108 protein-coding genes, 1 tRNA gene and 1 riboswitch (1 of these 110 running past the window's edge) are annotated in these 113,054 nt (G+C 71.5%); of the genes, 61 read left to right on the top strand and 48 right to left on the bottom strand.

Annotated elements, in window-relative coordinates:
- Together ACFY2A_RS00545 and ACFY2A_RS00540 are read left to right on the top strand one after the other, a co-directional pair.
- Nucleotides 1-571: the 3' portion of a hypothetical protein gene (locus tag ACFY2A_RS00545; protein ID WP_363923635.1), read on the top strand. It extends 134 nt beyond the left edge of the window; only the last 571 of its 705 coding nucleotides appear in the window; its start codon lies beyond the left edge, outside the window; the stop codon is at nt 569-571.
- Nucleotides 572-909: 338 nt separating this feature from the next.
- Nucleotides 910-1,740, top strand: a complete 831-nt coding sequence (locus tag ACFY2A_RS00540) for a regulatory iron-sulfur-containing complex subunit RicT (protein ID WP_363923633.1) — start codon at nt 910-912, stop codon at nt 1,738-1,740.
- Between the two features lie 119 nt (nt 1,741-1,859).
- On the opposite strand, the gene ACFY2A_RS00535 is transcribed toward ACFY2A_RS00540, so the two are convergent.
- Nucleotides 1,860-3,647 carry a metallophosphoesterase gene (locus tag ACFY2A_RS00535; RefSeq protein WP_363923631.1) on the bottom strand — a complete coding sequence of 596 codons (1,788 nt, stop codon included), beginning with the start codon at nt 3,645-3,647 and terminating at the stop codon, nt 1,860-1,862.
- A 128-nt stretch (nt 3,648-3,775) separates the two neighbouring features.
- On the opposite strand from ACFY2A_RS00535, the gene ACFY2A_RS00530 reads away from it, so the two are divergent.
- The 4 genes from ACFY2A_RS00530 (at nt 3,776) to ACFY2A_RS00515 (ending at nt 5,972) form a co-directional block, all read left to right on the top strand.
- A tRNA-Thr gene (locus tag ACFY2A_RS00530) sits at nt 3,776-3,848 on the top strand.
- Between the two features lie 296 nt (nt 3,849-4,144).
- The gene (locus ACFY2A_RS00525; protein ID WP_387166661.1) at nt 4,145-4,660 is read left to right on the top strand and encodes a SigE family RNA polymerase sigma factor; all 516 of its coding nucleotides are present in this window, start codon (nt 4,145-4,147) and stop codon (nt 4,658-4,660) included.
- Nucleotides 4,660-5,298 (top strand): hypothetical protein, encoded by a 639-nt coding sequence (locus ACFY2A_RS00520; RefSeq protein WP_363923627.1) that lies wholly within the window; start codon nt 4,660-4,662, stop codon nt 5,296-5,298. The genes ACFY2A_RS00525 and ACFY2A_RS00520 overlap by 1 nt, the downstream gene beginning before the upstream one ends.
- 260 nt (nt 5,299-5,558) lie before the next feature.
- On the top strand, nt 5,559-5,972 hold the full coding sequence (locus tag ACFY2A_RS00515) for a hypothetical protein (RefSeq protein WP_387166657.1): 414 nt from the start codon (nt 5,559-5,561) through the stop codon (nt 5,970-5,972).
- An 80-nt stretch (nt 5,973-6,052) separates the two neighbouring features.
- Here the strand turns inward: ACFY2A_RS00515 and ACFY2A_RS00510 are convergent, their stop codons facing one another.
- Genes ACFY2A_RS00510 through ACFY2A_RS00500 form a run of 3 tightly spaced genes read right to left on the bottom strand, consistent with a single transcriptional unit; the run spans nt 6,053 to nt 8,230 of the window.
- On the bottom strand, nt 6,053-6,445 hold the full coding sequence (locus ACFY2A_RS00510) for a DUF4260 domain-containing protein (RefSeq protein WP_363923623.1): 393 nt from the start codon (nt 6,443-6,445) through the stop codon (nt 6,053-6,055).
- Between the two features lie 28 nt (nt 6,446-6,473).
- Nucleotides 6,474-7,079, bottom strand: a complete 606-nt coding sequence (locus tag ACFY2A_RS00505) for a response regulator transcription factor (protein ID WP_363923621.1) — start codon at nt 7,077-7,079, stop codon at nt 6,474-6,476.
- Nucleotides 7,076-8,230: a histidine kinase gene (locus ACFY2A_RS00500; protein ID WP_363923619.1), complete on the bottom strand. Its 1,155-nt coding sequence runs from the start codon at nt 8,228-8,230 to the stop codon at nt 7,076-7,078. The genes ACFY2A_RS00505 and ACFY2A_RS00500 overlap by 4 nt, the downstream gene beginning before the upstream one ends.
- Before the next feature lie 108 nt (nt 8,231-8,338).
- Between ACFY2A_RS00500 and ACFY2A_RS00495 the strand changes: the two genes are divergently transcribed.
- The 3 genes from ACFY2A_RS00495 to ACFY2A_RS00485 all read left to right on the top strand — a co-directional run bounded on the left by ACFY2A_RS00495 (nt 8,339) and on the right by ACFY2A_RS00485 (nt 10,746).
- On the top strand, nt 8,339-9,220 hold the full coding sequence (locus ACFY2A_RS00495) for an ABC transporter ATP-binding protein (protein WP_387166652.1): 882 nt from the start codon (nt 8,339-8,341) through the stop codon (nt 9,218-9,220).
- A gap of 26 nt (nt 9,221-9,246) precedes the next feature.
- Nucleotides 9,247-9,966, top strand: coding sequence for an ABC transporter permease (locus tag ACFY2A_RS00490; protein WP_363923615.1), 720 nt, complete (start codon nt 9,247-9,249; stop codon nt 9,964-9,966).
- 96 nt (nt 9,967-10,062) lie between these two features.
- Nucleotides 10,063-10,746: a GPP34 family phosphoprotein gene (locus ACFY2A_RS00485; RefSeq protein WP_387166648.1), complete on the top strand. Its 684-nt coding sequence runs from the start codon at nt 10,063-10,065 to the stop codon at nt 10,744-10,746.
- A gap of 148 nt (nt 10,747-10,894) precedes the next feature.
- On the opposite strand, the gene ACFY2A_RS00480 is transcribed toward ACFY2A_RS00485, so the two are convergent.
- Nucleotides 10,895-11,512, bottom strand: a complete 618-nt coding sequence (locus tag ACFY2A_RS00480) for a pyridoxamine 5'-phosphate oxidase family protein (RefSeq protein ID WP_363923611.1) — start codon at nt 11,510-11,512, stop codon at nt 10,895-10,897.
- Nucleotides 11,513-11,663: 151 nt separating this feature from the next.
- On the opposite strand from ACFY2A_RS00480, the gene ACFY2A_RS00475 reads away from it, so the two are divergent.
- The 3 genes from ACFY2A_RS00475 to ACFY2A_RS00465 are packed head-to-tail and all read left to right on the top strand — an operon-like array spanning nt 11,664 to nt 13,812.
- Nucleotides 11,664-12,170: a DUF2231 domain-containing protein gene (locus tag ACFY2A_RS00475; RefSeq protein WP_363923609.1), complete on the top strand. Its 507-nt coding sequence runs from the start codon at nt 11,664-11,666 to the stop codon at nt 12,168-12,170.
- On the top strand, nt 12,167-12,700 hold the full coding sequence (locus ACFY2A_RS00470) for an Hsp20/alpha crystallin family protein (RefSeq protein WP_363923607.1): 534 nt from the start codon (nt 12,167-12,169) through the stop codon (nt 12,698-12,700). Before ACFY2A_RS00475 ends, ACFY2A_RS00470 begins: the two co-directional genes overlap by 4 nt.
- 8 nt (nt 12,701-12,708) lie before the next feature.
- A complete protein-coding gene (locus tag ACFY2A_RS00465; RefSeq protein WP_387166644.1) occupies nt 12,709-13,812 on the top strand; it encodes a glycosyltransferase family 9 protein in 1,104 nt (367 codons plus the stop codon).
- A gap of 13 nt (nt 13,813-13,825) precedes the next feature.
- Here the strand turns inward: ACFY2A_RS00465 and ACFY2A_RS00460 are convergent, their stop codons facing one another.
- Together ACFY2A_RS00460 and rfaE2 are read right to left on the bottom strand one after the other, a co-directional pair.
- Nucleotides 13,826-14,692 (bottom strand): glycosyltransferase, encoded by an 867-nt coding sequence (locus ACFY2A_RS00460; protein ID WP_363923603.1) that lies wholly within the window; start codon nt 14,690-14,692, stop codon nt 13,826-13,828.
- Complete coding sequence (gene rfaE2, locus ACFY2A_RS00455; RefSeq protein ID WP_387166641.1) at nt 14,689-16,599, bottom strand: D-glycero-beta-D-manno-heptose 1-phosphate adenylyltransferase; 1,911 nt, start codon at nt 16,597-16,599, stop codon at nt 14,689-14,691. Before rfaE2 ends, ACFY2A_RS00460 begins: the two co-directional genes overlap by 4 nt.
- A gap of 145 nt (nt 16,600-16,744) precedes the next feature.
- Between rfaE2 and ACFY2A_RS00450 the strand changes: the two genes are divergently transcribed.
- A complete protein-coding gene (locus ACFY2A_RS00450; protein ID WP_387166638.1) occupies nt 16,745-17,293 on the top strand; it encodes a type 1 glutamine amidotransferase domain-containing protein in 549 nt (182 codons plus the stop codon).
- A 67-nt stretch (nt 17,294-17,360) separates the two neighbouring features.
- Here the strand turns inward: ACFY2A_RS00450 and ACFY2A_RS00445 are convergent, their stop codons facing one another.
- Entirely contained in the window at nt 17,361-17,852 is a 492-nt protein-coding gene (locus tag ACFY2A_RS00445) for an NUDIX domain-containing protein (RefSeq protein ID WP_093404100.1), read from the bottom strand.
- A 55-nt stretch (nt 17,853-17,907) separates the two neighbouring features.
- On the opposite strand from ACFY2A_RS00445, the gene ACFY2A_RS00440 reads away from it, so the two are divergent.
- Nucleotides 17,908-19,557 (top strand): fatty acid--CoA ligase, encoded by a 1,650-nt coding sequence (locus ACFY2A_RS00440; RefSeq protein WP_387166635.1) that lies wholly within the window; start codon nt 17,908-17,910, stop codon nt 19,555-19,557.
- A gap of 183 nt (nt 19,558-19,740) precedes the next feature.
- Here ACFY2A_RS00440 and ACFY2A_RS00435 read toward each other — a convergent pair whose 3' ends face one another.
- The 5 genes from ACFY2A_RS00435 to ACFY2A_RS00415 form a co-directional block, all read right to left on the bottom strand.
- On the bottom strand, nt 19,741-20,751 hold the full coding sequence (locus ACFY2A_RS00435) for an NADPH:quinone reductase (protein ID WP_363923594.1): 1,011 nt from the start codon (nt 20,749-20,751) through the stop codon (nt 19,741-19,743).
- Between the two features lie 41 nt (nt 20,752-20,792).
- Complete coding sequence (locus ACFY2A_RS00430; protein WP_387166632.1) at nt 20,793-21,446, bottom strand: HAD family hydrolase; 654 nt, start codon at nt 21,444-21,446, stop codon at nt 20,793-20,795.
- A gap of 87 nt (nt 21,447-21,533) precedes the next feature.
- Complete coding sequence (locus ACFY2A_RS00425) at nt 21,534-22,358, bottom strand: hypothetical protein (RefSeq protein ID WP_387167456.1); 825 nt, start codon at nt 22,356-22,358, stop codon at nt 21,534-21,536.
- Between the two features lie 179 nt (nt 22,359-22,537).
- Nucleotides 22,538-23,173, bottom strand: coding sequence for an FKBP-type peptidyl-prolyl cis-trans isomerase (locus ACFY2A_RS00420; protein WP_387166630.1), 636 nt, complete (start codon nt 23,171-23,173; stop codon nt 22,538-22,540).
- Between the two features lie 192 nt (nt 23,174-23,365).
- Nucleotides 23,366-24,373: a Ku protein gene (locus ACFY2A_RS00415; protein WP_387166627.1), complete on the bottom strand. Its 1,008-nt coding sequence runs from the start codon at nt 24,371-24,373 to the stop codon at nt 23,366-23,368.
- Nucleotides 24,374-24,458: 85 nt separating this feature from the next.
- On the opposite strand from ACFY2A_RS00415, the gene ligD (ACFY2A_RS00410) reads away from it, so the two are divergent.
- Nucleotides 24,459-25,400 (top strand): non-homologous end-joining DNA ligase, encoded by a 942-nt coding sequence (ligD, locus tag ACFY2A_RS00410; protein ID WP_363923586.1) that lies wholly within the window; start codon nt 24,459-24,461, stop codon nt 25,398-25,400.
- Nucleotides 25,390-26,301 carry a non-homologous end-joining DNA ligase gene (ligD, locus tag ACFY2A_RS00405; protein ID WP_387166623.1) on the top strand — a complete coding sequence of 304 codons (912 nt, stop codon included), beginning with the start codon at nt 25,390-25,392 and terminating at the stop codon, nt 26,299-26,301. Before ligD (ACFY2A_RS00410) ends, ligD (ACFY2A_RS00405) begins: the two co-directional genes overlap by 11 nt.
- A gap of 17 nt (nt 26,302-26,318) precedes the next feature.
- Here the strand turns inward: ligD (ACFY2A_RS00405) and ACFY2A_RS00400 are convergent, their stop codons facing one another.
- Both ACFY2A_RS00400 and ACFY2A_RS00395 read right to left on the bottom strand, forming a co-directional pair.
- A complete protein-coding gene (locus tag ACFY2A_RS00400) occupies nt 26,319-27,458 on the bottom strand; it encodes a hypothetical protein (RefSeq protein WP_363923582.1) in 1,140 nt (379 codons plus the stop codon).
- Nucleotides 27,459-27,632: 174 nt separating this feature from the next.
- Entirely contained in the window at nt 27,633-28,580 is a 948-nt protein-coding gene (locus ACFY2A_RS00395) for a hypothetical protein (protein ID WP_387166620.1), read from the bottom strand.
- Nucleotides 28,581-28,696: 116 nt separating this feature from the next.
- On the opposite strand from ACFY2A_RS00395, the gene ACFY2A_RS00390 reads away from it, so the two are divergent.
- Nucleotides 28,697-29,449: a TIGR03089 family protein gene (locus ACFY2A_RS00390; RefSeq protein WP_387166617.1), complete on the top strand. Its 753-nt coding sequence runs from the start codon at nt 28,697-28,699 to the stop codon at nt 29,447-29,449.
- Nucleotides 29,450-29,559: 110 nt separating this feature from the next.
- Here the strand turns inward: ACFY2A_RS00390 and ACFY2A_RS00385 are convergent, their stop codons facing one another.
- On the bottom strand, nt 29,560-31,239 hold the full coding sequence (locus ACFY2A_RS00385; protein WP_387166614.1) for a DNA repair helicase XPB: 1,680 nt from the start codon (nt 31,237-31,239) through the stop codon (nt 29,560-29,562).
- A 479-nt stretch (nt 31,240-31,718) separates the two neighbouring features.
- Here ACFY2A_RS00385 and ACFY2A_RS00380 point away from each other — a divergent pair, with 479 nt between their 5' ends.
- Entirely contained in the window at nt 31,719-31,958 is a 240-nt protein-coding gene (locus ACFY2A_RS00380; RefSeq protein ID WP_387166611.1) for a hypothetical protein, read from the top strand.
- A gap of 12 nt (nt 31,959-31,970) precedes the next feature.
- Here the strand turns inward: ACFY2A_RS00380 and ACFY2A_RS00375 are convergent, their stop codons facing one another.
- Complete coding sequence (locus tag ACFY2A_RS00375) at nt 31,971-34,439, bottom strand: helicase-associated domain-containing protein (RefSeq protein WP_387166608.1); 2,469 nt, start codon at nt 34,437-34,439, stop codon at nt 31,971-31,973.
- Between the two features lie 83 nt (nt 34,440-34,522).
- Between ACFY2A_RS00375 and ACFY2A_RS00370 the strand changes: the two genes are divergently transcribed.
- Together ACFY2A_RS00370 and ACFY2A_RS00365 are read left to right on the top strand one after the other, a co-directional pair.
- Complete coding sequence (locus ACFY2A_RS00370; protein ID WP_387166605.1) at nt 34,523-35,146, top strand: HAD family hydrolase; 624 nt, start codon at nt 34,523-34,525, stop codon at nt 35,144-35,146.
- Nucleotides 35,147-35,174: 28 nt separating this feature from the next.
- Nucleotides 35,175-35,561: a cold-shock protein gene (locus tag ACFY2A_RS00365; protein WP_387166602.1), complete on the top strand. Its 387-nt coding sequence runs from the start codon at nt 35,175-35,177 to the stop codon at nt 35,559-35,561.
- Here ACFY2A_RS00365 and ACFY2A_RS00360 read toward each other — a convergent pair.
- The 3 genes from ACFY2A_RS00360 to ACFY2A_RS00350 all read right to left on the bottom strand — a co-directional run bounded on the left by ACFY2A_RS00360 (nt 35,522) and on the right by ACFY2A_RS00350 (nt 38,784).
- A complete protein-coding gene (locus ACFY2A_RS00360; protein ID WP_387166599.1) occupies nt 35,522-36,370 on the bottom strand; it encodes a 1,4-dihydroxy-6-naphthoate synthase in 849 nt (282 codons plus the stop codon). The genes ACFY2A_RS00365 and ACFY2A_RS00360 overlap by 40 nt on opposite strands.
- A gap of 150 nt (nt 36,371-36,520) precedes the next feature.
- On the bottom strand, nt 36,521-37,171 hold the full coding sequence (locus ACFY2A_RS00355; RefSeq protein WP_387166596.1) for a futalosine hydrolase: 651 nt from the start codon (nt 37,169-37,171) through the stop codon (nt 36,521-36,523).
- Nucleotides 37,168-38,784: an MFS transporter gene (locus tag ACFY2A_RS00350; RefSeq protein ID WP_363923563.1), complete on the bottom strand. Its 1,617-nt coding sequence runs from the start codon at nt 38,782-38,784 to the stop codon at nt 37,168-37,170. Before ACFY2A_RS00350 ends, ACFY2A_RS00355 begins: the two co-directional genes overlap by 4 nt.
- Before the next feature lie 87 nt (nt 38,785-38,871).
- On the opposite strand from ACFY2A_RS00350, the gene ACFY2A_RS00345 reads away from it, so the two are divergent.
- A complete protein-coding gene (locus ACFY2A_RS00345) occupies nt 38,872-39,708 on the top strand; it encodes a DUF3027 domain-containing protein (RefSeq protein WP_363923561.1) in 837 nt (278 codons plus the stop codon).
- Nucleotides 39,709-39,729: 21 nt separating this feature from the next.
- Here the strand turns inward: ACFY2A_RS00345 and ACFY2A_RS00340 are convergent, their stop codons facing one another.
- On the bottom strand, nt 39,730-39,972 hold the full coding sequence (locus ACFY2A_RS00340; RefSeq protein WP_363923559.1) for a DUF2530 domain-containing protein: 243 nt from the start codon (nt 39,970-39,972) through the stop codon (nt 39,730-39,732).
- Nucleotides 39,973-40,061: 89 nt separating this feature from the next.
- Here ACFY2A_RS00340 and ACFY2A_RS00335 point away from each other — a divergent pair, with 89 nt between their 5' ends.
- From ACFY2A_RS00335 to thpR, 5 genes are all read left to right on the top strand, one after another.
- Nucleotides 40,062-41,540 (top strand): NCS2 family permease, encoded by a 1,479-nt coding sequence (locus ACFY2A_RS00335; RefSeq protein WP_387166591.1) that lies wholly within the window; start codon nt 40,062-40,064, stop codon nt 41,538-41,540.
- Nucleotides 41,541-41,670: 130 nt separating this feature from the next.
- Nucleotides 41,671-42,120, top strand: coding sequence for a MarR family winged helix-turn-helix transcriptional regulator (locus ACFY2A_RS00330; protein WP_216592721.1), 450 nt, complete (start codon nt 41,671-41,673; stop codon nt 42,118-42,120).
- Nucleotides 42,121-42,201: 81 nt separating this feature from the next.
- On the top strand, nt 42,202-43,479 hold the full coding sequence (locus ACFY2A_RS00325) for an MFS transporter (protein WP_387166588.1): 1,278 nt from the start codon (nt 42,202-42,204) through the stop codon (nt 43,477-43,479).
- Nucleotides 43,480-43,694: 215 nt separating this feature from the next.
- Nucleotides 43,695-44,201: a hypothetical protein gene (locus ACFY2A_RS00320; RefSeq protein WP_387166585.1), complete on the top strand. Its 507-nt coding sequence runs from the start codon at nt 43,695-43,697 to the stop codon at nt 44,199-44,201.
- A 17-nt stretch (nt 44,202-44,218) separates the two neighbouring features.
- Nucleotides 44,219-44,821, top strand: a complete 603-nt coding sequence (gene thpR / locus ACFY2A_RS00315) for an RNA 2',3'-cyclic phosphodiesterase (protein WP_387166582.1) — start codon at nt 44,219-44,221, stop codon at nt 44,819-44,821.
- 140 nt (nt 44,822-44,961) lie between these two features.
- Here thpR and sepH read toward each other — a convergent pair whose 3' ends face one another.
- The 3 genes from sepH to ACFY2A_RS00300 all read right to left on the bottom strand — a co-directional run bounded on the left by sepH (nt 44,962) and on the right by ACFY2A_RS00300 (nt 48,982).
- On the bottom strand, nt 44,962-46,044 hold the full coding sequence (gene sepH / locus ACFY2A_RS00310; protein WP_363923549.1) for a septation protein SepH: 1,083 nt from the start codon (nt 46,042-46,044) through the stop codon (nt 44,962-44,964).
- A gap of 311 nt (nt 46,045-46,355) precedes the next feature.
- Complete coding sequence (serC, locus tag ACFY2A_RS00305; RefSeq protein ID WP_387166579.1) at nt 46,356-47,483, bottom strand: phosphoserine transaminase; 1,128 nt, start codon at nt 47,481-47,483, stop codon at nt 46,356-46,358.
- A gap of 392 nt (nt 47,484-47,875) precedes the next feature.
- Nucleotides 47,876-48,982: a citrate synthase 2 gene (locus tag ACFY2A_RS00300; protein WP_093404137.1), complete on the bottom strand. Its 1,107-nt coding sequence runs from the start codon at nt 48,980-48,982 to the stop codon at nt 47,876-47,878.
- Between the two features lie 254 nt (nt 48,983-49,236).
- Here ACFY2A_RS00300 and pdxH point away from each other — a divergent pair, with 254 nt between their 5' ends.
- From pdxH to ACFY2A_RS00265, 7 genes are all read left to right on the top strand, one after another.
- On the top strand, nt 49,237-49,890 hold the full coding sequence (gene pdxH / locus ACFY2A_RS00295) for a pyridoxamine 5'-phosphate oxidase (RefSeq protein WP_387166574.1): 654 nt from the start codon (nt 49,237-49,239) through the stop codon (nt 49,888-49,890).
- Nucleotides 49,887-51,227, top strand: a complete 1,341-nt coding sequence (locus ACFY2A_RS00290; RefSeq protein WP_387166571.1) for an MFS transporter — start codon at nt 49,887-49,889, stop codon at nt 51,225-51,227. The genes pdxH and ACFY2A_RS00290 overlap by 4 nt, the downstream gene beginning before the upstream one ends.
- Before the next feature lie 11 nt (nt 51,228-51,238).
- Nucleotides 51,239-52,168 (top strand): aldose 1-epimerase family protein, encoded by a 930-nt coding sequence (locus ACFY2A_RS00285; protein WP_363923540.1) that lies wholly within the window; start codon nt 51,239-51,241, stop codon nt 52,166-52,168.
- A 41-nt stretch (nt 52,169-52,209) separates the two neighbouring features.
- On the top strand, nt 52,210-52,812 hold the full coding sequence (locus ACFY2A_RS00280; protein WP_387166568.1) for a nitroreductase family protein: 603 nt from the start codon (nt 52,210-52,212) through the stop codon (nt 52,810-52,812).
- 189 nt (nt 52,813-53,001) lie between these two features.
- Nucleotides 53,002-53,307, top strand: a complete 306-nt coding sequence (locus ACFY2A_RS00275) for a type II toxin-antitoxin system VapB family antitoxin (RefSeq protein ID WP_363923536.1) — start codon at nt 53,002-53,004, stop codon at nt 53,305-53,307.
- Nucleotides 53,304-54,464 carry an acyl-CoA dehydrogenase family protein gene (locus ACFY2A_RS00270; protein ID WP_387166565.1) on the top strand — a complete coding sequence of 387 codons (1,161 nt, stop codon included), beginning with the start codon at nt 53,304-53,306 and terminating at the stop codon, nt 54,462-54,464. Before ACFY2A_RS00275 ends, ACFY2A_RS00270 begins: the two co-directional genes overlap by 4 nt.
- A 99-nt stretch (nt 54,465-54,563) precedes the next feature.
- A complete protein-coding gene (locus ACFY2A_RS00265) occupies nt 54,564-55,316 on the top strand; it encodes a DUF4230 domain-containing protein (protein ID WP_387166562.1) in 753 nt (250 codons plus the stop codon).
- 152 nt (nt 55,317-55,468) lie between these two features.
- On the opposite strand, the gene ACFY2A_RS00260 is transcribed toward ACFY2A_RS00265, so the two are convergent.
- Nucleotides 55,469-55,675 (bottom strand): PspC domain-containing protein, encoded by a 207-nt coding sequence (locus ACFY2A_RS00260; RefSeq protein ID WP_363923530.1) that lies wholly within the window; start codon nt 55,673-55,675, stop codon nt 55,469-55,471.
- Between the two features lie 500 nt (nt 55,676-56,175).
- On the opposite strand from ACFY2A_RS00260, the gene ACFY2A_RS00255 reads away from it, so the two are divergent.
- From ACFY2A_RS00255 to ACFY2A_RS00210, 10 genes are all read left to right on the top strand, one after another.
- Complete coding sequence (locus tag ACFY2A_RS00255) at nt 56,176-57,621, top strand: L-serine ammonia-lyase (protein WP_387166558.1); 1,446 nt, start codon at nt 56,176-56,178, stop codon at nt 57,619-57,621.
- 118 nt (nt 57,622-57,739) lie between these two features.
- Entirely contained in the window at nt 57,740-58,567 is an 828-nt protein-coding gene (locus ACFY2A_RS00250) for an ABC transporter permease (RefSeq protein ID WP_363923526.1), read from the top strand.
- Nucleotides 58,567-59,313 carry an ABC transporter ATP-binding protein gene (locus ACFY2A_RS00245; RefSeq protein ID WP_363923524.1) on the top strand — a complete coding sequence of 249 codons (747 nt, stop codon included), beginning with the start codon at nt 58,567-58,569 and terminating at the stop codon, nt 59,311-59,313. The genes ACFY2A_RS00250 and ACFY2A_RS00245 overlap by 1 nt, the downstream gene beginning before the upstream one ends.
- Complete coding sequence (locus ACFY2A_RS00240) at nt 59,310-61,421, top strand: DUF5941 domain-containing protein (protein WP_387166554.1); 2,112 nt, start codon at nt 59,310-59,312, stop codon at nt 61,419-61,421. Before ACFY2A_RS00245 ends, ACFY2A_RS00240 begins: the two co-directional genes overlap by 4 nt.
- Before the next feature lie 15 nt (nt 61,422-61,436).
- Nucleotides 61,437-63,626 carry a CDP-glycerol glycerophosphotransferase family protein gene (locus ACFY2A_RS00235; protein ID WP_387166551.1) on the top strand — a complete coding sequence of 730 codons (2,190 nt, stop codon included), beginning with the start codon at nt 61,437-61,439 and terminating at the stop codon, nt 63,624-63,626.
- Between the two features lie 145 nt (nt 63,627-63,771).
- On the top strand, nt 63,772-65,073 hold the full coding sequence (locus tag ACFY2A_RS00230) for an ABC transporter ATP-binding protein (RefSeq protein WP_387166548.1): 1,302 nt from the start codon (nt 63,772-63,774) through the stop codon (nt 65,071-65,073).
- Nucleotides 65,074-65,178: 105 nt separating this feature from the next.
- Complete coding sequence (locus ACFY2A_RS00225) at nt 65,179-65,643, top strand: DUF4442 domain-containing protein (protein WP_387166545.1); 465 nt, start codon at nt 65,179-65,181, stop codon at nt 65,641-65,643.
- Between the two features lie 445 nt (nt 65,644-66,088).
- Entirely contained in the window at nt 66,089-66,673 is a 585-nt protein-coding gene (locus ACFY2A_RS00220; RefSeq protein ID WP_387166542.1) for a hypothetical protein, read from the top strand.
- 127 nt (nt 66,674-66,800) lie between these two features.
- The gene (locus ACFY2A_RS00215; protein ID WP_387166539.1) at nt 66,801-67,553 is read left to right on the top strand and encodes an HAD family hydrolase; all 753 of its coding nucleotides are present in this window, start codon (nt 66,801-66,803) and stop codon (nt 67,551-67,553) included.
- Nucleotides 67,550-69,925, top strand: coding sequence for a glycoside hydrolase family 65 protein (locus tag ACFY2A_RS00210; protein ID WP_387166536.1), 2,376 nt, complete (start codon nt 67,550-67,552; stop codon nt 69,923-69,925). The genes ACFY2A_RS00215 and ACFY2A_RS00210 overlap by 4 nt, the downstream gene beginning before the upstream one ends.
- Nucleotides 69,926-69,941: 16 nt before the next feature.
- Here the strand turns inward: ACFY2A_RS00210 and ACFY2A_RS00205 are convergent, their stop codons facing one another.
- Nucleotides 69,942-70,121, bottom strand: coding sequence for a hypothetical protein (locus ACFY2A_RS00205; RefSeq protein WP_210937438.1), 180 nt, complete (start codon nt 70,119-70,121; stop codon nt 69,942-69,944).
- A gap of 166 nt (nt 70,122-70,287) precedes the next feature.
- Here ACFY2A_RS00205 and ACFY2A_RS00200 point away from each other — a divergent pair, with 166 nt between their 5' ends.
- Nucleotides 70,288-70,956, top strand: coding sequence for an alpha/beta fold hydrolase (locus tag ACFY2A_RS00200; protein WP_363923768.1), 669 nt, complete (start codon nt 70,288-70,290; stop codon nt 70,954-70,956).
- A gap of 387 nt (nt 70,957-71,343) precedes the next feature.
- On the opposite strand, the gene ACFY2A_RS00195 is transcribed toward ACFY2A_RS00200, so the two are convergent.
- From ACFY2A_RS00195 to ACFY2A_RS00180, 4 genes are all read right to left on the bottom strand, one after another.
- On the bottom strand, nt 71,344-72,645 hold the full coding sequence (locus tag ACFY2A_RS00195) for an AI-2E family transporter (RefSeq protein WP_387166532.1): 1,302 nt from the start codon (nt 72,643-72,645) through the stop codon (nt 71,344-71,346).
- A 104-nt stretch (nt 72,646-72,749) separates the two neighbouring features.
- Entirely contained in the window at nt 72,750-73,535 is a 786-nt protein-coding gene (locus tag ACFY2A_RS00190) for a hypothetical protein (protein ID WP_387166529.1), read from the bottom strand.
- Nucleotides 73,536-73,776: 241 nt separating this feature from the next.
- Complete coding sequence (locus ACFY2A_RS00185; RefSeq protein WP_387166526.1) at nt 73,777-74,190, bottom strand: hypothetical protein; 414 nt, start codon at nt 74,188-74,190, stop codon at nt 73,777-73,779.
- Between the two features lie 97 nt (nt 74,191-74,287).
- Nucleotides 74,288-74,623 (bottom strand): MarR family winged helix-turn-helix transcriptional regulator, encoded by a 336-nt coding sequence (locus ACFY2A_RS00180; protein ID WP_363923502.1) that lies wholly within the window; start codon nt 74,621-74,623, stop codon nt 74,288-74,290.
- Nucleotides 74,624-74,823: 200 nt separating this feature from the next.
- Here ACFY2A_RS00180 and ACFY2A_RS00175 point away from each other — a divergent pair, with 200 nt between their 5' ends.
- Nucleotides 74,824-75,522, top strand: coding sequence for a carbonic anhydrase (locus ACFY2A_RS00175; RefSeq protein ID WP_387166522.1), 699 nt, complete (start codon nt 74,824-74,826; stop codon nt 75,520-75,522).
- An 85-nt stretch (nt 75,523-75,607) separates the two neighbouring features.
- On the opposite strand, the gene ACFY2A_RS00170 is transcribed toward ACFY2A_RS00175, so the two are convergent.
- From ACFY2A_RS00170 to ACFY2A_RS00160, 3 genes are all read right to left on the bottom strand, one after another.
- Nucleotides 75,608-76,624, bottom strand: coding sequence for a hypothetical protein (locus tag ACFY2A_RS00170; RefSeq protein ID WP_363923498.1), 1,017 nt, complete (start codon nt 76,622-76,624; stop codon nt 75,608-75,610).
- Between the two features lie 3 nt (nt 76,625-76,627).
- A riboswitch (cyclic di-AMP (ydaO/yuaA leader) is annotated at nt 76,628-76,759 on the bottom strand.
- Between the two features lie 166 nt (nt 76,760-76,925).
- Complete coding sequence (locus tag ACFY2A_RS00165) at nt 76,926-78,272, bottom strand: YibE/F family protein (protein WP_387166519.1); 1,347 nt, start codon at nt 78,270-78,272, stop codon at nt 76,926-76,928.
- Between the two features lie 275 nt (nt 78,273-78,547).
- A complete protein-coding gene (locus ACFY2A_RS00160; RefSeq protein WP_099847797.1) occupies nt 78,548-78,844 on the bottom strand; it encodes a metal-sensitive transcriptional regulator in 297 nt (98 codons plus the stop codon).
- Between the two features lie 114 nt (nt 78,845-78,958).
- Between ACFY2A_RS00160 and ACFY2A_RS00155 the strand changes: the two genes are divergently transcribed.
- From ACFY2A_RS00155 to ACFY2A_RS00140, 4 genes are all read left to right on the top strand, one after another.
- The gene (locus ACFY2A_RS00155; RefSeq protein ID WP_093408540.1) at nt 78,959-79,168 is read left to right on the top strand and encodes a heavy-metal-associated domain-containing protein; all 210 of its coding nucleotides are present in this window, start codon (nt 78,959-78,961) and stop codon (nt 79,166-79,168) included.
- A gap of 34 nt (nt 79,169-79,202) precedes the next feature.
- The gene (locus tag ACFY2A_RS00150; RefSeq protein ID WP_387166515.1) at nt 79,203-80,195 is read left to right on the top strand and encodes a hypothetical protein; all 993 of its coding nucleotides are present in this window, start codon (nt 79,203-79,205) and stop codon (nt 80,193-80,195) included.
- 11 nt (nt 80,196-80,206) lie between these two features.
- Nucleotides 80,207-82,456: a heavy metal translocating P-type ATPase gene (locus tag ACFY2A_RS00145; RefSeq protein ID WP_387166513.1), complete on the top strand. Its 2,250-nt coding sequence runs from the start codon at nt 80,207-80,209 to the stop codon at nt 82,454-82,456.
- 72 nt (nt 82,457-82,528) lie between these two features.
- Entirely contained in the window at nt 82,529-82,702 is a 174-nt protein-coding gene (locus tag ACFY2A_RS00140; RefSeq protein ID WP_387166510.1) for a CsbD family protein, read from the top strand.
- Between the two features lie 128 nt (nt 82,703-82,830).
- Here ACFY2A_RS00140 and ACFY2A_RS00135 read toward each other — a convergent pair whose 3' ends face one another.
- A complete protein-coding gene (locus ACFY2A_RS00135; RefSeq protein ID WP_387166507.1) occupies nt 82,831-83,790 on the bottom strand; it encodes an anti-sigma factor RsbA family regulatory protein in 960 nt (319 codons plus the stop codon).
- On the bottom strand, nt 83,787-84,614 hold the full coding sequence (locus ACFY2A_RS00130; protein ID WP_387166504.1) for an MEDS domain-containing protein: 828 nt from the start codon (nt 84,612-84,614) through the stop codon (nt 83,787-83,789). The genes ACFY2A_RS00135 and ACFY2A_RS00130 overlap by 4 nt, the downstream gene beginning before the upstream one ends.
- 136 nt (nt 84,615-84,750) lie before the next feature.
- On the opposite strand from ACFY2A_RS00130, the gene ACFY2A_RS00125 reads away from it, so the two are divergent.
- Complete coding sequence (locus ACFY2A_RS00125; protein ID WP_387166501.1) at nt 84,751-85,326, top strand: sigma-70 family RNA polymerase sigma factor; 576 nt, start codon at nt 84,751-84,753, stop codon at nt 85,324-85,326.
- A gap of 11 nt (nt 85,327-85,337) precedes the next feature.
- On the opposite strand, the gene ACFY2A_RS00120 is transcribed toward ACFY2A_RS00125, so the two are convergent.
- Together ACFY2A_RS00120 and ACFY2A_RS00115 are read right to left on the bottom strand one after the other, a co-directional pair.
- A complete protein-coding gene (locus ACFY2A_RS00120) occupies nt 85,338-86,201 on the bottom strand; it encodes a zf-HC2 domain-containing protein (RefSeq protein WP_387166498.1) in 864 nt (287 codons plus the stop codon).
- A 109-nt stretch (nt 86,202-86,310) separates the two neighbouring features.
- On the bottom strand, nt 86,311-86,937 hold the full coding sequence (locus ACFY2A_RS00115) for a universal stress protein (protein WP_387166495.1): 627 nt from the start codon (nt 86,935-86,937) through the stop codon (nt 86,311-86,313).
- 122 nt (nt 86,938-87,059) lie between these two features.
- On the opposite strand from ACFY2A_RS00115, the gene ACFY2A_RS00110 reads away from it, so the two are divergent.
- Complete coding sequence (locus tag ACFY2A_RS00110; RefSeq protein ID WP_387166492.1) at nt 87,060-88,274, top strand: D-arabinono-1,4-lactone oxidase; 1,215 nt, start codon at nt 87,060-87,062, stop codon at nt 88,272-88,274.
- Complete coding sequence (locus ACFY2A_RS00105) at nt 88,274-88,639, top strand: sensory rhodopsin transducer (protein ID WP_363923474.1); 366 nt, start codon at nt 88,274-88,276, stop codon at nt 88,637-88,639. The genes ACFY2A_RS00110 and ACFY2A_RS00105 overlap by 1 nt, the downstream gene beginning before the upstream one ends.
- 63 nt (nt 88,640-88,702) lie before the next feature.
- Here ACFY2A_RS00105 and ACFY2A_RS00100 read toward each other — a convergent pair whose 3' ends face one another.
- The 3 genes from ACFY2A_RS00100 to ACFY2A_RS00090 all read right to left on the bottom strand — a co-directional run bounded on the left by ACFY2A_RS00100 (nt 88,703) and on the right by ACFY2A_RS00090 (nt 92,964).
- On the bottom strand, nt 88,703-90,316 hold the full coding sequence (locus ACFY2A_RS00100; RefSeq protein WP_387166488.1) for an ABC transporter permease: 1,614 nt from the start codon (nt 90,314-90,316) through the stop codon (nt 88,703-88,705).
- Nucleotides 90,313-91,200, bottom strand: coding sequence for an ATP-binding cassette domain-containing protein (locus ACFY2A_RS00095; protein WP_387166485.1), 888 nt, complete (start codon nt 91,198-91,200; stop codon nt 90,313-90,315). The genes ACFY2A_RS00100 and ACFY2A_RS00095 overlap by 4 nt, the downstream gene beginning before the upstream one ends.
- 153 nt (nt 91,201-91,353) lie before the next feature.
- Nucleotides 91,354-92,964 carry a potassium/proton antiporter gene (locus tag ACFY2A_RS00090; protein ID WP_387166482.1) on the bottom strand — a complete coding sequence of 537 codons (1,611 nt, stop codon included), beginning with the start codon at nt 92,962-92,964 and terminating at the stop codon, nt 91,354-91,356.
- Nucleotides 92,965-93,275: 311 nt separating this feature from the next.
- Between ACFY2A_RS00090 and ACFY2A_RS00085 the strand changes: the two genes are divergently transcribed.
- Both ACFY2A_RS00085 and ACFY2A_RS00080 read left to right on the top strand, forming a co-directional pair.
- On the top strand, nt 93,276-94,031 hold the full coding sequence (locus tag ACFY2A_RS00085; protein ID WP_387166479.1) for a potassium channel family protein: 756 nt from the start codon (nt 93,276-93,278) through the stop codon (nt 94,029-94,031).
- 217 nt (nt 94,032-94,248) lie between these two features.
- On the top strand, nt 94,249-96,900 hold the full coding sequence (locus ACFY2A_RS00080) for an HAD-IC family P-type ATPase (protein WP_387167452.1): 2,652 nt from the start codon (nt 94,249-94,251) through the stop codon (nt 96,898-96,900).
- 31 nt (nt 96,901-96,931) lie between these two features.
- Here the strand turns inward: ACFY2A_RS00080 and ACFY2A_RS00075 are convergent, their stop codons facing one another.
- The 3 genes from ACFY2A_RS00075 to crcB form a co-directional block, all read right to left on the bottom strand.
- Nucleotides 96,932-97,504, bottom strand: a complete 573-nt coding sequence (locus ACFY2A_RS00075) for a magnesium transporter (RefSeq protein WP_387166476.1) — start codon at nt 97,502-97,504, stop codon at nt 96,932-96,934.
- Between the two features lie 124 nt (nt 97,505-97,628).
- Nucleotides 97,629-98,003, bottom strand: a complete 375-nt coding sequence (locus ACFY2A_RS00070) for a fluoride efflux transporter FluC (RefSeq protein ID WP_387166473.1) — start codon at nt 98,001-98,003, stop codon at nt 97,629-97,631.
- The gene (gene crcB, locus ACFY2A_RS00065; protein WP_387166470.1) at nt 98,000-98,482 is read right to left on the bottom strand and encodes a fluoride efflux transporter CrcB; all 483 of its coding nucleotides are present in this window, start codon (nt 98,480-98,482) and stop codon (nt 98,000-98,002) included. The genes ACFY2A_RS00070 and crcB overlap by 4 nt, the downstream gene beginning before the upstream one ends.
- Before the next feature lie 197 nt (nt 98,483-98,679).
- Here crcB and ACFY2A_RS00060 point away from each other — a divergent pair, with 197 nt between their 5' ends.
- The 3 genes from ACFY2A_RS00060 (at nt 98,680) to ACFY2A_RS00050 (ending at nt 102,446) form a co-directional block, all read left to right on the top strand.
- Nucleotides 98,680-99,015, top strand: coding sequence for a YnfA family protein (locus ACFY2A_RS00060; protein WP_387166467.1), 336 nt, complete (start codon nt 98,680-98,682; stop codon nt 99,013-99,015).
- 223 nt (nt 99,016-99,238) lie between these two features.
- Nucleotides 99,239-101,206, top strand: a complete 1,968-nt coding sequence (locus ACFY2A_RS00055) for an ABC transporter ATP-binding protein (protein WP_387166464.1) — start codon at nt 99,239-99,241, stop codon at nt 101,204-101,206.
- Nucleotides 101,207-101,345: 139 nt separating this feature from the next.
- Nucleotides 101,346-102,446, top strand: a complete 1,101-nt coding sequence (locus ACFY2A_RS00050; protein ID WP_387166461.1) for an L-dopachrome tautomerase-related protein — start codon at nt 101,346-101,348, stop codon at nt 102,444-102,446.
- Nucleotides 102,447-102,487: 41 nt separating this feature from the next.
- Here the strand turns inward: ACFY2A_RS00050 and ACFY2A_RS00045 are convergent, their stop codons facing one another.
- From ACFY2A_RS00045 to ACFY2A_RS00035, 3 genes are read right to left on the bottom strand one after another with little or no spacing between them, the layout of a single operon-like run.
- Nucleotides 102,488-103,117: a copper resistance protein CopC gene (locus ACFY2A_RS00045; RefSeq protein WP_387166458.1), complete on the bottom strand. Its 630-nt coding sequence runs from the start codon at nt 103,115-103,117 to the stop codon at nt 102,488-102,490.
- Between the two features lie 17 nt (nt 103,118-103,134).
- Entirely contained in the window at nt 103,135-104,334 is a 1,200-nt protein-coding gene (locus ACFY2A_RS00040; protein ID WP_387166455.1) for a Dyp-type peroxidase, read from the bottom strand.
- 17 nt (nt 104,335-104,351) lie between these two features.
- Nucleotides 104,352-104,933, bottom strand: a complete 582-nt coding sequence (locus tag ACFY2A_RS00035) for a copper chaperone PCu(A)C (RefSeq protein ID WP_363923766.1) — start codon at nt 104,931-104,933, stop codon at nt 104,352-104,354.
- Nucleotides 104,934-105,062: 129 nt separating this feature from the next.
- Here ACFY2A_RS00035 and ACFY2A_RS00030 point away from each other — a divergent pair, with 129 nt between their 5' ends.
- Nucleotides 105,063-105,884, top strand: coding sequence for an AraC family transcriptional regulator (locus tag ACFY2A_RS00030; RefSeq protein WP_387166452.1), 822 nt, complete (start codon nt 105,063-105,065; stop codon nt 105,882-105,884).
- Here ACFY2A_RS00030 and ACFY2A_RS00025 read toward each other — a convergent pair.
- A complete protein-coding gene (locus tag ACFY2A_RS00025) occupies nt 105,859-106,290 on the bottom strand; it encodes a DUF2000 family protein (RefSeq protein ID WP_387166449.1) in 432 nt (143 codons plus the stop codon). The genes ACFY2A_RS00030 and ACFY2A_RS00025 overlap by 26 nt on opposite strands.
- 61 nt (nt 106,291-106,351) lie before the next feature.
- Nucleotides 106,352-108,403 carry a copper-translocating P-type ATPase gene (locus ACFY2A_RS00020; protein ID WP_387166446.1) on the bottom strand — a complete coding sequence of 684 codons (2,052 nt, stop codon included), beginning with the start codon at nt 108,401-108,403 and terminating at the stop codon, nt 106,352-106,354.
- Nucleotides 108,404-108,728: 325 nt separating this feature from the next.
- Between ACFY2A_RS00020 and ACFY2A_RS00015 the strand changes: the two genes are divergently transcribed.
- From ACFY2A_RS00015 to ACFY2A_RS00005, 3 genes are read left to right on the top strand one after another with little or no spacing between them, the layout of a single operon-like run.
- Nucleotides 108,729-111,233 carry a nitrate- and nitrite sensing domain-containing protein gene (locus tag ACFY2A_RS00015; protein ID WP_363923443.1) on the top strand — a complete coding sequence of 835 codons (2,505 nt, stop codon included), beginning with the start codon at nt 108,729-108,731 and terminating at the stop codon, nt 111,231-111,233.
- A gap of 38 nt (nt 111,234-111,271) precedes the next feature.
- Nucleotides 111,272-111,676 (top strand): roadblock/LC7 domain-containing protein, encoded by a 405-nt coding sequence (locus ACFY2A_RS00010; protein WP_093408465.1) that lies wholly within the window; start codon nt 111,272-111,274, stop codon nt 111,674-111,676.
- Complete coding sequence (locus tag ACFY2A_RS00005; protein WP_363923440.1) at nt 111,673-112,881, top strand: ABC transporter substrate-binding protein; 1,209 nt, start codon at nt 111,673-111,675, stop codon at nt 112,879-112,881. Before ACFY2A_RS00010 ends, ACFY2A_RS00005 begins: the two co-directional genes overlap by 4 nt.
- The last annotated feature ends 173 nt before the right edge of the window (nt 112,882-113,054 follow it).

Raw genomic sequence — 113,054 nt, 5'->3', positions numbered from 1 at the left:
CGCGCTGCGTGGCTTTCTCGACCTGCGCCCGGGGCCACTGGCCACCGCCGGGCACGCCGTGCGCCGGCACGTGCACGGCTACGACCACGCCTGCGCCGCGCTGACCGACCCGTTGCTCTGGTCCGGTTCGGCCGCCATGGCGTACGGCCAGTCCCGCGCGACGCTCCTGCGGCATCTTGACGAGGGCCCCGAGAGCCTGGTCGGGCGGCTGGAAGCCACCGCCGGCTACGCCGACGCCCTCGCCGACTGGGTGGAAGGCAGCCGGCTCGCCGTCGCCCGGGCACTGGCCGAGGCGATCGGCTCGGCCGAGGCGGTAGCCGTCGTCGCCGCCACCTCGGTGCGCCGGACGACGGCGGAGGCCGGGGCCTCCGGGTCGGGCGGGGTTGCCGCCGCCGAGATCGGCGCCCGGGTGCTGGCGGTGCTCTGCGTCGCGTACGACGGCGCGGAGACCCTGTTGCGGCAGTGGTCACCGAGCCTGGCCGAGTCCCCGTGGCGACCGGGGGGCGGGCGGTTCCGCCCGGACACCGGTGGTGGCCCGGCAGGTGGCTGGACGACCCGGGTCGGCTGGTGACGCCCGCCGACACTGTCTCCGGTGCCTGCACCCGCGCGTCCACAGGGCGCACGGCGCCGCTCGCGGGCACCCTTGCGGGTGGCCCGTCAGCGGCGCCGTGACCTTCCCTGCACCCCCCGCAGGTCTGCTCTCCACTCAACGCGTTCGGCCCGGGCTTGTCGCGCCCGTGACGCAGGTTTCAGCCGTCCGGGCGGCATCGTCGTACCGGTGGTCGGGATGGGGATCGGTCGAGTCGACAATCGTGGATGGCTGCACGGCGTGACGGCGGCTTGCGGTCTGGTGGAACGCGCCGCCGATCGACCCGGCACGTTCCCGCCCGCGCGACGTAGGGTGAGGGGATGGGCATGCTCTGCGCGGTCAGCTTCCAGCGGTACGGGCGCCTCTACTATCTCGACCCCGGTGAGCTGCGGCCGCAGGTGGGCGACAAGGTGCTGGTGCCCACCGACGACGGCCCCGAGGTGGCGGAGTGCGTGTGGGCGGCACAGTGGGTCACCGAGGAGACGGCGGGCTTCCCCCGGCTGGCCGGGCTCGCGCAGGAGGAGGACCTGCGCCGCGACGAGGAACTGCGGCGGCGCAAGGCCGAGGCGAAGGTCGCCGCCAAGCGGCTGATCCGCGAGCACGGTTTGCCGATGAAGGTGGTGGCGGTCGACCACGTGCTCGGCAACGGCGAGAGTGGCGGTGAGCGCAGCACCATCTACTTCACCGCCCCACACCGGGTGGACTTCCGCTCCCTGGTTCGTGATCTCGGTGCGACCCTGCACTGCCGGGTGGAGTTGCGCCAGCTCTCGGCCCGCGACTCCGCGCGGGTGCAGGGCGGCATCGGCTCCTGCGGGCGGGATCTGTGCTGCGCCACCTTCCTTAACGACTTCGAGCCGGTCACCATTCGGATGGCCAAGGACCAGGATCTCCCGCTCAACCCGCTGCGGATCTCCGGCGCGTGCGGTCGGCTGATGTGCTGCCTCAAGTACGAACATCCCCTGTACGCCAAGTTCGCCGAATCCGCCCCGGCGATCGGCACCCGCGTCACCACGCCCGAGGGCGAGGGCCGCGTGGTCGGCCACAGCGTCCCGAGAGACGCGGTGACCGTCCGCATGGACGCCGACGGCTCCCGCTCCAGGTGCTCCCGCGCCGACGTCTGCGGCTCCCGCCGCGCCTACGACACCCGCTGACCCCATCCCCGCGATCCACCCCTGCTGGTCCGCGTCGATCATGAGGTTAGCGGCAGTTTCAGAGATCGACATCGCCGCTAACCTCATGATCAACGGTAAGGGTGGGGTGGGGTGGGTGGTCAGGTGAGGGTGATGGGGGGTTCGGCCAGGTGGGGGGTCAGGGGGGTGGTGGGGGTTAGCCAGGAGGACTCGGGGGAGTGGTCGGGGTTGACCTGCCAGTCGCGGGCGACGCGGTCGACGGCGATCGGGTAGAGGGTGAGCGTGCCGTCGGGGTCGATGCGCATCCTGACGAAGCCCTTGGCGTCCTCGATGCCCTGCCCGGCGAACAACTCGTTGACATTGACCCCGAAAGCGCTCGCGAGCAGCAGGTACGCGGCCACCAACTGGCTGGCCACCAGCCCGATCACCGGCAGGTAGACCACTGCCGCGGCCACCGCCGGCAGCGGCCAGGACCAGTCGTGGAACGGCAGGGCGAGCCAGGCCCAGGTGCCGGCGGCGGCCAGCCCGACGTGCGCCAACCCGTGCCCGACGCCAAGGATCCAGTGCCGGGCGTGGCGCTTGCCGCTGGAACTGGGCGGTTTCGCGAACATCGCCGCCGCGAGCACCGTCACCAGCACCATCATCACCAGCGGCACGCTGAACAGCCGCTGTTCGGAGGCCTCGGAACGGAAGTCGGTCACGCCGGCCATGGAGAGCATCAGCAGGGTTTGCAGGACGCCCAGCAACGTCGAGAAGCCCGGGTTGCGGCGCGGCAGCCGAGCGAAGATCCCCCAGCCGTACCGGCGGGAGCGGGCGGCGTTGGGGTACCGGCCAGCCAACTCGTACGCCCGGGACGGGCTGGACCGGCGGGCCAGGGTGTCGCGCGGCGGCACCTCGATGCGCTCGGGCAGCTTGTGTGTCGGGTACAGGTAGGCACCACCGCTGCCGCAGGTCACCAACTGCCGCCCGTCCGGCCCGGTATACCGCGCGTAGTGGTGCAGGTCGCCGGAGATCAGCAGCCGGACCTGAGCGCCGGTGGGCGCGACGATGGTCCGGATGAAGTAGTCGATCGAGTCGTACGCGGTGGGTTGGTCGACGGCCTTCACCCAGGCCGGAGCCGGCACCGCCAGGATCACCCGGCTCTGCGGCCCGAGCCGCTTCGCCACCGCGTCGAAGTAGGTGAGCTGCGGGTCGTCGACGTACGAGCCGGACTGGTCGTCGAGACCGAGCAGCCACCAGTCGGCCGGAAGCTCGGCGGCGAAGTACGACCGGGACTGGCCGGTACGCCAGCCACCGAAGTGCCGGTCCCGGGTACGGACGAACAGCCTCAGGAACGCGGTCAGCCCGTCGTACCAGTCGTGGTTGCCGGGCACCGCGAAGATCGTCGGCTGCTCCGGCGGGGTGGCCGGCAGTGCCGCCTGGTACGGCCCCTTGCACCGGTCCTCGTACGCCGCGTACTCCGCCGACGGGTAGACCTGGTCGCCACCCATCACCAGGGTCTGCGCCCGGGGCAGCCGGTGCCCGTCCACGGTGATCTCCCGCTGGGCGAGCAGGTAGGCCACGGAATAGGTGGCGTTGAACCCGTCACCCAGGTCGGCCACGTAGTCGAGCCAGAGCCCTCCGTCCGGCCCCACCTGCCGGGCAATTTCCGCGTCCAGCGCCTTCTGGAGTTCCCGCTTGTCCAGGTACGCACCGAACAGCATCGCCAGCAGCGTACGCAGCCCGGTGCTGATCAGCAGGAACGGCGCGAGCCACGGCACCGGCTTGCGGGGCGTGAAGCCAAGCTCCAGCGGATCGGTACTGCGGGGCCGCCGGGCCGCTCGACCTCCGGCGGCCTCCCCGGCGTACGGCCCCGGCGGCGGCGTCCGGTCGCTGGACGGCGGCCCGACGTCGACCGGTTCGTCGCGAGGGGTGTGATCGTCGGTCATTCGCCGCAGCGTAGTGCGACCCGGGTGACCCGACGACCCCGGAAACGCCCCGGGTGCCCGGTTCGTTCGACTCGGGAGCAATCCCGCTCGGCCGGGAATCGGTGCGTGCCGTACACTTGACCACCGTTGCCGCCTTAGCTCAGTCGGCAGAGCGACGCACTCGTAATGCGTAGGTCGACGGTTCGATTCCGTCAGGCGGCTCGGTATGGAAGCCCAGGTCATCGACCTGGGCTTCGCCGTTTCCCGAGGTCGACAACCTCACCGCGAGGGGGACCTGTTCGCCGCGGCCGAGGCACACCTGTCCACGTGCCGGCTCGACCCCGACGACGCGAGAACCCTCGCACACGTTGCGGACGCCATCCGGAACCGTCCGTCGAGCAGTGGGGCTCCGAGGCACTGCCGGACCGGGCGACAAACCATCGGGCCTTCGTTCTCCGCCGTGCAACCCCGCTCGCTCGCGAATCGTCAGGGGGCTGTGAGAGTGAAGGAGAGCGTGTGTGAAACGTGACCGTGACGAGCAGTTCCACAGCTTCGTGCTCAGCCGGCGCTCCGGGCTGGTACGAACGGCGACGCTGCTGACCGGTGGTGACGCGCATCTGGCCGAGGATCTGGTCCAGTCCACACTGACCAAGCTGTACGTCGCCTGGCCGGCGGTCCAGCGGGCGGACAACATCGAGGGCTACCTGCGCCGGACCCTGGTCAACGCGCTCACCGACGAACGCCGTCGGTGGTGGCGCCGCCACGAACGCTCGGTGGCGGAACTTCCGGACCGTTCCCGCGCCGAACCGGGCAGCGGCGGCGACCTCGACGACGGCCTGCGCGCGACCCTTCGCGACCTGCCACCAAAGATGCGCGCCGCAGTGGTTTTCCGCTACTTCTACGACCTTTCCGTAGCCGACACCGCCGACGCCCTCGGCTGCTCCGAGGGAACGGTGAAGAGCCAGACCGCCCGTGCCCTGGACCGGTTGCGGGCCGCCCTTGACGAATCTTCCCTGACAGGAGTCACCCGATGATGGATCTGCACGACCGGCTCGACCGGATCGCCGGCCCAGCCGCCGAGCCGTCGGCCGCCGAGGCCGACGCCGACCTGGCTCGGGGCCGCCGGGCGCTGCGCCGCCGCCGGTCCGCCCGCGCGCTGGGCGCCTCGGCCTTCGCGGTCGCCGCGCTGGCCGTCGCCGTCACCTACGGCACCCAGGCCGGCCCGACCACCACCACTCCCGACAACGCGTCGGCCCAAGTCGTGGCTACCCGCCTCGTGGCCTACGAGGGCAAGCAGCCTCAAGGCTTCACGATCGACAAAGTCCCAGCGGGCTGGGAGATCCAGGGCGGCACTACCAGCGAGCTGACGATCGCTCCGAAGAACGCGGCGGACAAGAACCCGCTGGCGTTCATCGGCAAGATCGGCATCATGCTGCAGTCGAAGGACGACCGCTCCACCCCGACCGGTACGCAACTCGAGGTCGGCGGCAAGCCTGGCGTGCTCAATGCCGCCGATGGCATCCAAGGCGGCAAGAACCTGTGGGTCAAGCAGCCCGACGGCGTCTGGATGCTGGTGCAGATCTGGGACGCCAGCGGCTGGACCCAGCAGGACATCATCGAGTTCGCCGACGGCATCCACGTCCAGCCGGGGGTCGAACGCATCGCCGGCTGACGTCCGTCGTCCGCCGCGCACCTCCGCAAGGTGCGCGGCGGGTTAGGCGGGACGACCGGCTTCATCGCCGATCATGACCTGGGCCTTTCGATTGCACCCTCGCCAGGCTGAGCAGCCAAACGAGCCAAGCGAATCTGCCGGATGCCGCGAAAATGGTCTTGCTCGATCCGACTAACGTCTCGGCCATGCCTTTCTCGGGCCGCAAACGGCGGCGAGCGTCTCGCTTACCGCTATGGCCCAGGTTCACCATATTTGGCGTCATGACCTCGACCGCGCTTCTCCTAGCGGGCCTGTTCGCCGATCTGGGGCCGCCGCCGCCGGCTGGCGAGTTGGTCCCCGGCACCGTGGTCTCCGTCGAGGCCGACCGCAGCGGACGCCCCGCCTTGGCCCTGCTATCGATCGATTCGAGCGACGGACCGGCCTACTGCGGCATCGACCGGAAGGCGTTTCCCGGAGGGCGCATCCCGCCGGCACAGACGCGGCTGACCGTGGACTTCACGCCCACCGCCTGTGCCCCAGCACCGGTATCGCGCGAGCTGCCCCGTTGGCTGCTCCTCTCGACAGGCGGTGGCGGACTGGCCCTGATTGCGGCCTACCTGCGCCGAGCCCGACCGATCACCTGGGGTCGATTCATGGAGTCATGGACCCGGGGCTACATCGGGCGGAGCGCCTAGCCCCGGGAGCAGCCAAGGAAGCAGCCAAGCCAGCTGCTGCGGCAGGTGTGGCACGGGCCGTCACGGCATGGTCAAGGTGATCAGTTGGCGGACCGCTTGGCCTTTCCGATGCGTCCGAGGTGGGTGTGCTCGAATCCCTCGGTCGTCTTGAGGCCGTAGCCGAGGGCGCGGTCGACGGCGATGTGGAACACCCACGCGATGGCGAGGATCCCGAGCCAGTCGATCGGCTCACGGAAAGCGGCGGCGGCCACCGCGATCGCGCCGAGCAGCGCCGGCAGCGCGTAGGAGTGCCCCAGGTTGTAGCAGAAGGCACCCACGTGCGGGCCACGCAGATAGCCGACCATGGACAGGTCGAAGATCAGGAAGAGGGCGAGCAGCCACCACCACGCGTACCCGACGGCGACGGTAACCACGACGGCGAAGGCTGCCACGGCGACGCCCTCGATGCGCTGCGTCTGGACCGGGTTCAACAACCGACAACTCCCTAGGTGACGATTCGAGTCACAACCAGTCGTGTTCGCGGGCGTAACGCGCGGCCTCATGACGGGTGTGGGTCTGGGTCTTCTGCATGGCGTTGGACAGGTAGTTGCGTACGGTGCCCTGAGCGAGGTGAAGCCGGGCGGCGATGTCGGCGACGGAGTAGCCCTCGCTGGTCACCCGCAACACGTCGAGTTCGCGCTCGGTGAGTGGGCAGTCGTCGACGATGGCGAGCGCGGAGACGTCCGGGTCGATCCACCGTTTGCCCGCGTGCAGGTCGGTGATGACCGAGGCGATGTGAGTCGGCTCGGCCGACTTGCTGACGAAGCCCTGGACGCCGAGCTTCAGCGCCTTACGCAGCACGCCGGGCCGAGCATGCCGGGTCAGCATGAGGACCACCTGCTCCGGTCGGACGCGGCGGATCTGAGTGATGGCACCGAGGCCGTCCACGCCGGGCATCTCCAGATCGATGACGAGCACGTCGGGCCGGTGTCGCAGGGTGGCCTCGACGGCGGTCTCGCCGTCGGTCGCCTCGGCGACGATGTCGATGTCGCCTTCGAGCGGAAGCAGCGCGGCCAGCGCCTTGCGCAGCAGGGCCTCGTCGTCCGCGAGCACGATGGTGGTGGTCATCGGTCATCCTTCGCAGCGCCGCCGGTGGGAGCATCGGCACGAGCGGGCGGGAACCTCGCGGCGGTCAGGAAGCGCCCGTCCTGCTGCTCCACGGCCAGTTCGCCGCCGTCGGCTGCCAGCCGTTGTCGGAGGCTGGAGAGCCCTCTGAGCTCGGGCAGCGTATCGCTGGTCACGCCGTCGTTGGCGATCGCGATGCCGGCTTCGGAGAGCGTGATCTGCACCTGGGTGGCCTGCGCGTGCCGCAGGATGTTCGTGGTGGTCTCGCGCAGGACCTGGCCGAGCAGTTCGCTGCTGCGCGGGCCCACCTCCGCCTCCCGGGTCACCCGGACCCGGATGCCCGCAGCCTCGAACAGGTTCTTCGCATTTTCGAGTTCCGCCGAGAGGTTGAGCCGACGCTGGGCGTACGCCAGCTCTTTGGTCTGGGTGATGGTGTCGCTGACCAGAGCGTACGTCTCCTGCAGTTCCTTCTCGGCTCGATCGGCGTCGCGGAGCACCAGTTTCCGGGCCAGTGCGATCTTCAGCTTGACCACGTGCAGGGTGTGGCCCTGGATGTCGTGCAGATCGCTGGCGAAGCGGACGCGTTCGCGGATGACCGCGAGTTCCGCTTCACGCTCCCGGGCGTGATCGAGCTCCCGGATGAGGTCGTAGAAACGCTCGCCGATGATGGTCAGGATCGTCACCAGGATGGTGAGGGCCGTGGGGATGAGAACGTAGCTGATCAGAACGCCGCGTACGTCGTCCTGCTGCACCAGGAGCCGCATCGTGCCGATGGCGGCGACGTAGCTGAACAGCCCGACCGCTACCAGCGTCCGACGGCGCGGTACCTGGCGTAGGGCGAGGGAACCTACGGCACAGACGCCCCAGTAGGCGTTGGGGCTGCCGGTCAGCAGCACCCCGAGCGGCCACACCACAGCCCCGACGATCGTGCAGGGCAGGGCGACCCGGGCCAGGTCGTCCGCCGTCCAGCGTTCGAAGGCCACCACCGCCGCCACGGCACCCGGGGCCAGGACGATGAGATGCCACCAGGTGTGCGCGTCGGTGGCCAGGAGAACCACCGCGGCGAACACGACCGGCGGAAGCGACGTCAGGAGATTGATCCGGCGCAGTCGCTTCTGCGTCGTCTTGGTGAAGGCCGGCGATCTCGCGGTCACCCAGCCAGTATTCCCATGTCCAGGCGGGGCGAGCAGTGACACCACGTCATACGTGCTGGTGACATGGCGACCCTGACCGATTGGAGCGGGCGCTGCTGTCATTGGGACATGTCCACGACACCAGTGATCGAAGTCGAACGGCTCAACGTCAAGTACGGCGACTTCCACGCCGTGAAGGACCTTTCCTTCGAGGTCCGGCGTGGGGAACTGTATGCGCTGCTCGGCACCAACGGGGCGGGAAAGACCTCGACCCTGGAGACCATCGAGGGACACCGGACGCCGACCTCCGGCACCGTGCGCGTGTTCGGGCGCCAACCGAGTGACCGCCGGGTGGTCCGTCCCCGCATGGGCGTCATGCTTCAGGAGAGCGGTTTCTCCCCAGATCTGACGGTTCGCGAGTCGGTCCGGCTGATCGGCACCCTCACCCGGCGGACCGACGACGTCGACCGGGTGCTCGACGTCGTCGACCTCACCAGCAAGGCCGGCCGGAAGGTGTCCCAGCTCTCCGGCGGGGAGAAGCGGCGGCTGGACTTCGCCACCGCCGTCTACGGCACCCCGGAGCTGATCTTCCTCGACGAGCCGACCACCGGCCTGGACGTCCAGTCCCGCGACCACCTGTGGACGACCGTGGATCGGCTCCGCGAGAACGGCGCGACAATCGTGCTCACCACGCACTACCTGGAGGAGGCGCAGCAGCGCGCCGACCGGATCGGGCTGATGCACGAGGGCACCTTCCACCAGGAGGGCACGGTCTCCGAGCTGACCCGCACGCTCCCGGCGGTCATCCGCTTCTCGCTGCCGCCGACGGCGCCGGCGCTGCCGTTGCAGGCCGCCACGGGCGGCGACGGCAAGGTCGCGATCGAGACCTTCGGCCTGCAGAAGGACCTGCACATCCTGCTCTCCTGGGCGCAGGACCACGCCGTCGAGCTGCGGGACCTCGAGGCCGGGCCGACCCGCCTCGACAACGTCTTCCGCGCCATCAGCAGCTGACTCGTTCCCCGAGAGGAAATTCTTTCGTGTTCCCCATCGCCTTCAGCGAGTTGATCCAGATCTTCCGGAACCGGCTGGTGCTGGTCACCAGCTTCATCATCCCGGTGGTCGTCTCCGCGTACTTCGTCCGCCAGCACGAGACCTTCGCCGCCCTCGGCAGCCTCGGCTACATCGCGGCGATCGTGCTGTTCACCGTGGCCGCGTTCGGGCTCTACGCCACGACCGTGACCACCCTGGCGTCCCGGCGGCAGAATCTCTTCCTCAAACGGCTGCGCTCCACGGCCATCGGGGACGCCGGCATTCTCGCTGGCCTGCTGCTGCCCGCCACTGTCGTCGCCGTGGTGCAGGTGGCCGCGATCCTGACCGCGCTGGCCATGGTTGCCGGCGGGCCGGCCAACGTACCCCTGCTGGTGGTGGCGATCGTCGCTACCGTGGCCATGCTGATCGGCTTGGGGCTGGCCACCGCCGGCCTGACCAACTCACCCGAGCACGCCCAGGTCACCACCCTGCCCGTCACCCTCGGCGTGATCGGCGTGGCCAGCTGGGTGGGTATCAGCGGCACCGAGAACCTCGCCCTGCTCAAGCGGCTGCTGCCCGGTGGTTCCGCCACCGAGATGGTGATGAACGCCTGGAACGGCGGCGTCGCCGTGACCGACTCCCTGCTGCTGCTGGGCCCGACGCTGGGCTGGGTCGTCGTCGCCGTCGTGCTGGCCACCCGCCTCTTCAGCTGGGAACCCCGCCGTTGAGGCGGCAAGCGCCATCGAGGTGCCCGCGCAATGCCCCGACCAGCCAGCCGACCAGGCCGCACACTGCCCGAAGAGACCTACGACGAAGGAGTGATCGTGACCGCCGAGACGACGCCACCCGGAGCCCCGACTCTGGTGGAGGACCTGCTGCTCCTGCTGTTCCAGCCGAGGTCGGGCACCATCGCCGGAGAGAACACCCTCTTCTACATCCTCGCGGGGGCCGTACTCGCGGATCTCGCCCTCAACGACCGGGTGACAATGGCGGACCGGCGCAAGGTGAAGATCGTCGAGGGTAATGCACCGTCGGATGACCTGCTTCGATCGGCGTGGGACTACCTCTCCGAGAAACCCCGAGGCGTGCAGACGGTGCTCGCCGCGATCGGTCCCGAGCTGCGCCAGCCGGTGTTGGAGCGGCTCATCGAACGCGGCGACATCACCCGAGAGGCCCGGAAGGTGCTCGGCCTGTTCCGTACGACCGCACTGCGCGACGGTGGCAACGGACGCCGCGCGCGCCTGCTGGAGGAGGTCCGGCAGGTCCTCGTGGATGGCGCGGAACCGTCGGCCCGGGTCGCCGCGCTCGCGGCGCTGCTGTCCGGAAGTGGAACCCTCCCACAGTTCTACCGGGATATCCCGTGGACCTCGTCCGTGGTCACCCGCGCCAAGGAACTCGAGCAGGGCAACTGGGGCGCCGGCGCCGCAGCGGAAGCCGTGACCCGGACCATGACCGCGACCGTCGTCAACAGTGTCATCGTCACCACCACGGTGATCCCCCGAAGCTAGCCCGGCCGTCTGTGACCCGTGCAGCCCAGCCTGCAACTTCGCGGAGGTTGTCGGGTCGTGATGGACCGCAGGAAGCAACATCCCCGAAGTTGCGGGCCGGGCGCCGGCGGCGACGGGTGGGTGGCGGTGCGGGGGGAGCAGGGGCGGGTCAGGTGTAGAGGGTGGCGGCGTACTGGGGGCCGTAGTGGCGTTCGAGGTCGGCGAGGGTGTCCGCCGGGGCCTCGACCTCCTTGATCAGACGAGCCCGGCTGGGCAGCGGGTCCGATGGCCAGGTCTCCGGCTGCCACAGCTGTGAACGGAGGAACGCCTTCGCGCAGTGGTAGAAGATCTGCTCGATCTCGACCACCACGGCGAGCACCGGCCGGTGCCCCTTGACCACCATGTCGTCGAACCAGGGCGCGTCGCGCAGCAGCCGTGCCCGGCCGTTGATCCGCAGGGTGTCGGTGCGCCCGGGGATGAGGAAGATCAGGCCGACGTGCGGGTTCGCCAGGATGTTGCGGTAGCCGTCGGCGCGCTTGTTGCCGGGGCGCTCCGGAATGGCGATGGTCCGCTCGTCGAGCACGTGGGCGAAACCCGCCGGATCACCCTTGGGTGAGACGTCGCAGGTGCCGTCCGCTCCGGCGGTGGCCACCAGGCAGAACGGCGACGCGGCGAGCCATTGCCGGTCACGCTCGTGCAGGTGGGTGCGCTCCTTGGCGACTGCGCGGGGGGCCGGGGTGCCGAGCAGGTCGGTCAATTCGGCTGCGGATGTGATCTCCACCGTCACTGGGTGCCTCCCCGTGGAGTTGACCGTGGTGGCGGCACCCGGGCGGGAAACCGCCACGGTCAGTCTAGTCGCGCCCGCCCGTGAGGTTTGTCCCTCGGTGACCGGGGTACCGGCCCACCGAGCGCCCTCGGAGAGCAGTGGAGGCCCGGAGATGGAGAGTCGGCTCAAGATCCTGGGGCATCCCGTCCATCCGATGCTTGTGATGTTTCCGTTCGCCCTGCTGGTCACCGCCGTGCTCTTCGACGTCATCGACACGGTCGGCGGGCCGGATTTCCTCGGCGAGGTGGCGTACTGGAACCTCAGCGTCGGCCTGATCGGCGGCCTGCTGGCCGCGGCGGCCGGGACGTTCGACCTGTTGGCCATCCCTTCCGGTACCCGGGCCAAGCGGGTGGCGCTGACCCACGCCGCCGCGAACGTCGCGGTGATCCTGCTTTTCGCCGCCGTCTGGGTGGTACGGCTCAACGCCGACTCGCGGGGTGCGGGCGGGGCGCTGGTCGCCATCGAGGTGGTGGCGCTCGGCATCCTCGGGGTCGGCGGCTGGCTGGGCGGTGAACTCGTCGACCGGCTCGGGGTCGGTGTCGACCGGGAGGCCAGCCTCGACGCGCCGAGTTCCTTGCGGCCGGCGGCCGCCAGTCAACGGATGGGAGATGCGCGATGACCAGGCCGGGACGCGGTTGGCGGGGCGGTCAGCAGGGCTGGGACCCGATGGGCGAGTTGCAGTCGCTGCGGGCCGAGTTGAGCCGGCTGGTCGGTGGTCGACCGGGGCCGCCCGAGGTGGAGCTGGGCGAGACCAGCGACGGCTGGGAGGTGGTCGTCCGGCTGCCCGGCGTCGCCCCGGAGGAGGTCGCGGTAGAACTGGACGACCGCGAGCTGTGCGTACGGGCGCGGACGGAGGCCGAGGTCAACGCCGACCATGGCATTCCCGGCGGATTCGAGACCCGGGGCTTCGAGTACCGCGTGCAGCTGCCGTCGCGAGTGGACCCCGAGGCGATCGACGCGGTGATGGACCACGGTCTGCTGCGGGTACGGCTGCCCCGGGCGAACCGGCCCGCACCACGCACCATCACCGTCGGTCGTACCGGTCCGCGTTCGGCCGGCCCTTCCGGTGGTGTGCCGAGCAGTGTCGACCCGGCGGCGGACCGGGAACTGCACCAGCCGGACGTCGCCACCGGCGATTTCGGCCGGTAGCGCGCCCCGTGGCCCCGGCCGTGCTGGGAGAGGCCGCCGACCGTGTGCCCGACGTGGCCCGGATCGCCGTGCTGCGCGCCAACGCGCTCGGTGACTTCATCTTCGTGCTGCCCGCGCTGGAAGCGCTGCGGGCCGCGTACCCGCAGGCGGAGATCGTGTTGCTCGGCGCGCCCTGGCACGCGCAGCTGTGGCGCGACCGGCCCGGCCCGGTCGACCGGGTACTTGTGGTGCCGCCCGCGCCGGGGATCCGGACGGCGACCGACGGCGAGCCCGAGTTCAGCATGGTCGACTTCCTGGCCGGCGCCCGCGCGGAACGGTTCGACGTGGCGCTGCAACTGCACGGCGGCGGGGCCAACTCCAATCCGCTGGTGGCCGCGCTCGGCGCCCGGGTCACCGCCGGCCTGCGGGCCGAGGACGCGCCGCCGCTGGACCGCTGGCTGCGGTACGTCTACTACCAACACGAGGTGATCCGCTACCTGGAGGCGGTGGCCCTGGTGGGTGCTCCGGCCACCACGATCACCTCGGCGTTTGTGGTCACCGAAGCCGACCGGGCCGAGGCGCGGGCCGTGCTCGGCGAACCGGAGCGTCCCCGGGTGGCGCTGCATCCCGGGGCGACCGACACCCGCCGTCGCTGGCCCGCCGACCGTTTCGGGGAGGTGGCCCGGACGCTGCACACCGACGGGTACGAGGTACTTGTCACCGGTACCCCTGCCGAGCAGGAGGTGGTCGACCAGGTGGTCGCCACCGCCGGTGTGCCGGTCCGTCCGCAGGTGGGCACGCTCAGCCTGGGCGGGCTGGCCGGCTGTTACGCGGGCTGTGAGCTGGTGGTCTCCAACGACACAGGTCCACTGCACCTGGCTGCCGCCGTCGGTACCCCCACCGTCGGCATTTTCTGGGTCGGCAACCTGATCACCACGGCTCCCGTGCTGCGGGGCCGGCATCGGCCGATCACCTCGTGGACGGTGCACTGTCCGGTCTGCGGGGTGGACTGCACCCCCGGCATCTACCCGCACCGTCCGGGCGACGGCGACTGCCCGCACCGCGACTCATTCGTCACCGACGTTCCGGTGGCCGAGGTACTCGAAGCCGCCCGCGAGCTGCTGTTCCGCTGAGAAACCTGCTGGCTCAGCCGTCCGGGTCGGCGAGGACGACCTCCCACGCCTCCACGTCGCGTTCGGTGACCGTGGTCGGCGACTCCAGGTGGTAGGCGCCGCTGGGCAGGACACCGGCGCCGCCGTGCCGCGCCAGCACGGCGAGCTGCGCGGCGACGTCCTCGCCCTGGTGCCGCACCGGTACCCGCCGCCAGAAGTCGAAACCGCCGGAGTCGAGCAGCTTGGCCCGGTCGTAGAGCACGCAACCGCCGACCCAGGAAACCTGGTACGCCCGCCATTCGTCGCCCGTCAGCGCCAGCGACGCCGTCACGTGCAGCAGGTTCGCCGCGGAGTGGATCTGCGCCCGGTCCCACTCGGGCGTGCCTGGCCGGACCCGCTCCGGCACCGGTCGGCCCGGCCACTCCCGGTAGTGCCGGTGGGTGTGCGGCCGGACGTCGTCCAGATAGGACAGGCCGTGCACCCCGTTGCCGACGAAGCCGCAGCCCAACTCGTCGATCGCGGTCACCAGCCGGCGCAGCGTTCCCGGTTCCAGCCAGACGTCGTCGTCGAGGAAGAGCACGTACCGGGCGGTGGAGGCGGTGAGCAGGAAACTGCGGTGTTCGGCGAGCCCTCGCCGGGGTAGCCGCCGGGTCAGCAGCACCGGATGTCCCCGGTGACGCAGCGCCCGGACCATGGTGGCCGCCGCCGGGTGGGCGTATCCGGGGTCGCCGTCGGACTGGTCGCTGACCACCACGCCGAATCCCGGCACCCCCTCCTGAGCGGCGAGCCCGGAGAGGGTGACGGCGAGTTCGGTGGGACGGTTGCGGGTCGGGACCAGCACGTCGACCAGCCGGTCGACGCGGAACTGCGTGGGCGCGCCGGCGTCGAGGGGTCGGTTCACGGCGCCTTGCCGGTCAGTGGCGGCGCATCCGCACCGGTCGTGGCGGCGCTCCCGGTACCGGCCGCGCCGGAGGTCTCCACTTCGGGAGCGGGCGTCGCCGGCCCGCCGTCCGCGCCGGTCGCGCCCTCCTGGCCGTACGCGCGGATCCGGTCGATGATCGCCGAGGTGGAGCGGTCCGGTACGTACCCCAGGGTGCGTACCTGGCCGCCCAGCCGCTGCACCAGGGGCGCCTCCGGCACCAGCTCGGGCGGGTAGTCGCCGCCCTTGACGTAGACGTCCGGCCGGACGGTTTCGATGAGGGCGGCCGGCGAATCCTCCTCGAACACCACCACGTGGTCGACGCAGGTCAGCGCGGCGAGCAGGGCCGCGCGGTCCTCGATCGGGTTGACCGGCCGGTCCGCGCCCTTCAACCGGCGTACGCTGCCGTCGGAGTTGACCGCCACCACCAGCAGGTCACCGAGGGCGCGGGCCTGTTCCAGGTAGCGCACGTGCCCCCGGTGCAGCACGTCGAAGCAGCCGTTGGTGAAGACGATCGAGCGGCCGGCCCGTCGGTGCTCGGCGACGATCTCCGCCAGGTGCCCGGTGTCGACAAGCACCTGCCGGCCGTCGGGTGTCGGCCGGCCCAGCGCGGCCAGCAGGTCCTCGCGCCGGCACACGCAGGTGCCGGTGCCGGCGACGGTGCTCGTCGCGGCGAGCTGGGCCAGTTGGGCGGCGATGGACAGCGGAGCGTCGGCGGCCAGCGCGAGTGTCATCGCCGCCAGGTACGCGTCACCGGCACCGACGGCGTGGCTGGCGGGCACGGGTGTGCTGTGGCTGCGGGCGGGTTCACCGTCGGCCCCGCCGACCACCGCGCCCTCGGTGTCCAGGGTCACCGCGACCACGGCTGCGCCGGTGTGGGCGCGCAGCTCGGCGAGTCGGGACTCGGCCAGGACGGCCCGGTCCACGCCGGCACCGACCTCGGCGTTCACGGTCACTCCCGTGCCGGTCACGCTGAGCCCGTCCCGGGTCATCGCCACCCGGCTCTCGCCCGGGGTGGGTTCGCCGGTGGGTCCGTCGGTACGCCGCATGCCGGCCTCACCCGGGGCCGTTCCCACGGTCATCTCGGAGGGGCCGTCGGCCGGGTCGACCTCGGGATGTTCCAGGTGCAGCTCGTGCCCACCGGTCGTCGCGGTGCCGGCCGGGTCAGCGGGGGCCGCCGGATTCGTGGTCGGCCCGACCGTGCCCGCGCGGGCGAGCAGGCGGGTGGCCTCCGCGAAGCTCGGCGTCACCACGGTCGGGGCGAGGCCCGGCCAGTCGGCGAGGTCGTGGGCGTCGAGCGCGACCGTGGCGTAACGGTCGCGGTGCTCGACCAGCCAGGCGCGTACCGGCGCGGGCAGGGCGCCCAGTCCGTAGTCGCAGACCACCAGGGTCGGCTTCTCGCCCCCGCTGGCGGCCCGTAGTTCCTCGCTCGCGCAGTCCAGGGCGGTGAGCAGGCAGTCCACCCCTTGGTCGCTGAGCGGGTCGTCCGGGTCGCCGGAGTCCTCCCGCAGCAGGATCTGGTCGCCGGCCAGCATCCGACGCTTGACCGGGGTGGGCCGCCCGGGCTGGCTGACCGTGCGGTCCCAGACACCGGCCCGGTCGAGGCAGTCGTGCAGCTCGTCGCCGGCCGCGTCGGCCCCGACGGGTGCCACCAGCACCGAGCGCCCGCCCAGCGTGGCGATGTTGACGGCGGTGTTGGCGGCGCCACCCGCCGCGGAGATGCGGCGGCGCAGAGTGAGGACGGGGGCGGGGGCTTCCCGGCACAACCGGTCGGAGTCGGCGAACCGCCACTCGTCGAGCATGGCGTCGCCGATCACCAGGACGGGACGCCCGAGCCAGCTCTGCACGACATCGGCGAGCCGGAGCTGTTCCGCTGCTGCTCGTGCCATGCCGGCGGTTCCCCTCCGGTCGGCGGGGTCAAACCTGTCGGCCGGGCACCCGCCGGTGCGACGTGCGGTGGGCCACCGCTGCGCCGCGTTTCGTGACGTCGGTGCCGGGAACGGATACGGACGAACCCCCGGAGAGGAGAAAACTATGGCAGCGACGTTGCAGGGTAAGCGGGTCGCCTTCCTGGCCACCGACGGCGTGGAGGAGGTCGAGTACGTCCAGCCGCGTCAGGCCGTCGAGCAGGCCGGCGCGACCGCCGAGCTGGTGTCGATCAAGCCTGGGAAGATCACCTCCTTCGAGCACCTGGACCCCTCCACCACGTACGAGGTGGATGTGAGCGCGGCCGACGCGGATCCCGCCCGGTACGACGCGCTGGTGCTGCCCGGTGGGGTGGCCAACCCGGACTTCCTGCGCACCGATTCCGACGCCGTCCGGTTCGTGCGGTCGTTCTTCGACGCCGGTAAGCCGGTCGGGGTGATCTGCCACGGCCCGTGGACGCTTGTCGAGGCGGACGTGGTGCGGGGGCGTCGGCTGACCAGCTGGCCCAGTCTGCGTACCGACCTGGTCAATGCCGGCGCGGAGTGGGTCGACGAGGAGGTCGTGACCGACAACGGGTTGGTAAGCAGCCGGAAGCCCGACGACCTACCGGCCTTCTGTTCCAAGATCGTCGAGGAGTTCGCCGAGGGCCGGCACTGATCCGGCGGCAGCGCTCATTCGGTGGCCTCGCCCGCACGGGCGAGGCCACCACCGTGTTTCCGGCCGGTCACTTCAGGATCAGGCGGTTGGTCTGCTCGAAGACGTCCAGGTCGGCCAGGGTCTCCAGGACGCTTGCCGAGAGCGGCTGGGGCATCGCCTCGCGGTGGAAGAAGCCCGCGTCGATGGTCTCGTCGGTGACCCGGGCCAGCCGCCCGTCCCACTCCTCCACGCGGAACGCCGTGGTGAAGATCTGGTAGGTGTGGCCGTACATGTTGGTGTGGGTGCGGTCCGGGCCGGTGTAGAGCGCGAAGGCACTGACCCGTAGCGCCCTGAGCCCGGTCTCCTCGCGTACCTCCCGTACGGCGCAGTCCGCGATCGACTCGCCCAGCTCCATCGCGCCGGCGGGCAGCGCCCACTGCCCGTTGTCGGAGCGACGGATCAGCAGGATGCGGGCCGAGTTGTCGCGCACCACGGCTCGCGCACCGACGAACATCAGCGTCCGGTCGCCGGCCAGGGCGCGTAGCTGCCCGACGTACGAATCAGCCCAGGAGATGCTCACCCGGACAATTTACGGGGGTTCCCAACGTGTGACCGGCGACACTAACTTGTTACCCATGCGTAGCACGATGATGGACGCCCCTCTTCAGGTCTCCCGGATCCTCGAACACGGCGCCACCGTGCACGGCGCGGCCGAGGTGGTGACGTGGACCGGTGCCGAGCCGCGGCGCAGCACGTACGCCGACGTCTGGCGGGACGCCGCCCGGCTCGCGCACGCCCTGCGGACGGAGTGCGGGGTGACCGGCGACGAGCGGGTCGCCACCTTCATGTGGAACAACACCGAGCACCTGGTGGCGTACTTCGCCGTGCCCAGCATGGGTGCGGTGCTGCACACGCTGAACATCCGGCTCTTTCCCGACCAGGTCACCTACATTGCCAACCACGCCGAGGACCGGGTGGTGCTTGTCGACTCGACGCTGATCCCGCTGCTGGCGAAGTCCCTGGGCGGCATGACAAGCGTGCGGCACGTGGTGGTGGTCGGTGGCGGCGATCCCGCTCCGCTGGTGGCGGCGGCCGGCGACCGGATCGCCGTGCACCACTGGGACGCGCTGTTGGCCGACCGCCCGGAGGTGTACGACTGGCCCGAGGTGGACGAACGCGACGCTGCCGCCCTCTGCTACACCTCCGGCACCACCGGAAACCCCAAGGGGGTGGCCTACTCGCACCGCTCGATCTACCTGCACTCGTTGCAGATCTGCATGCCGGAGGGGTTCGGGCTCGGGCCGACCGACCGGGAACTGGCCATCGTGCCGATGTTCCACGCGATGTCGTGGGGGCTGCCGTTCGCGGCCTTCCTCTCCGGCGCGTCGCTGGTGATGCCGGACCGCTTCCTCCAGGCCGCGCCGATCGCCGAGATGATCGCCGCCGAGCGGCCGACCCTGGCCGGTGCGGTGCCGACCATCTGGACCGACCTGCTGGCCCACCTGGACAGTCACGACGTCGACACCTCCTCGCTCAAGGAGGTGATCGTCGGTGGTTCGGCCTGTCCGCCGTCGCTGATGCACGCGTTCGACGAGCGGCACGGCGTCGACGTGATCCACGCCTGGGGGATGACCGAGATGTCGCCGCTGGGCTCGGTCTCGCGCCCGCCGGCCGGGACGAGCGGCGACGACGCCTGGCGGTACCGGTACACGCAGGGCCGGGTGCCGGCGGGGGTGCGGGCCCGCATCGTGGGCCCGGCCGTAGAGCCGCTGCCTGCCGACGGGACCTCCGTCGGTGAGCTGGAGGTCCGTGGGCCGTGGATCACCGCGCGGTACGTCGGGGACGACGCGCCGGATCCGGAGAAGTTCCGCGACGGCTGGCTGCGTACCGGTGACGTGGGCACCCTGTCGGCGGACGGCTACATCACCCTCACCGACCGAGCCAAGGACGTGATCAAGTCCGGCGGGGAGTGGATCTCCTCGGTGGAGCTGGAGAATGCGCTGATGGCCCACCCTGCGGTGCTGGAGGCCTGCGTGGTGGGCGTACCGGACCAACGGTGGGACGAACGGCCACTGGCCACGGTGGTGCTCCGGGAGGGTGCCGCGGCGACCCCGGAGGAGTTGCGCGACTTCCTGGCCGGGTCGGTGGCGCGCTGGCAGTTGCCCGAGCGGTGGGCGTTCATCGAGGCGGTGCCGAAGACCAGCGTCGGCAAGTTCGACAAGAAGGTAGTGCGCTCCCGGTACGCCGACGGCGACCTGGATGTGCGGGAACTAGCCACGCCGTAACGTTTTTCGGCGCATCATCGCCATTGGGAGTAGTGGCCTGCACAGACCTCTCTCCGGTGGGCGGCCCCGGCGTTCGCACCGCGCCGGGGCCGCCCGTTCCTTGCGGGGCGACCCGCAATGCCAGTATTGCGAGACTTGTTCGCCTCTGTCCTGCGGACGGCGAAAACTCCCAGGTGGGACCGCTTATTCGCGGGCGCTGAGCAGCACCTTGCCGACCACCGAGTCCTCCACCGCCTGATGTGCGGCAGCGGTCGCCGAAAGCGGATAGGAGTGCAACGGCAGGCCCGCGTCCTCGCCCACCCGGATCCCGCCCTGCGCGGCGGCCGCCGCGACGTCCACCACCGCCTGCGCCTTGGCCGCCTTCGGCATCGTGTAGACCAGCACGAACTGCCAGCGGGCGTTCGGCACCATCAGCTGGCGGACCGGCAACGTCACCTCGTCGCCGCCGTCGTCGGCGTACACACAGACCACGCCACCGGGGCGCAGCAACCGTACGTCGGTGGCCGCGTTGCGCGCGGGGGAGACCTCGACAATCCCGTGCACCCCGTCGGGCGCGAGCTTGTGGACCTCCTCCACCACGTCCTGCTCCCGGTAGTTGACCACCGCCGAGGCGCCGGCCGCCGCAGCCAGTTGCGCCTTCTCGGCACTGCTCACCGTGGCGATCACGCAGGCATCGGCCCAGGCCGCCAGCTGGATCGCCGCGTTGCCCACGGCGCCGGCCCCGCCCTGCACCAGCACCGTGTGATCGCTCAGCGCGCCCGGTCGCAGGCTGTTCGGCAGATACTCCCCGGCGGTCAGGCACCGGTGCGCCGTCAGGAAGGGAATGCCCAGGCAGGCGCCCAGCTCGAAGGAGGCGTCGCCCAGGCGTACCGCCTGGCGGACCGGAACCAGGGTGTACTCGGCGGCAGTACCCCAGGGCCGCTGCCAGGCGGCCTCCCAGACCCATACCCGCTCGCCGATCAGCTCCTGGTCGACCCCCTCGCCGACCGCCTCGACCACCCCGGCGCCGTCCTGACCGGGCGTCTGCCAGCCGGCCGGCAGCGGGCCCTGCCGGCGCGACTTCCAGTCCGTCGGATTCACCCCGGACACCGCGACCCGCACCAGCAGCTCGCCCGGACCGGGTTCCGGCACCGGCCGCTCGACCAGCTGGAGCACGGAGGGATCACCGGTGCGCTCGTACACCATCGCCTTCATGCCACCGACCGTAGGCGGGCCGGGGACCGGCCGGTGCCGGTTCAGCCCAGCCGGTCGACGACGCCTGGAGTCAACTCGTCGACCGACTCCAGCACCGCCACGGCCAGCCGCTGAGCGTCCGGATCCAGCGGGTACGCGCCGTGCGGCACCGCCACCACCGCCATTCCGGCGGCAGCCGCCGCGCGGACCCCGTTTGAGGAGTCCTCCACCGCCACGCAGCGCGTCGGATCGAGGCCAAGCTGCCCGGCCACGCTCAGGTAGACGTCCGGTGCCGGCTTGCCGCGCTCGGTCTCCTCGGTCGACAGGGTGCTACGGAACGCATCGGTCAGGTCGGTGGCGGCCAGCGCCGCGGCGATCAGCCGGGTCGGCGAGGAACTGGCCAGCCCCAGTGGCCACCGCGCGGCCATCCGGCGGACCACGTCGACCGCGCCGTCGATCACCGGCACCCGGGCCGCGTACCGGCGGGCCATCTCCTCGACCACCTCGGCGGCGACCTGGTCCGCGGTGCGCCGCACCCCCAACTCGTCGCTGAGGTACCGGGCCCACTCGCCGGTGCTCATGCCCATCAGACGTCGCTGGGTGTCGTCCTGCCAGGTGCCCCCGTGCTCGGCGACGTACGCCCGCCGAACCTCCTCCCACACCGGCTCGGAGTCGACGATCACCCCGTCAAGGTCGAAAACCACCCCATCCACCATCACACCCCCATCCTCCCCCACCCACCACCGCGTCGATCAAGAAGTTTGCGTCGGGAATCCGCGAGAAGTCAGACGCAAACCTCTTGGTCAACTCGTCAGGGGCGGGAGGCCGATGGGGCTGTCCGGCGGGATGACCGTGTGGGCGGCGCGGGCGATCGGGTCGAGCAGCTCGCGTAGGCGATGGGACCGCTCGGGGCCGAGGGTGAGCCAGGGGCGGGTGGCGGCGACGTCGGTGGCGTCCTCGATCGCCTGGAAAGCCGCCCGCCCGCGCTCAGTCGGCTTTCCGTCGGCGTCCAGCCAGCCACGGACGGTGAGCCGCTCGCGCGCCTGCGACCAGTCCTGCTCCGACCAGCCCCGGCCGAGCAGGTTGGCCGGCGGCATGTCGACCGCGACCCGCCAGGCCAGGGTCTCCACCGGGTCGAGATCGGCGGCCACCAGCGCCGCCACGTGCCCGTCGCCGCGATGCTCGCGAAGCGTGGTGGCGGCCTGCCAGAGCCGAGCCAGCGGATACTCACCACGGGGCAGGGCCGCATTCGCGGCGCTGAGCACCCGGCCGGCGGTCCCGAGCCCCTCGGTGGCGGCCTCAAGCAGGTCGGCGGCCTCCACGAGGTGCCGCTCAGGCAACTCGTAGGTCAACTCGGCGAGCGCCTGGACCGCCCCGGTCAGCCGGGCGCGCAGCGCCTGGTCCGGCGAGGCCAGCTGCCAGACCGCCGGCAGGGCCCGGCTCACCATGTGTGGCGCGAAGTTGTAGAAGGCGGCGATCACCGGCGCCGGACCGGTCGGCCCGAACGGGGCGGCGCGACCAGCGAAGTAACCCCGCCAGTAGCCGCGTAGCCCGGCGGCGCCGTAGGCGGCGCGGGCACGCGGGTGGAAGTAGGTGACGGCGTGCACCGGCTCGTAGTGCGTCCACATCAACCGGGCGGTCCGCCCGTCGGCGTCCACTGCCGTCACGTGCACCTCCGTGTCGCTTCGACAAGCGTCCCGGGCGACATGCCCGGGACGCTGCCGAACCTACTGCCGGTCGGTGACCGTCCGGAAGCCCTCTGTGGTCAACGGCATCGATGTTCTGTCGGAGCGAGCCGACCCGAGGCTCACTCGGCGGCGAGCACGTCCACCACGAAGCGCAGCGGACCCGCGGGGCGGCCGCCCCCACCGTCGCCGTACGCGTCCTCGGCCGGGATGTCGAGTTGCACCCGGCTGCCCACGGTCACGCCCACCAGGCCCTTGTCCCAGCCCGGGATGACCTGCCCGACCCCGATCGGGAAGGTGGCGGGCTGCCCCCGTTCCCAGGAGGAGTCGAACTCCTCGCCGCTCTCGTAGAACACGCCGACGTAGTTGGTGGTGATCGACTGGCCGGCCGTCACCTTGGGCCCGGTGCCCTCGATCAACGGGGTCACGGTCAGCTTGGTCAGCTCCCCCTCCCCGGCAGTGACGGTCGGCTTGCTGCCCAGGGCCGGGTCCGCGCCTTCCGGTAGTTGCGGTGCGGGCGGCGCAGCCGGTTCGTTGCTGGCCTCCGCCGGGGCGGACGGCGTTCCGGCGGCCTGCTCGGGCGCGTCGTCACCACCGCGCTGGCCGAAGATCACGAACACGGTGATCAGCACCGCCACGACGGCGATCCCGGCGAACGCACCGGCCCAGGCCTGCCGGCGGCGCTTCGCCTCGGCTGCCTTCTGAGCCGCCAACTGCTCGGCCAGCCGCCGCCGTGCCTTGGTCTCCTGCTCGCTCACGTCCTCGACTCCCTGCTGAGAGGTGTGGGGTGGGTCCGGCCACGGGCAGCCGTCGCCGACACACGGTACCTGGTGTCGGACGCACTTCCGACCATCGATGGCTCGCGCCCGCAGGCAGGGCTGCGAGAATCATGGAGACCGAGGGTCGCCCCGTAACCGCCCAGAGGCGTATTCGGGCGACCAGGAGGGCAGTCAGGCGGATTTACGCGGAGTGGCCTTCTTGGCGGTCTTGGTAGCTTTCTTCTCCGCGGTCTTCTTGGCGGGCTGAGCCTTCTTGGCGGTGGTTTTCTTCTCGGCCGTCTTCTTCGCGGGTGCCTTCTTGGCCGGAGCCTTGGCGGCCTTCTTCTCCGCCGCCTTCTTCTGCGCCGAGCGTGCCGACGAGATCGGGGTCGGCTCGGCGCTACCACCGGCGGGTGCCTCGCCGCGAGCCGCCCGGGCCCGCTCCACGGACGCCTTCAGTGCGGCCATCAGGTCGACAGCAGCGGCGGGAGCCTCCTCCACCTCCTCCGGCTGGACCACCTCGCGGCCCTCCACCTTCGCGTCGATGACCTCCTGCAACGCCGCCCGGTAGTCGTCGGTGAACTCGTCCGGGTGAAAGTCCCCGGCCATCGAGTCGATAAGCGAGGTGGCCATCGCCAACTCCGGTGGCCGGATCTTCAGGTCCTCGTCGAGGAAACCGAAGTCCGGCTTACGGATCTCGTCGGGCCAGAGCATCGTGTTCAGCAGCAGCACACCCTCACGGACCCGCAGGGTGGCCAACTGCTCCCGCTGACGCAGCGCCACCTTGACGATCGCCACCCGTTCCGAGTCGGTCAACGCATCCCGCAGCAGCAGGTACGGCTTGGTCGCGGTGCCCTCCGGCTCCAGGAAGTACGCCTTGTTGTAGAGGATCGGATCGACCTGTTCGGCCGGCACGAACTCCAGCACGTCGATTGCGTGGGAGGTGCTCAACGGCAGGTCGGAGAAATCCTCGTCGGTGAGGATGACCATCTCCCCGCCGCCGATGTCGTAGCCCTTGGCGATGTCGTCGTAGCTGACCTCCTCGCCACAGACCTGGCAGGTGCGCTTGTACCGGATCCGTCCGCCGTCGGCCCGGTGCACCTGGTGGAACCGGATGTCCTTCTCCTCCGTCGCGGAATACAGCTTCACCGCGATCGAGACCAGGCCGAACGACACGGCTCCCTTCCAGATGGCCCGCATGCTGCGCTCCCTTCCCCGGTATCGACCATGCTCGCATCACAGCGAACCCGGCGCGAGGTGTTCGGCCTGCTACTACAGTCGGCCTGTGCCCGGCGCGCCGCTCAAGCCGATGCTCGCGATGACCGGGCAGCTCCCGACCGGTCCCGATTGGGCGTACGAGTTCAAGTGGGACGGCGTACGCGCGTTGGCCGACATCGCCGCCGGACGACCGCGCCTGTACGCCCGATCCGGCGTGGAGATCACTACCGCCTATCCCGAGCTGATTCCGCTTGGCGAGCAGGTCGACGACGTCCTGCTCGACGGCGAGGTGGTGCTGTTCGACCAGGCCGGACGGCCCTCGTTCACCGCCCTGGCCGAGCGGATGCACGTGCGTAACGCCGCGAAGGCGGCCCGGCTGGCGGCAACCGTACCGGTCACGTACATGATCTTCGACGTGTTGCGGCTGGGCGGTCGGGACCTCACCGGCTGGTCGTACGCCCGGCGGCGGGAGGCCCTCGACGGCCTGGCGCTGGGCGCGGCGCGATGGGCGGTGCCTCCGGTCTTCTCCGACGGCCCGGCCACCTACGAGGCGGCCGGCGAACACGGCCTCGAAGGGGTGATGGCCAAGCGGGTCGAGTCGGCCTACCGGCCCGGGGTGCGTTCGCCCGACTGGGTGAAGGTCAAACTGGAGGTGACCGGCGACTTCGTCGTCGGCGGCTGGCGGCCCGGCGCACGGAAGATCGGCGGCCTGCTGGTCGGGGTCCCGGGCGTCGACGGCCGACTCGTCTACCGGGGTCGGGTCGGTGGTGGGATCGGTGCCGCCCTCGAACGGGAGCTGCTCCACGAGTTGGAGCCGCTGCGCACCACCGCCTCGCCGTTCCGCGGCGACGTCCCCCGCGAGGATGCCCGGGGTGCGATCTGGGTAACTCCCCGGATGGTGGTGGAGGTCAAGTACGGCCAACGCACCCCCGACGGGCGCCTACGGTTCCCCCGGATCCTGCGGATCCGCCCGGACAAACCGGCCGAGGAGGTCGAGGATGCCAGCTGACCGGTTCCCGGTCGAGGTGCAGGGCCGCACGCTGGAGCTGTCCAACCTGGACAAGGTCCTCTATCCGACGGTCGGCTTCACCAAGGGCGAGGTGATCGACTACTACACCCGGATCGCCCCGGTGCTGCTGCCGCACCTGGCCGACCGGGCGCTGACCCGCATCCGCTACCCGAACGGGGTTACCGGCGGCTCGTTCTTCGAGAAGAACGCACCGGCCGCCACCCCATCCTGGGTACGCGTCGAGACGCTGCCGGCGCCGGGCTCCACCAAGGGCCGGGAGACCATCGACTACGTCGTCGCCAATGACCTGCCCACCCTGGTCTGGCTGGCCAACCTCGCCGCCCTGGAACTGCACACCCCGCAGTGGAAGGTCGGCGCCCACCCGGACCTGATGGTGGTCGACCTGGACCCGGGCACCCCGGCGGCACTGAAACAGTGCTGCCAGGTGGCCCTGTCGCTGCGCGACCGGCTGGCCGCCGACGGCCTGGACGCCTACCCGAAGACCTCCGGGAAGAAGGGCATGCAACTCTGCTGCCCGATCTCCGGCACCCAGTCCGCCGACGACGTGTCGGCCTACGCCCGGCGCATCGCTCAGGAACTCGAACGCGACCAGCCGAAAATGGTGGTCTCGAAGATGGCGAAGAACCTGCGACCGGGCAAGGTCTTCATCGACTGGAGCCAGAACAACGCGGCGAAGACCACGGTGGCGCCGTACTCGCTGCGCGCCCAGCCCGTCCCGTCGGTGTCGACCCCGCTGACCTGGGACGAGGTCTCCGCCGGTGCGGCGGGCCGACGTCCGGCCACCAGGCCGTACACCGCCGGTGAGGTGCTGGACCGGGTCGAGGAGCATGGCGACCTGCTTGCCCCGCTGCTCGACGGCGGCCCCGAACTGCCGGAGTAGACGACCAGCGCCCATGCTCACATGGCGGTGCCCGCGGGCCAGGTGGTGTAGGAGATCCGGGCGTTCAGGTTGGCCGGTACGCCGAGCCAGGCGTAGCAGTTGACCAGGACCACCGTGTTCGCCCCGGATCGCCCCCAGCCGGCGAGCACGCAGTGGCCGCGAGGCCGACTGCCGGGAAGGATGCCCAGGTGGGCGTTGGCGAAGGCGGTGCCGAACGCGGTTCCGGTGCCGCTGAAGATCATCTGGTAACGGCCGGTGCCGAGCAGCGTGCCGCTGGCGCCGCCGTAGCCGGGCAGCGTCGAGTTGTAGCTGTCGCCGCCGATGAACCCACTATCGGTGACGTTCTCGCCGTAGAGGGTGCCACTGGCGAACCGTGGGCCCGCCGAGTGGCCGAGCAGGTCGACCCGGGAGCCGTAGGTGACCGCGAACCGGGCGTCGACGTCGTTACCGGCGGCGTTGGCGCACCGCACCTCCCGGCCGTCCGGCCAGTCGATCTGGCAGTTCACCGCGCTGCCGCCCAGCGCCGTGACGTGTGCCATCGGGAAGATCGGGGCACCCGACTCACTTGCCGGGTTGGGGTTCATGTGGAAGCGGTAGCGGCCGGTGCCGAGCCGTTCATAGCTGATCGCCCCACCCGTCGAGTCGTACCGCAGACCGGCCGGGACGGTACGCAGACCGACCGGCGTCGCCTGGTCGGTGGTGAACCAGGCCAACCGTCCCTGATGGATCTGCTGCCGGTTGGTGAACGTCGCCACGAACCGGCTGTCCACCGGTGCGCCGGTCGCCCCGAAGCACCGTACCTGGATCAGCAGATGGTTACCGCCCAGCAGGCTCCGGTACCAGCTGGCCACCGTGCAGTGCACGGGTCCGCCACCGTACGCCACGACGTGCGCGACGCCGGTGCTTGTCGCCGCGTGCTGCAACTCGACCGTGTACGCCCCGGTGCCGGTCCGCCGTACGACAATGTCACCCTCGGTGGAGGACCAGCTCCAGCCGTTGTCGACTGTGTACTCGGTCGCGGCCGGCTGGTTCGCCCACACGGTCGCGATGACCGCGACGTTGGGTAGCGGATCAGCCGCCGCGGCTGCCGGCGGGGCCAGCACCGCGCCCACCGTGAGCATCACCAGTGCGGCCCGTAGCCGCGTCGATCGCCTCATTGCCAGCCTCCCGCCCGACAACACCCGGCGTCGACATCGGACGCCCGCGCCACGAGTCTGGCAGCCTCCGGCAACGGTCGCGCTCTCAGCACTGGTGGGCCGGCGCCGACCCGTCGTGTCGCCGCAGTCGCGCGTACGCGCCGGTGAGCACGGCGGCCGCGAGCAGGCTGACGATCACGTCACTGAGCAGGGCCTGGGTGGGCGATGCCGGTGAGTACGGAGGCACCAGGTAAGCCAGCACGGCCGCCCCGACGAGTGCTCCCGCAGCACCGGCCAGCACATGTCCCTGACCCCACCCGGCGCGTCCCGACCACCGGACCAGCACGCCCACCAGCGCGGTGACGGCGACGACCGACACGGCGACGCCGATCCAGCCGGAGAGCATGGCGACACCCAGGTAGACGAGGAAGACCAACAGGCCGGAACGGAACGGTCGGGGTGCGCCGGTCGGAGCCGGCACCGGCCGACGCCGCAGCGGGGCAGGGCCGCCACCACGACCAGGGCGAGAACGACCGACGTCGCCCCGATGAGCTGACCGGGGCTGGCCAGGAACCCCTTGCGTCCACTGTCGTCGGCGAAGACGAGCAGGCTGCCCAGCAGGTAGACGACGGTCATGGCGACCAGGCCGGGTGCCCGCAACCAAGGCCGCAGCCGGCGGGCCGGGGAGAGGTACGACTCGACGATGGCGATCGGCGCGCAGATGGTCAACGCCACATGGTTGCCGAGGAAACTGATCGCCTCCTGCGCGCTGATACCCAGCACCGGAACGCGGGTGCGGTCCGCCGCGCTCAGCTCCGCGAACTCGGTGTCGGCCAGGTAGTCGGGGTTGAACAGCGACTGGTCCACCAGGCCCGCCTGGACCACCCCGAACCCCGCCGCCAGCAGTACGATCATCGGCCAGCCACCGCCGGTACGCCGGGCCGCCTCCCGGATGAGCACCGCCGCGCCCCCGTACATCGGCGCCAGTACCACCACGACGAGCAGCATGTCGGTGCCGGCGAACCCGCCCCACGAGCATTCGGCGGCCCAGGGGGCGAGGAACAGGAGCGCCACGACCGGTACGAGTCGTCGCAGCATCGGCTGCCGGCCGCCGTCGAGTCGCGCTAGCCCGTGGGTGGTCATGGCTCTGACTCTCCATGCGAGGGGGCACCCTCCACCAATGCCATCAGTCATGTCTTCACCGGCCCGCCGGGCGGGTCGGCCTCGACATGCCCGGATGGCAGGAGTAGGACCTACGTATGCGCGCTGCCCTTCCCGTACCGTCCGCCGCCGGTCTCGCCGACCCGGACCGACCGCTGCTCAGTTACCTCGACCACCGGACCGGCGCGCGTCACGACCTGACCGCCGCCGCGCTGGGTGACCTGGCGGCGCGGGCCGCCGGGCTGCTGCGTGACGGCTGCGGGCTAGCCCCGGGCAGCCGGGTGGCCGTGCTGCTGCCGCCGCACTGGCGTACCGCCGCGGTGCTGTTGGGGGCCTGGTCGGTGGGGATGGCGGTGTCGTTCCGGCCGCGCGCCACCGCCGGGCTGCCGGTGCTGGAGCCCGGCGGCGACCGACCGTACGACGCGGTCCTGGTCACCCCGGAACGGCTCGACGACTGGCTGGAGGACGTACCCGACGGGCTGCACCGGTACCTCGTCGGCACCGGGCCACAGCCGTTGGTCGACGTGCCGGCCGGCTGGCTCGACTGGTCCGTGGAGGTGCTGCGGCACGGCGTCGCCCCGACCGACCGGCCCGTGCTGCACGCGAACGACGCGGCCAGCCCGGACGGCACCAGCTATGCCGAGTGGGGCTCGATCGCCAAGGCGGTGGCTGAGCAACTCGACCTGCGGACCGGTGACCGGCTGCTTGTCGACGTCGCCGAGCACGATCAGCCGCTCAAGTGGCTGCTCGCCCCGCTCTCCGCAGGTGCCTCGGTGCTGCTCTGCGCCAACCTCGACCCCGCCGACCGGGACGCCGTCGCCGCCGCCGAGCAGGTCACCCGCGTGCTCTGAGGACCCCAGGGTCACCCGATGCAGCAACATCCCTGTTGTTGCTGTATCGGCCCGAGCCCGAGTTGAGGCAGCAACAACAGGGATGTTGCGGGGATCTGCTGGTGACGCGGTCAGTCGACGGTGGGCAACGGTGGGCCGAGGACGTCGTCGGCGTCGACGATGGTGTACGCGTATCCCTGCTCGGCGAGGAAGCGCTGGCGGTGGGCGGCGTACTCGGTGTCGATGGTGTCCCGGGAGACCACCGTGTAGAAGTGCGCCTGCCGGCCGTCGGCCTTGGGGCGCAGCACCCGGCCCAGACGTTGCGCCTCCTCCTGTCGGGAGCCGAACGTGCCGGACACCTGGATCGCCACCGCCGCCTCGGGCAGGTCGATGGAGAAGTTGCCCACCTTGGAAATCACAAGCGTCCGGATCTCCCCGGTGCGGAAGGCGTCGAAGAGGCGTTCGCGTTCCTTGTTCGTGGTGGAGCCCTGCACGATCGGGGCGTCGAGATATTCGCCCAACTGGTGCAGTTGGTCGATGTACGCGCCGATGACCAGCGTCTGCTCGTTCGGATGCCGGTCGAGCAGGGCGCGTACCACAGGCAGTTTGGTGCGGGCGGTGGCCGCCATCCGGTAGCGCTCCTCCGCCTCCGCCGTCGCGTACGCCATCCGCTCGGCGTCGGTCAGGGTCACCCGGACCTCGACGCACTCGGCAGGGGCGATCCACCCCTGCGACTCGATGTCCTTCCAGGGCGCGTCGTAGCGCTTCGGACCGATCAGGCTGAACACGTCGCCCTCCCGGCCGTCCTCGCGTACCAGGGTGGCGGTCAGGCCCAGCCGGCGGCGGGCCTGGAGGTCCGCGGTGAAGCGGAAGATCGGCGCGGGCAGCAGGTGCACCTCGTCGTAGACGACCAGGCCCCAGTCGCGGGCACCGAACAGGTCCAGGTGGGTGAAGGCGCCGCCGCGTCGTGAGGTGAGCACCTGGTACGTGGCGATGGTGACCGGGCGGATCTCCTTGCGCTCACCCGAGTACTCGCCGATCTCCTCCTCGGTCAGCGAGGTGCGGGCGATCAGCTCGCGCTTCCACTGCCGGCCGGCCACCGTGTTGGTGACCAGGATCAGCGTGGTGGCCTTCGCCTCGGCCATCGCCGCCGCCCCGACCAGCGTCTTACCGGCCCCGCAGGGCAGCACCACCACGCCCGACCCGCCGGCCCAGAACGCCTCGACCGCCTCCCGCTGGTACGACCGCAGCGTCCACCGCTTACCACCGTCCTGGCCGGCCTCGGCCAGCTCGATCGGGTGCGCCTCGCCGTCGACGTACCCGGCGAGGTCCTCCGCCGGCCAGCCCAGCTTGAGCAGCGCCTGCTTGAGCCGCCCCCGCTCGGAGGGGTGCACCGCGATGGTGTCGTCGTCGATGCGGTTGCCGAGCATCCCGGCGAGCTTCTTGCTCTTGGCCACCTCGACCAGGACCACCCGGTCCAGGGCGCGCAGGACGAGGCCGTGCGCCGGATCGTTGGCGAGTTGGAGCCGCCCGTACCGGTCCATCGTCTCGGCCACGTCCACCAGCAGCGCGTGTGGCACCGGGTACCGCGAATACTTGATCAACGCGTCCACCACGCCCTCGGCGTCGTGGCCGGCGGCGCGGGCGTTCCACAACCCGAGCGGCGTCAGTCGGTACGTGTGCACGTGCTCGGGCGAGCGTTCCAACTCGGCGAAGGGGGCGATGGCCATCCGGCAGGCCTGTGCGTCGGGATGGTCGATCTCCAGCAGGAGGGTCTTGTCCGACTGCACGATAAGCGGTCCACCACTCACGCCGAATCCTCTCGTCCGTACGGCTGATCCGGCCGCCGAAGCAGGTGGCTGACCTGCCAAAGGGCGACCATCCAGTGTTGCACGCGCGGGCGGGTGGCGAGAAAGTGCTCATCCCGCGCAACCCAGCGGGTGTCCCGGTGCGTCTAGCAGTAGGGGACGAGTTGTCGAGGTCGGCGGCCCGATGGGTCGCGAAACGGGCCACCGTACGCCCTCGCGGTCGTCATGCCGGTCGGCGCCGGTGCGTAGCGCGTTCGATCCACGGCCGGACGGGCCAGGAAAGCGGGGGCCGTTCCCGTCGCAGTGGAAGCCAACGGGGGCGAGCGGCGCGCCCGGGCCGTACCGGCGACCCCACCTCACCGTTTGGTCGCCGGGCCTCGCAGGGTACGAGCCGAGTCGGATCGGTACGAAATGGTGCTGGCCGCCAGACGTCAAGGGTGACACCCTTGACGTCCAGGGCCGGACCGTACGGGGGAGGGCAGATGACCGTTGACCAGGAAGTTGTCCCCGAGCGCAAGCAGGTAGAGTCGTCCGAACCCGTCTCCACCGCCACGGTGGTCGCGTACGCGATCGTCGGGGTCGTCCTGTTCGGCTGGTTCCTGTTCGGCTGGCTGGTGCTCCAACAGGGCTTCATCGACTCGGTCGGTGAGGCCGCCGGGACCGGGTTCGCCCTGCTGCTGGTCGTGGCGATCGTCGGGTCGGTACGGCGCAGCCGCCGCTGAATCCGCCGCCCCTCACTTCTCCAGCACCGCCGCGGTGATCCGGTGCAGCGCGAAGGTGTGCAGCATCTCGGTGCGCTCGTCCTCGGCACGCAGGTAGCCCGCGCCGAGTGAGACGGGTCGCACCAGCCGGGACGCGGTTGCCCCGTGCGCGTCGACGTAGCCGACCCAGACCAGCGCCTTGTCGCGTACCGCCTGCTGGAGCACGGCCAGGGCGTCGTGGTGACTGTGCGCGGGAGCCGGCCCGTCCGGTGCCGCGCCGCGCACCACCGCCGGGGCCCGCCGGGCCGCCCGCGCCACCGCGTCACCCCGCCGGATCTGCTCCACCACGCCGAGCAGGCGCGGCAGCGGCAGGCGTGGGGTGGCGAGCGGGTCGAGCGCCCGGGTCGCCACCGACACCCGGGCCGGTGCCCGTCGGGTCTTCGGCCGGGTGAGCACCGTCGACCCGGTGGCGTCCTCGGCCACCGGGGCGTAGCCGGCCTCCCGTAGCACGCTCAGCAGCCGGCCGCCCTGGTACGGGGTCACCAGCACGGTCGGCGCGAGCCGGCGCAGCGCCAGCGCCTCGACCCGCCGGTCGGCCAGCACCTCGGCCAGCAGCGCCTCGTCGTCGCTGCGCAGGTACGCACCGGCGGAGCCGATGCGCAGCCCACCGTGCTTGCGGGCCACGTCGTCGACCAGGTACGTCAATCCCTGCGGCACCGGCGTGCGGGATCGGCGGCGGAACAGGTCGTGCAGGTCCTCCGCGGAGTAGCCGGCATCCAGGGCCCGGCGCACGCTGCCCGTGGTGATCCGGTGCACGCTCGCTCCACCGGCCGACTCCGGCTCGGCGATCACCTCCAGTTCGGCGGCGAGCGCCGGCTCCGGCGGCCCGGGCACCACCACGCTCAGGTCGGCCTGGACGAGGAAGTGGTCCACCGGGGCGGGCAGCAGTGTGTCCAGGGCCCGGATCGCGCTGCCGCCGTCCTCCGCCTCGGCCCGCAGGCCCAGCGGGTCGTCCGTGGCGCCGTCCTCGCCCGCCGTCGCCTCGGCCAGCAGCAGCCGTCCGTACGAGGTGAGCGCTCCAAGCCCGGTCACGCCCAGCGTGGCCGCCTCGGCCAGCACCTCCCGATGCGCGTTCTCCCGGCCACGGCTGCGCCGGGGCGCCCGCCAGTCCAGCAGCGCCAGTACCTCCTCGGCACTGGGCGCGGTGGCCGGTTCCAGATCCGCGAGTACGCCGAGCACCGAACGTCGGGTGGCCGGGGCACCGGCCCGTTCCGCCTCCGCCGACAGCACCGTGATCGGCCGGTCCCGGTCGTCGCGCTGCCCGACCAGTCCGACCTGCCGGGTCATGGTCAGCCAGGCCCGGGCCAGTTGCTCCCAGCGCTGGGCCAGCGAACCGGCCCGCCACATCTCGTACCCGGCGGTGGGCAGCACCTGCTGGTCGGCGCCGTACCTGCCGGCGGCACCGGGCAGCTCCATCTCACCGGTCAGCCCGGCCGCGTACGCCACCTCAAGCAGCAGCGCGGCGGTCGACTCGTCCAACCCGGTGGTCCGGGCCAGCCGGCGCAGGTCACGTACGCCGATTCCGCCGGAACGCAGGACCGGCGCCGGTTCGGCGGCCAACTGCTCCAGCAGCGCCTCGGTGTGGCGTACCACCTCCATGGTCTGCCCGGCCCCGGCGGAGTCGGCCGCCTTCGGCTCGCGCGGCGTCGCGGACACCAGGGGTGGGCTGCTGCTCAACGGGCCCAACGGACCGGTCTCGCGGCGCAGCAGCAGCCCGATCTCCCGGGGCAGCTCGACCATGCCGGTGGTGCCACCCTTGCCGCCGGAGACCCGCACCAGCAGCCGGTGGTCGACCAGCCAGCGCACCGGAGAGCCGGTCGGGGCCCCGCCGTTGGTGTCGTCCGGCGGCAGGTCGTCGTCCGCGCCGACCGCCGGTGCCTGCAACGCGCCGGGCGGCACGCTGCCGACCGGTGGGCCGGCGGCCAGCCGGTCGAGGATCGCCCGGGCCGACGGCGGCGCGGACAGCAGCGTCCGCCGCAGCTTCGCCGGGTCCGCGCAGAGCGCGGCCGTGCGCGGGTCCAGCTCCGTCGCCGGTCGACCGAGCCCCGCAGGGTACGGGGAGATCTCGTCGATGCCACCGACGAGGTGCAGGGCGCTGTCGGGACCGTACAGCAGGAAGCGGGCACGTAGCCGGTCGACGGCGGCCCGGACGGCGGTGGGCGCGGGCGGGTTGGGGCCGGTGGTGGCCAGGGCGAGAACCCCGTCGACCGAGGTGGTGCCGTCGGCCGGGTCACGGGTCAACCTGGCGGCGTCCATGATCTGGAGCGTGAACTGGTCCAACCCGTCGAGCGCGCGCGACACCGAGACCCGGGACTGGGCCCGGATGGCGAGGGCGGCCACGTCGGCGGGAACCGGTACGACGAGGTCGGGCCGGAGCTGAAGGAGCGCGGCGAGGGACTCGTCGGGCAGCGACCGCAGGTGGTCGGCGAGTGAGGTGCTCATCGTCGTTCCACGCTAGCCCGGCCGGGGGCAGGTTCGCCCGTCGGACGACCCGGCCGGTCCGGCTGGCCGGGTAGCTTTCCAGGATGCCTTCGTTGACCGTCGGATTCGACCTCGACATGACCCTCGTCGACTCGCGTCCCGGCATCGCCGCGACCTACCGCGCGCTGACGGCGCGGACGGGTGTACCCGTCGACGCCGCCGCCGCCGTGTCCCGGCTCGGCCCGCCACTTCGCACCGAGATCGCCCGCTGGTTCCCGCCCGAGCAGGTCGAGGAGGCGGTGACCATCTACCGCGAGCTTTATCCGGCGTACGCGATCACGCCGACCGTGCCGCTGCCCGGCGCGGTGGCGGCCCTCGCCGCCGTCCGCGACCGGGGTGGCCGGGTGTTGGTGGTCACTTCCAAGATCGGCCGGCTGGCCCGGCTGCACCTGGACCATCTGGGGCTGGCCGTGGACGAGCTGGCCGGTGACCTGTTCGCCGAGGAGAAGGCGACCGCGCTGCGGGCGCACGGGGCGACCCACTACGTCGGCGACCACGTGGCGGACATGGTGGCCGCCGGTGCGGCCGGGGTGCCCGGGATCGCGGTGGCCACGGGCCCGTGTTCGGCGGACGAGCTGCGCGTCGCCGGGGCGGCGGCGGTGCTGGCGGATCTCACCGGATTCCCGGCGGCGCTCGACGGGATGATCCGGCTAGCCTTGAGGCAGTAGACGGTTCAAGCGAAGCAGAGGTTCTCAGGTGCCTACGGGTCGAGTGAAGTGGTACGACGCGGCCAAAGGATACGGGTTCGTCACCAGTGACGAGGGTGGCGACGTGTTCCTGCCGAAGGGCGCGCTACCGGCGGGTGTCACCGAACTCAAGGGCGGCCAGCGCATTGATTTCAGCGTGGTGGACAGCCGGCGGGGTGCGCAGGCGATGGGGGTGAAGTTGCTGGACGCTCCGCCGTCCGTCGCGGAACTGCGCCGACGTCCCGCCGAGGAGCTGCACGGCCTGGTCGAGGACATGATCAAGGTGCTGGAGGCGAAGGTCCAGCCGGACCTGCGCCGGGGCCGCTTTCCGGACCGCAGGACCGCGCAGAAGATCGCTCAGCTGGTCCACGCGGTTGCCCGCGAACTGGAGGTCTGAGGCACGAGCCCGGCGTCGGCGGCCCGGCCGAGCAGCGCCTCGACGGCAGCGAAACCGGCTTCACCCAGGTCCGCGGTGAACTCGTTGACGTAGAGGCCGATGTGCCGGTCCACCACGTCGGGCTCCATCTCCTGGGCGTGCGCCAGCACGTACGCCCGGCTGGCCGCCGGATCGGCCCAGGCCCGCTGGACGGAGTCCCGGATCCAGCCGGCGGCCTGCTGTGGGTCGACCACGCCTCGCCGGGCCAGGATGGCACCGAGCGGGATCGGCAGCCCGGTGTCCGACTCCCACCACTCGCCCAGGTCGACCAGGGCGGTGAGGCCGTGTCGGGGATAGGTGAACCGGGCCTCGTGGATCACCAGTCCGGCGTCGTACCGACCGGCGGCCACGCCCGGCATGATCTCGTGGAACGGCGCCACCTCGATGCGCTGCGGCGTCCGTCCGGCCGCCCAGAGCCGGAACAGCAGGTACGCCGTGGTCCGGTCACCGGGCACCGCCACGGTGGCACCGGTGAGATCGTCGCGCTCCGGCCCGCCGCCGCGGTCGGTGCGGGTGAGCACCAACGGGCCACAGCCCCGACCCAACGCACCCCCGCAGGGCAGCAGGTGGTAGTCCTCCAGCAGCCACGGCAGCGCCGCGTAACTCACCTTCACCAGGTCGAACGCGCCGCGCTCGGCGGCCGTGTTGGTGACGTCGACGTCCGCGTACGTCACCGTCACCGGTGGCGCACCGGGCACCTGCCCGTGCACCAGGGCGTGGAAGACGAACGTGTCGTTGGGGCAGGGCGAGATCGCCAGGGAGAGCGCCACGCCCCCACCGTAGCCCCGCCGACCCGACCCGCTGCCAGCGCGGCAGCGCCCCCACCCAAGATCCGGGCAACTTCCCGGATGTTGCTGCCTGAACTCGCCGGAATCAGCGACATTCCGAAGTTGCGCGGATCTTGGGATGAGGTTGGCGGGTCAGCGTAGGGCGGGGGCGGCGGCGGTGAGGGCGGTGAGGGCGTCGCGCATGCGCCACGCGTCGCGGTCGCGGGGACCGATCGGGTTCGAGATGGTACGCAGCTCGACGAACGGCACGCCGGCCTGGCTGGCGGCGACCGCCACGCCGTACCCCTCCATGGCCTCGGCCACCGCCTCCGGATGACGCCGGACCAGTTCCTCGGTGCCGGCGGTGGTGCCGGTCACGGTGTTGACGGTCAGCACCGGTCCCACGGTCGCGGCCGGCAGCGCTGTGTGCAGGGCGGCCAGCAGCGCCGGATCGGCCTCGAGGGCCGGACCACCGCCCAGCAGTTCGGCCGGCATGCCAAGTTCGTCGATTGGAATGAAGCCGTCGGGCGACTCCGCGCCCAGGTCGGCGGCGACGGCCCGGGTGCCGAGCACGGTGCCACCGACCGCGACCCGGCCGGCGAAGCCGCCAGCCACCCCCGCGCTGACGACCGCCCGGTACGGGCGGCCAGCCGTCTCGGCTAGCGCCAGCAGCCGGGCGGTCGCCGCACCGGCGACCGCCGGGCCCACCCCTACCGGCAGCACCGCCACGGTCGGGTCGGCGAGGCCGGCCTGGATCGCCTCCGCCTCGGCGGGAACCGCGGTCACCACGAGCAGACCGCTCACGTGAGCGAACCCGGTGAGCTGCGCCGCGTCTCGTCGTCGCCGCCACCGGAACCGGTGACCGTCGAGGACGGGCGATAGATGTGGAAGCCCGGTGGTGCCATTCCGGGCTCCTCTGGATCACGTCCGCCCTGGAAGGGGGCCGGGGACGTGGGGGTGTTCCCGGTGCCTTCCGCCTCGGTTGTGTGTTCCGCCTCGGCCTGCTTCTCGGCGGTCAACTCGTCGTCGGTAAGTGGCCGTCCGTGCAGCTTCTCGGCCCGGAGTCGCCGGGCCATCACCAGGCCACGGGCGGCGGCGATGCCACCCACACCAGCGGCGACGGCGATGCCGATCCGGCCGTCGAAGGGTACGAGTCCCAGCCCGCCACCGGCGACGAAGGCGAGCATCAGCACCGTCTCGGAATGGGCGAAGGAACTGGCCCGCAACCGTTCCGGGATGCGTTCCTGGATCGAGGCGTCCACGGCCAGTTTGGCGATGCCGCTCATCATGGCCGTGACCACGCAGAGCAGGGCGACCATCGGCAGCGAGAAGTTCACCACGGTGAGTACCGCCACCCCGGCGACGATCACCATGCCGCTGGACTGGAGGGCGGCCGGGCGATGGATGCGCAGCCGGGTACCGATCGCGGTGGCGAGGAAGGTGCCGACGGCCAGCGCGCCGCCGACCAGGCCGAGTGACCCCTCGTCCCCCAGGTCACGCCCGAACACCACGGTGGTCAGGTCGCCGGCCTTGATGGTGAAGGCCAGGAAGAGCAGCAGGAAGCCGTAGACCGCGCGCAGCGTGGCCGCGCCCACCAGGGTCGAGATCACCAGCCGTCCGGCGGGTCTGCCCCGGCCCAGTGGTCGCTCGTCCGTGCCCCGGCGCAGCGCCCGCAGTGGTCGCGGTACCCGTTCCGGCGGCTCGGAGTCGGCCTTCGGCGGCAGCCGGAGGGAGATCACCATGCCGACCAGGAAGATCACCGAAGCCACCCGCAACGGCCACTGCGGCCCGAACCAGAACGCGGCCAGCCCGATCGGGGCGACAAGTGCTCCCGCGACCGTGCCGTAGACGCTTGCCCGCGCACCGACCTGGGACAGACCGAGCCCTTCCGGCAGCAACCGGGGAACGGCTGCGGAACGCGCCACCCCGTACGCCCGGGAGAGCGCCAGCACGCCGAAGGCCGCCGGGTAGAGCCCGAAGCCGTGGATGTAGTCGGAGATCAGCCAGGCCAGGAACGCCCGGCCCAGCATGGTTGTGGCCAGGGCGTACCGGCGGCCGTGCCGGAAATGGTCGAGCAGTGGCCCGACCACGGGAGCGAGCATGGCGAAGGGCACCATGGTCACCAGCAGGTAGAGCGCGACCTTGCTCCGTGCCTCGCCGAGCGGCACGTTGAAGAAGATCGTCCCGGCCAGCCCGATGGCGATCAGCGTGTCACCGGCGCAGGAGATCGCGTGCAGGTCGAACAGGCGGACCATGCCAGTCTCCCCGCCGGCACCCCGGGACCGGGCCCGGGCGGCGCTGCGGGTCACCCAGCGACCACTGGTCAGTGAGCCGCGCAGCATCAGCCGGGTGGCGCGGATGCCGGTGCCGACGGTCCGCCCGAGGAGGGACCGCTCAGCGCGGGAGAACAGCGGCATGGCACCCATCCTGACCCATCGGCCGGGGCGATGCTGCGCCACCGGCGGAGAACACCTCTGGGGAGTGCCTCACAGTCGACCCACCCGATGGGGAACAATGGTCGGGTGACCAGGCCCGCCTCCGCCCGCGCCGCTCGTCTTGACCAGGTCTGCGCCGCCGCCGTCGAGGTGGCGCGCGCCGGCATCACCGAGGTGGGCCCCGACGACGTCGGCGACCACCTCCAGGTTGTCGCCGAGGGTGACCGGCTCGTCACTCACTATTTCGAGTGCCGGCTGGCCGGCTACCGCGGTTGGCGGTGGGCGGTCACCGTGACCCGGGTTCCGCGCAGTCGTACGGTGACGATCTGTGAGACGGTCCTGCTGCCCGGCCCGGACGCGCTGCTCGCTCCCGGCTGGCTGCCGTGGCAGGAGCGACTGAAGCCCGGCGACCTGGGCCCCGGCGACCTGCTGCCGACTCCGTCGGACGACGAGCGACTCCAACCCGGCTACCTCCTCTCCGACGACCCGGCGGTCGAGGAGACCGTCTGGGAGTTGGGGCTGGGCCGGTCCCGGGTGATGTCGCGGGAAGGGCGGATCGAGACGGCTCAGCGCTGGTACGACGGCGATCACGGCCCCTCGGCGCCGATCTCCGCCTCCGCACCCGCCGCCGCCCGCTGCGGCACCTGTGGCTTCTATCTGCCACTCGCGGGCAAGCTGCGGCAGTGTTTCGGTGTCTGCGGCAACTTCTACGCGCCGGACGACGGCCGGGTGGTCAGCGCCGACCACGGCTGCGGTGCCCACTCGGAGACGTTGGTCGACGCCGACACGGCGGTCGACGAGATGCCCACCGTCTACGACGACAGCGCGGTGGAGCCGATGGCGGTCAGTCGTGCCGCCGGGTCCGTCGAGAGCGGCGAGCCGGCGGAGCCGTACGGGCACTCCTGACCGTAACCGGCCGCTGCCGGCTCAACCGGCGGCGCGACGGCGGCGACGGTTGGCGTCGTGTCGCATCATCACCGCCAGACCGGGAAAGCCCCACAGGAATCCGGCCAGGCAGATCCAGAGCCAGTTCTCGTGGCCACTGGCGGCCAGCCGGTCGCGGAAGATCAGCAGCACCAGTCCGGCGACGGCCCAGGCTGCCATCCCGGCGAGGGCGAACGGCACCATCGGCGGGTCGAGCGGCTCGGGGCGGGGTGGCGGGGTGGGCACCCGGTCAGCGTACGTGACCCCGCTTTCCGGCAGGCCGGCCATCTGCGACGATGCGCGCGACAACCCGATGATCCGCTGTGAGGTTCCCGATGGCAGTAGCGCCGCCCGACAACGGCACCCCACCCGATTCCGGCCCGCCGCGTAACGGCTTCGACCGGTACTTCGAGATCTCGGCCCGTGGTTCGACGCTCACTCGCGAGGTACGCGGCGGCCTGGCCACCTTCTTCACGATGGCGTACATCGTGGTGCTCAACCCGCTCATCCTCGGCAGCGCCGTCGACGGTGACAACCAGACCCTGCCGATCCCCGCGATCGCGGCGGCCACCGCGCTGGTCGCTGGTCTGATGACCATCCTGATGGGCGTGGTCGGTCGATTCCCGCTGGCAGTGGCCGCCGGGCTCGGCGTCAACGCCCTGGTGGCGTACGAGATCGCGCCCGAGATGACCTGGGCCGACGCGATGGGTCTGGTGGTGATCGAGGGTCTGATCATCGCGATGCTGGTGCTGACCGGGCTGCGTACCGCCGTGTTCCGCTCGGTGCCGACCCAGATGAAGACGGCGATCGGCGTCGGCATTGGCCTGTTCCTCACCATCATCGGCCTGGTGGACGCCGGCTTCGTCCGGCGGATTCCGGACGAGGCGAACACCACCGTCCCGGTCGGTCTCGGTATCGGCGGCAAACTCGTCAGCTGGCCGATGCTGGTCTTCGTGGTCGGCCTGCTGGTGACCCTGGTGCTTGTGGTACGCCGGGTCAAGGGCGCCATCCTGGTCGGCATCCTCGCCTCCACGGTGCTGGCCATGGTGGTGGAGGCGGTGGGCAACATCGGCCCATCCTTCGTCGACGGTGTGCCGAACCCGAAGGGCTGGGCGCTGAACGTTCCGACGCTGCCGAGCAACCCGTTCGACGTTCCGGACCTGTCCCTGCTCGGCCAGTTCAACGTGCTGGACTCGTGGGGGCGGGCCGGTTGGCTGGTCGTGCTGATGTTCATCTTCACCCTGCTCATCACCGACTTCTTCGACACGATGGGCACAATGGTGGCCGTCGGTCAGGAGGGCGGCATGCTCGACGAGCAGGGCACCCCGCCGCGCACCAGGGAGATCCTGCTTGTCGACTCGATCGCGGCGGCCAGTGGTGGTGCGGCCAGCGTCTCCAGCAACACGTCGTACATCGAGAGTGCCGCCGGTGTCGCGGAGGGTGCCCGGACCGGCGTGGCCAACCTGGTCACCGGCGTGCTCTTCCTGCTGGCCATGTTCCTGGCGCCGCTGGTGGTGGTCGTCCCGTTCGAGGCGGCGTCCGTCGCGCTGGTGGTGGTCGGCTTCCTGATGATGACGGCGGTACGGACGATCGACTGGTCCGACTACGAGATCGCCATCCCGGCCTTCCTCACCATCGTGTTGATGCCGTTCACCTATTCGATCTCGAACGGGATCGGGGCCGGGCTGATCGTGTACGTGGTGATCAAGCTGGCCAAGGGCAAGTCCCGGGAAATCCACCCGCTGCTGTACGCGGTTGCAGCGCTGTTCGTGGTGTACTTCCTGCGCGGTCCGATCGAGGCGCTGCTCTTCTGACAGCGGCCCGGGCCGGGTGTGTGATCCACCTGACGTGATCCGCACACTCGGCCCGGAGCAGGAAGAACGTCGAGGTGAGCATGGTCATATCCGCTGCGGCTCGGTCAGCTAATTAGTTAGGCTAACTATCGTGACGGAGCGGACGGTGACGGCTCAGAGCATGCCACCGGCGCAGCTGGCCCTCCAGCTGCGTGATGCGATCACCCGGTTGAACCGGCGGGTCCGCCAGGCCCGGCCGGTTGGTGACCTCACGGTCACCCAACTGTCCGCGCTCACCAGCCTTCGGCTGGCGGGCGCGCTCACGCCGCGGGAGCTCGCCGACGTCGAACGGGTGCAGCCACCGACGATGACCAAGATCGTCGCGAAGCTGGAGGAGCGTGGCCTTGTGCAGCGCACCCCCCACCCGACCGACGGCCGGCAGGTCATCCTCGCGACGACCGAGGGGGGCCGGGCCGTGCTCGACCAGTTCGAGCGGGTCCGGGACGAGTGGCTGGCCCGCCGGCTGGCCGAGCTGAGTGACACCGACCGGGAGACCCTGCACCGGGCCGCGGAGATCCTGCAACGAATCTCCCGCGCCTGACGCCGCGCACACCTGGTGTGCGCCCCGCGCCGTGCCGTCCGTCGTTGACGACGCGTACGACCGCGAGGAGGCGCACCAAGAGTGCAGGCACGGCTGAGCACGATGTTCCAGTCCCTACAGGTCCGCAACTACCGGCTCTTCGCATTCGGGCAACTGGTCAAGCTGATCGGTGTCTGGATGATGTTCATCGCCCAGGACTGGCTGGTCCTCGAGCTTTCCGGCGACTCGGCCACCGCGCTCGGCGTGGTCGTCGCGCTCCAGTTCACCCCGGTACTGCTGCTCACGCTGCTCTCCGGCCGGCTCGCCGACCGGTACGACAAGCGGATGCTTCTCTTCGTCGCCAACGTGTTCTGGACCGTGCTGTCGCTGGCCATGAGCGTGCTGGTGCTCACCGATCTGGTCCAGCTCTGGCACGTCTTCGTCTTCGCCGCTCTGCTCGGTGTGGCCAACGCGGTGGAGACCCCGGTGCGCCAGGCGTTCGTCTCCGAGCTGGTCGGCACGGCGCTGCTGCCCAATGCGCTCTCGCTCAACGCGGCCGTGTTCAACTCGGCCCGGATCGTCGGCCCGGCCGTGGCCGGCCTGGCCATCGCCGTCTTCGACGTCGGGCCGGTCTTCCTCTTCACCGCGCTCAGCTCGATCGCGCCGCTGGTGACGGTGATCCGGATGCGCCCGGCCGAGCTGCACCGGGATCCGCTGCCACCGCGGGACGAGCGGGCCGCCGCCACCGTCCTCGACGGGCTGCGCTACGTCGGTCGCCGCCCCGATCTGCTGCTCCCGATGGTGGTGATGTCGGTGATCGGGATGTCGCTGTTCAACTTCCAGTTGACGCTGGCAGCCCTGGCGAAGACCGTTTTCGACACCGGGGCGGCCTCGTTCGGCCTGTTCAGCACCACGCTCGCGGTCGGCGCGCTGATCGGCGCACTCGCCGGGACCGGGCGGCGCAGCCGCCCCTCGGTGTGGCTGGTGCTGGGTGCCGCGGTCGGCTGCGCCACCTTCGGCACGCTCGTCGGGCTGGCCCCGGCGTACTGGATGGTGGTCGCCCTGCTGCCGCCGACCGGCTTCTTCATGGTCTACTTCGCCCAGGCGGCGAACCAGCGGGTGCAACTCGGTACCGACGCCGCGTTCCGCGGGCGGGTGATGGCGCTGTGGGTGCTGGTGTTCCTCGGCACCAACCCGGTCGGCGCGCCGATCATCGGCTGGGTCGCGGAGACCTTCGGCGCCGGTGCCAGCATCTGGGCCGGTGGCCTGCTCTCGCTGACCACCGCGCTGCTGGCGTTGGCCTGGCAGCTACGCCGGGCCGGGGCCCGGCTGCGGTTCCGTGTCCTCCCGCTGCCCCGCTTCTACGTCACCGAGATGTAAGCGGAGTTCAAGCAGCAGGTCGGCCCACCGGCGCGCCGGCCCACCTGGTCCGCCGTGCCGGCCCACCTGGTCCATCGCGCCGGCCCACCTGGTCCATCGCGCCGGCCCACCTGGTCCATCGCGCCGGCCCACCTGGTCCGCCGTGCCGGCCCACCTGGCCCGGCGAATGCGGAAAATCGGTTACGTGACGCTACGCATCGGCATAGCTTCGATGGGTGGAGGTCCTACGCTTACTGCTCCTGGCTGTGGCGCTGACGGCCGTGGTCTTCGTGCCGGTGCTGATCGCGCTGGCCATCTGCACCGACGAGGTCATCGACCGGCTGACCTGTCGGTACGGCGAGTGGCGACAGCGGCGCCGCGAACGGTGCCTGATCGCCCGGTTGAACGAGGCCGCCGACGCGGTCGCGGTCGCCGACCGGATCGACCTCGACGCGCTCGACCGGGCGGACCGGCGGTCGCTGGAGCAGATCGCCGCCGACCTGCGGTGTCTGCGCCGGGACCGGGCCGGCGGCACCAGACCGGTCGTGTGGCACAGCGACGTGCTCGACGCGTACGACGAGCGGCTTCGGCTGGCCTGCCGCGCGCTGGGCATCACCGAGCATCTCGCCGAGCTGACCGGCCTGGACCGGCAGATCGAACGGGTACGCGTCGAGGCCGAGTTGGACGCCGCCGGCCTACGGCTGCCGGCCGCCCGGCCCGAGCAACCCGAGCGGAACCACTAACTGCCACCCTGTGACAGGTGCGACTCTTCATCGCGATCTACCCACCGGTCGAGGCCATCGCGCACCTGACCACCCGGTTGGCCGAGTTGCGCCTGGCGGCGGCCTCGACCGCCGGCACGAACGTCCGGCTGATCGAGCCCACCAGGGCCCATCTCACCCTGGCCTTCCTCGGTGAGGTCGACCCCGCCCGGCTGGCCGAGTTGCGGCAGGTCCTCGCATGCGCCGTGGCGGCTGCTCGCAGCGGTGCTGCGGCGGAGGAGCCCGCCGGGTGCGACGGCCCGCCGGTGCTGCGGCTGGGCGGCGGTGGTCGATTCGGCTGGGGCCGAAGCACAGTGCTCTGGGTCGACGTGCGCGGCGATGTCGCCCGCCTGGGGACGCTGGCCGGCGCCGTACGCGCCGGACTGACCGCGGCCGGGTTCCCCGGCGACGAGAAGCCGTTCCGACCGCACCTGACCATCGCCCGTCCGGGTGACCGGGTGCCGCACGCCGACATCGAGGCGGACCTGGCCACCCTCGACGACTACCTCGGCCCGCCCTGGCCGGCCCGCGAACTGGTGCTTGTGCAGAGCCTCCCCGGCCCCCCGTCGAACTACCACCAACTCGCCACCTGCCCCCTCTAACCCCGTCACCACCCCCGCCAACTTCTCGCCGATCTTGCACTTTTGGTCGCTGAAACGTCCGTTATCGGACTGATGTCCCGACAGAAAGTGCAAGATCGACGCAGCGAGGGGCGGGGGTGGGGGTGGGCAGGGACTGTGGGTCAGGATGACTCGCGGGCCGCCGGGCCGGTGCCGAAGAGGACGTCGTCCCAGCTGGGGAGGCGCTTGCGCGGCTTGCCGCCAGCCTCGTTGGACTCCGAGGCGCCAGCGGCCGGCGCGTTCGTCCGGCGGGGTCGCAGCACCGCCAACGAGGGCACGGCCGGGACCTCCTTGGGCGCGTCCGCGTCGTCGTCGAAGGCCGAGCCCTGACCGCCGCCGAGCAGCGCCGCAGCGCCCCCGCCGACCGCCCGCTGGCGCTGTGCGTCCGGACCGCCGGCAAGCGCGGCCGGTGAGCGCGGTTCCAGACCACGGCCCGAGGTCGAGCCGAGTGGCCGGTCGAGGGAGGCGAGCAGGGCGTCGCGGCCAGCTCGGATCGGGTCACGACCCGAGCGCCCCGACTCGGCGGGCGAGGGCAGCCCGTGCCCACCGCGGCTCGGCTCGCCACGCGACGGGCCGGGCAGGGCGTGGCCGCCCCGCTCCGGTGCCGGTTCCTGGCCCAGGATCGGCGTCGGACGCTCGGCGCAGAGATACTGCGCCATGTCGTCGTGCGGGGCGACCGACTGCCGGGCCTTGTCCAGATCCCAGACCGCCTGGGCGGTGGCCTTGCCGGACGGCCAGGTCGCGACGATCCGCCAGGTGCCGTCATCGCGACGCCACGCGTCCCAGGAGATTTTTTCGGTGTCGATCCCGTGCTGCGCGAGCCGACCGTTGACCACCTCGGCCAGCGGCGTCGGCTTCTCGGCACCCTTGAGCCGGGTGCGCCGGGCGTGCTGGGCGAGCATCGCGCGCTCCTGAAGCACCGGCCCGGCGTAACGGAGCACCCGGTCGACCGGGACACCGGCGATCCGGGCGACGTCCTCCGCGGACTCGCCGGAGCGGATCCGGGCCTGGATGTCCCGAGGAGACAGCGAGGGCACCGGGTCGGCGGCGGCCGGTGCCACCGCGAGCGTGGGCGTACCCGGCTCGGCGTGCAGCGCTCCGGCGATACGCTCGTCCAACGGCAGGGCGAGCAGCCGCCCGACCTCGTCGGCGAGCACCAGGGCCTGGCCGTCCTCGGAGAGGGCGACGAAGCGTACTGGGCGCATCGCGTTGCCTCCGTCCCGCTTCGCTGGCCGTACGCCACGAGCCGGCCACCCGGGGCGTTGCGCTCCACGGTACGCCCATCCGTCCCCCGGTGGGAGACGCCACGCCCGGGTAAGCGGCGGATCCGCCTGCTCCGCCGCTGTGTCGCGGGTCAGCGGCCGAAGGTTGACAGTGGCGCGTACCGGTCCGAAGTGGTGCGGTTCAACCCACCCGGTTCACCCGCTCGCCGGGGTCGGCCGCGGGCGTCGTACTGTGCCCGGGCCCGGCGCCCCAGGCGGGGTGCCGGGCCTGCGGTCAAGCCCTGTCGTCGGTCCTACAGCCGCTCGACGACGTAGTCGATCGACGCGGTCAGCGCCTCGACATCGGCCGGCTCGACGGCCGGGAAGAGCGCGACCCGCAGCTGGTTACGGCCCAGCTTGCGGTACGGCTCGGTGTCGACGATGCCGTTGGCGCGCAGCGCCTTGGCGATCGCCCCGGCGTCCACCCCGTCGGCGAAGTCGATGGTGGCGACCACGTTGGAGCGCAGCGCCGGGTCGGTGACGAACGGCGTGGCGAAGGAGGAGCGCTCCGCCCAGCCGTAGACGATCGAGGCGCTCTCGGCGGTGCGCTTGGCCGCCCAGGCCAGACCGCCCTGGGAGTTCATCCAGTCGGTCTGCTCCGCGGCAAGGAAGATGGTCGCCAGCGCCGGGGTGTTGTATGTCTGCTCCAGCCGCGAGTTGTCGATCGCGGTGACCAGGTCGAGGAACGCCGGGATGTACCGCCCCGAGGCCTTGACCTCGGCGGCCCGCTCCAGCGCAGCCGGCGACATCAGGGCCAGCCAGAGCCCGCCGTCGGAGCCGAAGCACTTCTGGGGGGCGAAGTAGTACACGTCGGTGTCGCCCACGTTGACCGCGAGCCCGCCGGCGCCCGAGGTGGCGTCGACAAGCAGCAGGGAGCCGGGGTCGGCACCGGCCACCCGGCCGATCGGCACCGCCACGCCGGTCGAGGTCTCGTTGTGCGGGGTGGCGTAGACGTCCACGCCGGCCTCGGCGGCGAGGGCCGGGGCGCTGCCCGCGTCGGACTTGCGGACCGTCGGCTCGCCGAGGAAGGGCGCGTCCTTGACGGCCTTGGCGAACTTGGCACCGAACTCACCGAAGCTGGCGAACTGGGCCCGGTCGCGGATCAGGCCGAACGCGGCGACCTCCCAGAAGGCGGTGGTGCCACCGTTGCCGATGATCACCTCGTGACCCTCGGGGAGGGAGAAGAACTGAGCGATGCCGGAGCGCAACCGGGCCACCTGGTCGCGGACGGTCTTCTGCCGGTGCGAGGTGCCCAGGTAGCTCGTGGCCACCTCGGCGAGCGCGGAGACCGCCGCCGGACGGACCTTGGACGGCCCGCAGCCGAAGCGGCCGTCGGCGGGCTTGATCTCGTCGGGAATCCGGATGGTCGGTGCGTCAGCCACGGTCTTGAAGATCCTTCCGAATGGGCGAGGCGGGCCCGGTCCACGCCGGTGCGGATCGAGGACGCCATGCGTACCCCGCACGGCTCGGTCAGGGGATCCGGGCCCCGGTCCGGCGACACTGCCGATCCTTATCCTCGCACCAGCGCCACCCCGACCGGCCGCTGGTCCCACGACCGGGCCTGAGTCCTGCACCACATCGCCCGCCTCCGACCGGAACCACCGAACGAACCGCGAGCGCCCCGGGTACGCCGGGCGCGCCGCTGTTCGTGCTGACGCTGGTCGGGGCGCGCGGCGTCGCGGAGACCCCGGCTGGTCGGCCGAGATCTCCGCGCTCCGTCAACAAGGGGCCCGTCCGCCACCCGAGGCGACGCGACGGTGCCCCTCCTTACCTCTCAGACGTCGTGCGGGACGGCGTCCCAGCCGTCGACCTCGTGCGGCTTGCGGGTGCCCGGGCCCACGTAGCGGGCCGAGGGGCGGACCAGCCGCTGGAGCTTCTTCTGCTCCAGGATGTGCGCGCTCCAGCCGCCCATCCGGGCACAGGTGAACATGGAGGTGAACATGTGTGCCGGTACCTCGGCGAAGTCGAGCACCACGGCGGACCAGAACTCGACGTTGGTGGCGAGCACCCGGTCCGGCCGGCGGGCCTGCAACTCGGCGAGGGCGGCCTTCTCCAGGGCCTCGGCGACCTCGAAGCGCGGGGCACCCAACTCCCGGGCGGTGCGGCGGAGCACCCGGGCGCGCGGATCCTCGGCCCGGTAGACCCGGTGGCCGAAGCCCATCAGCCGCTCACCCCGGTCGAGCACGCCCTTGACGTAGCCCTCCGCGTCACCGCTGCGCTCGACCGCCTCCAGCATGGTCAGCACCCGCGACGGCGCGCCGCCGTGCAGCGGGCCGGAGAGCGCGCCGATGCCCGAGGAGATGCAGGCGGCGGCGTCCGCCCCGGTGGAGGCGACGATCCGGGCGGTGAAGGTGGAGGCGTTCAGGCCGTGCTCGGCGGCCGAGATGAAGTACGCGTCGACGGCCTTGACGTGCCGGGGGTCGGGCTCGCCGCGCCACCGCTTCATGAAGCGCTCGACGACCGTCTCCGCCTTGTCGATCTCCTTCTGCGGTACCGCCGGCAGCCCGAGGCCGCGAGCGGACTGGGCGACGAAGGAGAGTGCGGTGACCGACACCCGGGCAAGGTCCTCGCGGGCCTGCTCGTCGGAGATGTCCAGCAACTGCTGCAAACCCCAGTACGGAGCGAGCATGGCGACGGCGGACTGCACGTCGACCCGGATGTCGCCGGAGTGCACCGGCACCGGGAACGGCTCGGCCGGCGGCAGGCCCGGGCCGAAACGGCCGTCGACCAGCAGCGCCCAGACGTTGCCGAAGGAGACCTGGCCGATCAGGTCCTCGATGTCGACCCCGCGATAGCGCAGCGCACCGCCCTCGCGGTCGGGCTCGGCGATCTCGGTTTCGAAGGCTACGACGCCCTCAAGTCCGGGTTTGAAATCGGCCATCTCACTGCTCCTGGTGTGTGGTCGGTGCGCCCGCCCGGGCTCGGTGTCCCGGCCCCGGCCGGGTGAGCGCCTTAGGCGACCCTCAGGGATGTGTTCGTGACATCTTGCCTGCTGGGGACCGGGTGCGCGAGACGCTGTCGATGTGCTGCTGGCGACATCCCGCTTGCCGGGCCCCTTCCGGCACGGATAAGACTGGGCCGGACGGGCTGGTCGGCGGGCGCGTACCGGCCCGACGGGGGAGGAGCGGGAACGTGATGGGGGACACACCGGTGCCGGCCGGGATGCGGCACGAGTACGCCGCCGATTCCGGCCTGATGGAGAGCGAGTTGGCCGCCGACTGGCACGCCCAGTTCGACAGGTGGTTCGCCGACGCGGTCGCCGCCGAACTGCCCGAGCCGAACGCCATGGTGCTCGGCACCGCCGACGCCGCCGGGCGGCCGAGCGCGCGGACGGTGCTGCTCAAGGGGTACGACCCGGAGGGTTTCGTACTGTTCACCAACTACGGCTCCCGCAAGGGTGCCGAGGTGGCCGCCAACCCGTACGCCAGCCTGCTCTTTCCCTGGTTCCCGATGCAGCGGCAGGTGATCGTCGCCGGCCGGGTGGAACGACTCGACCGGGCGGAGACGGAGGCGTACTTCGCCAGCCGGCCGCGTGGCTCGCAGCTCGGTGCCTGGGCCAGTGCCCAGTCGTCGGTGCTGCCGGACCGGGCCGCCCTCGACGACGCCTACCGGGCCGCGGCGGAGCGCTTCGCCGACGTGGATCCGATCCCCGCCCCGCCGCACTGGGGTGGGCTGCGGGTTCACCCCGAGTCGGTCGAGTTCTGGCAGGGCCGGGCCAGCCGGCTGCACGACCGGCTGCGATTCCGACGTACCGGCACGGGTTGGGCCGTGGAGCGGCTGGCACCGTGACCGTCGGCAGCACCGACCGGCCGCGCGAGCAGCGCCGCTGGGCGATCGATCTGCGTCCGCTGCGGGTGCCGGCGTACCGGCGGCTCTGGGTCGGCAACGCCATCGCGATGTTCGGTTTCCAGTTCACCGCCGTCGCGGTGCCGGTGGAGATGTACGCGCTGACCGAGGACTCCCTCTGGGTCGGTCTGCTCGGCGTCGCCGCCTTCGTACCGCTGCTGGTCTTCGGGCTCTGGGGTGGCGCGGTCGCCGATGCCATCGACCGGCGGCGGGTGCTGCTGGGTGGCTCGGCCCTGCTCTGGGTCGCCGTGCTGGGACTGCTGGTCCAGGCGCTGCTGGGGGTCGGCAGCCCGGTCCTGCTGCTGATCCTGGTGGCGCTGAGTTCGGTGGCGTTCGCGATCGCCGGGCCGGCCCGGGGGGCGCTCGTGGCCCGGCTGGTCCCGACCGAGCTGGTGCCCGCGGCCACCACGTTGAACTTCACCACCGCCATGGCCACCGCGGTCCTCGGGCCGCTGGCCGCCGGCCTGATCCTGGCGATCTGGGATCTCGGGGTGGCGCTGCCGGTCGCGTACGCCGTGGACGCGACGTTGCTCGCCGCCCTGGTCTGGGCGGCACTGCGGCTACCGGCGATGCCGCCGGAACCCGATCCGGACGGCGGGACGCGGCAGGCGGGGCTGCGCAGCATCGTCGACGGGGTGCGGTACCTGGCCGGCAGCCCGGTGCTGCTGCTCTCCTTCGCCATCGACCTGATCGCGATGGTGTTCGCCTTCCCCCGGGCCCTCTTCCCCGAGGTGGCGACGGAACGGTTCGGTGGCGGCGCGGCGGTGGGCTGGCTCTACAGCTCCATCGCGATCGGCTCGCTGCTCGCCGGCCTGGTCTCGGGTTGGATCGGCCGGGTCCGCCGGCAGGGTCTGGTACTGGTGCTCGCCGTGGTTGCCTGGGGCGTCGCGGTGGCGTTGGCCGGACTGGCCGGCCAGCTCTGGCTGGTGGTCGTACTGCTGGTGCTGGCCGGCGCCGCCGACCTGGTCAGCTCGGTGGTACGGCAGTCCATGTTGTTGATCTACGCGCCGGACCGGATGCGCGGCCGGCTCCAGGGCGTCAACACCGTCGTGGTGGCCGGCGGTCCGCGCCTGGGCGACCTGCGGGCCGGTGCGATGGCGGCCGGGTTCGGCAGTGGGGTGGCCTGGGTCGGTGGCGGTGTCGCGGCGGCGGTGCTCGCGGTGCTGCTCGCCGTGGCCTTCCCGGCGTTGACCCGCTACCGGCCGCCGACCGGAGCGGGCGGACATGAGCACGACGAGGGCCGTCGACCGCGGCGAGCGAACAACGGCGTCGGCGGCTAGGGTCTGGCGACATGGACAGCCGCGATCCGCTTCCCCTGTCGGGAGCGCAGTGGAGCATCTCAGCCGCCGGCCATGAGGCGGTCATCGTCGAGGTGGGCGGCGGGCTCCGCGCCTACCGCCAGGACGGGGTCGAGCACGTCGACGGGTACGCCACCGACGAGGTGTGCCCGGGCTCGGCGGGGCAGGTGCTCGCACCCTGGCCGAACCGGATCCGCGACGGCGTCTACACCTTCGGCGGCCAGTCGAGGCAGCTGAACCTGACCGAGCCGGAGCGGCACAACGCCATCCACGGCCTGGTGAACTGGGCGTCGTGGCACCTGATCGAGCAGCGGCCGGACGAGGTCACGGTCGGCTTCGACCTGCTGCCGCAGCCCGGATATCCGTGGCCGCTGCGGCTGCGTACCAGGTGGAGCGTGGGAGCCGACGGGCTGCGCGCCGAGCACGACGTCACGAACGTCGGCACCGAGGCGGTGCCTTTCGGCTTCTCGGTGCACCCGTACCTGCGGCTGCCGGGGGTGTCCGTGGAGGACATCGCACTGCGGGTACCCGGCCGGACCCGGCTGATGCTGGACGGTCGACTGCTGCCGGTCGGTGCGGCCGTGGTGACCGGCACCGAATACGACTACACCGAGCCGCGTCGCATCGGAGACGCCGTCCTGGACCTCGCCTTCGGGCAGGTGAACCGGGACGCCGACGGTGGCTCCTCGGTGACGCTGACCGGGCCGGATCCCTCGGCCGGGCTACGGATCTGGGCCGACGACCAGTTCGGCTGGTGGCAGGTCTTCACCGGTGACACGCTGACCGGCGAGCGGTTCCGCCGGTCGGTGGCGGTGGAGCCGATGACCTGCCCGCCGGACGCGTTCCGCTCCGGCCGGGATCTCATCACCCTGGCGCCGGGCGACACCTGGCGCGGGAGTTGGGGCATCCGGCCCGGCGTCTGAGCGTCCGGTCGCGGACCGGGCGGGCAAGTGAGGAGTACGGCGTGGAGTTCGCGGAGGTGGTCCGGCGGCGTCGGATGGTGCGCAACTACGACCCGGACCGGCCGGTCCCGCCGGAGGTGCTGGAACGGCTGCTGGAGCACGCGGTGCGGGCCCCGTCGGCCGGATTCTCGCAGGGCTGGGGCTTCCTGGTGCTCGAGTCGCCGGCGGACCGGGAGCGCTTCTGGGCGGCCAGCACCCCGGAGGGCGGCGGGATGCAGCGTTGGCTGACGGGGATGCGGCGGGCACCGCTGATCGTGGTGCCGCATGCCAACCGCTCGGTCTACCTGGAGCGGTACGCGGAGCCGGACAAGGGCTGGGCGGACCGGTCGACGGATCGTTGGCCGGTGCCCTACTGGTATGTCGACACCGGCTTCGCCGCGCTGCTGATGATGCTCACCGCCGTGGACGAGGGGCTGGGTTCCTGTTTCTTCGGCATCCCGCCACAGCGGTTGGCGTCCTATCGGGAGGCGTTCGGTGTGCCGGAGGCGTACCACCCGATCGGTGCCCTCACTGTCGGTTATCGAGCCGCCGACCACCGGTCACAATCGCTGCGTCGCGGGCGCCGTCCGGTGGACGAGGTCGTCCGGCGCGGGCGGTGGAGCTGACCCGAACCGGTGGTTTCGTCCGGTTGAGAACCGGACGACCGGTGGCGAAACTGGCATCAGGGAGCAGAACGTGGGGTGCGGAGTCCGGCTACGCTGGCACGGTCATCGGCGCCGCAGGTCGCGGCGCCGTGCCGCGACCCGGCCCGGCGTCGTGGTACCGGCCGGCCAGGGGGAGGGGAGCGTGCCGTCGTGATCTTCAGAGCGGTCCGGGACGGGCGTCCCTATCCGGAACACAACCTGACCCTGAAGCAGTGGGCGGAGATCCCGCCGCGCCCGCTGCGCCTGGATCAACTCATCACCACCAAGCGCGAGCTGGCGCTGGACAAGCTCCTCGCCGAGGACTCCACCTTCTACGGTGACCTGTTCCCGCACGTCGTGCAGTGGAACGGTGGTCTCTATCTGGAAGACGGTCTGCACCGGGCGCTGCGTGCCGCGCTGCAACAGCGCAACCAGATCCACGCCCGGGTGTTGCTGCTCGCCGAGGCGGTTGAGTGACAGCGGTTGACCTGCTCGACCTGGATGCGTCGCTGACCGAGGAGGAGCGACAGATCCGCGCCGTCGTGCGCCAGGTGGTCGACGATCTGGTCCGTCCGCACGTCGCCGGCTGGTACGAGGCCGGTCACGTGCCGGCCCGCGAACTGGCCCGCGAGTTCGGCCGGCTCGGCCTGCTCGGCATGCACCTGACCGGGTACGGCTGCGCCGGCTCGACGGCCGTCGCGTACGGGCTGGCCTGCCTGGAACTGGAGGCCGGTGACTCCGGTGTCCGGTCGCTGGTCTCGGTGCAGGGTTCGCTGGCGATGTACGCGATCTGGCGCTACGGCAGCGAGGAGCAGAAGCAGCGCTGGCTGCCGGCGATGGCGGCCGGCGAGGCGATCGGCTCGTTCGGGCTGACCGAGCCGGACCACGGCTCCGACCCGGCGTCGATGGCCACCCGGGCGCGCCGCGACGGCGACGACTGGGTGCTCAACGGCAGCAAGATGTGGATCACCAATGCGCCGATCGCCGACGTGGCGGTGATCTGGGCGCGCACCGACTCCGGTGTGGGGGGCTTCGCCGTACCGATGGACACGCCGGGGGTGACGGCGCGGGAGATCACCCGGAAGATGTCGCTGCGTGCGTCGCTGACCGGGGAGATCTCCCTCGACGACGTCCGGCTGCCGGCGGACGCGCAACTGCCCGACGCGACCGGGCTGAAGGCGCCGCTGAGCTGCCTGACCGAGGCCCGGCACGGCATCGTCTGGGGCGCCCTCGGCGCGGCCCGCGACTGCCTGGAGACCGCGCTGACGTACGCGACGACCCGCACCCAGTTCGGTCGGCCGCTGGCCGGCTTCCAACTCACCCAGGCCAAGCTCGCCGACATGGCGGTCGAGTGGAACAAGGGCTGTCTGCTGGCCCTTCAGCTCGGCCGGCTGGCCGACGCCGGAAAGCTGCGCCCGGAGCAGGTCAGCGTTGGCAAGCTGAACAACGTGCGGGAGGCGTTGGCCATTGCCCGGCAGTGCCGGACCATCCTCGGCGCCAACGGGGTCTCCGGGGACTATCCGGTGATGCGGCACGCCAACAACCTGGAGAGCGTGCTGACCTACGAGGGCACCTCGGAGATCCACCAGTTGGTCATCGGCCAGCGTCTCACCGGCGTCTCGGCGTTCACCTGAACCTGGCCCGCTCCATCTGACGGGCTCAGCGAGCGGCTGTCGTACGTTGGGCTTACCGTCATCAACTAAAGACGGCGTCTGACGAGGACGGTGAGGGCGATGGCACGCGACGGCGACATCAACGAGCCCACCAGCAGTTTTGCCGACCACCGGTCGGGCGATGTGCTCACGGACGCCCCGGACACACCACCGCAGGCCCCGCAGTCAGGTGGCGGTGCGGTCCGTGCTCTGCTCTGGGTGCTCGGCGCCGCGGCGCTCGCGGTGGTGGTGCTGCTCGGCGTGCAGACCACCGGGATCCTGCCCGAGTTCCGCAACCCGTTCACCAAGGAGCAGACCGACCGCACGCAGCCCGCGCTGCTCGAGTCGATGCAGGACCTCAGCCGCTACGTGGCCGCCGAGGGCAACTTCCAGGTCGTGGTCGACCTGCAGAACGACCGGCGCAACGTGCCGGACTGGCTGCTCAACCAGCGGACCTTGTTCGTCGGGTCGGGCAGTGTCGAGGCGTACGTCGACTTCGGCACCCTCACCGAGGGGGCGATCGTGCAGTCGGCCGACGGGAAGTCGGTCGAGATCAAGCTGCCGGCGCCGCAACTGGCCGAGACCAACCTCGACCTGGAGAAGAGCTACGTCTTCGCGGAGGAGCGCGGCCTGCTCAACCGCGTCGGTGACCTGATCGGCGGTGACCCGAACCGGCAGCAGGAGGTCTACCGGCTGGCTGAGGACCGGATCACCGCAGCGGCCCGGGACAGCGGCCTGAATGCCCGCGCCGAGGAGAACACCCGCAAGATGCTGGAAGGGTTGCTCCGCTCGCTCGGCTTCGAGCAGGTCCGCGTCACCTACATCGCCCCCTGACCCGCAACCCTCAGCCGCTCCGCACCGCCGCCTGGCCATGCAGGATCAGCAACTTCAGGTTTGCTGCCTCCATCGCAGGGGAGACAGCAACAACCCTGAAGTTGCAGCATCGCGGGTGGGTGGCGTCGTGGGGAATCGGGCAGGGCAGCGGGTCAGCGGCCGGCGACGAGGTAGCGGTCCTCGTTGGGCATGATGATCCAGAGCGCCAGGTAGACGATCACCTGGGTGCCTGGCAGCAGCAGTGACAGCAGGAACAGCAGCCGGATGAACCCGGCCGAGGTGCCGAACCGCTGCGCCAGCCCGGCGCAGACCCCGGCGAACATGCGCCCCTGCCGGGGCCGGACGAGTTTGCGACTCATGGGTGTCACTTCCCCTCTGCGGCGGTCCGCCGCTCCTGGAATCAACGCTAGGCACGGGTGGCCGTCCCGCCCTCGGTCCCAGGGATGAACGCCACCGCGCCGACCCGTAGGTGCATACCCGCCCAGCCACCCGACGACGCCTACCACCCGCCCGCACCTCGTCCCGCCTCCACACCCACCCTTGTCCCGACTCCCCGGCGAGCAGTCATGATCATGCTTGATCCCGGATCGAGTGGTGTCCGAGCCGCTGGGGCCCTCGATCCGGGATCGAGTGTGATCCGGTTGGGGCCACCGGTGGCGTACAGGTGTCAACCGGGTGGTAACCCGAACGCCAGGTCGGGGGGTGGCCGGGGGAGTAGGCTCGCCGGTCGGGCGCTCTCACCTGGGCGTCACCAGGGCCGGGCCACACCCGGGAACGGCCATGACCGGCCGACTCCGGCGGAGCCGGCCATGAAACGGCAGCTGTCCGGCGACCCCGGCGGTGGCGAGGAAGTGCAGTCATGATCAGCGTGTTCGACCTGTTCAGTGTGGGTGTCGGGCCGTCCAGCTCGCACACGGTGGGGCCGATGCGGGCGGCGCGTACCTTCGTCGCCGGGCTCAAGGCCGACGGTCTGCTCACCGACACCGCCCGGGTGCGGGCCGAGCTGTTCGGTTCCCTCGGCGCAACCGGGCACGGGCACGGCAGCGACCGGGCGGTGCTGCTCGGCCTGGCCGGCGAGGCTCCCGAGACGGTCGACACGGACGGCGTCGAGGCGCGGGTGGGCCGGATCCGGGCGGAGCACCGGCTTTGCCTGCTCGGCACGCACGAGATCGACTTTGACCCGGAGCGGGACCTCACGCTGCACCGCCGCCGGTCGTTGCCGTACCACCCGAACGGGATGATCTTCTCGGCGTACGACGCGGGCGGGGCCGAGGTGCGGACGCGTACCTACTACTCAGTGGGTGGCGGGTTCGTGGTGGACGAGGCAGCGGCCGGAGCGGATCGGATCAAGCCGGACAGCACCCCGGTCCGGTACCCGTTCCTCACCGGCGCAGAGCTGCTCGCCGTGACCGCCGCGACCGGGCTCTCGATCAGCGAGGTCATGCTCGCCAACGAGGTGTCCTGGCGGGCCGAGGCGGACGTCCGAGCCGGGCTGCTCGACATCTGGCGGGTCATGCGGGAGTGCGTCGAGCGCGGCTGCACCCGCGACGGCACCCTGCCCGGTGGCCTGAAGGTGCGGCGTCGGGCCGCCGAACTGCGTCGCAGCCTGGAGGCCGACGCCGACGCCGATGCCGACGCCGCCGCCCCGGCCGGAGCCGCGCCCACCGGTGCGGTGCTGGCCGGCCCAGGAGCGGGTGCCGGTGGGGATCCGCTGCACGTGATGGACTGGGTGACGCTGTTCGCGTTGGCCGTCAACGAGGAGAACGCGGCCGGCGGCCGGGTGGTGACTGCGCCGACCAACGGGGCGGCCGGGATCATCCCGGCGGTACTGCACTACTACACGCGGTTCGTGCCGGGCGCCTCGGACGAAGGGGTGGTGCGGTTCCTGCTGGCGGCCGGTGCCATCGGGGTGCTGTTCAAGGAGAACGCGTCGATCTCCGGCGCGGAGGTGGGTTGCCAGGGCGAGGTCGGCTCGGCCTGCTCGATGGCCGCCGCAGGGCTGGCCGAGGCGCTGGGCGGCACGCCGGCGCAGGTGGAGAACGCCGCCGAGATCGGCATGGAGCACAACCTGGGTCTGACCTGCGACCCGGTCGGTGGCCTGGTGCAGATCCCGTGCATCGAACGCAACGCGGTGGCTAGCATCAAGGCGATCACCGCCGCCCGGCTCGCGCTGCGTGGCGACGGAGTGCACGCCGTCTCGCTCGACAAGGTCATCAAGACCATGCGGGAGACCGGCGCCGACATGAAGGTCAAGTATAAGGAGACGGCGCGCGGTGGCCTGGCCGTCAACGTGATCGAGTGCTGAGCGCTCGTGGGGCGGCGTTCACCGGCTGCTAACCTGTCGTCCGTTCAGCGCGACCGGCAGTAGGGCGGTGCAGGCGAGGCGGGCCCTGGCCGAGGCTCTTACCAGGCGGGAGACGGCGGTGACCTCTGGCGTCGGGGCGTTGTGGTCGCACCGCAGCTCGCTGCGCATCCTGGTCAGACGCGACCTGGCGGTGAAGTACCAACAGTCGGTGCTGGGTTACCTCTGGTCGTTGATCGAGCCGCTGGGCATGGGCGCGATCTACTGGTTCGTCTTCGGCGTGCTCTACTCCCGCGACACCAACCGGCATCTCGGCGAGGCCGCCGGGTCGTACCCGCTGTTCCTGATCACCGGGATTTTCGCCTGGATGTGGACCAGTTCGGCGCTGAGCGAGGCCACCCACGCGCTCACCGGCCAGGCCCGGTTGATCACCACGATGAACGTGGCCCGGCAGGTCTTCCCGATCGGCCGGGTCGCCGGTCGCTTCGCCGAGTACGCCGCCGGCCTGCCGATCCTCGCCGCCATCGCGGTCTGGTACGCGGCGCAGGGCCGGATCGAACCGGGTTGGTCACTGCTCGCCCTGCCGCTCGCGGTGCTGGTGCAGGCGATCCTGCTGATCGGGCTGGCGCTGCTGCTGTCGGCGTTCAACGTGCTGATGCGCGACGTGGAGCGGTTCATGCGCCTGGTCATCCGGGTGCTCTTCTACGCCACGCCGATCATCTACCCGCTGAGCCTGGTCCGCGATTCCGGCCTGCCGGGCTGGCTCCGGGTGACGTACGAACTCAACCCACTGGTCGGCATCTTCCAACTCCACCACGCGGTGTGGTATCCGGACGAGTTCCCGGGTGCCCGGCTGCTCGCCACCACCGTCGGCATCAGCGTGCTGCTGTTCGTGGCCGGCTGGTGGGTGTTCCGCCGGCTCGAACCCGCCGTGCTCAAGGAACTCTGATGGGTGAGTCGATCATCGAGGCGGAGGGCCTCGGCATCCGGTTCGTCCGCAACCGCCGTCGGCAGTTGCGGCTGCGGGAGATCTTCATCCACCGGGGTACGCGGGGTGCCTCCGACGGTCGGTTCTGGCCGCTGCGTGACGTCTCCTTCTCGATCGCGTCGGGGGAGACCGTCGGGGTGATCGGCCGAAACGGCACCGGCAAGAGCACCCTGCTTCGGCTGATCGCCGGGGTGCTGATCCCCGACGAGGGGCGGATCCGGGTCTCCGGCGACGTCGCGCCCCTGCTTGAGCTCTCCGCCGGCTTCTCCAACGACCTGACCGGGCGGGAGAACCTGTACCTGGTGGGCGGCCTGCACGGGCTCTCGTCGGGCTATCTGAAACGGCACTTCGACGACATCGTCTCGTTCGCCGGTGAGCAGGTGGAACGGGCCATCGACACCTCGGTTCGGCACTACTCGTCCGGCATGAAGGTGCGGCTCGGGTTCGCGATCATCTCGCACCTGCCGCACCCGATCCTGCTGATGGACGAGGTGACGGCGGTGGGCGACGCCGAGTTCCGGGAGAAGTGCTACACGACCATCGATCGGCTGCTCGGGGAGGGGCGCACTCTGGTGCTGGTGTCACACAACGAAAAGGATCTGACCCGGTTCTGCCGTCGGGGGCTCTACCTCGACGCGGGTCGGCTGAGCGTCGACGGCACGATCGCCGAGGCGCTGGCCGCGTACCACGAAGCGGTTCCCCAGTGACCCTCGCGATCGTGCTCGCCGCCGGGTCACCGGCCGCGAGCCTGCCGACGGGTACCGGTGAGAGCATGGGCGAACGGCTGGCCAGGCAGTGGTGCCAAGCCGGTGCGGCCGAGGTGCGGGTGGCCACCGACCTGGCCGAGCTGGCCGACCTGGCGGGCTCGGCGAACGGCCCGGTGGTGATCAGCGGGGCCGACCTGGTCGCACACACGGCCGTGCTGCGGCACCTGTTGACCAGCCCGGTCGGGCCGACCGTGGCGCTGGTGCTGACCGATCCGCCCAGCGACGGACGGACGGTACTGCGCGAGGAACGCGGCCAGGTGGTCGAAGCGGGCCGCCCTGAACAGTTGGCGGGCGGTGCGGCCACCGGCATCTTCGGCGGTGCGGTCCGGGTCGGCCGGGAGGACGTACCGGCGCTGGTGGCCGCCGCCCGTGCGGTCGCCGCCGGTCGGCTACCGGCCGGAGCCGTCGCGGTCGAGCTGTTCGAGTCGGCCGGGCCGGCCGCCCGCCCGGATGCGGCGGCCGGGCCCGCAGTGGATCAGCTCTTCGCCGCCCTCACCGGGCAGGGCGCATTGGTCTTCGCGCATCGGGTACGCCTGCTCGTCGCGCACCGGGTCGACGAGGTCGCGGGGCTGGAACGGGCGGAGGCGGCGGTGGCGGCGGTCGACGAGGACCGGGCCGAGCTGCGGCTGTCGGTGAAGGAGAAGGACGACTTCTTCACCACCTACTTCGTCAGCACCTGGTCGCCGTACGTCACCAAGGCCTGCGCCCGGCTGGGGTTGAGCCCGACGGCGGTGACCACGGTGTCGGTGGCCTTCGCGGTCGCCGCGGCGGCGATGTTCGCCGCCGGTGGCCGGCCGCTGCTGGTCGTCGGGGCGGTGCTGCTCTACCTCGGGTTCGTGCTGGACTGCGTGGACGGCCAGTTGGCCCGCTACACCCGCAACTTCAGTGCCTGGGGCGGCTGGCTGGACACCATGGCCGACCGGGCGAAGGAGTACCTCGTCTACGCCGGGCTCGGCCTCGGCGCGACCCAGGCCGGGTTCCGGTACGGCTGGGCCCTCGCCATCGCCGCGATGACGATGCAGACCGTGCGGCACATGACCGACGCCTGGTACGGCGTGCTGCACGACGAGGCGGCGCGCCGGCCGAAGAGCGTCGGTGCCGGTGGCGGCGGCATCGGTGACCGGCTGAACGCCGCGTCGACCCGGGTGCAGGCCGACACCGGCTCGGTGTCGTACTGGCTCAAGCGCACGGTGGTCTTCCCGATCGGGGAACGGTGGGCGTTGATCTCGCTTACCGTGGCGCTCTTCGACCAGCGGATCGCCCTGTTCGCGGTGCTGACCTGGGGTGTGCTGGCGTTCGCGTACACCGGTGGGCTGCGGACCTTGCGGGCCCGCTGGATGTGGGTGCCGGTGCTGGACACGCTTGACGCGACCCTGCACCGCGACGACGGCCCGCTGGCCGCCCGGCTACCGGTGCTGCGGCGGCCGGGGCCGCTGGCGCTCGCGGTGGTGGCGGCGTTGGGCGCGGCGGTCCTGCTCCTGCTCGGCCTGGTGCTCCGCCTGCCGGCGCCGTCCGTGGAACTGCTCGGGATCGGCGACGCGGCTGGCGAGATCGATTCGGCGGACTGGTGGCGGTGGACGGGGCTGCCGGCGGTGTCGTTGGTCGCGGTGCCGGTGGCGTTGCTGGTGCTGCTGGTCGGTGCGGCCGGGGCGCGGGCGGCACACAACGGGCCGCTGGACTGGCTGGTGCCGGCCGCGCTGCGGGCGGCCGAGTTCCTGTTCGCCATCGCGGTCGGGCTGATCGGCGGCGCGCCGCCGTGGCTCATCTTCGGGTACGTCTTCGTGCTCACCCTGCACCACTACGACCTGGTCGCCCGGCTGGAGAAGCGGCAGCCCGCACCACCGCTGCACGCCGCCACGCTCGGCTGGGAGGGACGCTCGGCGCTGCTGGCCCTGGCGACGATCGCCGGAATCGTGAGTATTGGTCTGGCTACACTCGGTATCTACCTGTTGGCGCTGTTCGTGGCGAGCGTGGTGCTGGCCTGGGTGGTCCGGCCGGTACGCGCCGCGCAGGTGCCGGCGGCTGCGGGAGGTCGCGCGACGCGCTGAGGAGGAGCCGGGACGATGACGCTTATCAGCTTCGTCGTCCCGGCCTTCCGGGTGCAGGGCTACCTGCGGGAATGCCTCGACTCGATCCTCGCCCAACCGGTTGTCGACATCGAGGTGATCGGGGTCGACGACTGCTCCCCCGATGGCAGCGGCGACATCCTCACCGAGTACGCCGAGCGTGACGACCGGGTGACCGCCGTACGCCTGGACCGCAACGTCGGGCTCGGCCCGGCGCGCAACGTCGGGCTGGACCGGGCCGTCGGCGAGTACGTCTGGTTCGTCGACGGCGACGACTGGCTGGCGGCGGACTGCCTGGTCGAGGTGGCCGCCCGATTGCGCGAGACCCGGCCGGACCTGCTGCTCGTCGACCACGTACGCGCGCACTGGGACGACACGGTGACCCGCAGCGCGATGGCCGAGGTCTTCCCCGTGCCGCCCGGGCCGGTCACGTTCCGGCTGGTCGAGCGGCCGGAGACGGTGAAACTGCTGCACACCGCCTGGAATCGACTGATCCGCCGGCAGTTCCTGGCCGACGTGGGGCTGCGCTTCGCACCCGGCTGGTACGAGGACGTCTCGTTCAGCTATCCGGCGCTGCTCGCCGCCGACCGGATCGGCGTGCTGGATCTGGTCTGCGTGAACTACCGGCAGCGGCGGGCGGGGGCGATCACGAGGACCCGCGGCGAGCGCCACTTCGACGTGTTCGAGCAGTGGCACCGGGTCTTCCGGGAGCTGGACCGGCTCGGGGCCGAGGAGCTGCGGCCGGCGATCTTCGAGCGGATGATGTGGCACTACCTGGTGGTGCTCGGCAACGGCGACCGGATCGGGCCCGAGCTGCGACCGACCTTCTTCGCCCGGGTCGCCATCGAGCACGCCCGGTTCCGGCCGCCCGACGGGCACTGGGTGCCGGGCGGGGTGGCGGGGCTCAAGCACCGGCTGGTGGCGGCCGGCCAGTGGCGTACGTTCAGCGCGTTGCGGACCGCGAGCCGAGCGGGGGAGACCGTTCGCCGGGTTGCCGGCGAGGCCCGCCGACGGGTGCTGCCACCGGCCCGGGTCGGCGTGCGGCGGGCCCGTGACGTGGTGCTGCGCCAGTACCAGCGGGCCGAACGGCGTCGACCGGTGGAGGAGAACCTGGCCGTCTACGCCGCGTACTGGTACCGCGGCTACACCTGCAATCCCGCCGCGATCTACGAGGCGGCCCGCCGGCTGGCACCGCAGGTCCGGGGCGTGTGGATCGTCCGGCGGGACCGGGTGCACACGCTGCCGGAGGGGGTCGAGTACGTGGTCGCGGGCACCGCCGCGTACCACCGGGCGTTGGCGCGAGCCCGATGGCTGATCAACAACGTCAACTTCCCGGACTCGGTACGCAAGCGGCCCGGCACGGTGCACGTGCAGACCCACCACGGCACCCCGGTCAAGGTGATGGGGCTGGACCAGCAGCGCTATCCGCTGGGCGCGGGCGGGATGGACTTCGCCGGGCTGTTGCGCCGGGTGGACCGGTGGGACTACAGCGTCACCTCGAACAGCTTCTCCACCCAGATGTGGGAACGCGCCTATCCGGCCGGGTACACCACCCTGGAGGTGGGGTACCCGCGCAACGACCGGCTGGTGACCGCGACCCCCGAGGAGGTGCTGCGGCTACGCGCGGAGTTCGACGCCGGCCTCGGTGAGCAGGTCGTGCTGTACGCGCCGACCCATCGGGAGCATCTGCCCCGATACCGGCCGCCGTTCGACCCGGAGCGCTTCCTCGACGCGCTGGGCCCCGCCGGCCTGCTGCTGATGCGCAGCCACTATTTCCACGACCGGGATCGGCGGCTGCCACCTCCGGCCGCCCGTGGTCGGCTCCTGGACGTCAGCGCCCATCCGCGGGTCGAGGACCTGTACCTCGCCGCCGACGTGCTGGTCACCGACTACTCGTCGGCGATGTTCGACTACGCCGTCCTGGATCGGCCGATCGTCATCTATGCGCCGGACTGGGACGCCTACCGGCTGACCCGGGGCGTCTACCTGGACATCATCGCCGAGCCGCCCGGCCCGGTGGCCCGGACCTTCACCGAACTGCTCGACGTGTTCCGCTCGGGTGCACTGCGGTCACCCGACGCCGAGCGGGCCCGGGCACGCTTCCGGGAGCGGTTCTGCGCCCTTGAGGACGGGCGTGCCGCAGAGCGGGTGGTGCGCCAGGTGTTCCTCGGGGAGAACCCGGTCTGAGTTGGAAGTTCCGCACAATCGCCGCTAATCGATGGAACGTAATAGGTCTGTCACGATTCAAACATGGCACGTTTACCCGATGTGCCATCCGCATGATCCTGGCCACAGTCATTCGGGGTTCCGTGGACGAGGTGGGGAGGAGACGGTGACCACCGTCGCGCTCAAGGACGTCACAAAAGTCTTCCGCGACGGCACGGTCGCGGTCGACAGCATCAATCTGGACGTGAACGACGGTGAGTTCATGGTGCTGCTCGGGCCGTCCGGCTGTGGGAAGTCGACGGTGCTGCGGATGGTCGCGGGCCTGGAGGACCCGACCTCCGGTGCGGTGATGCTCAACGGGGAACTGGCCAACGACCTGCCGCCCCGGGAGCGGAAGATCGCGATGGTCTTCCAGGACTTCGCGCTCTACCCGCACATGAGCGTCAACGACAACATCGCCTTTCCGCTCAAGCTGGCCGGGGTCGAGCCGACCCCGCGTGGCGAGCGGGTCACCGATGTGGCCAGCGCCCTCGGCATCGGTGACGTGCTGGCCCGGCGCCCCAGCCAGCTCTCCGGTGGGCAGCGGCAGCGGGTCGCGATGGGCCGGGCGATCGTCCGCCGGCCGGGCCTCTTCCTGATGGACGAGCCGCTGTCCAACCTGGACAGCGGTCTCCGTGCGGAGCTGCGGGCGGAGATCTCCGGCCTGACCCGCGAGCTGGGGGTCACCACCATCTACGTGACGCACGACCAGGCCGAGGCGCTGACCATGGCCGACCGGGTCGCCATCATGCGCAAGGGCGTCCTCCAGGACGTCGGCACCCCGACTCAGGTGTACGGGCGGCCGGCGACCCTCTACGTGGCCGCGTTCCTGGGCAGCCCCCGGATGAACCTGCTGGAAGCGTCGGTCTACGTCCACCTCGATCGTTACGTCACGCTCACCCTCGGGGAGCAGGCGCTCTACCTGCCCTGGGACGACATCCGCAGCCGGGCCGTGGCGCACTACCACGGCGAGCGGATCGTGGTCGGGATGCGGGCCGAGGCGCTCACCCCGGTCGCCCCGGACACCCCCGGTGACGTGCTCCAGGGCCGCATTCGCTACCTGGAACACCACGGCCACGAGTCGCTCGCCTTCCTCGACATCGGTGCGACCGCCATCCTGGTGGACGACATCGGCGCTCCGTTGGACGCGGACACTCCGCCCGGTCAGCGCGGTCTGCGCCGGTTCGGCCAGGTGATGCAGCGGATCACCGGCCGAACCAACGAGTCGACGACCCCGACGGCCAACGGCAACCGGACCAGCGTGCTGCACGACCCGGGCCGTCACCACCGCCGCCCGGCCGAACTCGCGGTCCGGCTCGCGCCGTACCCCGCCGTCACCGCCGGCCACCCGCTCGCGGTCCAGGTACGCATGGACGCCCTGCACTTCTTCGATGAGCGCGGCGACCGCATCGACGTCGGCTGGCGCTGACCCGATCCGTGGCAGTGCAGGTGGCTGACACGCCGCTTCAAGTACACCTGCACTGCCACGAATCGCTCCTTGCCTGACGAAGTTACCGGCGGGTAGCTTCAGAGAATGACTATCGACTCGCGGCAGGTGGCGGCCGGCATGCTTGAGGCGGTGCCGTTCGCTCGTACGCTCGGCTTCGAATTTGTCGAGGTGGCCCCGGAGGCGGAGGGTTCCGTCCGGGCGGTGGTCCGGCTGCCCGACTCGCCGGCCACCCACAATCACGTCGGTGGCCCGCACGCCGGGGCCATGTTCACCCTCGGGGAGACGGCCTCCGGTGCGGTGGTGCTCGCCGCGTTCGGTCACCTGCTCGACCGGGCCACGCCGCTGGCGGTGCGGGCGGAGATCGCGTACCGCAAGCTCGCCTTCGGGGCGGTGCGGGCGACGGCGCGGCTCGGCCGCCCGCCGGCCGAGGTGGTCGCGGAACTGGAGGCCGGCGAGCGACCCGAATTTCCGGTACGCGTGGAGATCGCCACCGAGGAGGGCAAGCCGACCTCGGAGATGACCGTCATCTGGACCCTGCGCCCGAACTGACCCGCGCCCACAGCAGCCGGCTCGGACCGGGCCACCGGCCCTCGTCGGCATGCCGCGAGGGCGACTGATTCAGGACGGCGCCGACTGTGCGGCGATGATCGAGTTCGGGGCGCTGCCGAGACCGTCGAGGGCCGTCGATGTTGCCGGGGTGGGCCCAAGCGTGCTGGAATGGCTCATATCGCCGCAGCGCGGGGGCAAACGCGCTGAGCACGGCCAGCACGGGAGCAACGCAGTGCCGGTAGCGCATCGCTCGGGCGGGATGCCTGCGCGCCGCTCAGCTGGGTCCACTTCACCACCGCGGTCACACCTACCCGGGCACGGGTGTTCCGCCGTTCGTATCGCCGGCACGTGTCTTCGCGCCGACCGAGACGGTCGACTGTCGACACGCCGGAGGCGTCCCAGCGGTCCGCAACGCACAGAACCGGCGACGAGGTGAGAAGCGATCATGATTTCCCGGGAGAGTTTCGCAGGGTGGCTCCGGCACCGCTACGTGTGGGCGGCGGCGATCCTGCTGGTGGTGTCGGCGGGCGCTGTCGTACTGGTCAAGTCGGCCAGTTCGGAGACCGGGCCGCCGGATCTGCACGGGCAGATCATGAATCGGATGCGTACCACGCTGGAGCAGGCCGACCCGGAACAGCACAACCACGCCGGGCACGACCTCCAGCAGGTGGCCAACGGCGATGAGGCCAAGCCCGCGGTGATCTGCGGAGTCCACGTCTACGGTTACGAGCCGGCCGAGGTCACCGTGCTCGCCGACGTGAAGACGGTCTACGGATTCCACCTCTGCGGGGTTGCCGAGCAGGGACGTACCTGGGACTGGGCGGTCAAACTGGCCGGCCCCGTGATCATGGACATGTCCACCGAGCCGGTGGGAATCCAGGTGGTCGAGGCGACCGAGGACACCAGGTTCATCGACCGGCTGCGGCAGATGTTCCCGGCCAAGTACGCGGAACTGGCAGAGAAGGAGGCGCTGGAAGCGTCCGAAATGGCCGATCTGCGCCGCCGGTACGACTCCGCAGCCGGACTCTGATCACGCCGGGTGGGCTGGGTGCGGCCGACTGACCGCACCCGTACGACGTCGCGTCGCCGCGCGAACCGCCGCGCCGGTATCCGTGGAAGTGCGTTTGCCGGTACACGTCGGCGGATAGATTGATACGATGCTCGGCCTGCCTGATCATGTGACCGCTGTTCTGTTCGACCTCGACGGTGTGCTCACGCAGACCGCCCGGGTGCACAACGCCGCCTGGACCGAGACGTTCGATGACTACCTGCGCCGCCGGTCGGCCACCACCGGTGAGCCGTACCGGCCGTTCGATCCGGGGCCGGACTATCACCGTTACGTCGACGGTCGCCCGCGTCTCGACGGGGTGCGCACCTTCCTCGCCTCGCGTGACATCACCCTGCCGGAGGGCGCGCCGGAGGATCCGCCGGGGGCCCAGACCGTGCACGGTCTCGGCAACCAGAAGAACGCCCTGGTGTTGGAGCGGATCCGCACCGTCGGAGTGGATGTCTACCCCGGCTCGGTCACGTACCTCAAGGCGGTGGCCGCGGCGGGGCTGCGGCGGGCGGTCGTCACGGCCAGTGCCAACGGCCGTGAGGTGATCGCCGCCGCCGGCCTGGAGCCGCTGCTGGAGGCTCGGGTGGACGGGCTCACCGCCCGAGCCGAGGGGCTTCGCGGCAAGCCGCATCCGGACACCTTCCTCGCCGGGGCGAAACTGCTCGACGTCACGCCGGAGAAGGCGGCCGTGGTCGAGGACGCGTTGGCCGGCGTCGAAGCCGGCCGGGCCGGCGGTTTCGGGTACGTGATCGGCGTGGACCGGGCCGGCCACGCCGACGAGTTGCGCGCGCACGGTGCCGACGTCGTGGTCGCCGACCTCGCGGACCTGCTCGACACCGGGCGGCCCGAGTGATCCGGGAACGGGCGTACCCGGTCGAACCGTGGCACGTCCGGGAGACCCGGCTGGACATGGACGTGCTCGCCCAGTCCGAATCGGTGTTCGCACTCTCCAACGGCCACGTCGGCCTGCGCGGCAACCTGGACGAAGGCGAACCGCACGGGCTGCCCGGCACCTACCTCAACTCGTTCTACGAGCTGCGGCCCCTGCCGTACGCGGAGGCCGGGTTCGGCTTCCCCGAATCCGGCCAGACCATCGTGAACGTCACAAACGGCAAGCTCATCCGGCTGATGGTCGACGACGAGCCGCTCGACGTGCGCTACGGCGAGGTGCTCGCCCACGAGCGGATCCTCGACATGCGCGCCGGCACCCTGCACCGGTCGCTGCACTGGCGCTCGCCGGCCGGCCGCGAGGTCCGGGTGAACAGCACCCGGTTGGTCTCCTTCCGCCAGCGTTCGGTGGCCGCGATCCGCTACGAGGTGGAGGTGGCCGACGACAAGCCGCTGCGGTTGATCATCCAGTCGGAGCTGGTGGCCAACGAGACGTTGCCACCACAGAGCCGCGACCCGCGCGTCGCCGCGGTGCTTGAGTCACCGTTGCAGGCGGAGGAGGAGCTGACCACCTCCGCCGGTGGGCTGCTGATCCATCAGACCAAGGTCTCCGGCCTGCGGGTCGCCGCCGCCATGGACCACGAGGTGGCCTCGCCGGCCCGGACGTCCGTCGGCTCCGAAGGCTACGAGGACTGGGTGCGTACCACCGTGGCCTGCGTGCTGGCGCCGGGCCAGAAGCTCCAGGTGGTCAAGTACCTGACCTACGGCTGGTCCAGCCGGCGTTCGCTGCCGGCGCTGCGCGACCAGGTCGGTGCCGCGTTGGCCGCGGCGAAGTTGGACGGCTGGGACGGGCTGGTCCGGGAGCAGCGGGAGTACCTGGACGAGTTCTGGGACGCCGCAGACGTTGTGGTCGACGGGGATCCGGAGGTGCAACAGGCGGTCCGGTTCGGCCTGTTCCACGTGCTCCAGGCGGGCGCGCGGGCGGAACGCCGGCCCATCTCGGCCAAGGGGCTCACCGGCCCCGGGTACGACGGGCACGCGTTCTGGGACACCGAGATGTTCGTCCTGCCGGTGCTGACGTACACCCACCCGGCCGCCGTACGGGACGCGCTGTACTGGCGTTCCTCCACCCTGGAGCAGGCCCGGGAACGGGCGCGGACGCTCAACCTGGCCGGTGCCGCCTTTCCGTGGCGCACCATCGAGGGGCCGGAGTCGTCGGGATACTGGCCCGCCGGCACCGCCGCGTTCCACATCGCGGCCGGCATCGCCGACGCGCTGCGCCGCTACGTGCTGGTCACCGGCGACCGGCAACTGGAGCGGGAGATCGGGCTGGAGCTGCTGGTGGAGACCGCACGGTTGTGGCGCTCGCTCGGGCACCACGACCGCGCCGGCAACTTCCACATCGACGGGGTCACCGGTCCCGACGAGTACACCGCCGTCAAGAACGACAACATCTACACGAACCTGATGGCCCAACGGAATCTGCATACCGCCGCCGAGGTGGCGATGCGGTACCGCGACGAGGCGTTCCACCTCCGGGTCACCGACGAGGAGGCCGCCGCGTGGCGGGACGCCGCCGCAGCCATGCACATCCCGTACGACGAGGACCTCCGGGTGCATCAGCAGGTGGAGGGATTCACCCGGTTGCAGGAGTGGGACTTCGAGCAGACCCCACCGGACAAGTACCCGTTGCTGCTGCACTATCCGTACTTCGACCTGTACCGCAAGCAGGTGATCAAGCAGGCCGACCTGGAACTGGCCATGCACTGGCGGGGCGACGCCTTCACCACCGAGGAGAAGCTGCGAAACTTCCTCTACTACGAGCGGCGTACGGTCCGCGACTCCTCACTCTCGGCCTGCACCCAGGCGGTGCTGGCGGCGGAGGTCGGTTACCACGATCTGGCCCACAGCTACCTGCGCGAGGCCGCGCTGATGGACCTGCACGACCTGAACGAGAACACCCGCGACGGGGTGCACATGGCCTCGCTCGCCGGCGCCTGGATCGCGCTGGTCGCCGGGTTCGGCGGCCTGCGGGACCACGATGGAACGCTGTCCTTCGCGCCGTGCCTGTCGAGCCGGCTCAACGGCCTGTCGTTCTCGCTCCAATGGTGCGGGATGCGGCTGCGGGTCGACGTACGCGGCCACGACACGACGTACGCCCTGCACCACGCCGCCCCGGACGCCGTCATCGAGCTGCGTCACCACGGTAAGCCAGTGCGGGTCACCTGCGACGAGCCGGTGACCGTACCGAATCCGCCGCCGCGTGCGGGCCTGCCGACGCCGGAGCAGGCACCCGGTCGGGCACCCCTGCTCCGGCTGCCGGAGAACCCGGCCTGACCCGGCTGGGCCGCCGTCAGATGGGCTCGCCCTGGGAAGGGCGGCCGGTGGCGTCGTGTGGCGTCCTCGCCCGGGGATCGTCGGCCGAACGCGCCTGGGCCGCGTCGTCCGCCCAGTCCCGTCCGCGCTTGTCGTCCTGTTCCCGCCGCTCACGTTCGGCGGCGGACTGCACGGGCTCGCGCTGGTGATGCGCCATGACGGTCCTCGCGATCTGTCGGCGGCGCCGGTGACGCCGGTCCGTCTGCGGTCGTCCGTCGGCTACCCGCCACCCCCCGGCGCAAACCCGCTCGCCGGGCGACCGGAGGGCGTGTTGTCGGCCGGGCCGGGTATCCGGGCGGGTGAGTCAGCCACTGGGGGGCGAGATGGACGTGCGCAGCGAAGCGGTGACGATCCCGGCGGGTGAGGTCCTGCTCCCGGCCGATCTGCTGGTGCCGGCCGAGCCGGTCGGTGCGGTGCTGTTCGCGCACGGCAGCGGCAGCTCCCGGCACAGCCCGCGCAACGTGGCGGTGGCTCACCAGCTCAACAGTGCCGGGCTCGGCACCGTCCTGGTGGATCTGCTCACCCCGGCCGAGGACGAGGTGGACGCGGTCACCGCCGAGCTGCGCTTCGACATCGGGCTGCTGGCCGACCGTCTCGCCGGGATCGTGGACTGGCTGGCCACCGAGCGGCCGTTCGGGACGACCCCGGTCGGCCTCTTCGGCGCGAGCACGGGGGCAGCCGCCGCGCTGGTCGCCGCGGCACAACGGCCGGATCTGGTACGAGCGGTGGTGTCCCGCGGTGGTCGTCCCGACCTGGCCGGTGCCGCGCTCGCCCAGGTACGCGCCGCCACGCTGCTCCTCGTCGGCGGACTGGACGAGCAGGTGATCACGCTCAACGAGCAGGCGCTCGGTGCGCTGACATCCCGGGCCGAACTGCGGGTGATCCCCGGCGCGACGCACCTCTTCGAGGAGCCCGGCACGCTGGACCAGGTCGCCGGGGCGGCGGCTGGCTGGTTCCACGACCACCTGCACCCGCAACCCGCCTCCGCCTAGGGCGCGCTCGCCGCTCCCGCACCCAGGTCGCTGGTCGGCGTGAGGTCGCGTTTGCGGTATGTCGGGCTATCCGGCCGGGCTGATGGCCCGACTTGCCGCAAGTTGTAAGGCGGGCCGGGGGTCGACCCCGCTGACCGTGAGGTCGCGTTTGCGGTATGTCGGGCTATCCGGCCGGGCTGATGGCCCGACTTGCCGCAAGTTGTAAGGCGGGCGGGGGGTCGACCCCGCTGACCGTGAGGTCGCGTTTGCGGCATGTCGGGCTCTCCCGCCGGGCTGATGGCCCGACTTGCCGCAAGCCGATGCCGAGCGCCGAGCGCCGAGTGCGGGGCGCCGAGTTCCGGGCGCTGAGTGCGGGGCGCGGGAGCCAAGTGCGGGGCGTCGGCCGCGTCAGGTGGGCTCGGGGGCGGGTCCGGGCGACGACGGTCCGGAGGGCGACGGTCCGGAGGGCGACGGTCCGGAGGGCGACGGTCCGGAGGGCGACGGTTCGGAGGGGGACGGTTCGGCGGGAGTGGTAGAGGGGCGGGACGGTGGCTTCGTCGATGGTGGCGAGTCCGATGGTGGGGGACCGGATGCCGGGTCGGCGGTAGCTGCGGCGGCCTGCCGTTGACGCTGCACGCTGTCGATGACCCGCCAGGCGACGGCCGTGATCGGGACCGCCACGAAGGCACCCGCGATGCCGGCGATGAGGGTACCGGCGGTGACCGCGAGCAGGATCACCACCGGATGCAGCCGTACCTGGCGCTTCATCACTAGCGGCTCCAGCAGGTTGCCCTCGATCTGCTGAACAGCGATCACGGCGGCCAGGGTGAGCAGGGCGGTGGTGGGCCCGTTGGCGGCCAGCGCCACCAGCACCGCGACCGCGCCGGCCACGGTGGCACCGATGATCGGCACGAAACCGCCGATGAAGGTGATCAATGCAAGCGGGAACGCCAGCGGCACCCTGAGCAGCACCAGCGCCAGACCGATACCGATGGCGTCGATGGCCGCGATCAACATGGTGCCCCGACTGTACGAACCGAGGGTGTGCCAGCCGATGCGGCCAGCCTCGGCGGCGATGTCCCGGTGGCGCCCGCCGGCCCGGCGCAGCGTCCAGTGCCACATCTCCCGGCCGTCCTTGAGCAGGAAGAACAGCAGCACCAGGGCGAGCAGGGCGGAGCCCACGACCTCTGCCACGGTGCGGGCGCTGGCGACCGGGTCCACCTCCTGCTGGCTGATCGCCTGGCGCATCTGGTCGAGCAGGCTGTCGAGCTGTGCGTCGCTGACCGGCAGGGTGGAGGTGACGAACTCACGGGTGCGCTCCAGCCCTTGACGCAGTTCCTCGCCCAACTCGCTGAACTGGTCGGCGGTCAGACTCCACACCAGCGCGCCGACGCCGCCCAGGATGCCGAGCAGGAGTAGGACGCTGAGCAGAGCGGCGAGCGCGCCCGGCAGGCGTAGCCGGCGCAACGCGAGTTGCACCGGATCGAGCAGCGCGGCGAGGAAGAGGGTCGCGGCCATGGCGATGGCCAGCGGGGTGACCAGCAGCGTGATCCGGGCCAGCAGGTAGAGCCCGGCGGAGATCACCACCAGGCAGGCGCTCCACATCACCGCGGAACGGACCAGCCAGGGCAGAGCGGCCCAGGTCTGGCGCGGTCCGGCGCCCCGGACCGCCGTTTCGTCGGGCGGGTTCCCGCCATCGCTTGCGACCACGTCGGCCCTCCTCAATGTCCGGCGAGGTCGGTACCCGATCGACGTCCCTCCGACACTAATTGCCGGAAACCGGGCCGGAGGGCGTTCGGCCTGCGAGACCCGACTCAGTACGCCGCGACCGGTGCCCGGCCGACGACCGCCGGGATCTCCCGGGTCTGCTCGGCAGCGCCGGGCGTGCTCAGCGGAAGGATCGACTCGCGCTCCTTCACCACCGGCAACAGTGCGGCGGCCGCTTCCTCGCGCAGACTGCGGGCCGCGGCGGCGGCGAGCTCCGCGGCCCGCCAGGTGGCCTGCTCCCGTTCCCGGGCCGCCCGCTGCCGGGCCAGGAGGTGGTCGCGTACCGCGCGGCGCAGCATCAACTCCTGCTCGACCGGGTGCAACCGGGGATCCCAGCCACGGTGCGCGAAGACATCGCTGAGCTGTTCCACCGACAGCTCCCGCCGCCAGTACGCGTCCAGGGCGGCCCGGTGCAGCCAGCGCTCCCGGTCGGCGTACTCGGCGGGGGTGCGGGCGGTCTGCGGCAGCGGCATGCCGGCGGCACCGGAGAGTCGGCGTACGTCCGCCTCCGCCGCCTCGTACGCCCGCCACGTCTGCTCGGCCTCGTCCTGCGCGGTGAGCCATTCGTCACGGCGGTGCCGGGCCGTGGTGTCGGCCCGGTCTGCGGCGACCGTGACCTCCTCGGCCCAGCGCTCCTGATCACGTCGGTGCTCGACGTGGTCGGACCGGCTCGGCAGTGCAGCCTCGCGGATGCGGGTGCCGGCGTCGAAGCGGAAGAGTCGAGGTCGCAGCAGCAGGCCGGTGACGGCGAGGGTCACCACGCCGAGCAGGCCCAGCCAGATGGCGGCGGCGCGGGGCGCGTCGAGCAGGACGGAGGAGAGTGCGGTACGCATCATCAACACCTCGCGGTCGGGATGAGTCGTCGACTGTGATGGACGCGGGTTGTGACGGCGGGCCGGGTACCCGGGGCACGGCTGATGCCGTTTCAGGTCAGCCGGATCGGGCTTGCCGGGTGGTCCCGGGATCACCGTGGCACTGGCGCGGCGAGGTCGGTTGGCCGCTGGACCGCCCTGGCGTCTGGCCGGTGGGGCGGCGGCGTCACCTGGCTCGATCGGTCGGCCGGACCGCCGTCGGTCAGCCGGTGGGTGGGCCGCGCCGGGTCGGCTCGCCCGCGCGGACGGCGGGTACCGGGGCGACGCGGTGATCGATCCGGGCGGTTTCGGCTGGCGTGGCGTCGGCACGGTCGGGCCGCAGCGTCGCGTCGGTCGACGGCTGCCGCCAACCCTGGCCGGCGTCGACTCCCTGGCCGGTGTCGATCGCCTGGGCGGGCTCGACGGTGGGCCGGACGGCGGGCATCGCGGTGGACGGCGAGCCGACGGCGACTGCGGCGCTGAGGGGTACGGCGGTGGACCGGGCCGACGGATCGGCCGCGACGGCCCCGCCGAGGCCGACGGCGAGCACCAGGGTCGCCAACGCCAACCGGGTCAGCTCACGCAGTGCGCACAGCATCGCCGGCCACAGTGGACGGGCGAACGCTGGCGACGGCACGGGATCCAACCTATCCCGCCGTCGGCGTGATCGCAGCGCCGCGATCGTTCGGGGCGGGTGAAGCGCGCCACGTCGTCCCCTCAGGACGACCGTCGGCTCAGCGGTCGGCGGTGCCGGTCACCTGCTCCTTGGTGAAGAGGGCCAGCAGGTCACCGACCTGGTGGTCGGCCTCCGCCGGGTGGCGGAACCGCCCGGCCGGGTTGAGGGTGTACTCGTTGCGTCGGCCCACCCGGGTGCGGTGCAGGTAGCCGCCCGCCTCAAGGTCCGCGACGATCGCCTGAGCGGCACGTTCGGTGACGCCGACCTCGGTCGCGACGTCGCGCAGCCGAGCGGTGGGGTTGCGGGCGATGGCGAGCAGGACGTGCGCGTGGTTCGTGAGGAAAGTCCAGTTCCGCGCGTTTTCCCGTCCGTCAGTGCTCGCCATGCCCGCCATCGTATGACCTGCCATTCGGATACCCCGGCTCGCGCCGTTGCCGGCCCCGGTTCGGCCGATCGCAAGCGTCGACTGATGCATGAAATGCATATCACGTATAGCTTGACGTGCGTTATGCCGCGTGTGACCGTGATGGCAGCCCGTGACCAGCGCCGGCCCGGGATGACCAGGCATTCCTCCCAGAGATGAGGTGCAGCCGGATGAGTCGACCCGGAACGCCCGGCCCGCAGCCCGGACCGGAACGCGAGCTGCTCACTGCGGATCTTCCGGGTGCCCCGCAGCGGGCCCTGGCCGAGCTGCTCGCCGGCAACCGGCGGTTCGTCACCGACACGCTGCGGCATCCCAACCAGAACGCCGGGCGGCGGGCCGCCGTCGCGGCCGAACAGCATCCCTTCGCGGTGATCGTCGGCTGCTCCGACTCCCGGCTCGCTGCCGAGATCATCTTCGATCGCGGGTTGGGCGACCTCTTCGTGGTCCGTACCGCCGGGCACACCGTCGGGTCGGAGGTACTGGGCAGCGTGGAGTACGCGGTGGCCGTGCTGCGTACGCCGCTCGTGGTGGTGCTCGGCCACGACTCGTGCGGCGCCGTCCAGGCGGCCCGCGAGGCACTGGCCACCGCCACCATGCCTCCCGGGCATCTGGGTGCGGTGGTCGACGCCGTGGTGCCGAGCCTGCACCGGGCACAGGACGCCGGAGTGCACGAACTGGACGGGATCGTGGACATCCACATCGCGCGGACCGTCGAGACGATGCTGGCCTCCTCCACGACCCTCGCGGCGGAGGTGGCTGCCGGGCGGTGCGCGGTGGTCGGCATGTCGTACCGCCTCGCCGCCGGTGAGGTGCGGGCGGTGGCCGCGGAACCCGCCGAACTCGGCGGTGCGATGGCGACCGCGCCCTGATCCGCGACCGACGACGACGTCCTGAACGACGAGGGCCGTCCCGCCACGGTTGGCGGGACGGCCCTCGGTGCGTCGCGTCGGGCGATCAGAGGAGTGACACGTGAACGTGGTCCGTGTGGTTGGACGGGCCGCTGTAGGAGCTCCAGCGCTCGGTCGCCGCGAACCAGATCTGCCGGTTCCAGATCACGTAGTAGACGCCCAGCCGGTCGGCGTTGCGGACCAGAAAGGCGGCCAGATTGTTGCCGTAGATCCGGGTGTCGTTGTTGTGCCACGGCCTGAAGCCGCTGTTCTGCAACGACCAGTCGCAGGCCCGGCCCTTGGGGTGCTCGAACTTGTCACCCGGGCGGAAGCAGCCGACGAACCGGTTGAATCCGGCCCGCTTGACCTCCTTGTACATGTGCAGCGTCCGGGGCGTGATGCAGCCCGACGTGGTGGGGTCGTTCTGGCTGCACGACTCGGGCTTCCAGCCGCCGTCCGAGGCCCGGTTCGGCGCGATCCGGGCCACCGGCGAGGTGGCGTCCACCAGCCCGCCGGTCAGGCCGACACCGCCGACCAGCCGGAGGGACTTCTCCGCCTCGCTCTTCTTGCGCGCCATGTCGTTGGTCAGCTTCTTCTGCTCGCGCACCTCGGCGTCGAGCGCGAGCTTGGCCTGCTCTGCGCGGAGCTTGATCGCGTTGACCTCGCCCAGCTTCTTGTCGTTGACCAGGTTCAGCTCGTCCAGTGCCGAAGCCCGGTCGATGAACGAGTCCGGTGCGCTGCTCTGCAACAGCATGGCGATCGCGCCGACCCGGCCCGTCCGGTACGACTGGGTGGCGATCTGGGCGACCTGTGGGGAGAGCGCGTCCAGGTCGGCCTGAGCGGAGCGGACCTCGACCGCCAGTCGGAGCTGGCGCTTCTTGGACTTCTCCAGCTTGGCCTTGGCCTTGGAGTAGTCCCGGGTGGTCGCCTCGATCAAGTCGTTGAGCATCGGCGGGTCGTCGTCGTGCTCCGCTGGTTTCGGGTCGTTCGGTGCGGCCGTCGCCGGCATCGGACCGGCGAATACGGCGAACGCGGCGAACACGGCCACCACGGGTGTCAACCAGCGGCGTAGGGGTGCCGTCACTGTTTTCCCTTCCATCGACCGCCGACCGGGTTAGCTGACGGGTTCGGGACGGAAGTGGCCCCTACCGCTTTCGCGGATTCACCCCACGTACCTGGGTTCCCGGCTCGCCTGACGGCGATTGGGCGGTGGCACCGCAGGCGCCGCTGCGCGCCTTCGGCGGTGACCGGCAGTGAGGTTACCCGACAGTCCATCTGTGCCTCTACGCCCCGAACCCGACGAGATGCGTCATTTCGTAATCGCTTTGAGTGACCAGCGACACGGTTACGAGCCGCATCGGCAGGGGCGGTCACGTTGAGGAGTGTCACCATGTGGTGTCCGTGCTCCTGTCCGGGTCGGGCCACCCCGAGGGGGTGGCGGGGGATGTGTTTCGGGTGGGTGGGGTGCTGAGGGCGCGGAGCGCCTCGGCCCGGTCCGTCGCCGGCCGGGGAACCACGGGGGTGGATCCACCACTGCGGACGCCGGTGTCGCCGCGCCCGGCGGTGGTGACCACCGCGGCCAGCGCGGTGGTCAGCGGTACCGCGGCGATCAGCCCGAGCGTGGCGACCACGCTTCGAACGATCTCCGTGGTGAGGAACTCGCTGGTCAGGATCTGCCCCAGCGCACGGGAGTCCGCGGTCAGCAGGAGCAGTAGTGGCAGCGAGGCGCCGGCGTACGCCAGCACGATGGTGTTGACCACCGAGGCGATGTGTGCCCGCCCGACCCGGGTGGCCGAGCGGTACAGCTCCCGGCGGGAGAGGTTCGGGTTGGCGTGGCGCAGCTCGTTGACCGCGGCGGCCTGGGTGACCGTGACGTCGTCCAGTACGCCCAGCGAGCCGATGATGATGCCGGCGAGCAGCAGGCCGTGCAGGTCGACGTCGCCGCGGAACATGGACAGGGTGGTGGCGTCCTCGCTGCCGAATCCGGTCAGGTGGGTGGCCCCGGTCGCGGCCAGCCCGAGCAGCCCGGTCAGTACCAGGCTGGCGAGCGTGCCGAGCACGGCCACCGAGGTCTGGGCGGATACGCCGTGGGTCAGGTACAGCACCACGAACATGATCAACGAAGCGCCGACGATGGCGACCGCGAGCGGCGGCTGGCCCGCGCTGATGCCGGGCAGCACGAAGGTCAGCAGGATGGCGAAGCTGGCGGCCAGGCCGCCCAGAGCGGCCAGGCCCCGCAGTCGCCCGAAGGCGACGATGGCGGCGGCGAAGAGTACGGCCAGCCACACCAGCGGCTTGCCGCGTTGGTGCTCGGCGATGTTGTAGGTGCTGACCGAGGGGTCCTCCGGATCGGTCAACGAGACCAGGATGATGTCGTCGTCGACGTCGACCCGGGGTGCCCCGGGCCCGGTCGGGATGGGCGTCTGCACCTCCTGCCCGGCGTCCGGTCCGGTCTGCACCCGGACGGTGACGGTGCCGCAGGGGCCGTCCGCGGCCGTCGGGGTGCCCTCGGGCACCGCCGGGTTGGGCGGGCAGGGCTCGCTGACCACCCGGGTGACCGTGCCGTGGTAGCGGGGAGTGTCGTCGGCGGCCTCGGGCCTCGGGGCGTCCCGGGGCCAGAGCACGATGGCGGCGACCAGGGTGGCGAGGAAGAGGGGGACCACCGTCACGACAAGGATCCGCCGCACCCCCGGTGGGGTGGGCGGAGCGGAACGGGTGTGGTCGGCGCCCATTCAGTGTCTCCCAACGATTTCAGGGCTGAGTACGTGTCGATGGGCGAGACGGTTCAGTGCCGCCGGACGACCGTGTCGAAGGGCAGCCTGAATGGCCTGAACGTGGCGGGGTGGCTGCGTACCGTGAGCTGTGGACCTACTCGCGACGGGCGTGCGGACGTGCGCCTGACAGCGACCTCGGGCCGCGAGGCACGGATTTCGGCTGGCCATCGTGTGCGAATGGTAACCAGCCGGACCTGCCGACGCCTGTCGTGCTGGTGCGTCGGCGGGTCGGGTCAGCCGCGCTTCATGAGCCGGCCCACGGCGGCCATCATCTCGGTCGCCATTTCGTCGGCACGCCCCTCGGCGGCACCTTCGTGCATGCAGTGCCGGGCGTGCCCGTCGAGCAGGCCGAGAGCGACCTTGTCCAGGGCGGCCTGGATGGCGGAGATCTGGGTGAGCACGTCGATGCAGTAGCGGTCGTCGTCGACCATCTTCTCGATGCCGCGTACCTGGCCCTCCACCCGGCGCAGCCGGGCGAGGAGTTGGTCCTTGCTGGCGGTGTAGCCACGGATCGGCGCGGGTGTGCTCATGCCGGCAAGGATAACCTACCCCGGGGGGGTATGGTACGGTCGATGCGACGGATACCCCCTATGGGTATGGGGTGGGTGCTTGGCCCGCCCTTCCGAACTGGTGAGGAGAGTTCCATGGTCAGCACGACGTACCAGGTGCAGGGCATGACCTGCGGGCACTGCGTCAACGCGGTCAGCACCGAGATCGGCGCGATTGAGGGCGTCAAGGACGTCCAGGTGGACCTGGCCGCCGGTCGGGTCACCGTCACCAGCGACCAGCCGCTGTCCGACGACGCGGTGCGTGCCGCCGTGGACGAGGCCGGATACGAGTTGGCCGGCGCCTGAGCCGGCCGGCGGGCAGAGACCGAGGGGTCAAACCATGAACACGGCGACGAAGCTGAGCGGCTTCGTGCTCGGCCTGGCGGCGGTGTTCGGCGCGGCGTACGGGGTGGGAGAGCTGACCGGCCCGGTGAACGCGGTCGCCACCGACCACGACAGCGAGAGCACCGGCCACGGCGGCGACGCCCGCGACGAGGGTGACGCCGGCCACGAGGGGACGGTCGGGCGCGACGAAGGGGCGGCCGGGCACCTGCCCGGCGGCCTGCTCGTCTCCGACCGTGGCTACACCCTGGTGCCGGTCGACGCGCCGCCGGGTGAGTTCGCGTTCCGGATCACCGGTCCCGATGGCCGTCCCGCGACCGGGTACGACATCACCCACGACGAACGGATGCACCTCATCGTGGCCCGCCGCGACCTGTCCGGCTTCCGGCACGTACATCCGGAACTGGCCGGGGACGGCACCTGGCGGGTCGCCTCGCCGCTGGACTCTCCGGGGGTGTGGCGGGCCTTCGCCGACTTCACCCCGACCGGCGGCGACCCTCTGACGCTCGGCGTCGACGTGACCGTCCCCGGCGCGCTGACCGAGCGACCGCTGCCCGCCCCGGCGAGCAGCGCCACGGTCGACGGCTACACCGTCGCCCTCTCCGGAGCCCCACAGCCGGGGCGCACCACGACACTGACGCTGACCGTCAGCCGCGACGGCGCACCGGTCACCGATCTGGAGCCGTACCTCGGCGCGTACGGTCACCTGGTGGCGCTGCGCCGCGGTGACCTGGCCTACCTGCACGTACACCCCGAGGGCAATCCGGGAGACGGGCGGACCGCCCCGGGCCCGCAGGTGAGCTTCGCCACCGAGTTCCCCTCGGCCGGCGCGTACCGGCTCTACCTCGACTTCCGCCACCGGGGTGTGGTGCGTACCGCCGAGTTCACCGTGCAGGTCGGTGACCCGGGCGGCACCAACGCACCGGCCGACGAGCACGCCACCCCCGGGCCCGAGGACGGGCACGGAACCCCCGGGCACGGGCACGACTGACGGGATCAACCATGAGTACGAGCCGACCCCTGACCGCCGCACCGCACCTGATCGAGTTGGCCATTGGCGGGATGACCTGCGCTTCCTGCGCCGCCCGGATCGAGAAGAAGCTCAACCGGATGGACGGCGTGCAGGCCACCGTCAACTACGCCACCGAGAAGGCGACCGTCTCCTACGCCGACCCGGTCACCCCGGACGACCTCGTCGTCACCGTCGAGAAGACCGGTTACCGGGCCACCCTGCCGCCACCGCCCACCTCGGCCGCACCGGCCGCCGCCGAACCGGCGGACCCGCTTTCCGCCCTGCGTACCCGGTTGTGGGTGTCGGTGGCGCTGAGCGTGCCGGTGATCGCGCTGGCGATGGTGCCGGCCTGGCAGTTCACCTACTGGCAGTGGCTGTCGCTGACCCTGGCCGCCCCGGTGGTGGTCTACGGTGGGCTGCCCTTCCACCGGGCCGCGCTGGTCAACCTGCGTCACGGCGCTGCGACCATGGACACCCTGGTGTCGCTGGGCACGCTGGCCGCTCTCGGCTGGTCGGTGTGGGCGTTGTTCCTCGGCACCGCCGGCACCCCGGGGATGACCCACCCGTTCAGCTTCGACATCGGCCGTACCGACGGCGCCGGCAACATCTATCTGGAGGCGGCCGCCGGGGTGACCACCTTCATCCTCGCCGGTCGCTACTTCGAGGCGCGGGCGAAGCGAACCGCCGGGGCGGCCCTGCGGGCCCTGCTGGAACTGGGTGCCCGGGACGTGTCCGTGCTGCGCGACGGGGTGGAGACCCGGATCCCGGTTGACCAACTCGCGGTGGGCGACCGCTTCGTGGTGCGGCCCGGCGAGAAGATCGCCACCGACGGAACGGTGGAGGAGGGTTCCTCGGCGGTGGACGCCAGCCTGGTGACCGGCGAGTCGGTACCGGTCGAGGTGGGAACGGGTGACACCGTGATCGGCGGCTGCGTCAACGCCGGCGGCCGACTGGTGGTCACCGCGACCCGGGTCGGTGCCGACACCCAGCTCGCCCAGATGGCCCGGCTGGTCGAGCAGGCGCAGAGTGGCAAGGCCGCCGCCCAGCGGCTCGCCGACCGCATCTCCGGGGTGTTCGTGCCGATCGTGATCGCCCTGGCCGTCGGCACGCTGGGCTGGTGGCTGGGTAACGGCGCCGGACCGGCCGCCGCCTTCACCGCCGCCGTGGCGGTGCTGATCATCGCCTGCCCGTGCGCCCTCGGCCTGGCCACGCCGACCGCGCTGCTGGTCGGCACCGGTCGGGGCGCACAGCTCGGCGTCCTGATCAAGGGGCCGGAGGCACTGGAGTCCACCCGGCGGGTGGACACCGTGGTGCTCGACAAGACCGGCACCGTGACCACCGGCCGGATGAGCCTGCTCGCGGTGACCCCCGGCGAAGGTGAGCGACGCGACGAGGTGTTGCGGCTGGCCGCCGCCCTGGAGAGCGGCTCGGAGCATCCGGTCGCCCGGGCGGTGGTGGCCGGTGCCGCCGAGGTCGGCGCGCTGCCGCCGGTCACCGACTTCGCCAACGTGGCCGGGTTGGGCGTCACCGGCACCGTGGACAGCCGCCGGGTGCTGCTCGGCCGGGCCCGGCTGCTGGGCGAGCGGGGTCTGGTCGTACCGGATGATCTCGCCCGGGCGGCGACCGACGCGGAGGCGGCGGGGCGCACGGCCGTGCTGGTCGGCTGGGACGGCCAGGCCCGTGGCCTGCTCGCCGTGGCCGACCAGGTGAAGCCGACCAGCCCGGAGGCGGTCCGGCGGCTGCGTGCGCTCGGTCTGAAGCCGGTGCTGCTCACCGGTGACAACGCCACGGTCGCCCGGGCGGTGGCCGCCGAGGTGGGTGTCGACGAGGTGATCGCGGAGGTGCTGCCCACGGAGAAGGTCGAGGTGGTCGCCCGGTTGCAGGGGGAGGGCCGGGTGGTGGCGATGGTGGGCGACGGAGTCAACGACGCCGCCGCGCTGGCCCAGGTTGACCTCGGCCTGGCGATGGGCACCGGCACCGATGTGGCGATCGAGGCCTCCGACCTGACTCTCGTCCGGGACGACCTGCTGGCCGCGGTGGACGCCATCCGGCTGGCCCGCGCCACCCTCGGCACCATCAAGGGCAACCTGTTCTGGGCGTTCGCCTACAACGTGGCGGCCCTGCCGCTGGCAGCCGCCGGGCTGCTCAACCCGATGATCGCAGGGGCGGCGATGGCGTTCTCGTCGGTATTCGTGGTGGCCAACAGCCTCCGGCTGCGCCGGTTCCGCCCCGTTTCTTGAACAATTCCGGTTGGCCGACGCCGGGCTGGGTACCTGACTGGATGTAGCGACAGGATCCCCCGGGAGGCTGACATGGGCGTCGAGGACAAGTTCAACAACACTGCCGAGAACACCGGCGGCAAGGTCAAGGAAGGCGTGGGTCGGGCCACCGACGACGAGCGACTGGAGGCCGAGGGCCGCGCCGACCAGTCGAGCGCCAACCTCAAGCAGGCCGGCGAGAAGATCAAGGACGCGTTCCGCAAGTAGTCCCGTACGCGACGAACCGCCGGGTCGGCGCAGGCCGGCCCGGCGGTTCGGGTGTGCTCAGCGACCGTCGGGAACCCTCGCGGCGCCTGGACTCCGCCTCGGTCGCCCGGGGGTTTCCCGACGGTCGCTCAAACGCCCGGCGGTCGACCGGCGGTGAGTCGCAGGGTGAACCCCTGGTCGTCGCGGTGGTAGGTGACGTGGTTGCACGACTGGTGGGTGATCCACAGGCCCAGCCCGCCCGGCGCTCCGTTGGCCGACGGCAGCAGCCCGGCGTACGGATTCAGCGGACCGGGGCCGGCGTCACTGACGGTGGCGACGATGCGGTCCGCGCCCGCCCACAGCCGAAACCGGACCGGGGGACGGCCGTGCCGCAGCCCGTTCGTGACGGTCTCGCTGACGGCGACGACGAAGTCGTCGAACTCGTCATCCCGTAGCCCACCCTGGCCGACCTGGTGCACGGCGGCGCGGGCCTGCGCCGCCGTCGGGCCGAGCAGGTCCACCAGGGGCGGGACCGTCTGCATCGGGTCGGGTGGCATCGGGCGCGTCTGGCGCAGGAAGGTCTCCGGCGCGACGTAGTCGACACTCGGCACATGCCGCCCGTCGACGGTGGCGAAGCACGGATGGGTGGCGGCGACGTCCGCCAGCACCCCGGCTGCGGTGGTCCGGGTGTCGTACGCGCACATGCTCCACAACGGCCAGTCGTCGTACGCGTGGTTGATCGCCGACTCGTACCGGGCCCACCAGTCCCAGGTTGGACCGAGACCGGCCGGCGGCACCTCGCCGATGATCCGGATCTGGGTGGCACCGTCGGCGACCAGATCGGCGAGGAGCTGGCGGTACATCCGGATGGCGGCGGTGGGCCGGCCGTAGACGTCACCGCCCGACAGGAACTCGACCTTCGTGTCGGCGGGCAACGCGGCGCGGACCAGATTGCTGGTGCGCTCGCCGAGCGCGACGAAGGTGGGCTCGTTCGCCTCCACACCACCGACCAGGAACGGCACCACGACGGCGAGCAGTTCCTCGTCGGAGCCGTAACAGAGAGCCTCGTGGAGGTAGCCGGTGCGTCCGGCGGCCGCACCAGTCCTCACCGAGCCACCTCCACCCGCAGGTCGGGCAGGTCCAGCAGGGCGGCGAGCCGGGCCACCCCGGAGCGGGCGGCCCGCAGCACGATCGTCACCTGCCGGTCTCGGGCGTACTCGTTCAGGTGGATGAGCGCCCGGTGGTCGAGGAAGCGGAGTCCGTCGGCGTCCAGCACCAGTGTGTCGTCGACGGGTTGCAGATCCGCGCGGTCCAGCGCGGTGCGGAACAGATCATGGTTGGAGGGGTCCAACTCGCCGGCGAGGGCGGCCTGTCCTCGACGCAGCGGTACGGCGTACAACCGGAACAGCAGTTGGCCGAGGTTGTGTTCCGGGTGCAGGCAGGCCAGCTCGGCGACCGCCGATTCGCCCAGCTGTGAGCGGTCGTACGCGCACATGGCCCGGAACGCCTCGGTGCGCATCATCTCGTTCACGCGCTGCTCGTAACGGGCGAACGCATCGCGTTGAGCGGCGGTACGGACCAGCTCGGTGGCGTCGGCAGCCACCCGCAGGCCGGTGTATCCGTCGGCGACCGCCTCCCGGGCGGCCCGGCGGTAGGCCGCCACCTGACTCGCCGGATCGATCACCGCCATGCTGGTGTACGCGCCGTCGAGGGAGCGGACCTGGGCGGCACCCGTCAGCAATGCGTCGGCGAAATCCCGAACACCGAGCAACTGGTCCCGGATCGGCTCGGCGGGACCGGAGACGACGAACCAGACCCGCTCGCCGGCCGCCAAGCCGCCGCGCAGGAACTCCACGGCGTGGGTCATGAACCCGGCCGGGTCGTCGTACGCCCAGCAGAGGTGCCAGTACGGCGGCGGCTTGTCAGTCAGCACGGCACTCCGCTGGCTCACGTGAGGTGCCCCATCAGCGCAGTCTACGGCGTCGTCCGGGGCGGGCCCGCCACGTAGGTCCTTCGGTTGTCGGCCCGCCGAGGGAACCAACCGGTGGGTCCCACCGACCAATACGGCGATGACAGCCGTGACCGACGACATCAGCGGGTACGCCCTCGCTGCGGGCCGGGGCGACCACGCCGCCGCGGCAGCGTTCGTGCGGGCCACTCAGCACGACGTACGGCGGTTCCTGACCCACCTGCCCGGGGTGCGGGAGGTCGACGACCTGGTCCAGGAGACGTACCTGCGGGCGTGGCGGGCACTGCCGTCGTTCGCCGGCCGCTCCACGGCACGGACCTGGCTGCTCGCCATCGCCCGCCGGGTAGCCGTGGACCAGGTACGCGCCGCCACCTGCCGGCCACGAACCGCGAACCTCAGCGACTGGCAGGCCGCCGCGGAGAGCGTGCCAGCCGGAGTGCGTGCCGGTGTGGACGAGCAGGTGGTGCTCCGCGGGTTGCTCGACGGTCTCGCACCCGAGCGACGGGAGGCATTCGTGGCCACCCAACTGCTCGGCCTGTCGTACGTCGAGGCCGCGCAGGTGTGTGACGTGCCGGTCGGCACCATCCGGTCCCGGGTGGCCCGGGCCCGCGAGGACCTGGTCGCGGCGATGGGGTCGGCCGACCATCCGGCCGATCGGCCCGGCGCCGCCGGCTGAGGCGTACCCCGTCAGGCGACCCGCCGCTGGTCCCGGTTCCGGTCGCCGCCATCGTGGGTGGCCCGGCGGCGGGCCGGGTCGGTGCCGTGGTGGGCGTGCGCGGTGCCGTGCCGGGCCTGGGCCGAGTAGGGCGGCAGCAGCCGCAGCGGGGCGGGCTCGTCGACCTCGTCGAGGCGCAACCGCCAGCGGGACCGCTCCGGCTGGTGCCGGTCGCTCGGGGCGCCGGGCTGGCGGGAGCTTCGCGCCAGCAGCACGGTGATCAGGTAGCCGACCACCAGGAAGCCGTGACTCACCAGCCGTTCCACCGCGACCTGCGACGCGACGAGGTCGTTGACCGACAGCAACACCAGGGTTACCACGAAGGCACCGAGCATCGGCAGCAGCCCCGACGGCGAGGTCCGACGCAACGCGACGAAGAGGAAGCCCGCACCCACCGCGACGTTCCACGCGGCGGACTCGTGCCACAGGTGCTGGCCGGTGGAGTGAAGGTGCTCGGCGACCTCGGCCCGGCCGATCTGCGCCAGCCCGAGCACCAGTTGCACGGCGCCGAGCAGACCCAGCGCGGCGCGTAGCCCGTTGACCAGGGTGGGTCGCCCGTCGGTCGCCGACCACCAGCGACTCGGCACCCCGGCGGCGACGAGCGTGCGCCAGCGTCGGCGTGGCGGCGGCGCGGCGGCGAGGATCGCCTCGGTCAGGTCCGGCAGCGAGGTCACCACCTGGGTACGCGCCCGGCGGGTCACCTTCGCCGCCGAGTCCAGCCAGGCCCGGCAACCGGCGCAGGTCTCCAGGTGCCCACCGACCCTGCGCTGCTCGTCCGCCGTGACCTCACCGTCCAACTGCGCCGACAGAATCTCCCGCCACTGCTCACACCGCATGTACCCATAGTCGCTCCCCGGGCCGGCATGGTTCCCGGCCGGGACCTGCGGAACCGGTCGACGCCGAGGTCAGGGCCGGCCGATGCGCTGCGGCGAGGGTCGTGGGCGGTCAGCGACCGGGCAGGCTGCCGAGCAGGACGGCCCGCGTCGACCGGTGGGTGAGGCCCTCGGCGACGCTGCCCAGCAACCGGTCGCCGATCCCGTGTCCGTGCCGGCCGACCACCAGCAGGTCGACATCCCGGTCGTCGGCGACCGTCAGCAAGGCGTCGACGGGGTGACCGGTGACGATCGCGGTGGTGGGCCGGGGCAGCCCTTCGGGCAGTCCGGCGGCCCGTTCGTCGATCATGCGGCGGGCCCGCTCGTGCTCCCGCCGGGACTCGGCGTCGGACAGGTCGGGGCTGGTCACGGTGACCAGGACGAGTTCACTGGTGCTCCCGGTTAGGGTGCGGGCGATGGCACGCAGCGCCCGGTCGGAGTGCTCGGAGCCGTCCACCCCGACCAGCACCCGCAGCCCGGTGCCGACCGCCTCGGACGGTCGGTGGCGTACGTCGACCAGCTGTGGGCGGGCCCGGCCCCGCTCGACGGCGATCGGCACGAACAGCGGCCCGAGCAGTGCACCCACCAGGTACCAGAGTGGGCTGCGGTGCCCGCCACGGGTGACGAAAACCGCCGCCGTGCCCAGGCCGACGGCCAGCCACAGCACCGCCACCAGCGCCGCGTGCCACCACTCAGACACGACGTACCCCGCCGACGGTGCGGGCCTCGGATGCGGACAGGACGGATTCGGCCATACCCACGACTACCCCGCCAGGCCGGGGGTAAGCGCACGGTTCGTCCGTCGCGAGGAGGTTGCCGGGGGTGTCCCGCCCGTTCGTGAACTGGTCCGGCAGTCTCGCCTTCACCCCATCCGGCTACGCCGAGCCGGCCGACGAGGACGAGGTGCGGGAGCTGGTGTTGCGAGCCCGAGAGTCGGGAAACAACCTGCGCCCGGTCGGCTCGGGCCACTCGTCGAGCCCGCTGGTACGCACCGACGGCACCCTGGTCAGCCTGCACCGGATGGCCGGTGTGGTCGACAAGGCCGGCGACCGGGCCACGGTCCGGGGCGGTAGCCGGCTCAAGGAGCTGGGTGCGGGCCTCTACGACGCCGGGCTGGCGATGGACAACCTCGGCGACGTGGACTACCAGTCCATCGCGGGCGCCACCGCCACCGGTACCCACGGCACCGGCCTCGGCTTCGGCAACCTGTCCACCCAGGTGTCGGAGATGCGCCTCGTCACGGGCACCGGCGAGGTGCTGGACGTCTCCGCGACCAGCAACAGCGACCTGCTGCCCGCGGCCCAACTCTCCCTCGGCGTGCTCGGTGTGGTCACCCAGCTCACGCTTGACCTGCAACCCCGCTACGACCTGCGACGACGGGCCTGGTTCGCGCCGGTCGAGTGGACCCTCGACCATCTGGCCGACCTGCAGCACACCAACCGCAACATGGACTTCTACTGGTATCCGCGCAGCGACCTGACCCAGATCCGCACCATGAACCGGACAGACGGCGCATCCGGACCGTCGGCGGCGGCCAGCCGCACGCCGAAGTCCGACGGGTGGTACGAGCCCCGGGAGCTGGCGGTCGGGCCGACCCATCGCACCATCCCGCAGAACCGGGAGCTGCGTTTCGAGGAGATCGAGTACATGCTTCCGTCGGAGGCGTTCCCGGCCTGCTTCACGGAGGTCCGGCGACGGATCCTCCACCGACACCGGCGCACCGTGGGTTGGCGGGTGCTGGTACGCAGCATCGCCGCCGACGACATCTGGCTCAGCAACGCGTACGGTCGCCCCACCACCGCCATCGCCTGCCTACAGAACGCCTCGTTGCCGTACGAGGAGTACTTCCGGGACATGGAGGCCGTCTTCCGGCAGTACGGCGGACGGCCGCACTGGGGCAAGAAGCACTGGTTGACCGCCGACGACCTGCGCCCGCTCTTTCCCCGATGGGACGAATTTCAGGCGGCCCGCCGCCGCCTCGACCCGGACGGGGTGTTCCTCACCCCGGACCTGGCCCGACTGCTGGAGGTGGCGTGATGGCGCAGGTGTGGGCGGTGCCGGGCGGGCACGTGCCGTTCGGGGGCACCGGCGGCGAGCCGCAGTTCACCAGTTTCGACCAGTTGTGTGTGCTTAACACCACCGACTCCGAGGCGGAGGTGACGCTCCGCTTCTACTACGAGGACGCCGAACCGGTCGGGCCGTACCGGTTCACCGTCGGTGCCCGACGGATCCGGCACGTACGGGTCAACGACCTGATCGATCCCGAAGCTGTCCGCCTCGACCGCCCGTACGGCTGCGTGCTCAGTGCGCCGGTGCCCGTGGTGGTGCAGTTCCTCCGCCAGGACACCCGGTTGCCGGGCACGGTGGCACTCACCGGGACCATGGCCCACCCCGTCGGCTAGCCGAGGACACGTCTCGGCCGCCGGCAGGCGCAGCTACGGCTGCGGTGCGTCGCCGGCCAGTGGTCACCCCAGCAGGTCACGGCGCCGGTGGCCGAGCCTGCCGAGGACGGCGGCGACGACCGCGATCCCGATCATGATCTTCAACGCCGCCCGGCCTGGGGACTCGGCCGGAACGGCCGCCAGATGGGTGAACGGCGAGATCGCGGCCACCCATCCGGGAAGGTCGGCGCTGTCGGCGAGCACCTGGAGCAGGAAGCCGCCGATCGCGGGTAGGGCACCGACGGCCGCGGTGGCCCGGGGCAGCCAACCGAGGGCGAGTATCGCCGCGCCGAGGCAGAGCAGCACGACCGGCAGCACGTTCCAGGTGCCGGCCAGGGCTGCGGCCAGCGGCAGTGGGGCGTCCACCAGATAGGCACCGAGCCAGGTCGCCGTCGCCGCCACGGTGAGAAGTACCGCCACCCCGGCGAGGGTGGCCAGCGTCTCGGCGGTCAGCAGCCGGTTGCGGCTGACCGGCTGGGCGTACAGCGACGTCAGCCGGCCGTCCGTTTCGGCGGCCACGAACTCGGCGAGCCGGGATGCGGCGAAGACCCCGACGGGCACGGCGAGCAGGACGAACAGGGATGCGCTGTAGCCGCGTACGCTGCCCAGCTCGGTGAAGCCGGCCTGCGCGGCCAGTTCGGCGAAGCGCGGATTGTCCGACAGGAAGCGGGTCATCGAGGTCGCCAGCAGACCGATCAGCAGGAAGTACGCGCCGATCCCGGTGGACCAGCCGGCCAGCGGGCGCAGCATCCGGCGTACCGCGAACCCTTCGACCGTGCCGAGCAGCCACTTCCGGGGCGGTCGGCCGGCCGGTGCGGCGACCAGCCCGGCCCGCACGTCCCGACGCCCGGCCAGTGCCATCGCCGCCGCACCGACCAGGAGCGCCGCGCCGGCCAGCACGAGCAGCGGCAGCAGCCGGTCGTCGTGGTAGGGGCGGATGAGGGCGAGCAGCCCGTACGGCGACAGCCAACGCAACCATCCGAGCGCGGCGACGCCGTCCCCGACCATCCGGGCCAGCAGCCCGACGCCGAGCACGGCCAGGGCCGACCCGCTCGCCCCGGCCCGGGTCGGCATCACCTGCGCAGTCAACAGCGCCGTCGACACGGCGAAGAGCGCGACCAGCACCAGACCGGCCGCGTACCGAAGTGCGCCGCCCGGTGGCGTGCCGGCCGCGACGAGCACGACCCCGGTTGCGGCCCCGGCGATCACCACGGCGGCAGCCAGGACGGCGAGGTGCCGGCCGAGCACGGCCGGCACCGCCAACCGGCCAGCCAGCAGGAGGTCCCACCGGCCGCTCTCCTCCTCACCCCGGGTGACCCGGGTGGTGGCGAGCACCCCCCACACCGAGAGCAGGACGGCCAGTACGGTGCCGGTCCGCCAGACCGTGAACCCACCCGGGGTGTCCAGCGCGAACGGTTCGCCGAAGAGGGTGCGGACCGCCGGGTTCTCGGCGAGGGCGGCCAACGCGGCGGCGTCGAGCGCGGTGCCGGCCGTGCTCTCGTACCCAGCGACGACGACGGCGGTGGTGCCGGCCGCCACCGCGGACACGACGAGCGCAGGCCTGCGGACCTGGCGCAGGGCGAGCCGGGTGACGGCGGCCGTGGCGGTGCCTCGGTCACCGGCTCCGACGGGGGTCATCGGCTTCCCTCGCCGTAGTAGTCGAGGAAGATCTCCTCCAGCGTGGGCTCGCGCATGGTGAGGGTGGTGACGTCGGCCGCAGCCAGTGCCCGCAGGGCCGGGCCGGGCGGCCCGGTGAGGGTGAACCGCAGGGCGGCCCCGTCGACCTGAATGCCGTCGATCCCTTCCACACCGGTCAACTCGGGCACGGGGCCGGCGCAGCGCACCAGCACCTCGGTGCGGTGCAGCCGCCGCAACTCGGGCATGGTGGCGACGTCGACGAGGCGCCCGGAGCGCAGGATGCCCACCCGGTCGCAGACGGCTTCCACCTCCGCCAGCTGGTGGGAGGAGAGGAACACCGTACGTCCGGCGTCGCGGGCCTCGACCACGGCGCGGCGGAACTCGCGCTCCATCAGCGGGTCCAGGCCGGCGGTCGGCTCGTCCAGGACGAGCAGCGGCGCGCGGGTGGCGAACGCGGCGACCAGTGCCACCTTCTGCCGGTTGCCGGTGGAGTAGGCCCGTCCCGGCTTCGACAGGTCGAGGGCGAACCGGGCCACCAGTTCGTCACGGTAGGCGACATCGACGCCCGGCCCGGTGGAGCCGAGCAACTCCAGGATCTCCGCACCGGTGAGCTGCGGCCAGAGCGTCACATCGGCCGGCACGTACGCGATCCGCTGGTGTGCCGTGGCCACCTCGGCGGCGGCGGTACCGAAGATCCACGCCTGGCCGGCGGTCGGGCGGGCCAGGCCGAGCAGCAGCCGGATGGTGGTGGACTTGCCGGCGCCGTTGGGGCCCAGGAAGCCGAACACCTCACCGGCGTCGACGGTCAGGTCGAGATCGTCGAGGGCGAGCAGGGAACCGTACCGCTTGGTCAGATGCTCGGTGCGGATGGCGGGCGGGTGCACGGCGGCCTCCGTAGGGTTGAGGACATGACCGCCGACCAGGCTTCCCGGCACACCAGCCTCACCGTAGAGCCTGTGTCAATGCGCCTGACCGGTTGACCGACGTGCCCGCACGATCGCGAGGCGGTGCACCGTGCGGTCCGCTTCCGGTGCTGCTCAACCAGCCGACCGCACGAGCGCCGACGGCGACTCGTCACCGGTGTCCGGCGGCGGTGCCGCGCGCGGGGGGATCGTGGGGGTGTCCGGGGGGCGGCGGATCCTGGCCGGCTGCTCCGGGTCACCGGTCTCGCCGCGCCAGTGGGCGAGCCGTCCGGCCCGGGCGACCGCCCGCAGGCGGCGTTCCGCCCGGTCCCGAACATGTGGCGTGGTGACCACGAGCATCTGATCGCCGTGGCGCAGCCGGGCGTCCGGCTCGGGTACGAAGGCGGTGCCGTCGCGGACCACGAGGGTGACCGCGGCCGGCGGAGGCAACCGCAGTTCGCGGATGTGTACGCCGTGCATCCGGGAGTCGGGCTCGACGGTGAGGTGCAGCAGGTCCGCGTCGATGGCGTCCAGTGGCGCGGACTCGACCTGCAGGTCCGGACCGATGCCGGCCGAGCCGAGCCGCAGGCGTTTGGCCAGCCACGGCAGCGTCGGAGCCTGCACCAGCGTGAAGACCACGACCAGCACGAACACGATGTTGAACAGTTGCCCACTGCCGCCGACCCCGGCCACGACGGGAATGGTGGCCAGCACGATGGGCACGGCACCACGCAGCCCGGCCCAGGACAGCAGCACCTGTTCGCGCAGCGGAATCCGGAACGGCAGCAGGGTGATCAGGACCGACAACGGCCGGGCGAGCAGCAGCAGCACCAGCCCGACGGCGAGGGCGGGCAGGACAGCGGCGGGCAGTTCGCTGGGATTGGCCAACAGGCCGAGCATGACGAACAGGCCGATCTGTGCGATCCAGCCGAGCCCTTCGGCCACCGACACCGTGGCCCGGCGGTGCGCCAGCCGCGCGTTACCCAGGATCAACGCGGCGAGGTACGCGGCGAGGAAACCACTGGCCTGGGCGAGCCCGGCGGCGGCGAAGGCGAAGATGCCGCAGGAGAAGGTGGCGATCGGATAGAGGCCCGAGGCGGGCAGGGTGAGCCGGCGCAGGAACCACACTCCGGCGATGCCGATCGCGATGCCGACCGCGCCACCGATGCCGAGCTGGTAGACCATCTGGACCAGCAGTTCCAGCGGACTGGTCGCGGTCAGCCCGGTGGCGCTGAAGGCGAGCACCAGGATGACGGTGGGCGCGTCGTTCAACCCCGACTCGGCCTCCACCAGCCCGGCCAGCCGCCGGGGCAACGGCAGGGTGCGCAGCACCGAGAAGACCGCCGCCGCGTCCGTGGACGACACCACCGCGCCCAGCAGCAGGGCCAACTGCCACGAGACGTCGAGCAGCAGGCGCGCGCCGAGGGCGGTGACCCCGACGCTGATCAGCACACCGGCGGTGGCGAGTGCGGTCGCCGGTGCCAGTACCGGCCGAATGTCGGAGAACCGGGTGGTCAGCCCACCCTCCACCAGGATCACCGCGAGCGCCGCCGTACCCAGGGCCTGCGCCAGGGCGGCGTCGTCGAAGCGTAGGCCGAGCCCGTTCTCACCGAGCAGCAGCCCGATGCCGAGGTACGCCAGCAGCATCGGTACGCCGACCCGGGTGGCCACCCGTGCGGCGGTGACGCTGACCAGCACGGTCGCCGCCGCGGCGATCATCAGCAGGTACACCTGTTGCAGGGTCATCCCGGAACCCGTCCCAGCCGCAGTCGACCCATGCTTCCGCTCCCTCACGCTCGCGCCCAGTGCGGGGTACGACGCCGACACCCGCCCCCACGGGCCGCACAGCCGTCACCGCCCGGCTCTGCCAGCCGAGCGGCGACCCGTGCCACGGTGTGTCCCCGCGCTCACGTTACCGGGCGGACAGCCACCGAATGCCGAGCGTGACGGTGAATCGCTGCCCGGACGATCCGCGGACCGCCTGTGGGGACCGATGTCCCGCTGCGCAACCATGGCCCGGTCACGCGTACGACGACGGAGCAGACGGGAGCCGGCTGATGGGCGGCGGGACAGCGCAGCGGACCGATCGACTGGCGGCATGGGAGCGGGTCAGCGCCGCACCGCTCACCGTGCTGTCCGTGGTGTTCCTGGTGGTGTACGCGGTACCGATCCTCGACCCGGACCTCAGCTCACAGTGGCGGGCCGTGTGCACCGCCACGACGGTCGTCGTCTGGTTGCTGTTCTGGGCCGACATCATCGTGCGGCTGCGGCTGGCCACGGACCGGCAGAGGTTCCTCCGGGAGCACCTGTTCGACCTCGTGGTGCTGACGCTACCGATGCTGCGACCACTGCGCGCGGTACGCCTGGTCATGGTGGTGCTGACCATCAACCGCCGCACGGAGGTGTGGGCGCGCGGCCGGCTGGCGGTCTACGTCGCGGCCACCACGGCGCTGCTGGTGCTGGTTTCCGCGCTGGCCGTGCTGGACGCCGAACGACTCGCGCCGGAGGCCAACATCACGGCCTTCGACGACGCGCTGTGGTGGTCGACGGTCACCATCACCACCGTCGGCTACGGCGACTTCTATCCGGTGACCACCGCGGGGCGATTCGTCGCCCTCGGTCTGATGATCGGTGGGATCGGCCTGATCGGTTTCGTCACGGGCTCGCTGGCGACCTGGATCGTCGAACGCGTCTCGGCTGCGGGCGACAAGCCGGCGGCCGCCACCGGCGACGACGTGGCGGCCCTGCGCGCCGAGATCGCCGCCCTGCGGCGGCGCCTCGACTCCGAGCCGGCCGATCGGACCAGCGGCTGAGCGGCAACGGCCGGCTGAGCGTGGGCCGTGATCAGGCGTTCCGGCCTGCTCGGCCGAGTTCGTCCCGGAAGATGGTGTACGCGGCGTCCGGCCGGCCGCCGGGGCGGGAGGCGGCGACCCGGGCCGGCGGCGCAGGTCCGGTTCTCTGATCGTCGGCGGGGTGACGGTGACGCTCGAACAGTCGGCGGGGACGTCGCGGTCCAACGAACACCACGGCATGTCCGCCCACGAGGTGGTGCTGCTGCTGGAGACGGATCCGCAGCGTGGCCTGAGTAGCGCCGAGGCCACCCGGCGGCGGGAACGGTACGGGCCCAACGTGCTGCCCGCCGCCGGTGGTGGCGGCCTGCTGCGTCGGATCCTGCGGCAGTTCCACAACCCGCTCATCTACGTGCTGATCGCGGCCGGCGTGGTCACCGCGGTCCTCGGGGAGTACGTCGACTCCGCGGTGATCTTCGCGGTGGTGCTGATCAACGCCGGGATCGGGTACGCCCAGGAGTCGCGGGCCGAGGCGGCCCTGGACAGCCTGCGCTCGATGGTGCGGACCGAGGCGCGCGTGATCCGCGACGGCGAGTTGCGGGCGATCTCCTCCGACGACCTGGTCCCCGGTGACCTGGTGGTGCTGGAGGCCGGCGACAAGGTGCCGGTGGATCTGCGGTTGGTCCGGCTGGCCGAACTACGGGTCGACGAGTCGGCGCTGACGGGTGAATCCGTGCCGGTGGACAAGCTGGAGGCCGAGCTGCCGGTGGGTACACCGGTCGCCGACCGGCGCAACATGGTCTGGTCGGGCACGCTCGTCGCGGCGGGCGGCGGGGCCGGTATCGCGGTGGCCACCGGAGCCGAGACGGAACTCGGCCAGATCCATCGTCTGGTCGGTGCGGCGGAGGTGCTGGCCACCCCGCTGACCCGCAAGCTGGCCCGGTTCAGCAAGGTGCTGACCGTGATCATCCTGGTGCTGGCGGCGGTGACCTTCGCGGTCGGCCTGCTCCGCGGCCAGGACGTGGTCGAGACGTTCACGGCGGCCGTGGCGCTCGCCGTCGGTGCGATCCCCGAAGGGCTGCCGGCGGCGGTCACCATCACCCTGGCGATCGGGGTGACCAGGATGGCCCGGCGACGGGCGGTGATCCGTCGTCTGCCGGCGATCGAGACGCTGGGCAGCACGACGGTCGTCTGCTCGGACAAGACCGGCACCCTCACCGAGAACCAGATGACGGTCCGGGCGCTGTGGACCCCGGACGCCGAGTTCGAGGTGACCGGCTCCGGCTACCGGCCGGAAGGGGAGGTCCGCGACGCCGGCCGGGGCGGTGCGGCGTTGCGCTGGTCCCTGCTGGCCGGTGCCGGATGCAACGACGCACGGGTACGCGAGCAGGACGACGAGTGGCTGCTGGCCGGTGATCCAACCGAGGGCGCGATGCAGGTGGTCGCGGCGAAGGTGGGGATCGACCACGGCCGGCTGTCCGCCGACTATCCGCGCCGGGACACCATCCCCTTCGACTCGAAGCGGCAGTACATGGCGACGTTGCACGACGAGCGGTCCACGGGCCGCGCGGTGGTCCTGGCCAAGGGTGGCGTCGAGCGGATCGTGTCGATGTGTCGGGGCGAGATGGGTGCCGACGGGGAGATCCGCCCGCTCCGCGCCGACACCGCGCTCCGGGCGGCCGAGGAACTGGCCGGTCGCGGGTTGCGGGTGCTGGCCACCGCCGTACGACCACCGGACGGTCCGGACGACGGCTTCGACGAGGTCGCGCTGCCCGGCACCCTGGTCCTCACCGGGTTGCAGGCGATGCTCGATCCACCCCGCAGCGCCGCGGCCCCGGCGGTACGGGCATGCCACTCGGCGGGCATCGACGTCAAGATGATCACGGGGGATCATGCGGCGACGGCCGGCGCCGTCGCCCGCCAGCTCGGGCTGCTCGACTCCGAACGGCCGGACCGGGTGGTCACCGGCACGGATCTCGAAGAACTGCCCGCCGAGGGGTTCGCCGAGGCGGTGGACCGGGCCGCCGTCTTCGCCCGGGTCTCCCCGGAACAGAAACTCCGGCTGGTCGAGACGCTTCAGCAACGGGGTCACGTGGTCGCGGTGACCGGTGACGGGGTCAACGACGCCCCTGCGTTGCGGCAGGCGAACATCGGCATCGCGATGGCCCGCTCCGGGACCGAGGTGGCCAAGGAAGCGGCCGACATGGTCCTCACCGATGACGACTTCGCGACCATCGAGGCCGCGGTGGAGGAGGGCCGCGGGGTCTTCGACAACATCACCAAGTTCATCGTGTGGACGCTGCCGACGAACCTCGGTGAAGGGCTGGTGGTGCTGGTCGCCATCTTGCTGGGTGCCACCCTGCCGCTGCTGCCCACCCAGATCCTCTGGATCAACATGACCACCGCGGTCCTGCTCGGCCTGATGCTGGCCTTCGAGCCGAAGGAACGCGGCATCATGCGACGGCCGCCCCGCGACCCGGACCGGCCGCTGCTGACCGGTGCGGTGGTGATCCGGATCTTGCTGGTGGCCACGTTGCTGGTGGCCGGGGCGTGGTGGGTGTTCCAGTGGGAGTACTCCAACGGTGCCGATGTCGCGCAGGCGCGTACCGCCGCGATGAACGTCTTCGTCGTGGTCGAGACGTTCTACCTCTTCAGCTGCCGGTCGCTGACCCGGTCGGCATGGCGGATCGGCTTCTTCACCAACCGTCTGCTGCTGCTCGGCGTCGCCGCGCAGGCCCTGTGCCAACTCGCCATCACGTACCTGCCACCGATGAACGCGCTCTTCGGCACGGCGCCGATCGGGCCCGACGTGTGGTTGCGCATCCTGGCCGTCGGGGTGGTTTCCGCCGTCGTGGTCGCCGTCGACAAGCGGCTGCGCCCCAATCTCGGCTGAGTAGTCCCACCCCGGGCGTGCCGGCCTCCGGTCACAGCGAGAGGACGGTGTGCGCGACGGCGAAGTAGATGATCAGACCGGTGGCGTCGACCAGGGTGGTCACCATCGGTGCCGACACCACGGCCGGGTCGATGCGCAGCCTCTTGGCCAGCAGCGGCATGGTGGCACCGACGGTGGCGGCCCAGGCGCAGATCACTATCAGGGAGATCCCGACGATGAGGGCGATCTGTCCGCCGACCACCACTGCGCCGACCACCAGACCGACCAACGCCAGCATCGTCCCGAGCAGCAGGCCGACCCGGGCGACCTTCGCCGGTGCCTCGGTGAGCATCCGAGCCCGGTCGTCGGGGTCCATCCCCTCGACCAGATCGTGGAACGTCAGATCACGTAGGCCCATCAGGATGCTCCGCTGGTCGACCGGTTCCAGCTCCTCGAAGACCGCAAGCGCACGGTCCTTGTCCAGCAGCCGGAACGGCACCCCGGCGGCCACGCCGTCCAGCCGGGCGAGCGCGTCGGCGATCTCGTGCGGCGGGTGGTCATCGAGCCACCGGCGGATCAGACCCAGGTCGTTGCGCTCGACAAGCTGCTGCAACGTCGCGGTCATCCGATCACCTCCACCGGCGGCGCCGTCGTCGTCGGGAACCGGATCGCGGCCGGCTGGATGATCCTCGCGGCCGGCTCAATGATCCGAACCTATCCGCCGCATCCCCTGGGCGAACCCGTTGAGGTCAGGCCCACAGCGTCTCGGCGAGGGCGACCCCGACGAACGCGGCACCGAGCGCGGCGACGACGCTGACACCGGCGTTGAACAGCGCGTAGAAGCGAGCGCCGGTCTCGAAGAGCCGAACCGTCTCGTAGCCGAACGTCGAGTAGGTGGTCAGTGCACCGCACAGGCCGACGCCGAGCAGGGCGACCAGGGATCCGGGCACCGCGCCCACGGCGGCGCCACCGATCAGCACGCCGAGGAGAAGTGAGCCCACCACGTTGACCACGAAGGTGCCCCACGGGAAGACGGAGTCGTGACGTGCCTGCACTGCCCGGTCGACGAGGTAGCGCAGCGGCGCACCGAGGGCGGCACCGAGCGCCACCAGGATGACGGTCATCCGGTGCTCCGGTTGCGGTCGACTCCGGTCGCCAGCCGGGTCAGGGTCAGGCCCACCCGGACGGCGACGAGGGCGGCGACGAGGGTGCCGGCGAGGTACAACAGGCCGGTCCGCGCCGCGCCGGCCGCCACCGCCTGCTGCGCCTCGACGGCGTACGTCGAGAAGGTGGTGTAGCCGCCAAGGACACCGACGCCGAGAAAGGGCCGGACCAGGCGGTGCGCGGTCCACGCCTCGGTGATCAGCACCATCAGCACGCCGATGAGCAGGCAGCCCGAGACGTTCACGGCGAAGGTGGCCCAGGGAAAACCGCGAGGTGGGTGTGGAAAGGCCACGGCCAGCCCGTGTCGCACCACCGCGCCGACCATCCCGCCGACGGCGATCGCGGCGAGCAGGCTGGTGGACCCGCTCCGCAGTTCCGCGCGTTGACGCGGGACGCTGAGATCAACATCCGGATCGACCGGCGGTTGTGGTGAATCCACGGCTGCCCCCTACCAGCAGATGTGCCCTGGCAGGGACCGTTGGCGGCGGAGGCCGCGGTTGTCCCGCACCGGCGAGGTGGCGGGCCCCACCGCCACGGGCGCACTCGGGGGCGCCTGTCGCGAGGATAGCGCCACCACGACCGGATCGGTGATCGCACGACCGCTGCCCCCGCATCGGTGCGGGTAGGGTGCCGCGGGTGACCGTGCTGCGTTCCGTACTGCTGTTCGCCCTGGCCGCGATCGCCGAGATCGGCGGGGCCTGGCTGGTGTGGCAGGGCTGGCGGGAGCACCGGGGGCTGTGGTTCGTCGCCGCCGGGGTGCTTGCCCTCGGCGCGTACGGCTTTGTCGCCACCTTCCAACCCGACCCGAACTTCGGCCGCATCCTGGCCGCGTACGGCGGGGTTTTCGTCGCCGGATCGCTCGCCTGGGGGATGATCTTCGACGGCTTCCGCCCGGACCGGTGGGACCTCACCGGGGCGGCGGTCTGCCTGCTCGGCGTCGCCATCATCATGTACGCCCCGCGCGGCGCCTGACGCCGCACACCGTAGCCGGGATGTGCCGAGCGGCGATGACCGGAGCCCGGCGGGCGGGTCGGGCGGTTCGGCACGCCGACAGGGCTGGACCACCGCCGCATCGACGGTGACTATAAGTAGCTGGTTGGTCGCCTTTGGCTATGTCAGCGGTGTCCGCTCATCGACGGTGCCGAGGCCCGGCGGAGGCGACCGCCACGTGTCGCCGACCCCTGGAGGTGTCGCCATGGCCGCCACGTCGACCCGGCGTCGTGACCGAGCGGAGCAGGCCGGGGCACCGGCCGGAGAGTCGGTGCTCCCCGAGATGCGGGCCATGTGGTGGGAGACGGGCATGCGGGCGCGGACCCAGGCCGGCCTGCTCGCCGTCTTCGCCGAACTGCCCCGGCTGATCTGGGCGGCCCTGCGGATCAGCTGGCGGGCCGACCGGCTGCGTACCTCGGTGGTCGCCGTCGCGACGGTCGGTGGCGGCGTGATGTCGGCGTTCGGGCTGCTCGCGACCCAGCGGGTGCTGGTGGAGCTGTTCGCTGGTGGGCCGACCGGGGAGAAGGTGGCGGCCGCGCTGCCGGCGCTCGCGGTGCTCGCTGCCGCGACCGCGACGCGGTCCGGCATGGCGATCGCCACCGGTTACGCCCTCAACGGGCTGACGCCCAGGGTCAGCCGGGAGGTGGAGCGAGGGCTGTTCGAGGTGACCACGGCCGTGCGACTGGAGGCATTCGACGCGGACGCCTTCGCCGACGACATGGAGCGTGCCTCCCGGGGCACCGATTCCGCCGTCGCCCTGGTGCCCGCCTCGATGAATCTGCTCGCCGGGCTGGTGGGGGTGATCGCGGTGACCGTGGCCGTCGTGGTGATTCATCCGCTGCTGCTGCCGGCGCTACTGGTCGCGACCCTGCCGAACGCGTGGGCGTCGCTGCGGGCGGGGCACCTGCGGTACCAGACCTACATCGCCGGTTCGGTCCGGCGACGCCGGATGTGGCTACTGCACCGGCTGATGGCCGAACGGGCGTCGGCACCGGAACTGCGCTCGTACGGCCTGCGTCGGTTCCTGCTGGACCAGTACGACCGGGTGATGGCGGTGGAGACCGACATCGAGCTGGCCCTGGCCCGTCGGGTGACCACGACGGTCACGGTGGGCTCGATGATCGGGGGCGTCGCCACCGCCGTGGTCTACGTGCTGCTCGGGCTGTTGCTCATCGACGGGCAGATCCCGCTCGCCGCGGCGGCGACCTGTGTGATCGCGGTGCAGGCGGCGCAGCGTTCACTGGCCGTGGTGACCTTCCAGATGGACCGCGTCTACACCGAGGGCCAGCACTTCCGCGACTACACGGGATTCATGACCCGCGCCGCCACCTACCTGCCGGAACCGGCGCAGGCGGCGACACCCGACCGGCTGCGCGTGCTGACCGTGGACGAGGTGAGTTTGCGGTATCCGGACCGGGAAAGCGCGGCCGTCGACCGGGTGACGTTGACCATCGAGGCCGGGCAGACCGTGGCCTTCGTCGGGGAGAACGGTTCCGGCAAGAGCAGCCTGGCCGCGATGATCGCGGCCCTGCGTACGCCCAGCGACGGTGTGATCCGCTGGAACGGACGGCCCCTGTCCGAGTTGGACCGCGACGAGTTGCGCGGTCGCATCGCCGTGGTCACCCAGGAGTACCACAAGTGGCCGTTCACCGCCGCCACGAACATCGCCATCGGGGACATCGACACCGAGGCCCGGCAGGACCGGATCGAGGCCGCCGCCGCCCGGGCGGTCGCCGACGAGATGATCCGCGAGCTGCCGCACGGATACGAGACGCTGCTCGACCGCACCTTCGCCAAGGGACAGGACCTCTCCGGCGGGCAGTGGCAGCGGATCACCGCGGCTCGCGGTTTCCTCCGCGACGCCGAACTGCTGGTGATGGACGAGCCGTCCTCCGCGCTCGATCCGCGCGCCGAGGACGCGCTGTTCCAGGCCATCCGTGACCGACGCGGCCGGGCCACCACCATCCTGATCACGCACCGGCTGGCCAACGTCCGGCACGCCGACCGGATCTTCGTGCTGCATCACGGTCGTCTGATCGAGGAGGGCACCCACGACGAACTCGTCCCCGCCGGTGGTCGGTACGCCGACCTGTTCGCCCTCCAGGCTGCCGGCTACGCGGACACCGACCGTCCGCCCGTTCCCCGGCAACATCCGCACCCGGCAGCCGGCTGACACCGGCTTGCGCGTCGGGCGGGGAAGCCGCGCGGCCACGTTTGCGTCATCCGACGGCGGGAACGGGGGTGGCCCAGGCCGGGTCTCGTAGGGCTCGGGCACGGTCGGACAGAACGCGGCCCAACGGCAGGAGCAGCGCATGAGCGAGCCGGTGCCCGACGAGCCCGTCGGCGAGCTGGAACTGATCCACGCCTTCACCGGGCCCATGCCCACCGGGGTCAGCGTCTCGCACACCGGCCGGATCTTCGTCAACTTTCCCCGCTGGGGCGACGAGGTGCCCGCCACCGTGGTCGAGCTGCGCGACGGCGCCGAGGTGCCGTACCCGGACGAGCGGTGGAACCAGCCGCGTGGCGACGACGACTTGGGGGCCTTCGTCTCGGTGCAGAGCGTCGTGGTCGACCCCGTCGACCGGCTCTGGGTGCTCGACACCGGCAGCCCGATGTTCCAACCGACTCGGCCGGGCGGCCCCAAACTGGTTCGCATCGACCTGGGCAGCGACACCGTTTCCCAGGTGATCACCTTCCCGCCGGACGTGGCGCTGCCCACCACGTACCTCAACGACGTGCGCTTCGACCTGCGGCGCGGCGAGGCGGGCCTCGCGTACATCACCGACTCCGCGGTCGCCGGGTCGAACGGGATCATCGTGGTCGACCTGGCCACCGGTGCCTCCTGGCGACGGCTGCACGACCATCCCTCGACCAAGGCGGAGCCGGTGTCCCGTTTCCGGCCGGTGGTGGAGGGGAGGCCCCTCCTGCAACGGCCGGCCGACGGGCCGCCGACGCCGGTGACGATCGGCGCGGACGGGATCGCCATCTCCGCCGACGGTTCCCGGCTCTACTACTGTCCGTTGGCATCGCGCCAGTGGTACAGCGTCGCCACCGACGCGCTCGCCGACGTGTCCGCCGGGGCGGACGAGGTCGCCGCGACAGTGGTCCACGAGGGCGACAAGGGCACCGGCTCCGACGGGCTGGAGACCGACGACGCCGGGCGGATCTACCTCACCGCGTACGAGCACAACGCGGTGCTGCGGCGACGCCCGGACGGCGGGTACGAGACCGTCGTCCACGATCCTCGGCTGCTCTGGCCGGACACCCTGTCGGTGGCGGTGGACGGGCACCTCTACGTCACCGCGAACCAGCTGCATCGACAGCCCAGCTTCCAGCAGGGCAGGGATCTGCGCCGCAAGCCGTACGCGCTGTTCCGGACCCGGATCGACGCCGGACCGGTGCTGCTGCGCTGAGACCCGCCGGTGCTGACCGCTGGGTGCCGCCCCGACGATGCTCAGCGCGCCGGGCCGCCCCCGACGGCGTTGCGTCGGCGCAGCAGAAGCACCGCCGCGGCGGCCACCAGAGCCAACACGATCCCGCCGCCGGCCAGCAACGCCACCGTGCCCGGGCCGTCGGAGGAGCCGCTCGCGGCCGGGCTGGCGGCTGCGGCGGACGGGGTCGGCTCCGCGCTCGGGACCGCCGTCGTCTCCGTCGGCTCGCTCGCCGCAGGGCTGGGGCTCGGTTCGGCGGTGGCCGTCGGTTCGGCGACGGTGAACTTGTACGACCCCTGCACGGGGTGCCCGTCGGTGGAGACCACCCGGTACGCGACGGTGTAGACGCCGTTGGCCAGCGGCGGCTCGACGGTGACGGTGCCCTTGGTGCCGCTGACCTCCGGCTCGCCGGTGGCCACCTGCTGCTTGTCGGCGTCGCTGAGGGTGATGGTGGTGAACGACGGGTTCAGCTTCTGCAGGAACTCCAAGGTGATCCTGGTCGGTGCCTTCGTCAGCTCGGCGTCCTGCGCGGGAGTGGCCTTGCGCAGGACGTTGTGCGCGTACGCGGGGGCAACCGGCCCGATCAGCAGCGCGGTGGCGGCCAGCGCGGTGGCGAGGGCGGCGGCGAGCGGCCGGCGTATGCGGCGGGACATGGCGGTCATTCTCCTCGTCAGTCGAGCAGTTGCTGGCCGATCCAACCACCCTCCGGGCAGCCGGGCGGGACGGCGAAGACGGCGGAGCCGATCGGGGTGGTCCACTCGTTGAGCAGGTCCCGTTCGGCGAGCCGCTGCTGGATGGGCAGGAACTGGGTGGCGATGTCGGCCTGGTACGCCGCGAAGATCAGCCCGCTGTCCGCGGTGCCGTCGGCGGCGGGTACGCCATCGTAGTTGTAGGGCCGGCGCAGGATCCGGAACCGGTCGTCGGTGACATGCGCCCGGGTGAGGTGCGAGAAATCCGGGATGACCGTCAGGCCGTCGGGGCCGAGGGCGGCGAAGTCGGGTTCGTCGTGTTCGCGGGTGCCGGTCAGCGGGGCACCGCTGTCCAGCCGCCGACCGACGGCCAGTTCCCGGTCGACGCGGCCGAGCAGGTCCCAGGTTTCCAGGTTCATGCTGATCCGCCGCACCACCAGCGTGGTGCCGTCGCGTAACCAGTCCGGCCCATCGGCGATCCAGACCGCCGTGTCCACCGGCGTACCCGGCTTCGGGTTGGCGGTGCCGTCGAGCTGGCCGAAGAGGTTGCGTTGGGTCCGGCCCGGCTCGGCACCGGCCGCCCGCCGGAAACCCTGCTGCACCCAGCGCACCGTGGCGAAGGGCCGACTGTCCTTGACCAGGACCCGCTGCGCGTGCACGACGGTGATCGGGTCGTCGGCGCAGATCTGCACCAGCAGATCCCCGCCGGACCAGTGGGGTTGCAGCCGATCGATCGGGAACGCCGGCAGGTCGACCACCGAGGGCGGGCGGCGGTCGTCGAGACCGGCGGCGGCGAACAGTCCCGGGCCGAAGCCGAAGGTGACGGTGAGCCGGGCCGGCAGCAGCCCCAGCTCGGGTTCGGTGTCGGCGAGCGCAGGTCGGCCCTGGGTGAGCCGGGCGGCGTCGTCGGAGAGCAGCCGCAGCAGCCGCCCGAGGGCGGCCCGGTCGGTGCCGGGGCGCAGAGTGAAGGCGACGAACGCGGCATGCGCCTGTGGTTCGGTGACGATTCCCGCCTGCCGTACCCCGTGGAACGGTTCGACCGCCTCGCCGACCCCCGCCACCGGCGTCTGCTCCGGCGGGCGTCCCGCTGGCTCGCTGCGGGTGGTGGCCAGCGCGGCGGCGCCGGCCAGCGTGCCACCGGCGGCCAGGGCGCCGCCGGTGAGCAGGCCGCGCCGGCTCACCGGCCGGCTGGTGGGCCTCACGGTGCCGGGCTGTGGCTCGTCGGCATGTCCGGCATCGGCTCGCCGTGTCCGGGGGCGTAGCTCTCCTGCGCCCCGGTGAACGGCTTGGCCACCGCGCGGAACGTCTGAGTCCGCCCGTCGGCGAAGCTGAGGGTGAAGGTCAGCTCGTCTCCGGCCCGCAGCGGCTTGGCGAGGTCCATCAACATCAGGTGATCGCCGCCCGGTTCCAGCTTGTACTCGCTCCGGGCCTTGATCACCACGCCACCCTGCTTGGCCCGCATGACCATCTTGCCGTCTGCCATGGCCATCTCGTGCAGTTCCATCGGCGACACCGCGGTGGCGGCACCGGTGATCGTGACGTCGGTGTCGCTGTCGTTGACCAGCGTGGCGAAGGCCGCCGTCATCCCCTCGTCGGCGGCCTTCACCCACGGATCGCGTACGCCCAGCACGCCGGCCTCGACGGTGGCTGCGGCGGACGGCGTGGGAGTGGTCGACGACTCCCCGGATGATCCGCCGCAGGCGGCCAGGGACACGATGAGCGCGGCCCCGGTGAACAGGACCGCCGGGCGCAGGAACCGGCGAGGCAGGGCGCTGGCCATGAACTTCCCCTCGAAGATCGATGTCATGAGGTTTGTCGGTCGGTGCCGCCCGGAAGTTCCGCCCGCCGCAGTTGCCCTGGTCACTTGCGCTTCGGTGGTGGCCGCTGGCAGAGCAGCTACAGTTCGGCCGTGTCCGGGCGACAGCAGGTACGGGTCTGGTCCCCCACGGTCAGCGGGATCAGCGAGGTGCTGCACGCCAGGTTCACCGACCACGCCTACCCGATGCACACCCACGAAAGCTGGGCGCTGCTCGTGGTCGACGAGGGAGTTGTCCGGTACGACCTGGACCGCCACGAGCACGGCGCGTTCCGGCAGGTCGTCACGCTGTTGCCGCCGAACGTGCCGCACAACGGCTCGCCCGTCACCTCGCAGGGGTTCCGCAAACGGGTGCTCTATCTCGACCCCGGGCAGCTCGACGAACGCCTGGCTGGTCGGGCGGTGGACCGACCGACCTTCGACGACGAAGCCCTGCGGCGGCGGATCGATCTGCTGCACGCACGGCTGACCGAGCCGGGTGACGAGTTCGCCGCCGAGGTGCATCTCGCACTCGTTGCCGAGCGGCTGCGGGCGCGACTGGCCCGCCGTACGCCCGTGGTCACATCGCTGCGGGATTCACGGATCGCGCGGCGGCTACGTGACCTGCTCGACGAGCGCTTCGTGGTGGGACTGACCCTGGCGGAGGCCGCCGGTCTGCTGCATGCCCACCCGACCCACCTCGTGCGGGCCTTCTCCGCGGCCTTCGGTATCGGTCCGCACCAGTATCTGATCTCCCGCCGGGTGGATCTCGCCCGACGACTGCTGCGCGAGGGCGTACCGGCCCGGGAGGCGGCTGCCACGGCCGGCTTCCACGACCAGTCACACCTGAGTCGGCACTTCAAGCGGATCCTCGGCTTCAACCCCGGCCAGTACACCCGTCACCGCCGGTTCACGGGTGCATCCGGGCCCCTTTGAGGATCTTGTCCACCGCGTTCTTCGGCCCGTACATGGCCAGGCCGGTGAGATCGAGGTGGTCGCGGCCGACGGCGCGGACCGCCGCCCGGTTGTCCCGGTCGTTGCCGGTCCGGAACAGGTCCGAGGTGAAGACGGCCAGCGGCAGCCCGCGGGTCACGGCGCGCTGGTGGGCGGCGGTCACCGTCTCCTTCGTACCGGCGAACACCAGCACGGGCTGCCGGAACATGGGCAGGTAGGGCGTGCCGTCCGCGTCGGCGTACGGCTGGCCGATCACCTCGGGCGCGGCCTGACCGATGCCGCTTACCAGGAACGCGGTCATGTTGAGTCGCTGCCAGGTCGGCAGGTCGTCGCGGAGCAGGACTGCGATCTTGGTGTCGAAGCGTACGGGCTCGGTGACGGTTTCCATGTCGCCGAGTCTGGGCCCGCAACAGCGTCGGGGTCTTGTACGAAACTGACCTGACGGGTGTTCAATCCGGTGGGCGCAGTTCGACGCGGCGCAGCAGTTGGGCGTTGAGCGCGACCACGATTGTGGAGGCCGACATCAGCACGGCGGCGACCGCCGGGCTCAACGCCACGCCGGCCCAGGCCAGGACCCCAGCGGCGAGCGGCAGCGCGACCACGTTGTAGCCGGCGGCCCAGGCCAGGTTTTGGAGCATTTTCCGGTACGCGGCCCGGGACAACCGGATCACACCGCTCACGCCGCGCGGGTCGGAGGAGGCGAGCACCACCCCGGCGGACTCGATGGCCACGTCGGTGCCGGCGCCGATCGCGATGCCGACGTTCGCGCGGGCCAGGGCAGGCGCGTCGTTGACCCCGTCGCCCACCATGGCCACCCGCAGTCCGCGCTGCTGCAAGCCCGACACGGTGTCGTCCTTCTCCGCCGGGAGCACCTCGGCGAAGACCTCGTCCTCACCGGAGCGGAATCCGAGGTCGGCGGCGACCGCATCGGCGACCGGACGGGCGTCCCCAGTGATCATCACGATCTTGCGGATGCCCTGCTCCCGCAGGTCGGCGACGGCCTGCCGGGCCTCCGGTCTTACCTCATCGGCCAACGCGAGGGCGCCGAGGACGACGGCCCCGCCGTCGTGGATGCGCAGCAGGTACAGCACCGCCGCACCACGGCGCGACCAGTCCTGGCGGTGCTCGTCGAGGTCGTCCGGAACGGCGACGTCGAGTTCCCGCAACAACGCCGGACCGCCGACGGCGTAGGTCACCCCGTCCACCTCGGCGCGTACGCCGCGGCCGGTCATCGAGTGGAATCCGGACGCGGCCCGCTGGTCGCTCTGGTCAGCGGCGGCGGTCACGATCGCCCGGGCGAGGGGGTGCTCGCTGTCGGCCTCCACCGCCGCCGCGATGGCGAGTACGTCCCGTTCGGTCGTGCCGCTGGTGGCGGCGACGTCGGTGAGGACGTGCTCGCCCCGGGTCAGCGTGCCGGTCTTGTCGAACAGCACCGTGTCGATCGTGCGCATCCGCTCCAGGGCCAGCCGGTCCTTGACCAGGATCCCGCCCTTGGCGGCCACCGCCGTGGACAGCGCGATGACCAGCGGGATGGCCAGTCCGAGCGCGTGCGGGCAGGCGATTACCAGCACCGTCACCGTGCGCACGACCGCCTCGTCCACATTGCCCAGCAGTGACCAGACCACGAGGGTCAGCACTGCCGTCGCGGTGGCGATGTAGAACAGCCAGGCGGCGAACCGGTCGGCCAGCACCTGCGCCCGGCCGCTGGACTGCTGGGCCTCGCTCACCAGCCGCTGGATGCCGGCCAGCGCGGTGTCGTCCCCGACCGCCTCGATCCGGACCCGCAGCGCCGCATCGGTGGCCACCGTGCCGGCCACCACCCGGTCACCGGTGGAGCGTGACACCGGCCGCGACTCGCCCGTGATCATCGACTCGTCCATCTCGGCGCGACCGTCCACCACGGTGCCGTCCGCCGGGACCCGGGCACCCGGACGGACCAGCACCACGTCGCCGACGCCGAGTTCGGCCACCGCCACCCGTTGCGGCGCTCCGTCCGGGTCGAGCCGCTCGGCGTCGTCGGGCAGCAGGGCGGCGAGCGCCGACAGGGCGCCTCGGGCCTGACCGATCGCCTTCATCTCCTGCCAGTGCCCGAGCAGCATGATCGTCACCAGTGCCGCGAGCTCCCACCAGAAGTCCAGGTCGAAGGCGCCGAACGAGGTGGCCAGCGATGCCGCGTAGGCAACCGTGATGGCCATCGCGATCAGCAGCATCATGCCCGGCGCCCGGTCTCGGATCTCGCGCACCGCACCCTGTAGGAAGGGCCAGCCGCCGTAGCCGAAGACCACCGTGCCGAGCACCGGCCCCACCAGGCCGATCCCGGGGAAGTCCAGTTCGTAGCCGAGCCAGTCCATCACCATGTGACTGGTGGCCACGATCGGCACGGTCAGTGCCAGGCTCAGCCAGAACTTGCGGCGGAACGCCGCCGGATCATGCCCGGCATGCTTGTCGTGCCCGCCGTGCCCGTGCTGTTTCGGGTGGTGCTGGGTGTCGCCGTGGGACATGTCATCGCCTCCCGGCACCACCGTATACCCCATAGGGGTATCGGCCGTCGCGCATAACAAGATCGAGTCGGATCGGACCTCGACCTTTCCTCCATCCGTTCACAACGATTGGTTGAACAAGTTTCGCTATCGTGCTTCCGGTTCATGTCCGAGACGTCAGTCAACCTGCGAGCGACCGAGTAGGGATCTAGAGGTGAACCGATACATCGTGGTAGGAATGGCGCTCTGACGTGGGCAGGCACGCCCACCCTCCACCATGTAACCGGCGCCTGCGTCGGTTCCTGCTGAGATCAACGTAGATGAGGCAAGGGGGCGGAGTACGCCGGTGACACGTGCTACAGCGGCAGCCGCGGTGCGTACCCACGCCGAAGTGCGCCGGGGATGGCTGGCCCGGGGCAGCATCGTCCGCTTGCTACGGCTGCTGGTCGCCGTACCATTGATCGCCGTCGTGGGGTTCGCCGGCCTGGCCCTTGAGGGCACGGTCCGGCAGGTACTCAACGCGGGCACCGTGCACGACGTCGTCACACTCTCCACCCAGGCTGGCGCGCTCGCCCGCGCCCTACAGGCCGAACGGGTGATCGCGGCGGTCGAGGTGACCACCCAGAGCCAGGCCGCCAGCGCCGCCTTCGACGATCAGGTCGCCCGGACCGATGCCGAGATCATCGAGTTCCAGCAACGCAGGGACGAGGTGGCGACGGGGAACTCCGCCCTGCAACGGATCGATGCCGGTCTGACTGCGCTCGGCGCGGTACGCGAGCAGGTCCGCTCCAGCCCTCGCGCCACCCTGTCCGCGATCGCCTTCAGCTACCGCATTCTCGTCGCGGACCTGCTCACCTTCCGCGCTTCCGTGGCCACCGACACCTCGACGAACATCGCCGACGACGTCCGGGCCGCGGTGGCGGTCTCCGAGGCGGGCGAGGCGATCGGTCAGCTTCAGGTCATCGTGCTGCGCAGCCTCGCCGGGGGCGAGCTGACCCCGGCCGGACAGCAGGAGATCGTCGGTGCCCAGGCCCGGTACGCCGAGGCCACCAACGCCTTCCTGGCCCTCGCCGAACCGGGGTGGGCGGCCAGTTGGGAGCAGATCGGTACCGATCCCCAGGTCGTCGCCGCCCAACGGCTTCAGGATCAGGTGGGCCGGACGCTGCCCGGCGGACGGCTCGTCGTCGACCCGGACGCCTGGGTCGAGGCCACCGACGGCTGGGTCAGCCAGATGTTCCGGATCCAGAGCGACCTGGATGCCGCCGTCGCCGACCGGGTGTCGACCGAGCGCGGGCAACTGCTGCGTAACGCGCTGCTACAGGGTGTCGGCATCTTCCTGGTCCTGGCGCTCACCGCCGTACTGACCGGTGTGGTGGCGCGGCGGATCACCCGCCGGCTGCGGTCGCTGCGCAACACGGTGACCAAGGTGGCGTACGACCGGCTACCGGCCGTCGTCCGGGAGCTCACCGCGGCTCCACCCGGCAGCGTGCAACCCAACGAGGTGGCAGACCGTTCCGTTTCGGAATTCCGGATCACCGGTTCCGACGAGATCGCCGAAGTGGCCACCGCGACCCGGGCACTGCACCGGGAAGCGGTCCGGATCGCGGGCGAACAGGCGGTGATGCGGGCCAACATCGCGGAGATCTTCGTCCATCTCTCTCGACGTGAGCAGCGGCTGGTGGACGCGATGCTCGCCCAGGTCGACGAGGTGGAGCGCGACGAGGCCGACCCCGAACGTCTCCAGCAGCTGTACCAACTGGACCATCTCGCGACCCGGATGGCCCGGATCAACCAGAGCCTGCTGGTGCTCGGTGGTTCCGGCATCTCCCGGGTACGCCAGGAGCCGGTTCCGCTCGACCACGTGATCCAGGCCGCGCTGTCCCAGATCGAGCACTACACCCGGGTCCGGATCGGCACCGTGGACAAGGAACTGGCGATCGCCGGTACGGCGGTCGACGAGATCGTGCACCTGGTCGCCGAACTGCTGGACAACGCGACCGGGTACTCCCCGCCGGAGGCCGAGGTGCTGGTCACCGGGCACGCTCTCTCCGACCGGGCGATCGTGCAGGTGGTGGACCAGGGCGTCGGGCTCTCCACCCAGCGGTGCGAGCAACTGAACATGGCGCTCGCCAACCCGTCGTCGATCGACGTGTCGGGCGTGCGGGCCATGGGTCTGACCGTGGTCGCCCGGCTCGCCGCCCGGCACGCCGTCCGGGTCGAGCTGCGCCCCGGGCCGACGGGCGGCACGGTGGCCGAGATCACGCTGCCGGCATCGATCGTCGTACGCCGGCCGGTGCAGCAGCCGCAACCGGTGGAGCCCGAGCTGGGCCGTGGTCGACCCTCCGCAACCGGGGGGCGTCCGGCCATGACCTCCGGGACCCGCGCCAGCCTCCCGGTGGCCGGCTCCGGCAACCCCATGCCGAACGTCGGGCGCGTCCCGGTCGGTGTCGGAGCGGTCGGCGCGGTACGCGCGAGCACCCCGGCGCCACCCAACTCGGTCGCCGCGCCTCCCGTACCCGCACCGCTGTTCCAGCCAGCAGCCCAGCCCCAGCCCACCGCGGTGGGGCTGCCGGCCGGGCCGACGGTGAACGGCTGGTTCAAAACCGCCCTCGACGGCGACTCGGTGGCCGTCATCTGGCCGGTCGATGCCGGTGAGAAGTGGGCGACCGCCACTCCAGCGCCGTCCACCCAGGTCGGGTTGCCACGCCGGGTGCCGCAGCCCCATCTGGTGCCCGATACACCGCAACCGAGCGCGGACCCGCAGCGGAAGCTGGATCCGGCAACCGTGGCAGCGGCCATGTCGGCCTACGCCAAGGGCGTCGCCGGACGCCGATCCCCCAACTCCTTCTGACGCTGACTGTCCACCCCTCCCCGATCTGGAGTGACGTCGTGACAAGCCCGAACGACCTGAGCTGGCTGTTGCAGAACTTCGTGAGCCGTACTCCTGAGGTCAGTCATGCCCTGGCCATCTCCACCGACGGGCTGGTCCTGGCACACAATCACGGCCTGCCCCGCGACCGGGCGGATCAGCTCGCCGCCACCGGCAGCGGTCTGATCGCCCTGCTGGTCGGGGCCGCCCGGTTCTTCCAGGCGGGGACGGTGATCTCGAACGTGACCCAGATGGACGGCGGTTTCATGTTCTGCATGTCGTTCAGCGACGGGGCCTCGCTGCTCGTGCTGGCGTCCCCGGTCTGCGACGTGGGCCAGGTCTCGTACGAGATGACCGACCTGGCGAACCGGATGGGTGAGGTGCTGACCCCGGCGGTGCGTTCCCAGTTGCTGGGGATGCTGTGAACGCCAGCCGCCCCGCCCGACGCGCCGCGGCTGCCCGGCGACTCGTCGCAGCTCTGCTGACCGGCGTGCTGGTCGCCGGCACCGCCGCCTGTGACGGTGGGTCGGAGCCGGAGCGACAGACCATCCGGATCGGGATGATCACCGCACTGGCCGGGTCGCTTGAGGCGCCGGGCTCCGAGCTGCGCGACGGCTTCCAGCTCTACCTGGACATGCGCGGCAGACAACTGGGCGGCCACCCGGCTGAGCTGATCGTCGCCGACGAGGGATACGAACGCGATGTGACGGTCGAATCCGCGACGAAGCTGCTGGAGCAGGATCGCGTCTCGGCGATCACCGGCATCATCAACGGCGGTAGCGTCGCCGCGATCCTTCCGCTCATCGACCAGCACAAGGTTCCGCTGGTCGGTGCACTGGGGCGGCCGGCGGTGACCGACGTGACATACGTCTGGCACACCAACCTGATCTCCGTCGAGCCCGGTGTGGCCATGGCACCGTTCGTCAAGCAGGAGGTCGGTCAGGGCAGCGTCTACGCCATCGGGCCGGACTTCCAGAGCGGTCGCGACGAGTTGCGCGGATTCGTCGACACGTTCACCGACCTCGGTGGCCGACTGGCCAACCCAGGCGGCAAAGCCGTCTTCAGTCCGTTCCCGGTCACCGAGGACTTCGGGCCCTACCTGGACGAGATCGCCGAGTCCGGCGCCGAAGCGGTCTACTGCTTCTTCGACGCGCAGAACGCCATCACCTTCGTCAAGCAGTACGCCGAATCCCCCGTCGCCGACCTGCCGCTCTACGCGGCGGGCTTCGTGACCGAGCCGGCAAGCCTGGTCGAGCAGGGCGACGCGGCCGAGGGCATCTACAACGGTCTGAACTACTCACCCGACCTCGACAACGCGGCCAACCGGGAATTCGTCGCCGCCTGGAACGCGGCCTACCCGGGCCGGGTACCCACCTCGATCGTGATGGCGTCGTACGACGCGGCGGCCGTGCTGGACCGGGCGATCGCCGCAGCGGGCACGAACCCCAGCCCGCAGCAGATCAACGCCGCGATCGCCGGTCTCGGGCAGCTCAACAGCCCTCGTGGACCCTGGCAGTTCGCGAAGTCCACCCACGCGCCGATCCAGAAGTGGTACCTCCGCCAGGTTCGCCGGGACGGTCGGGCACTGACCAACGTCGTCGTCTCGGAACTGGCCACCCTCGGCGGCTGACCAGGCGGTACCCGCGGGTCAGCCGGGGAGGACCGATCCCGTCGGACGACAACGCCGAGCCGTGGGGGGGGGGGGGGGCCCCCCCCCCCCCCCCCCAGAAAAAAGCGGGGGGGCGGGGGGGGGGGGAGGAGGCGGCCCACCTGCCGCGGGACGGTGTTAGCGCACCCCCCCCG

The sequence above is a fragment of the Micromonospora sp. NPDC000442 genome (assembly GCF_042898635.1).
Taxonomy (GTDB): Bacteria; Actinomycetota; Actinomycetes; order Mycobacteriales; family Micromonosporaceae; genus Micromonospora.
Note: the sequence above shows the minus strand (reverse complement) of the source record. Positions and strands in the feature narration are given on the sequence as shown.

Bases quoted from the DNA above. Each gene is read 5' to 3' on its own strand.
- pdxH (WP_387166574.1), top strand. From the start codon at position 49,237: ATGGGGGACACACCGGTGCCGGCCGGGATGCGGCACGAGTACGCCGCC.
- ACFY2A_RS00125 (WP_387166501.1), top strand. From the start codon at position 84,751: ATGACAGCCGTGACCGACGACATCAGCGGGTACGCCCTCGCTGCGGGC.
- ACFY2A_RS00190 (WP_387166529.1), bottom strand. From the start codon at position 73,535: ATGCGTACCGCACTCTCCTCCGTCCTGCTCGACGCGCCCCGCGCCGCC.
- ACFY2A_RS00165 (WP_387166519.1), bottom strand. From the start codon at position 78,272: ATGGGCGCCGACCACACCCGTTCCGCTCCGCCCACCCCACCGGGGGTG.
- ACFY2A_RS00080 (WP_387167452.1), top strand. From the start codon at position 94,249: ATGTCCGCCCACGAGGTGGTGCTGCTGCTGGAGACGGATCCGCAGCGT.
- ACFY2A_RS00400 (WP_363923582.1), bottom strand. From the start codon at position 27,458: ATGAGGCGATCGACGCGGCTACGGGCCGCACTGGTGATGCTCACGGTG.
- ACFY2A_RS00035 (WP_363923766.1), bottom strand. From the start codon at position 104,933: ATGGCCAGCGCCCTGCCTCGCCGGTTCCTGCGCCCGGCGGTCCTGTTC.
- sepH (WP_363923549.1), bottom strand. From the start codon at position 46,044: ATGCGCCCAGTACGCTTCGTCGCCCTCTCCGAGGACGGCCAGGCCCTG.
- ACFY2A_RS00150 (WP_387166515.1), top strand. From the start codon at position 79,203: ATGAACACGGCGACGAAGCTGAGCGGCTTCGTGCTCGGCCTGGCGGCG.
- ACFY2A_RS00345 (WP_363923561.1), top strand. From the start codon at position 38,872: ATGGGGAACAATGGTCGGGTGACCAGGCCCGCCTCCGCCCGCGCCGCT.
- ACFY2A_RS00430 (WP_387166632.1), bottom strand. From the start codon at position 21,446: ATGGTGGATGGGGTGGTTTTCGACCTTGACGGGGTGATCGTCGACTCC.
- ACFY2A_RS00535 (WP_363923631.1), bottom strand. From the start codon at position 3,647: ATGACCGACGATCACACCCCTCGCGACGAACCGGTCGACGTCGGGCCG.
- ACFY2A_RS00025 (WP_387166449.1), bottom strand. From the start codon at position 106,290: ATGGAAACCGTCACCGAGCCCGTACGCTTCGACACCAAGATCGCAGTC.
- ACFY2A_RS00335 (WP_387166591.1), top strand. From the start codon at position 40,062: ATGGCAGTAGCGCCGCCCGACAACGGCACCCCACCCGATTCCGGCCCG.
- ACFY2A_RS00140 (WP_387166510.1), top strand. From the start codon at position 82,529: ATGGGCGTCGAGGACAAGTTCAACAACACTGCCGAGAACACCGGCGGC.
- ACFY2A_RS00440 (WP_387166635.1), top strand. From the start codon at position 17,908: ATGCGTAGCACGATGATGGACGCCCCTCTTCAGGTCTCCCGGATCCTC.
- ligD (WP_387166623.1), top strand. From the start codon at position 25,390: ATGCCAGCTGACCGGTTCCCGGTCGAGGTGCAGGGCCGCACGCTGGAG.
- ACFY2A_RS00055 (WP_387166464.1), top strand. From the start codon at position 99,239: ATGGCCGCCACGTCGACCCGGCGTCGTGACCGAGCGGAGCAGGCCGGG.
- ACFY2A_RS00450 (WP_387166638.1), top strand. From the start codon at position 16,745: ATGGCAGCGACGTTGCAGGGTAAGCGGGTCGCCTTCCTGGCCACCGAC.
- ACFY2A_RS00235 (WP_387166551.1), top strand. From the start codon at position 61,437: ATGACGCTTATCAGCTTCGTCGTCCCGGCCTTCCGGGTGCAGGGCTAC.
- ACFY2A_RS00105 (WP_363923474.1), top strand. From the start codon at position 88,274: ATGGCGCAGGTGTGGGCGGTGCCGGGCGGGCACGTGCCGTTCGGGGGC.
- ACFY2A_RS00265 (WP_387166562.1), top strand. From the start codon at position 54,564: ATGGCACGCGACGGCGACATCAACGAGCCCACCAGCAGTTTTGCCGAC.
- ACFY2A_RS00260 (WP_363923530.1), bottom strand. From the start codon at position 55,675: ATGAGTCGCAAACTCGTCCGGCCCCGGCAGGGGCGCATGTTCGCCGGG.
- ACFY2A_RS00050 (WP_387166461.1), top strand. From the start codon at position 101,346: ATGAGCGAGCCGGTGCCCGACGAGCCCGTCGGCGAGCTGGAACTGATC.
- ACFY2A_RS00075 (WP_387166476.1), bottom strand. From the start codon at position 97,504: ATGACCGCGACGTTGCAGCAGCTTGTCGAGCGCAACGACCTGGGTCTG.
- ACFY2A_RS00390 (WP_387166617.1), top strand. From the start codon at position 28,697: ATGCGCGCTGCCCTTCCCGTACCGTCCGCCGCCGGTCTCGCCGACCCG.
- ACFY2A_RS00205 (WP_210937438.1), bottom strand. From the start codon at position 70,121: ATGGCGCATCACCAGCGCGAGCCCGTGCAGTCCGCCGCCGAACGTGAG.
- ACFY2A_RS00255 (WP_387166558.1), top strand. From the start codon at position 56,176: ATGATCAGCGTGTTCGACCTGTTCAGTGTGGGTGTCGGGCCGTCCAGC.
- ACFY2A_RS00220 (WP_387166542.1), top strand. From the start codon at position 66,089: ATGATTTCCCGGGAGAGTTTCGCAGGGTGGCTCCGGCACCGCTACGTG.
- ACFY2A_RS00100 (WP_387166488.1), bottom strand. From the start codon at position 90,316: ATGACCCCCGTCGGAGCCGGTGACCGAGGCACCGCCACGGCCGCCGTC.
- ACFY2A_RS00090 (WP_387166482.1), bottom strand. From the start codon at position 92,964: ATGACCCTGCAACAGGTGTACCTGCTGATGATCGCCGCGGCGGCGACC.
- ACFY2A_RS00380 (WP_387166611.1), top strand. From the start codon at position 31,719: ATGACCGTTGACCAGGAAGTTGTCCCCGAGCGCAAGCAGGTAGAGTCG.
- ACFY2A_RS00045 (WP_387166458.1), bottom strand. From the start codon at position 103,117: ATGTCCCGCCGCATACGCCGGCCGCTCGCCGCCGCCCTCGCCACCGCG.
- ACFY2A_RS00175 (WP_387166522.1), top strand. From the start codon at position 74,824: ATGAGTCGACCCGGAACGCCCGGCCCGCAGCCCGGACCGGAACGCGAG.
- ACFY2A_RS00120 (WP_387166498.1), bottom strand. From the start codon at position 86,201: ATGCGGTGTGAGCAGTGGCGGGAGATTCTGTCGGCGCAGTTGGACGGT.
- ACFY2A_RS00520 (WP_363923627.1), top strand. From the start codon at position 4,660: ATGGATCTGCACGACCGGCTCGACCGGATCGCCGGCCCAGCCGCCGAG.
- ACFY2A_RS00415 (WP_387166627.1), bottom strand. From the start codon at position 24,373: ATGCGGGCCATCTGGAAGGGAGCCGTGTCGTTCGGCCTGGTCTCGATC.
- ACFY2A_RS00225 (WP_387166545.1), top strand. From the start codon at position 65,179: ATGACTATCGACTCGCGGCAGGTGGCGGCCGGCATGCTTGAGGCGGTG.
- ACFY2A_RS00515 (WP_387166657.1), top strand. From the start codon at position 5,559: ATGACCTCGACCGCGCTTCTCCTAGCGGGCCTGTTCGCCGATCTGGGG.
- ACFY2A_RS00200 (WP_363923768.1), top strand. From the start codon at position 70,288: ATGGACGTGCGCAGCGAAGCGGTGACGATCCCGGCGGGTGAGGTCCTG.
- ACFY2A_RS00475 (WP_363923609.1), top strand. From the start codon at position 11,664: ATGGAGAGTCGGCTCAAGATCCTGGGGCATCCCGTCCATCCGATGCTT.
- ACFY2A_RS00495 (WP_387166652.1), top strand. From the start codon at position 8,339: ATGTCCACGACACCAGTGATCGAAGTCGAACGGCTCAACGTCAAGTAC.
- ACFY2A_RS00070 (WP_387166473.1), bottom strand. From the start codon at position 98,003: ATGACCGTCATCCTGGTGGCGCTCGGTGCCGCCCTCGGTGCGCCGCTG.
- ACFY2A_RS00540 (WP_363923633.1), top strand. From the start codon at position 910: ATGGGCATGCTCTGCGCGGTCAGCTTCCAGCGGTACGGGCGCCTCTAC.
- ACFY2A_RS00375 (WP_387166608.1), bottom strand. From the start codon at position 34,439: ATGAGCACCTCACTCGCCGACCACCTGCGGTCGCTGCCCGACGAGTCC.
- ACFY2A_RS00350 (WP_363923563.1), bottom strand. From the start codon at position 38,784: ATGCCGCTGTTCTCCCGCGCTGAGCGGTCCCTCCTCGGGCGGACCGTC.
- ACFY2A_RS00155 (WP_093408540.1), top strand. From the start codon at position 78,959: ATGGTCAGCACGACGTACCAGGTGCAGGGCATGACCTGCGGGCACTGC.
- ACFY2A_RS00285 (WP_363923540.1), top strand. From the start codon at position 51,239: ATGGACAGCCGCGATCCGCTTCCCCTGTCGGGAGCGCAGTGGAGCATC.
- ACFY2A_RS00160 (WP_099847797.1), bottom strand. From the start codon at position 78,844: ATGAGCACACCCGCGCCGATCCGTGGCTACACCGCCAGCAAGGACCAA.
- ACFY2A_RS00180 (WP_363923502.1), bottom strand. From the start codon at position 74,623: ATGGCGGGCATGGCGAGCACTGACGGACGGGAAAACGCGCGGAACTGG.
- ACFY2A_RS00470 (WP_363923607.1), top strand. From the start codon at position 12,167: ATGACCAGGCCGGGACGCGGTTGGCGGGGCGGTCAGCAGGGCTGGGAC.
- ACFY2A_RS00145 (WP_387166513.1), top strand. From the start codon at position 80,207: ATGAGTACGAGCCGACCCCTGACCGCCGCACCGCACCTGATCGAGTTG.
- ACFY2A_RS00435 (WP_363923594.1), bottom strand. From the start codon at position 20,751: ATGAAGGCGATGGTGTACGAGCGCACCGGTGATCCCTCCGTGCTCCAG.
- ACFY2A_RS00395 (WP_387166620.1), bottom strand. From the start codon at position 28,580: ATGACCACCCACGGGCTAGCGCGACTCGACGGCGGCCGGCAGCCGATG.
- ACFY2A_RS00245 (WP_363923524.1), top strand. From the start codon at position 58,567: ATGGGTGAGTCGATCATCGAGGCGGAGGGCCTCGGCATCCGGTTCGTC.
- ACFY2A_RS00020 (WP_387166446.1), bottom strand. From the start codon at position 108,403: ATGTCCCACGGCGACACCCAGCACCACCCGAAACAGCACGGGCACGGC.
- ACFY2A_RS00370 (WP_387166605.1), top strand. From the start codon at position 34,523: ATGCCTTCGTTGACCGTCGGATTCGACCTCGACATGACCCTCGTCGAC.
- ACFY2A_RS00425 (WP_387167456.1), bottom strand. From the start codon at position 22,358: ATGTGGACGCACTACGAGCCGGTGCACGCCGTCACCTACTTCCACCCG.
- ACFY2A_RS00300 (WP_093404137.1), bottom strand. From the start codon at position 48,982: ATGGCCGATTTCAAACCCGGACTTGAGGGCGTCGTAGCCTTCGAAACC.
- ACFY2A_RS00085 (WP_387166479.1), top strand. From the start codon at position 93,276: ATGGGCGGCGGGACAGCGCAGCGGACCGATCGACTGGCGGCATGGGAG.
- ACFY2A_RS00505 (WP_363923621.1), bottom strand. From the start codon at position 7,079: ATGACCACCACCATCGTGCTCGCGGACGACGAGGCCCTGCTGCGCAAG.
- rfaE2 (WP_387166641.1), bottom strand. From the start codon at position 16,599: ATGGCACGAGCAGCAGCGGAACAGCTCCGGCTCGCCGATGTCGTGCAG.
- ACFY2A_RS00215 (WP_387166539.1), top strand. From the start codon at position 66,801: ATGCTCGGCCTGCCTGATCATGTGACCGCTGTTCTGTTCGACCTCGAC.